We start from the raw sequence: 115,343 nt of genomic DNA on the forward strand, positions 1-115,343 counted from the left end.
GACCAGTCGTCCATTAATAGTTCCGTAACCGGTTACGACCCCATCGCCATAATACACTTCCTTGTCCATACCAAAGTCAGTGGTACGGTGGGTTACCAAGATTCCCATTTCCTCAAAAGAGCCTTCGTCCAATAGGTAGTCTATACGTTCTCTTGCTGTTAATTTTTTCTTTTGGTGCTGCTTTTCAATCCGTTTTTCACCACCTCCCAAGTGGGCTTCGGCTATCTTATCCTTTAAAATTTTTATTTTGGAATCCATACGAATCAGTTTGTCGGTAATTTTATAATTTTTTGGTCTTCTAGATATTGTTGCAGTGCAACCATGGCCGCTATTTTTGCTTCTTCAGTATTCTTTTGTTTAAGAATTTCCGGGGAATAATAATCTTTTACAAAATGTGTATCAAAATTTCCAGACCTGAATGCTTCGTGCTCCATAACAAACGTACCGAAAGGCAGTGTAGTCTGAACACCTTTGATCTTGTAATCCTTTATAGCGTCCAACATGAGTTCAATAGCTTCCTCACGGGTTCTACCATAGGTTGTTAATTTTGAAAGCATGGGATCATAGTAAATCGGAATATCCATTCCTTCTTCAAAACCGTTATCTACACGTATTCCCTCGCCTTCAGGAAGTTCATAGACTTCCAGCGTACCAACACTGGGAAGAAAATCGTTTAAGGGATCCTCGGCGTATACACGCAACTCCATGGCATGGCCGTTTATTTTTAAATCTTCTTGTTTTAAGGATAGTTCTTCTCCCCTGGCCACTTTTATCTGTAATTCCACTAAATCAACGCCAGAGATAAGTTCGGTAACGGGATGCTCTACCTGTAATCTGGTATTCATTTCCAAAAAGTAGAAATTTAAATCAGCATCCATTAAAAACTCAACTGTTCCCGCACCAACATAATCACATGCCTTGGCCACTTTGGTCGCAGCTACTCCCATAGCTTCTCGTAACTCTGGAGTCAAAATTGACGAAGGTGCTTCTTCTACAACCTTTTGGTGACGTCTTTGGATACTACATTCCCGTTCAAAAAAGTGCAGCACATTCCCATGGGTATCGGCCATTACCTGAATTTCTACGTGTCTTGGGGAGGTAACATATTTCTCAACAAAAACAGAACCGTCACCAAATGCAGATGTGGCCTCACTTATGGCACGCTCCATTTGAGATTCCAGGTCCTCTTCCTTGTCAACGACTCGCATGCCCTTTCCACCACCACCTGCAGAAGCTTTGATCAAGACGGGATATCCTATCTCGTTGGCAATTTCTTTGGCTTTTGAAACATCGGTGATGGCCTCATCTATGCCTGGTACCATAGGAATATCGTAGGCCTTTACTGCTTCTTTGGCAGCTAGCTTACTTCCCATTACACGAATTGCTTTGGATTTTGGACCAATAAACGTAAGTCCATTTTTTTCAACGGCCTCGGCAAAATCTGCATTTTCACTTAAAAACCCGTAGCCCGGATGGATTCCATCAACATTTAACTTTAGGGCAACTTCAATAATTTTATCCCCTAATAGATACGATTTGTTGGAAGGTGCTTCACCTATACAGACAGCTTCATCTGCAAACCGCACATGAGGTGCGTTTCTGTCCACTTCAGAAAATACTGCTACGGTGCGTATTCCCATTTTTTTTGCAGTCTTCATGACCCGTACTGCTATTTCACCACGATTTGCAACCAATATTTTTTTCATAGTTGACCTATTCAAATTCAATCAATAATTGTTTTTTTTCTACAGCTTCACCTTGGGTAACAGCAATTTTTTTGATAATACCGTTTCTTGGTGATGAGATACTATTTTCCATTTTCATGGCTTCGAGCACCAACAGTTGTTCATCCTCTTTTACCGCGTCACCTTCCTTAACGGATATATCCAAAATAAGCCCGGGCATTGGCGCCGAAATAGAGTCTACATTTTTAGCACCATTGGTCGCAAAGCCCATTTTATTGATAAGCTCATCCAAAGGTGTCTGTATATTCGCCCGACACTCACTACCGTTTATTTTGATGGTGTAAGATTTGTTGTTGAAGTCTGCATTTACAATCTGAATGTGGTAAGACACCCCATCCTTCAATAGATGGTACTCGTCTTCTCCGGTCTTAAACATGTCCAAAGAAGAAATTTCGTCTTCTGAAAATTGAAAATCAAAATTTTCATTGACCTTGATTACATAGGGATTTTCCATAAAAAATATTGCCTTAGGTTATCTAGATAAATATAAGATTAAAGCCTTAATCCTGTACAAAACTAGTGTGATAAACTTTTGTGAATTATGATAATAGTCATTCATTTTTTTAACAACCCTTACTAACTATGCACTTGATTTTGGCAAACAAAAGAATCTTATCAAATGCTTATTTTTGAGGTTTAAACAATATTATGCTGATTTTAGGAATTGCAGGGGGTACAGGTTGTGGAAAAACTACTGTAGTGAATCAAATAGTAGGCGAACTTCCAGAGAACGAGGTAGGGGTTATTTCTCAAGACTCCTACTATAATGACCTTTCTCATATGAATAAAGAGGAACGGGGAAAAGTAAATTTTGACCACCCTAATTCCATAGATTTCGACTTATTGATCTCACATCTTGAACAATTAAGACAGGGTAAATCCATACATAAACCTATATATTCTTTTGTTGAGGAAACACGATTGGGAGAAACTATTTTAACCCAACCAAGAAAAGTAATGATCGTAGAGGGTATTTTGGTGTTGAGCAACCCAGAATTGCGTAAAATGTTCGATATAAAAATTTATGTACATGCCGATTCCGATGAACGCCTTATAAGAAGATTGCAAAGGGATATACGAGAGCGTGGACACGATTTGGAAAAAGCGTTGACAAGATATCAAACTGCTGTAAAACCTATGCATCAACAGTTTATAGAACCCTCAAAAGAGTTTGCGGACATCATTATCCCCAATAACCACTACAATACCGTTGCGGTCGATATGGTACGAACTATTATAAACGATAGGTTAAGCTAAGGATATGGGGCTAAAAAATCTAAAACAGAAAAAATGGTTCAAGGTCATGACAAACATGTATGTCCTGGTATTGACAATTTTTGTGATTTGGATGACTTTTTTTGATACCAATTCCCTAATGATTCATCTAGAATTGAGGAATGAAGTCAAGAAACTCGAAAAGCAAAAAGATTTTTTACAAGGAGAAATCGATAAAGACAAAGAAATACTTAAAAAACTATCCAGTAAAAGCGAGCTAGAAAAATTCGCGCGGGAAAAATATTATATGAAAAAAGAAAACGAAGAAATTTTCTTGATCGAATACGAGGATAGCCTAAAGACTGAAAAAAATGACTAAAGAAGATTTGTTCAGTGAATTTACAGAAGTTTCTGCCAAACAATGGAAACAGAAAATCCAAGTAGATCTAAAAGGGGCAGATTACACGGAAACATTGGTTTGGGAATCTTTGGAAGGTATAAAAGTAAAGCCCTTTTATAGTGTCGAGGATTTGGAAGGACTAAAGACCTTTAAATTACCTAATGATCATCACTGGAGCGTTGCACAATCCATTTATGCAGGTGACTCCAAAAAAGCTAACACCAAGGCGGCTACCAGCATAACCAAAGGAACTGAGAGCATCTTGTTCACGATTCCCAATGATAATGTTGACTTTGAAATACTTTTCTTCAATATTGATTTAGAAAGCATACCAATTCATTTGGAGTTTCAATTTTTGGATAGTGTTACAGTAAAAAGATTACTGGATTTTTTAAACGGAAAAAAGGCAACGGTACATCTTAACTTTGATATCATCGGTAATCTTTCTAGAACTGGAAATTGGTTTTACAATCTTGAAGAGGATCATAAACTTTTAGAGAACATTTACAAACTTGCTTTCAAGAATGAAAATATTAGTTCCATTGCCATTGATACTTCATTGTACCAAAATTCTGGTGCCAATGTAGTTCAACAATTGGCCTATGGGTTGGCCCACGCCAATGAGTATCTAAATTACTTTCAAAATAACGACTTAACCAAAGTAGAAAAATCGCAGCCTATTATTTTTAAAGTTTCAGTAAGCGGTAACTACTTCTTTGAAATAGCAAAATTAAGAGCGTTACGATGGCTCTGGAAAAGCATTTCAGAAACTTACGATATAAGCGATGATTGCCATATTTTGGCAATTCCGTCCAAGCGCAACAAAACGTTGTACGATTATAATGTTAACATGCTTCGTACCACATCAGAATACATGTCAGCTATCCTAGGTGGCGCAGATACTTTGTTAAGCTTGCCCTATGATGCCATTTATCATAAGGACAACGAATTTGCGGAACGCATTGCACGAAATCAATTATTGTTGTTAAAAGAAGAAAGCTATTTTGACCAAGCTTCAAAAGTAGCGGAGGGTTCCTATTACGTGGAAGTCTTAACGCATCAATTGGCAGAAAAAGCATTGGAACTCTTTAAACAGATTGAAAACTCTGGCGGTTTTTTAAGTGAACTTAAAAAAGGAAACATCCAGAGAAAAATAAAAGAGAGTGCTGCAAAGGAAGAGCAGCTCTTTGAAACAAAACAGACTACACTGGTAGGAACCAATAAGTTCGAAAATCTAGATGATAAAATGAAAGATAGCCTAGACCTCTACCCTTTCGTTAAAATTAAACCTAGAAAAACAATCATAGAGCCTATCGTTGAGAAACGATTAGCAGAAGCATTGGAACAAAAAAGACTAAGCGATGAGTAGAAAAAAATTTGAAAATCTCGAATTAGTATCTTCCAGTAATGGACAGATAGAAAAAAACTCCATGAACTTTGCGGCAGGAATTGCGCCTTTTCTTCGTGGACCCTACTCCACCATGTATGTCCGCAGACCATGGACAATTCGTCAATATGCCGGTTTTTCCACAGCAGAGGAAAGCAATGCGTTTTATAGAAGAAATTTGGAGGCTGGTCAAAAAGGGCTTTCCGTGGCCTTTGACCTTCCTACCCATAGAGGTTATGATAGTGACAACGACCGTGTGGTGGGCGATGTAGGAAAAGCAGGTGTTGCTATTGATTCCGTTGAAGATATGAAAGTTTTGTTCGATGGAATCCCATTGGATAAAATGTCCGTTTCCATGACCATGAACGGAGCGGTACTCCCCATAATGGCTTTTTATATTGTTGCCGCAGAAGAACAAGGGGTAACCAAAGAAAAACTCTCAGGTACCATACAGAACGATATTCTTAAGGAATTCATGGTAAGGAATACCTACATCTATCCCCCTACACCATCTATGCAACTGGTCGCCGATATTTTTGAGTATACGAGTAAACATATGCCAAAATTCAATAGTATCAGTATCTCTGGTTATCACATGCATGAGGCCGGTGCGCCTGCTGCTCTTGAACTTGCCTATACACTTGCTGATGGCATAGAATATATTAGAACAGGATTAAAAGCAGGTCTTAAAATAGATGATTTCGCCCCTAGACTTTCTTTTTTCTGGGGAATTGGAATGAATCATTTTACGGAGATTGCCAAAATGAGGGCAGGTCGCTTACTTTGGGCCAAGCTCTTGAAAAAGTTTCATCCAAAAAATGAAAAATCGTCAATGCTGCGTACTCATAGTCAGACCAGTGGTTGGAGTCTAACGGAACAAGACCCCTTCAACAATGTAGCACGAACAACTATTGAAGCTATGGCAGCGATCTTTGGAGGTACACAGAGTTTGCATACCAATGCCTTGGATGAAGCCATAGCACTGCCAACTGATTTTTCTGCTAGAATTGCCAGGAACACCCAAATTTATCTACAACAGGAGACGCACATTACCAAGACCGTAGATCCTTGGGCGGGAAGTTATGTTGTTGAAAACCTTACTAAAGAGATAGCGGAAGAAGCTTGGCGACTTTTGGAAGAGGTAGAAGAGCTTGGCGGTATGACCAAAGCCATTGAAGCAGGGATACCAAAAATGAGGATTGAAGAAGCTGCCGCTAGAAAACAAGCCCGTATCGATAGTGGACAGGACACCATAGTGGGGGTAAATAAGTATCGTTTACAGGATGAAGACGACCTTCAAATTTTGGAAGTGGACAATGACAAGGTGCGAAAACAACAGGTAGCTCAGATAGAACACATCAAATCGACCAGAAACGAATCTGCTGTACAGGAAATCTTGTCCCAGATTACCTTAACATCCAAGAAAGCCAAAGAAAACGAAGCCGAGCGTGAAAATTTATTAGCTTTAGCAGTGAAAGCAGCAAGAGCGCGTGCAACCTTAGGAGAGATCAGCGATGCGATGGAAGAGGTTTTTGGACGTTATCGTGCTAAAATTCAATCATTTACAGGAGTGTATTCCAAAGAAATCAAAAACGACAAAAGCTTTGATAAGGCCAGAAAGATGGCCGACGACTTTGCCGTAGAAGAAGGTAGGCGACCCAGAATCATGATTGCAAAAATGGGTCAGGATGGCCATGACCGGGGTGCTAAAGTAGTAGCCACCGGATACGCCGACCTTGGTTTCGATGTAGATATTGGACCACTCTTTCAAACTCCGGCCGAGGTTGCCAAACAAGCTGTTGAAAACGATGTTCACGTATTGGGGATTTCGTCTTTGGCAGGGGGTCATAAAACGCTCGTACCAGAAGTTGTAAGGGAGTTGAAAAACTATGGCAGGGAAGACATCATGGTCATTGTAGGAGGCGTCATTCCAAAACAAGATTATGAATATCTGCTTCAGCACGGTGCTGTTGCAGTATTTGGCCCGGGTACAAAAATCAGTAGTGCAGCTATCGAAATCTTAAACATTTTGATGGACTAGCTCCGGTTAACACCTTTAAAGATAAAACTTTAACGTTCTTTAACGCCCTATGTTAAGGTTATCCAATGCCTGTTAACAAAATACATTTTTTAGCATCTTAAATAATTGTATTTTTAACCTCTAACTTACTATGAAATGGGCAAGATAATTGCTATTGCAAATCAGAAGGGCGGAGTAGGAAAGACAACCACTACCGTTAACCTCGCTGCCTCTCTTGGCGTATTGGAAAAAAAGGTGCTTCTTATTGATGCGGACCCTCAAGCCAATGCTACTTCTGGTTTAGGTATTGATGTAGACAGTGTGGAGAAGGGCACGTACCAATTGCTTGAACATACGATGACCGTGGACGAGGTTATTATACCTACGGATTCCCCAAATGTTGATTTGATTCCGGCCCATATTGATTTGGTCGCAATTGAAATTGAATTGGTCGATAAGGACAATAGGGAGTACATGTTGAAGGAAGCTTTAAAAAGCTTAGGGGACAAATATGATTTCATATTGATAGATTGCGCTCCATCTTTAGGCTTGCTTACCTTGAATGCACTAACAGCTGCAGATTCGGTGATGATTCCCATCCAATGTGAATATTTTGCCTTAGAAGGTCTTGGTAAGCTATTAAATACTATCAAAAGCGTTCAAAAAATACACAATAACGATTTGGACATTGAAGGAATGCTACTGACGATGTTCGATTCTAGATTACGCCTTTCCAACCAAGTTGTGGAAGAAGTCAAAAAACATTTTGCAGATATGGTTTTCGATACCATAATCCAAAGAAATGTGAGACTGAGCGAAGCACCTAGCTATGGGGAAAGCATTATAAAATATGACGCCAGTAGTAAAGGTGCCACCAATTACCTGAATCTGGCCAATGAAGTATTGAAGAAAAACAAGGAAAAAGTTTAAATGGCGAAAGCAACAAAAAAACAGGCTTTGGGACGAGGCCTGTCAGCCCTATTGAAAGATCCCGAAAATGACATTCAATCAGTTTCGGATAAAAATGCAGATAAGGTAATAGGCAACGTAGTCGAACTGGAAATAGATGCTATAGAAGTAAATCCTTTTCAGCCCCGTTCCAACTTTAATGACGAAGCACTCAACGAACTTGCCAGTTCTATTCGGGAGTTGGGAATTATACAACCCATTACGGTAAGAAAACTCGATTTTAATAAGTTTCAACTGGTTTCAGGAGAGCGAAGGTTTCGTGCTTCAAAATTAGTGGGATTAAAAACGATCCCTTCTTATATACGTATTGCCAACGATCAAGAATCCTTGGAAATGGCATTGGTAGAAAATATTCAGCGACAAGATTTAGACCCCATCGAAATTGCACTTTCTTACCAAAGGCTCATTGATGAAATCCAGGTAACACAAGAGAAACTGAGTGACCGTGTAGGGAAAAAACGCTCTACCATTACCAATTATTTACGCCTACTGAAACTGCATCCGATTATTCAAACTGGAATGCGGGACGGTTTTGTAACTATGGGACATGGAAGAGCCCTTGTAAACATTGAAAAAAGGAAAGATCAAATCAATATTTATGAAAAGGTTGTCTCAGATGGACTTTCTGTTCGGGAAACTGAGCGTTTGGTCAAGACCTACAAGGAATCAAGAGATGGAATAGAGCCTGAAAAAAGCGAAGGAACTAGTAAAAGCATCCCAAACTATGTTACCAAAGGAGCAGAACTCTTAAAAGAACATCTTTCAGTAAAAGTGGATATTACCACTTCCCAAAACGGCAAAGGCAAAATTGTGATTCCTTTTCACTCCAAAGAAGAATTTCAGCGTCTAAGAAAATTATTGACAGGTGAGTAAGAACATATTTTTTCTACTTTTTTCTTTTCTGTTTCTACATTTAGCTTTCTGTCAGGAAGAAGAGGAAACCGCCCCTCATCCCCAAGAGATTGACTCTTTGGCACAAGGCTTGGAAGGGGAAGGAATTATCATCCAGGAAGTTACGTATGAAAAAAAGAGAATAAATCCACTTGCTCCCAGCAAAGCTGCATTTTATTCAGCAATACTTCCAGGGCTTGGACAAGTCTATAACAAGCGCTATTGGAAAGTTCCAATTGTATTGGGTGCAATAGGTACGGGCGTTTACGTGTATTCCTTTAATAATACGGAATATAACCGAGCTAGGGACGCATTCAAAAGAAGACTAGCTGGTTTTACAGATGATGAGTTTTATGACATAAATAACGATAACGCTGTTGGTTCAGCTCCCGATATCTCAGATGAAGCATTACAAAATGCCCAAGAGAGTTCGCAACGTGACCGGGATTTAGCACTATTGATTTCCATAGCACTTTATGTTTTGAATATTGTCGATGCGAACGTAGATGCGCATTTAAAACAATACAATGTAGATGATAATCTATCTGTAGATTTTCAACCTTCTATAAACTTCAACCCCATCACCAATAGACCCAACTATGGGATGGCGCTGGTCGTAAAATTTTAGCACATGAATATTGGACTGTTCGGTTACGGGAAAATGGGCAAAATGATTGAGCAAATCGCTATAAACAGGGGTCACTCAATTGTTGCAAAAATAGATGTGAATTCCATTAAAGTAGATTACAGCGCAATGGACGTTGCTATCGATTTTAGTACTCCAGAATCAGCTTTTAAGAATATAACGGATTGTTTTGAAAATAAAGTGCCCATAATATCCGGTACTACAGGGTGGTTGGATAATTACGAAGATGCCATAACTTGTTGCAAGGAGAAAAAGGGTGCTTTTATATATTCATCCAATTTTAGTTTAGGTGTAAATATTTTTTTTGAGCTCAATTCTTATCTGGCCACAATGATAGGAAACTTGGAGCAATATAATGTGGCTATGGAGGAAATTCATCATACACAAAAACTGGATGCTCCAAGTGGAACGGCCATAACCTTGGCAGAAGGGATTTTAGCCCATACCCCCTACCAAAGTTGGCAGTTAGATAAGGCTGAAAAAAATGTCATTCCCATTACTTCCAAGCGAGAGGGCAACGTTCCAGGTACGCATACCGTAACCTACGAAAGCAATGTAGATACCATAGAAATCAAACATACAGCGCACAATAGAGAGGGTTTTGCCTTGGGCGCTGTTATCGCTGCGGAATGGATTCAAGGAAGAACAGGTATATTTTCTATGAAAGATGTGTTAAATCTAAAATAAAACGTAACAAAAATTAAGACTTCGTGTCTAAAAACTAAACTTTACATATGGACGGTACACAGTGGATTATTTTTATCTTAATTGTACAGATCATTCATTTTCTTGGAACTTGGAAACTTTACGTAAAAGCAGGTAGAAAAGCTTGGGAGACCGCTATACCAATTTATAATGGTATTGTTCTAATGAAAATCATAAACAGGCCTTGGTGGTGGGTACTTTTGCTATTTCTGCCCATTATCAATTTATTGATGTTCCCGGTGGTATGGGTCGAGACCATTAGAAGTTTTGGCAAAAACAAGCTTTTAGATACATGGCTGGCCATTCTAACACTAGGTTTTTATATCTACTACATCAATTACGCAGAAGATGTAAGCTATATTGAAGATAGAAGTTTAAAGCCAAGAACAGGACTTGGTGAATGGGTAAGTTCCATTGTTTTTGCGATAGTGGCAGCGACATTTGTCCACACCTATTTTATCCAACCTTACGTTATACCTACGGGTTCTTTGGAGCGCACACTTAGGATTGGGGATTTTCTGTTCGTGAGCAAGTTTCATTACGGTGCAAGATTGCCCATGACCACTTTGGCCGCACCTATGGTCCACGATACGCTACCTGTTTTAAAGAAAAGGTCCTATATAGCGGATGTTAATCCAGAAACGTACAAAACATCATGGAAGAACAAGCTGCAATTACCCTATTTACGTCTTCCAGGATTTAATACGATAAAGAAGAACGATATTGTGGTTTTTAGTCTTCCTTCAGATACGTTGTATCAGTTTTTTAAGGCCGAAAAGGCGGTCAAAAAGCCTATTGATAAAAAATCCAACTATGTAAAAAGATGCGTGGGCACTCCGGGTGATTCACTTTCGGTAATAGATGGGTTCGTCCATATCAATGGAGAAAAACTCAAACTTTCGGACAGGGCAAAAGTCATGTACGATTACACTATTTATTCCCAAAAAGGGGTGTCTAGCAAACTACTCTCGGAAGTCGATGCTTCAGATTATCTTAGAAAATACATCACAGCAGGGGTAAATCAAAATCAATACAATGCCTTGGCGCCATACTTGTTGGGTGCCCAACAAACCCCAGACGGAAAGATTGAACTGATCACCCAAGAGAAAGGAATACCTACAGAGGTTATTAGGCAACTACGACTTTCACTGACCGAGGAAAAACCAAGATCAAGAATTGCCAATCTAACCGATGAAATGGTCGAACAGCTACGGAAAAATCAAAGCGTGGATTCCGTAGTAAAAACAAACGAAGGGAAAGGTGTTTATGGTGGTGCGTATCCCCAAAAACCTAACATTCACCCTTGGAACGTCGATAATTTTGGCCCTATCTATATTCCAAAAGCAGGAGCTACTGTAACGTTAACTCCTGAGACCATTCCACTCTACAAAAAAATCATTAGGGATTATGAAAACAATGAAGTAGAGGTCAAAGGTCAAAAGATGTACATTAACGGAACAGAATCATCATCTTATACCTTTAAACAGGACTACTACTGGATGATGGGTGATAACAGAGATCATTCCGAGGATTCCCGAACTTGGGGCTACGTACCCGCCGACCATATTGTAGGTAAACCCGTTTTTCTTTGGATGAGTTTTGATAATTTTGACGAGGGCCTCGCCAACTGGAGACCACGTTGGGAACGTATCTTCACCACGGTAGGCGGCAGCGGAGAACCTGTATCTTATTTGATATACTTTTTGATAGCTTTAGGAGGCTGGTTTGTTTTTGACTTTTTTAGAAAGAAGCGCAAGAAGAATGCTGAGTAATCGGTGTTTGGTGTTCAAAAAAAGTGTTTTTTACCTGTTAAAAATATTATGTATTGAAAACCTTGGTCCACCCTACATATTTTCCCAACATTATCACCTTTGCCGTGATTGTTCAGAATGATGTTATCTGGGAAGGACATGATAATTTTCAAAAACAGACCTATAGAAATCGCTGTTATATTGCAACGGACCAGGGAAAACATATGCTTAATATTCCAATAAAACATGTAGGCGGTAAAGAGGGTCGACAAAAGTATCATGCTGTTGAGGTAGACAATAGTACAAACTGGCAAAAACTGCATTGGCGAACTTTGGAAACAGCATATAGAACGTCTCCTTTTTTTGAGTTCTATGAAGATGACCTTAAACCCTTGTTCGAGGAACCTGCCAGTTTACTTTACGATTTCAACTTAAAAACAATAGCAATTATTGGTGAATGTCTGGGAATAAAAACTCCCATGGAGCGAAACGTATCTTTTGAAAAAAAATCCAAAGAACTCATTGATTCAAGGCTTCTGGTGGATGCCAAAAAAAGTCCAACGATTGCCGTTGATGAATATGCGCAGGTTTTTGGGGAAAGAAATGGTTTTATAGCCAATCTCAGTATTTTGGATTTACTTTTCAACGAAGGAACCAATACACTTACTTTCTTAAAAAATCTATCTCTTAATGCCTAGGTTCATTGTCCATTATGGAATTCACTTTATAGTTCCTCTTCTAATTGGTCTTTTGCTCGTAAAAGAAGATAAACTAAAGGTCACGCTTATTCTTTTGGCAGGTATTTTAATCGATATAGACCACATAATAGCTGAACCTATTTTTGATGCTGACCGATGTAGCATTGGCTTTCATCCACTTCACAGTGTTTGGGCAATCCTTCTGTATTGCCTACTACCTTTTTTTAAAAAGACGAGAATAATCGGCCTGGCCTTGATCATTCATATCATAGCGGATAGCGCAGATTGTTTATTGATGTGATGTATACCGCAATGTAGCCGCTACAGGGTAATGGTCGGATAGTTTTTCGTCAAAATTGGTATGCGAAATCACTTGAAATGAAGCGTCTGCTAGAACATAATCGATTCGTAACGGGAAATTAAAAATCTTGTAGGTACGACCAAATCCATTTCCCTTTTCCAGAAAGCTATCCTGTAAATCGTCTCGTACTATTCTGTAGATATTCGAAAATTGGGTATTGTTCAAATCCCCGCATACAATGGTGCTGTAGGGACTTTGCTTAACATGGTCATTGAAGATTTTCGCTTGCTCCAATTGTTTAGAGAACGTATTGACGAGTCTTTTATAGGTTTTTTCTGATTCTTTCTCAGAAAATGTTTCTGATGAAGGAACAATACTAAAGGACTGCAAATGCATATTATAAACACGTATTGTATCGCTCCTTACAAGAAGATCCACATAGATGACATTGTTTATGGTACCTGGAAAATCGATAGACCCTTTATTTAAGATCGGATATTTGGAAAAAATGCCCTGTGTAATTTTACCAACAGAATCAGGTGTAATGCTGTTATATGGATATTGGGACAATTCATCTTTTCGCTCTCTATGAAATTCTTGTATGCACAGGATATCTGGTTTTTCAGCCTTAATAAAATCAATGATTCGGTCTCCAATGTTAGGCTCTTTTATCCATTCGTATTTATTAAAATGCCATACATTGAAGGTCATTATCCTTAAATCGGATATTTCATCAGCATCCTGATTTTTGTTTCCAACTCCATAAAAGGGCCCAAAAACAAAATAGCCCATTGCCAAAGCAGCTAACGACCATAAGAACTTTCTCTTTTTTCTATATATCCAATATAAAAGGAAAAGTACATTTACAATAAATAAAAAAGGAACACTTAAGCTAAGTACAGAAAGGACCGGAATTATTTGAATACTAAAAAAAGATAATATGCAGGTCAATAACAGCACTATGGCAACTGTAACATTAAATCCAAAGATCAACTTTCCGAGCATACTCAACGCTTTTTCACGAATTAGTCTTCTTTTCCTGCCTTAAAAAGAAAATCCTTTTCAGCTTTGGATAAGCTTTCATAACCGGATTTACTGATTTTGTCTAGAATGGCATCTATTTTACGTTGGTGGGCTTCTTTATCGTAATCCTTGGCGCTTTTGTTTTTGGCAGTGTTCTTCTTGTACACCGTTTTTAATGGTGCTTTTTTATCCCTAGGCTTGAACCATTGCGCAATAGCATTTCTAAACTTTCCAAAACCTGAACCTATATCGGTTCCTTTTAACAATTGTCGTGCATAAATATACCCAAGGAGAGCACCACCTAAATGGGCAAGCCTCCCCCCTACATTTCCTCCAGAAGGAATTTGAATTAAATCTACCAAAATAAAGAACGCTCCAACATACCAAAGCTTCACATTAAAAAATATGATACGGACTTCTTGGTTTGGAATATAGGCACATACAAATATAAGCACCGCTGTGACCCCAGCGGACGCTCCAATCAAAGCGGTGTTGGTATTCAATAGTGTAGGGAATACATTGTAGCTCAATAAGAAGATCAATCCCCCTACTATTACCCCTAAAAAATATACATTGATAAATCGTTGTACATCAAAAAGATTCAAGAAAATACGTCCTGTAAAATAGAGCATGATCATATTCCAAAAGATATGACCAAAGCCAGCATGGAAGAATGAATATGTAACTATGGACCAAGGTTGTCCAAAAAACTCCATGAAATCTTTTGGAAGGTGAAACCAGCTAGCTACCGAACCTCCAAGAAGTGCCAATGCCAAACCATCCAGAATGAAAATCAACACATTGAAGGCTATTAGCTTTTCCGCTATAGTTAGCCGAGCAAAATTATACTGTAAACCACCGTTAGCCATAGGTTAGTTCCATCTGTTTTGATTAAACTGATTTTTTTTCCAATACCACATCATAAGGAAGCCGATCAGTGCGCCTCCAATATGGGCAAAGTGAGCTATTCCCGTATTTATGTTGCCTATTCCAAAAATTAAATCCCCCAGCAACAACAAAGGCACAAAATACTTGGCCTTAATGGGTACGGGAAGAAATATGAGCATAAGTTTCGCTTCGGAATACATAAAAGCAAAAGCTACCAAAACACCATATATAGCTCCAGAAGCACCAACAGCTGGCGTATTATAAGCACTCAAAAAATTATCTATTGTGCTTTTGGAAGCTAAATTGTACCAATCTGGACTATACTGCCCATTAGCCAGAATGTCCAAAACCTGTGTTTCCGTCATCCCAGAATTGACCAAAGCGTTCATACCTTCACTAAAAAGATAATAATTGACCCCTGAGTGCAAAAAGGCTGAGCCCAAACCCGCTGAAAAATAAAAGAAGAGGAATTTGTTCCTGCCCCAAACCTGCTCTAGAGGCGTGCCAAATGCCCATAACGCATACATGTTGAAAAGTATGTGCATGACGCTCCCATGCATGAACATATGGGAAATGACCTGCCACCATTGAAAATTGGTATTCTTAGGGAACCAAAGTGACAACCATTGGTACATTTGGTCGCCATATAATTGTGTGGCAAAAAACAAAATAACGTTGATGATCAACAGGTGTTTTACTGCCTCGGTCAATCTACCCATTTAGCTAAATTTTTTTTCAATATCCCCTTCAGAGATAATAATATACGTCAATTTTTGTGAAGGACTTAGTGTTGGCTCCTTACAACCGAATAAATCGTTTACCAATGCCAATTGTGATTCTTTGTCCAATAACTCCCCTGTTTTTACCGCAAGGTTTTTAGCAAGTGTTGCTGCTAAAACTTCTGCTTGGGAAATTGAATTTCCTTCGAATCCTTCTTTATAATCTGCCATTATTCGGTCTAATACCGTGCCAATTCCCCTTTCAGAAAGAATTAAAGGAACACCTGTCACTTTAACAGTCTCTCCTTCTAAACTTTCAAAAGCAAAACCAACATTGGCGAGACTATCCTTAACTTCTTTTAAAACAGTAAGTTCTTGTTTTGTAAATGAAAGCTCCAAAGGAAACAAAAGCTGTTGGCTTATACCTTCTTTTACGGTTATCTCGGTCAGGAACTTTTCAAAAAGCACCCGTTCATGAGCACGATTTTGATTAATGACCAACATACCCGATTTAATAGTACTAACAATATATTTTCTTCTAAGCTGAAAGGTAGTTCCTGTATGTTCTTCGGTATCAGAATCTGAATAAAAAGTACCTTGGGCAATATTATCGGATTCTATTTGTACACTACTAAAATTGTCGGTCTTTATTTCAGCATCCAACCCTTCGTATAGATTTTCCCAACCTTTAGCACTCGTCTTTTTATAAGTGCCCGTACTGCCTGTTTTTTCTTGGGTAGATTGAAATGGATTAAAAGAAGTGTCCACCGTTACTTTTGGGAGTATTACACCTTTCTCTTTGTACTCGTAGGGAGTATCAAGATTCGGGTCATGGTCAAAATCCAATACGGGAGCCACATTAAATTGTCCCAAGCTATGCTTTATGGTCGACCGCAAAATAGCGTACATCGTATTTTCATCATCAAACTTAACTTCTGTTTTCGTAGGGTGTATATTGATGTCTATTGATGATGGATTTACTTCCAAGTACAAAAAATACCCAGGATACAGATCAGACTTTATGAGCCCTTCAAAGGCCGCTACTACGGAATGATGTAAATATGGACTCTTGATGAATCTGTCGTTGGCGAAGAAAAACTGTTCTCCCCTACTCTTTTTTGCAAACTCGGGCTTACAGATGAATCCGGAAATTTTGACCACTTCGGTCTCCTCATTTACCGGAACCAAGCGGTCGCTCATTTTGGTTCCAAAAACATGACTTATCCGCTGCCTGTAGTTGGTCTTTGGCAAGTTAAAAACTTCTGAACCATTGTTGTAAAAATGAAATTCAATAGTAGGATGCACTAAAGCAACTCTATGAAATTCATCCATAATGTGACGTAACTCAACTTGGTTTGATTTAAGAAAATTACGTCTTGCGGGAATATTGAAGAATAGGTTTTTAACCGCTATCGACGTGCCCTTAGGGGTTGCAATAACTTCTTGTATTACTATTTTACTGCCCTCTATCTTCAGATGGGTTCCTACCTCGGTACCATCCGTTCTGGTCTGCATATCTACATGGGCAATGGCAGCTATTGAAGCTAACGCCTCTCCCCTAAACCCTTTGGTCTGTAAATTAAACAAGTCTTGGGCATTGGATATTTTGGAGGTTGCGTGGCGTTCAAAAGACAATCTTGCATCGGTCTCGCTCATTCCCAAGCCATTATCAACTACTTGAATTAAAGCCTTTCCTCCGTCTTTTACAATTAGTTTTATCAAGGTAGCTTCTGCATCGATTGCATTCTCCAATAACTCTTTCACAACCGAAGCTGGTCGTTGAACCACTTCCCCTGCCGCGATTTGATTGGCGACATGGTCTGGCAAAAGTTTAATGATATCTGCCATTAGGAAGTCAGAAATATTGATAAATCAAAGTCTATAATGAAGAGAAACAACACTATCAAAATGGCCACAATGATAAGGAATCTGAGTTTGATATTTTTATCGCCCTCATTCTTTAAATCCTCTACCGCTGAGGAAAATTTATTTTTAAGACCACGTTGTGTATGTGCAGTACTTCTGTATTTATCCAGTTTATGTTCTATTTTAAAAGGATTGTCTTCACCTTTATAATAACGTGGTGAATAATTATAAGTTCTATTTTTTCTAAGTTTTAGAAAATTTCGCATCGTATCCTTTTCCAAGTGTTACCAAAGGTACTTAAAATCGAAAAAATGTCCTGAAAAGCAATCCCAAAAAGTGTTAACAGTATATAAAATGCAAATACAAGAATCAAACTCAAGTTCAAAAGTCAAAGACAAATTCAAAATACAAGTTCAAGTTCAAGAGTTAAGTTCAAACTCAGTAAGACTAACACATGTTCAATTGCATATTATAAACTGTAGCGGAAACACTTATTTTTAATTTTTTGAACTTGTGCTTGCACTTGAGCTTGAAAAATCCCAATGAAGTAAGGTTGTATTTTGAGTTTGTTTTTGTATTTGGACTTACTTACCCAAAACCGCCATTTTAATGGCAGCGATAGCAGCTTCTGTACCTTTGTTGCCATGTTTTCCACCGCTGCGGTCCAATGCTTGTTGAAGATTGTTATCTGTCAGCACACAGAAAATTACAGGAATATCATAACTGATATTTAAATCTTTAATGCCTTGCGCTGTAGCACTACAAACAAAATCAAAATGACTGGTTTCGCCACGGATAACGCTACCAATAGCGATTACTGCATCAATTTTTTGTGTAGTTAGCATTTTTTTACAGCCAAATGTGAGTTCGTAACTGCCCGGAACGTCCCATCTTACAATGTTATCCGGTAATGCACCGCAATCCAACAGCGCATCAACTGCTCCATCGTAAAGGCCTTCGGTAATTGTTTCGTTCCATTCAGAAACAACAAGCCCAAATCGAAGTTTCTTCGCATTCGGGATTGTAGATTTATCGTAAACCGATAGATTTTTATTCTCGGTAGCCATTTTGACTAATTTTTGGCCAATCCTATAAGTAAATCGATATTATTCGCTTCTTGAGCCATAGAAAATTCACTTTTGATGCGCTCAAAGAAACCTTTAGCTTTTTCTTTTTGTCCCAAATCCATAGCGATTATACCTGCCTTGTACAAAAATCTAGGGGTTGTATATTCATTTTCACTATGCGCTACAGCTTTTTCATAGTAATCCAAGGCATCTTCTGGTTGGCTCAATTGCGAAAAAGCATCACCTATACCACCTTTGGCCATAGCTCCCAAAACCGCATCATCCGATGAAAAATTCTCTAGATGGGTAATCGCTTCTTGGTATTGCTGCATATTAAGGTATGTCATACCAGCAGAGTAGTTCGCAAGATTTGCAGCCTTTGTACCTTTATATTCCTCAATAATATCCAAAAAACCATATTTTCCTTCAGCACCGTTCAAAGCCAACAAGAAAAGAGAATCCTTTTCCGTTTCATTGGTCAAGGCCTGATCAAAATACTGTTGGGGATAATAAAGCTCGTTTGCAGCGGAAGCTTCCTTTGGTTTTTGGATAAACTCATTATAACCTAGATATCCAAGAACACCAATGGCAATAGCTGCTATGGCGCCCAAAATATAGTTTTGATTTTTTTGAACCCAAGCTTCGGTTTTAGAAGCACCTTCATCCAACGTACTGAAAACCTCAGCAGTTGTGCTGTTCTGCTCATCCAGTTGATTTTCCTCAACCTTGTTCTTTGGCTTAAAGCCTCGCTTCTTGTATGTTGCCATCCTTGATTTTATTAATCGGGCAAAAATAAAGTTTTTATCCAAAACCAAAAGGTAATTTATTCGTTATTTTTGGAATCTTTAATTAATTGCTAACCGACCGAAATCCTTAGATTTCTTCAGCTTTTATGTTTTTAAGGCACTTATCTTTAGTTAATTATAAAAATTTCGCTTCCAAGAGCCTGGAATTTGATCCAATAATCAATTGTCTGGTCGGGGATAACGGCGTTGGCAAAACCAATATTCTGGATGCTATTTACCATCTTTCCTTCGGTAAAAGCTATTTTAACCCAGTTGCCACACAAAATATAAAGCACGAAACCGATTTTTTCGTCATTGAAGGGGAATTTGAAAAAAATGAGCGTAGCGAAAAAATCATATGCAGTTTTAAAAGAGGGTTAAAAAAAGTTATCAAAAGAAATGGCAAGGCATACGATAAGTTTTCAGAACATATAGGTTTTTTGCCCCTAGTAATCATTTCACCATCTGACAGGGATTTGATCATAGAAGGGAGCGATACCCGTAGAAAGTTTATGGACGGTGTGATTTCCCAATCGGATAAAGCATATTTGCAAACACTCATTAAATACAATAAAGTATTGGTGCAACGTAATTCACTGCTAAAATACTTTGCCGTAAACCATACGTTTGACGCTGATACTTTAGCAATTTATAACGAGCAATTACATGGTTTTGGAACGGAAATACATCAAAAAAGGATGGAATTCATTACCGCTTTCATTCCAATCTTTAAAGAACAGTACGCCCATATTTCCGAGAAAGAAGAACAGATAATGCTCTCTTACGAAAGTCAACTCGCAGAGAAAAAACTATCCGACCTTTTGGAGAACTCGATAACTAAGGACAGGGCGTTGCAGTATACAAGCGTGGGCATCCATAAAGATGATCTAAACTTTACCATTGATGGACATCCCATAAAAAAGTTTGGAAGCCAAGGGCAGCAAAAAACATTCTTGATCGCTTTAAAATTGGCGCAGTTCCATTTTATTAAAGAGCAGGCAAAAACCACACCTATTCTGTTATTGGATGATATTTTTGACAAGTTGGACGAAAATCGTGTCTCCCAAATAGTTGCATTGGTGGACAATGATGATTTTGGACAGATTTTTATCAGTGATACGCATGCGGAACGAACCGAAAATGTAGTTAAAAACATTCATCAGAGTTATAAAATATTTACCTTGTAGCATGAAGCGAATAGTTCTGTTTGTTATAGTTCTGAACTTATGGGGATGCAATGAAACTCCAATTTCCAAAGAAGATATTTCTTTTTTGAACGGATATTGGGAAATTACAGAAGTTGAGTTCCCAGATGGCCAAAAAAAGAACTATTCCATTAATCCAAGCGTAGATTTTATTCAAGTAGAAAATATGGAAGGCTTCCGTAAAAAATTACAGCCTTCATTTAATGGTACCTATACGACTTCAAATGATACTGAATCCTTTAAAATCATCCGTATCAATGAAGCATTTACAATACAGTACAAAAAAGACCGGAACGAATGGGAAGAAAAATTGGTGCATTTAGATACTATGTCATTCTCCGTACTCAATACAGAAGGAAAGACATATTCTTATAAACGCTTTCAACCTATAACCATACCCAAATAATGGCGAAACGGCACAATTCGTATCTTAATCTAAGTGATGCACTGGGGGAGTTCATCAAAGACAACAAGCTCCAAAAAGGTATGGATAAAGTTGAAGCAAAAGATGCCTGGGTAAAATTGATGGGGAACGGGGTGAACAATTATACAACCGCTGTAGAGTTGCGCAACGAAACCTTGTTCGTTTCACTATCTTCCTCTGTACTTAGGGAGGAATTAAGCCTGGGAAAAACCAAAATCATTGCAATGCTCAATGAAGAATTGGGAAAAGATTTGATTAAGAAGCTGGTTTTACGCTAATCGTTTTTAGGAGTCTGATGAAAAATTTTATTGAAACGAAAAGGCTGATACTCTGCGAGGCCACCTTAGAAGATTCAGAATTTTTTTATACGTTATTGAACAGCCCAAATTGGATAGAATTTATTGGAGACAAGGGAGTTCGAACTCAAGAAGATGCAAAGCAGTATATACAGTCCAATTTGATTGATTCTTATCAAAAAAACGGTTATGGCCTCTTAACAATGTCTTTAAAAGAATCTAAAAAGCCCATCGGTATTTGTGGTTTTGTTAGACGGGACTATCTAAATAGTCCGGATATAGGATTTGCAATTCTTCCTGAACATGAAGGTAAAGGATACACTACAGAAGCGTGCGAAGCGATTATAAACTATGGAAAAACCGAACTTAAGTTGCAAACTATTTTAGGGATAACCACTCTTGAAAATACTAAATCGCGCAACCTTCTTACCAAAATCGGTCTTTTTGAAATTGGTAATCTTCAACCCGAAAAGAATAAGAGGGAGTTTCTACTTTTTTCCACAAAAAAAGCCACTCAAACTGAGTAGCTTTTATATTGTGTATCAAAGTGTAATTATTGTCTAAAATATTTCCCTTCCAGAAAAATGGAAAGAACCTTCAATTTTTGCATTTTCATCACTATCTGAACCGTGAACCGCGTTTTCTCCTATGCTTGAAGCATATAATTTACGAATCGTACCTTCAGCAGCTTCTTCTGGGTTGGTAGCACCTATTAAAGCACGAAAATCTTCAACAGCATTGTCTTTTTCCAAAATTGCAGCAACTATTGGACCTCTGGTCATAAATTCCACCAATTCTCCAAAGAAAGGTCGTTCTTTATGGATAGCGTAGAATTCCTGCGCATCCCTTTTGCTCAATTGCGTGTACTTCATGGCCACTATCTTAAAACCTGCAGCCGTTATCTTTTCCAAAATAGCCCCAATATATCCGTTTTCTACGGCATCGGGTTTTATCATGGTGAATGTTCTATTTCCGGTCATTTCTTAAAATTTTGCGCAAACTTACGGCTTTTCGACTAATGAACAAGATTTAATACTGCTGTTTTAACTCTTGAAAAACAAGGCCGTTTTCACCCATCATCATTAAATGTGCTTCTTTAGTTCCAAGATGCAGTTTTATGATTCCAAAACTTGGAACCGCCACTACTTCTCCTGTCCTAAACCTATTGGGTTCACTGGTAAAATCTGAGTAAGAATGTGTAAGTCCGCTGCTTGTAAAATCTATTAGAGGATATGGTATTTGTGGTAGTTCTACTTTTGAAAATTCTGAAATGTGACGGTCACCGGACAATATCATCACCCCCTTGGCACCAGATGATGTAATACTGTTTTTAAGCTTCTCCACATCTTTTGGAAAATTGCTCCAACTTTCAAAACCATGCTCTCCTGATAAAAACTGGATACTGGTGACAATAAGATTGAAATCGGCTTCAGAATTGTCCAGTTCCTTTTGCAACCAATTCCACTGGGCATTGCCTAAAATTGTAGCATCTGCATTTGTATTAGGTTTATAACGTCTCTTTGGGTCTGGATCCGATTCTAGAGGACTTCTAAAATATCTGGTATCCAACACTAGAATTTTGACCTTGCCTTGTGGCGTTTCAAACAAATGCGAAGTATAGACACCTTCTTGGTTTCTTCTTTTACTATCTTTAGGAACTCCCATAAAATCCAAAAACAACTGTTGGCTTTCTTTTTTCTTGGAAAATTCCTCTCCACCATCATTTAATCCATAATCATGATCATCCCAAGTACCGATAACTGGGATTGTTTCGTTCAATAGTTTATAGTATTCATTTCCAAGTTGTTTGTTATACATAGATTTTAATTCCTCCATATTTTCGGTATCCGCATAAATATTGTCGCCTCCCCATATCCAAACATCAGGGTTCTCTTTTAAAATATCGTCCCAAAACGGATTCGCTTCATTTTGCTTATTGCACGAGCCAAAAGCGACCGTAAAAATAGTACCCGCTTTTCCTGTATTTTCAACAATAGTAGAAGGAACAGTTTGCTGGCTCTTACAACCAAAAACAAGGGCAACGACACTAAATAAAACAATAAAATTTCTCATGATCACAATTTATGGTTTGACAAAAATAGGGTATCCAGAGTTACGACTATGTTATATTATTGTATCTTTGAACGCATGAATTTAGAGGACATCACGACGGTTAAGTCGATTCTTTCCAAGCCCCAAAAAATCGTAATCATACCTCATAAGAATCCAGACGGAGACGCCATAGGTTCGTGTTTGGGACTGAACGGTTTTCTTATTTCACAAGGACATGATTCCACTGTCATAGCGCCAAACGATTACCCAAAGTTTCTAAAATGGATGCCAGGAAACGAGTCCATCTTAAATTTTGAGAAAGAAAATTCGCAGTCTAAAAAATGTTTGGAAGAAGCAACAGTAGTCTTCACGCTCGACTTTAATGATCTATCTAGAGTAGGACAGTTGGAATCGGTTTTAAAAGAAAAAGAAGCTACTTTTATTATGATCGACCATCACCAACAACCTAGCGGCTATGCAACGGTTACCTATTCAGATGTTAGGATGAGCTCTACTTGCGAAATGGTCTATAATTTCATTGAATATTTAAGTGAAATCGATAAAATAGATGAAGAAATCGCAACCAACCTGTATACGGGAATCATGACAGATACCGGCTCGTTCAAATATAGGTCGACCTCTAGCAGAACGCATCGTGTTATAGCGGATTTAATAGATAGAGGGGCCCATAATATGGAAATCCACCAAAGGGTCTACGATACTAATTCCCCCTCTCGGCTTCATCTCTTGGGTGTAGCGCTGAGCAACATGGTCATACTCCCAGAATATAGCACGGCCTATATAACGCTTTCGCAAGAAGAGTTGGATAAACATGATTTTAAAAAAGGAGACACCGAAGGTTTTGTCAATTATGGGTTGACCTTGGAAGGGATTATTTTTGCAGTCATCTTTATTGAAAACAAAGAAGAGGGAATCATAAAAATATCGTTCCGTTCCATTGGTGATTTTTCGGTAAATGAATTTGCCAGAAAACATTTTAACGGAGGTGGACATGACAATGCTGCTGGTGGAAGAAGCGACATGAGTATAAAAGAAACCACAAAACAATTCGTTACACTTTTAGAGTCCTATAAAAACCAACTATGTTCATGAGAATTGTGTTTTTTATTTTTTTGGCCCTTCTAATGGTAAATTGTGGAGGACCAGAACCAAGAAAACCGGTAAAAGTAAAATCGGGGAGTTTTTTTAAGGAATCCGTTGAGCGAAATAAAGAACTGCTTGCCCTGGAGGAAAAAATGGTACAGGCAATCATTGAAAAAGACACCATACATGATTACCAAGCCAGTCCAAACGGGTTCTGGTATTATTTTGAAACAAAAAACGATACCGCAACTTACCTACCAAAAACAAACGATCAAATATTGTTTTCCTACAATCTTCTATCATTGGCAAATGATACTATTTATACCATGGAGGATAAAGGCCCAACATCTTACGTTGTGGACAAGGAACAACTCTTTCCCGGGCTTCAAAATGCGGTGAAATTGCTAAAAGTAAGTGAGCGGGCAACATTTTTGTTTCCATCCCTGCAAGCCTACGGATACCATGGTGACGGAAATGATATTGGACCAAAAACACCATTAAAATCTACAATAGAATTGCATACAATAATCATAAATCAAGACAGTTTAAATTTAAAATCAGAAAAACAATGAAACAATACCTTGTTTTAATAGCACTATGTTCAATCGTATTCTTGGGATGCAAATCTGGCAAATATGCTGATTTGGAAGATGGGATTTATGCAGATATACAGACTAGCCAAGGCGATATTCTCGTAAAACTGGAGCACGAAAAAACCCCAGTTACCGTCGCCAATTTTGTATCATTGGCGGAAGGAAAAAGCCCCTTTGTAAGCGACAGTCTTAAAGATAAAAAGTATTACGACGGACTTATTTTTCATAGAATCATCAAAGATTTTATGATTCAAGGAGGCGATCCTACAGGTACAGGACGTGGAAATCCCGGCTATAAATTTAAAGATGAGTTCCATGATTCACTTTCTCACTCAAAAAAAGGAATTCTATCCATGGCAAACTCCGGTCCCAAAACCAATGGAAGCCAATTTTTTATAACACACAAAGAAACCCCATGGTTAGATGGCAGACATACCGTTTTTGGTGAAGTTGTGGAAGGAATGGACGTTGTGGATACGCTTGCAAATGTTGAAGTGGTCGCTCCTGCCAACAAACCTAAAGTAGATGTGGTCATGAATGCCGTTGAAATCATACGAAACGGTAAAGAGGCAAAAAAGTTTGATGCCATTCAGATTATGACCGATTATTTTGCAGAGGAGGAAGCCGTAGTTGCCGCTTTTGAAAAAATGAAAAGTGAATTATTGGCCGATTTTGAACAACAAAAAGAAGCAGCCGAAGAAAGCGATTCAGAATTAAAAATCTTTTCATTGACCAAAGGAGAGGGCGAACAGCCAAAAATAGGTCAGAAAGTATTGGTAAACTATGCTGGATGGTTGCCGAACGGAGATCTATTCGATAGCAATTATGAGGATATTGCCGTCAAATTCAATAAGTACGACGATAGAAGAAAGCAAGGTGGCGGCTATTCCCCCGTACCTATGGAATACGGGCCCGAAGCACGTTTGATTCCTGGATTCAAAGAAGGGTTACAAACGATGAAAGTTGGTGATAAAATTCGTTTATTTATTCCACCACATCTGGGCTATGGAGCACAAGGTGGAGGCCCTATACCACCAAACTCTGACCTTATCTTTGATTTGGAAATCGTTGGAATTCAAGAATAGTTTTCCAAAAAAAAATTAGTTAAAAAGTCGCGCAGATGCGCGACTTTTTTGTTTTACCATAAAAGTATGTTAAGGGCTGAACGGATGTTGGCAATATAAAAATTAAGAGCTAGTTTCGGCAGATACTATAGTTGCTTTGCATTTTTTAATGAAACAAAAAATTAAGACCATACTGATCATTGCCTTACCGCTTCAGGTAATCTTGGTAAAATGGTTGGGCAATTATCCAGAACTTGTAGAAGCACATTACAGTAATGGTATATATCCTATCATCTCACGTTTTTTGAGAATACTCTTTGGATGGGTTCCATTCTCCGTAGGAGATCTTTTTTACACGGTTTTAGTGTTTTTGGCTTTGCGATATATTTACAAACATCACAAATCAATCAGAAGAAAACCTTTAGAGTTCTTAAAGAATATTTTTGTGGTATTGTCTATAGCATATTTTATTTTTCATTTGCTCTGGGGTTTAAATTATTACCGACACCCCATAACTTGGAGATTCCAGATTGAAAAAGAATATACCCTAGAACAGTTGGTTTCCACTACCAAACATTTAACGAGGCAGGCTAATAACTACCAAGTACAAATTACCGGTGATACCATTGATCCAGTTGAAATTCCGTATTCAAGAAAGGAAATCTTCAAAAGGACAGAAGAAGGATATGCTAAGTTAAAGGAATACTATCCCGATTTTGAATACAAAACCCCAAGTCTTAAAGCCTCAATTTATAGTCTTCCGCTCACCTATATGGGATATGGAGGGTATTTAAACCCTTTTTCCAATGAGGCGCAAGTGAACGGATTATTACCTGCATTTAGATTACCGACCGTAAGCGGGCACGAAGTGGGGCACCAGTTGGGGTATTCTGCAGAAGATGCCACCAATCTGATAGGTTTTTTGGTCACCTCAAAAAATGACGACGTCTATTTTAAATATGCCGCTTACTCTCATGCTTTGGGCTATTGCCTATCGGATTTATCAAGAAAAGACGAAGCAAGATTTAATGCGCTTATTGAAAAACTCAATCCAGGCGTGAAGAAAAACTTTAGGGAAGTAGCCACTTTCTGGGAGCACTATGAAAACCCATTAGAGCCTGTGTTCAAATCGCTTTTTAATACCTTTTTAAAAGCAAACAATCAACAGGAAGGTATCCAAAGTTACAACTCGGTAGTAGGGCTTGTCATTGGTTATCATGAAAAGTACGGTTTTTAGAAACTCGCTTGTAGAATAGCATCACTTCAATTACCTTTAAACAGACTAATCCAATATACGAGCACATGAAAATGAAACTCTTTGCTTTCGCTTTATTTTTGGGCGGAACGGCTTTGTTTGCACAAGATTATTTTCCAAAGAATGATGGTGTCAAAACAAAGAACAACAACTACAGGGCATTCACAAATGCCAAGATATACATTACCCCTACCCAAGTTATAGAAAATGGGACACTGCTTATTCAAAATGGAAAAGTAGTACAAGCAGGAAGCAATGTGACAATTCCAAAAAATACTGTCATTGAAGATTTAAAAGGAAAATATATTTATCCTTCTTTTATTGATGTGTTTTCCAGTTTTGGGGTAAAGATGCCCGAAAAAGCTAAAAGTAGCGGGCGTTCGGCACAGTATGGGCCTTCAAGAGAAGGGTTTTACTGGAATGACCATATTATGCCAGAAAATAATGCAATAACCAGTTTCACATATGATAAGAAAAAAGCAGAAGTACTGCGCAAGGTTGGTTTTGGAACGGTTAACTCCCATATTCAAGATGGTATAGTTAGGGGAACAGGAGTTCTAGTGACCTTAAATGATGAGGGAAACGAATCTGAACGAATATTGGATGACAGGTCCTCTCAATACCATTCTTTCAAAAAAAGTATCGCCAAAAATCAATCTTACCCAACTTCGCTTATGGGAACAACTGCTCTACTGCGACAGTTATATTACGATATGGATTGGTATGGCAAAGGCAACGTGTCAACAAAAGACCGTTCCATTGAAGCATTGATAGAAAACAAAAACATGACGCAGATCTTTGCTGCTGGAAATAATGGAAATGTATTGCGAGCCGATAAAATTGGCGACCAGTTTGGAATTCAATATGCAATTTTAGCGGGTGGTGACGAATATGAAAACATAAAAGAAGTTAAAGCTACAAATGCCAAACTGATCGTTCCCATTAACTTCCCAAAAGCTTATGATGTCTCCAATCCCTATGAAGCACACTATGTTGCTTTAAAAGATATGCGGCATTGGAACCTAGCGCCTTCAAACCCAAAAGTTTTAGAGGAAAACACCATTCAATTTGCGCTCACGCTTCATGATTTAAAATCACCTACAGATTTTACATCAAAATTGATGAAAGCCTTAAAATATGGACTTTCAAAAACAACGGCATTGGAAGCACTGACGACCGTACCAGCAAACATTTTGGGCAAAACCAATCAAATTGGCACGTTGCAACCTGGCAGACAGGCAAATTTTTTGATCACTTCAGGAGATATTTTTGAAAAAGGAAACACGCTTTACGAAAATTGGGTACAAGGCAAAAAACATGTTATCAATCCAAAAGATCAAAAGGATATTCGGGGAGAATACAGTCTTTCTGCCAACGGAAAAACATACACGGTTTCAATCAGTGGAGATGCTGGTAAACCAAAGGCAAGTGTCAAACAAGACACCTTAAAACTGGATTCAAAAACTGACTACACCGAAGATTGGTTAAACCTGTCCTTTTCCAATAAAGCGGGAGAATCCTATCGGTTGATAGCCCTTATCACGGACAATACAGAAAACATTAAAGGGAAAATGATGTCACCCGATAGTAGGGAGTCATCCGTTACCCTTCGAAGAACATCAGCTTTCCAAGAAAAAGCAAAGAAAGATAGTGCACATTCTGCTCCAGAATTGGTAAGCCTATCCTACCCCAATGTAGGCTACGGTTATAAGACCAAACCAAAGCAGGAAAACACTCTTTTTAAGAACGCAACCGTTTGGACAGGGGAAGCCATCCTAGAAAACACCGATGTTCTTGTCAAGAACGGAAAAATTTCGAGGATAGGGAAAGATTTAAATGCAGGAAGTGCCAAGACCGTTGATGCAACTGGAAAGCATGTAACCGCTGGAATCATAGATGAGCATTCCCATATTGCGGCATTGGCTATCAACGAAGCGGGCCACAACTCGACTGCCGAAGTAAAAATGACAGACGTAATCGACCCGAAAGATATGGACATCTATAGAAATTTGGCTGGTGGAGTTACTACACTTCAGTTACTGCACGGTTCTGCAAACCCAGTTGGTGGACGTTCGGCAATCCTAAGATTAAAATGGGGCGAAAGTGCGGACGGACTTATATTCCAAGACTCTCCCAAGTTTATAAAGTTTGCGTTGGGCGAAAATGTAAAACAGTCCAATTGGCAGAGCTTTTCACGTTTCCCGCAAACACGTATGGGCGTTGAACAGGTTTTTGTAGATTATTTTCAGCGGGCAAAAGAATACGATGCCAAGAAAAAAAGTGGTCAACCTTTTCGGTACGATGAAGAAATGGAAACCCTTGCGGAGATTTTGAACGGAGAGCGATTTATAAGTTGTCATTCCTACGTACAGAGCGAGATAAACATGCTGATGAAGGTCGCGGAGAAATTTGATTTTACCGTAAATACTTTCACCCACATTCTTGAAGGATACAAGGTGGCCGATAAAATGGCCGAACACGGTGTTGGAGGTTCCACTTTTAGTGATTGGTGGGCGTACAAGTATGAAGTAAATGATGCCATCCCCCACAATGCTGCAATAATGGCAAGCCAAGGCGTTACCGTAGCTATAAACAGTGATGATGCAGAAATGTCCAGAAGATTGAATCAAGAAGCGGGCAAAACAGTTAAATATGGTGGTATGTCAGAAATTGAAGCATGGAAAACCGTAACGCTGAATCCAGCAAAACTATTACACATCGATGAGCGCGTAGGGAGTATAGAAGTTGGCAAGGATGCAGATCTGGTGCTGTGGAGCGACCATCCGCTTTCTGTGTATGCCAAAGCAGAAAAGACCATGATCGAAGGTGTAATCTATTTTGATTTGGAAAAAGACAAAATGCTTAGAGAAGCTGCAAAAAAAGAGCGAAACATGCTTATAAATATGATGCTCAATGAAAAAGAGAGCGGAAAAAAAATGCAAGGCCCAAAACAGAACAAAAAAGATAGGTTTCACTGCGATAGCCTTTAAAACTATAAAAACATGAAAAGAATATTAGTATCACTACTCGTTTTAGGGTTTACAGGGAGTTTTACGCTGTCCGCACAGCAGACGCCAGCTTCAGCCCAATCCGAAGCAATTACGATAACAGGTGCAACTGCCCATATTGGCAATGGAACAATTAAGGAGAACTGTACCTTGGTTTTTGAAGATGGTAAAATAACTGCCATAGGTGGCTCGGAAATTGAAAGTAAAGGACAAGTTATCAATGCGAACGGAAAACATATCTACCCTGGGTTTATAGCTCCAGGCAAGGCTTTAGGTCTGGTTGAGGTCAATGCGGTAAGAGCAAGTAATGACCAAGACGAAATTGGTGATATGATTCCACATATACGCAGTATAATTGCATATAATGCCGAATCTAAAGTAATAGAAAGTATGCGTCCCAATGGCGTGTTGTTAAGTCAAATAACACCAAAAGGCGGAAGGATTTCGGGTACATCCTCTATCGTACAGTTTGATGCTTGGAACTGGGAAGATGCAGCTGTAAAGACAGATGATGGCATCCACTTGAACTGGCCAACGCTTTTCAGAAATGGTAGATGGTGGATGGGAGAACCAAGAGGTTTTATCCCTAATAAAGACTATCAAAAACAGGTCAATGATGTTAAGACCTTTATGCAAAACGCAAATGCCTATGGCAAGGGAAATGCTAATGAAGTTAACGCTCCATATGCAGCCATGCAAGGTATTTTTGATGGTTCCAAACACTTATACATCTATGCCGACGGTGAAAAAGAGATAATGGACGCTATTACGAACGCTAAAGAAGCTGGAGCAGCAAAAATAGTTCTGGTAGGTGGATATCATGCCCATAAAATTTCTGATTTTCTAAAGGAAAACAACATTCCTATTTTGGTCAATTTTACCCATACCCTACCAAAATTCGATGATGACGATTATGATTTCACGTATAAACTACCAAAACTATTAGTGGATGAAGGATTAATTGTGGGACTTCAAAATGCATCAGCTTCAAACTTTCAGACCAGGAATCTGCCTTTCTACGCAGGTCAAGTGGTCGCGCAAGGATTAGAGAAGGAAAAAGCGTTACAATTGATAACTGGAAACAATGCAAAAATCTTAGGTATCGATGCTGATTACGGCACCCTGGAAGTTGGTAAAAGCGCCACACTGTTCATTTCTGAGGGTGATGCTTTGGATATGCGCACCAACCAACTTTCCAGAGCCTTTATAGATGGACGCGATATCTCTTTGGAAACCCATCAAACGGAACTTTGGAAAAGATACATGGGCAAGTACGAAGGGAAGTAGAATTTGGGCTATGTGCTAAACGCTACAAGCCACGCACAATTTACAACTTTAGTGTAGGCGAATAGCGTTTAGCGTTTATTGTTGGTTTGTACTACGTTTTGAAACCAAACTAAACCCAAATATTAATTTTTCTTCACCTCAACAAATTTTGCAGCTTCAGGTTTTGCGTAAAAATCTTCTGATTTTGAATTAGTATCCACCATTACATTTTCAAAAGCGACCGTGCTTCTGGCATCTAGGATTTTACCTTCTTCGACACTATGCCATGTAATTGATTTTGGTAAAGTAAGACCATGTAGGGTTTGCCAATCGTCATATCTAATCCATTTTACGTTATCAGAAGCTTCACCAGACCTGTAGGTCACAGTGTATCCCAACCAAGCCATTTGATGGTTATCAGGATTATAATGGATAAAATATTCATCTTTGGAAGACGCACCCACACCAGATTCATAAGAAATTCGTATGCCAGGATAGTTTTTGCCCTCATAGACCAGGTCTTCTGTCTCCGAGTAAATGATACCATCATCGGCAAGGACAAAAGGCATTGCATAAAAATAGAACATCAGGTTATGGTAAAAACCGGCATCGCCTTTATATTCATTTTCAGTATCTAAAAGCCAAACTTCTTTTCCATCAAAACCAAGAGAAAACTTATCGATATCCACCCTATCTTTTCGTGACCATAAATCTATGGTATGTGTCTCTGTAAAATCTTTTTTTGGCAAATCATAAGACAGTGTTCTGTGTCTATTCCAGGTTTCCAACCCCCCATGGGCAGCAAAAACTTTTTCCAAGGCCTCTGGAAATGCTTTTTTAGGTTCAAGGCTTTCTTCTTGAGGACTTGTTTTTGCTTCCTCTTTTTTTGGAGCAGGCTTACAGGCGCCAATGGCAATTGCGAGCAGCAGGATAATTACTTTGTTCATATTATTTAGTTTGTCGCTTTGTCGGAAAAAACTGTTGAAGATTACAAGAATACGTATTTTTGAAGTGTGATGGAAACTAAATTGATTAGCAGTACCCAGAACCCATTGATTAAAAAGGTATTGCTGCTAAAGGAAAAATCCCGTGAACGAAAAAAAACTGGATTTTTTATAATAGAAGGACAGCGAGAAATTGAACTTGCACTTAAAGGGGACTATCTTCTGAAGACAATACTTTTCTGCCCCGAAGTCCGGACCAATTTTAATATTTCCGCCTACTCCAAAAAACAAAAAATTGAGATTGTACAACTATCCAAACCTGTTTATGAGAAAATAGCTTATAGGGAAAAAACAGAAGGTATTTTGGCCATTGCCAAAGGAAAATCACATGGCCTTTCCCAAATTCAATTTAAAACCGACAATCCTTTAATCCTCGTAGCTGAAGCACCTGAAAAACCAGGAAACATAGGTGCATTATTACGAACCGCAGATGCAGCTGCCGTAGATGCTGTTTTAATTGCCAATCCTAAATCCGACCTATATAATCCCAATATTGTGCGCTCTAGTGTTGGATGTTTGTTCACAAACCAAATTGGTAGTGGAACTACAGAAGAGGTTATCCATTTTTTAAAGGAGAACAAAATTAAAATATATTGTGCTGTGCTAAGTGCATCTAAAAACTACTTGGATTGTACTTTCAATGCAGCTACCGCAATTGTTGTTGGCACCGAAGCTACCGGATTAACAGAAGCTTGGCTTCAGAATTCCGACCAAAACCTAATAATCCCGATGCAGGGTGAAATCGATTCTATGAATGTTTCCGTATCGGCAGCAATACTTATATTTGAAGCCAAGCGGCAACGTGGACTATAGCCTATGGAAAAAACTACTCTGTTCTACATTATTATAGGTATTCTAGTGATTCAATATTTGATTCATCAATTATTGGAGTATCTCAATGCAAAACATTTTAGAACCAAAGTGCCTTCAGAATTAAGCGATGTCTATGACGACAAGGAATACCATAAATCGCAACAATACAAGAATGCCAATTACCAGTTCAGTTTATTTTCTGATGGTTTCTCCTTGATACTCACCCTTTGTTTTTTATTCTTTGGAGGCTTTGAATGGATAGATACGTTAACGCGTTCTGTTACTACCGATACAATCCCTATGGCACTGCTATTTTTTGGAATCATTATGTTGGGAAGCACCTTTCTAGGGATTCCTTTTTCATATTACCAGACTTTTGTTATCGAGGAACGCTATGGTTTTAATAAAACCTCCAAAAAATTGTTTTTGTTTGATAAGATCAAAGGACTCTTGATTACTATAATTTTTGGTGGAGGTGTGCTCTCACTCTTTATATTGTTCTATCAATGGACAGGGCCAAATTTTTGGATCTACGCTTGGATCATGATCGGTGTTGTGATTTTGTTCATGAACCTTTTTTACAGCAGGTTAATAGTTCCTCTATTTAACAAGCAGACTCCGCTTGCGGAAGGAAGTCTAAAAAATGCAATCGAGAACTATGCCAAAAAAGTTGGTTTTGAGCTTAATAATATTTTTGTGATTGACGGCTCAAAAAGATCGACCAAGGCCAATGCTTACTTTTCCGGTTTTGGGAAGGAAAAACGAATTACATTGTTCGATACCCTCATCAATGATTTGAGCGAAGATGAAATTGTTGCGGTCTTAGCGCATGAAGTCGGACATTACAAAAGAAAACACATCATTTTTAACTTGATAGTCTCTCTAGGGTTAACTGGTTTTACACTTTTTATCCTTTCTCTTTTCATCAATATTCCAGAAGTATCCTTGGCCATAGGGGTAAACACAGCTAGTTTTCATGCTGGCTTGGTCGGTTTTGTGTTATTGTACAGCCCCATTTCTGAGATTACTGGATTGGCCATGAACTACCTATCCAGAAGGTTTGAGTTTCAAGCGGACGATTATGCCAAAAATACGTTTGCTGCCATGCCTTTGGTAACCTCATTGAAAAAATTATCAAAAAACAGTTTGAGCAATTTAACCCCGCACCCTGCCTACGTTTTTGTACACTACTCCCATCCACCTCTTGTTGAACGCATTAGAAACCTAAAGGCATAATTTTTGTTGTTTACGTTTGAAGATTATGGTAACTTTAATATAATATGACGGAAGCTGCTATAGAAAAAGAGAACAAGCAAATTGCGAAGCAATACAAAGAATTGCTCCGGATAAGCTATCAAAACTTGACTTCGGAGGACAAGAAATTAATACGCTCAGCTTTTGACGTGGCCGTTGATGCACATAAAGACCAGCGTAGAAAATCTGGTGAGGCTTATATTTTTCATCCAATCGCCGTGGCAAAGATAGTAGCCTCGGAAATTGGTTTGGATGCCGTTTCCATAGCTTCTGCTTTGCTTCACGATGTCGTGGAAGATACGCCTTACACACTCGCGGATATAGAGCGTATGTTTGGTGAAACCGTTGCCCGTATCGTTGACGGCCTCACAAAAATATCACACTTAAAAAAGGATAAGGATGTAAGTCAGCAAGCAGAGAACTTTAGAAAAATGCTGTTGACCTTGCATGATGATGTACGGGTTATCATTATCAAAATTGCGGATAGGTACCACAACATGCTCACCATGGATTCCATGCCCGAGCACAAACAAGTGAAGATAGCTTCGGAAACCTTATACATTTATGCACCATTGGCCCATCGAATAGGGCTTTACAATATAAAAACACATTTAGAGGACCTCAGCTTAAAATATACGGAGCCAGAAGTATACCAAGATATACAGGCAAAAATTGAAGATACCGAGGAAGAACAATTGGCTTACATCGAAGATTTTTCCAATGTTATAAGGACTTCACTGGATAAAGAAGGACTGAATTACGACATCAAAGGAAGGATGAAATCCATTTTTTCCATCAGAAGAAAAATGAAGGTACAAAATGTTTCTTTTGATGAGGTGTACGACAAATTTGCCCTGCGTATCATTTACAAATCGGATAGAAAAAATGAAAAGTTTTTAGCTTGGAAAATCTATTCTATCGTAACGGATCATTTTACGCCAAACCCCATTCGTTTGCGGGATTGGATTACATCGCCAAAATCTACAGGCTATGAAGCCTTGCACATTACCGTTATGGGACCCAAGGGAAAATGGGTAGAGGTGCAAATACGCAGCGAACGTATGCACGAGATTGCAGAAAAGGGATATGCAGCCCATTTTAAATACAAACATGGCGAACAGAAAGAACAAGGTATAGAAGATTGGTTAAACCGTTTACAGGAAGCATTAGAGACTTCAAACAACAATGCCGTTGATTTTGTAGAGGAATTTAAGCTCAATCTCTATTCAAAAGAGATTTTTGTATTTACGCCCAAGGGAGAATTAAAGTCCATGCCCAAAGGAGCTACACCTTTGGATTTTGCTTTTCACATTCACACTGAGATAGGCATGAAAACCAGAGGGGCTAGAGTCAATGGAAAGTTGGTCCCCTTAGGGTCAGAGCTACGCAGCGGTGACCAAGTTGAAATTATTACTTCGGAAAGTGCCAAGCCCAATCAAAGTTGGTTGGATTATGCACATACGGCACGGGCACGCTCAAAAATCAAATCATCGCTTGGCGAGGAGAAAAAAAGTGTTGCAGCAGATGGTAAAGAAATCCTTCGTAGAAAACTTAAGTCGCAAAAAATAACGCTTAACGAGGATACGGTCAATAAGCTGGTCACTTATTTTAAATTAAAGACCAGCCTAGATTTATTCTATCGCGTAGGTATTGGTGTTATAGATAATGAACGAATCAAGGAATTTGCATCGTCATATCACAATGCATTCTTAAACTTCTTTAAAAACAGAATCAGACGAAATCCTACTCCCAAGGATATTGATAAGGAAGAGATTACCACTACGTATGACATGCTTGTTTTTGGCAAGGAAGAGGAAAAATTAAGCTATAAGCTTTCGCAGTGTTGCAATCCTATTCCAGGGGATGATGTTTTTGGTTTTTTAAGTGTAAGCGATGGTATAAAGGTGCACAAGAAAAATTGCCCCAATGCGATTTCCCTGCAATCCAACTACGCCTACAGAATCATGACGGCCAAATGGATAGATTCGACCCAAGAAGACTTTAAGGCAGATATTAATATTACAGGAATCGACAATTTGGGACTTGTAAATGAAATTACCAATATTATATCGGACAATATGCACGTAAACATGCGAAATTTAAATTTTTCTGCTGATGGCGGAACGTTTACGGGCAAGATTACATTGGTCGTAAAAAACAATGCCATCTTAAAAAAGTTGGTCAACAATTTAAAGCAGATAGAGGGCATAGACAAAGTCACCAGAATTTAATTTTTAGCTGTACCTTTGTCCTTTAGTTTAGGTCAGAAAGCTATGGGGAACAACAAAAATCAGGAAATTGTAAAAAATGTATTCACTTCTTTTTTAGAGGATAATGGGCATCGCAAAACACCAGAACGCTATGCAATTTTACAGGAAATCTATAATAGCGATGACCATTTTGATGTAGAATCCCTTTACATCAAAATGAAAACAAAAAATTATAGGGTAAGCCGTGCCACATTATATAATACGATTGAGCTTTTGTTGGATTGTAAGTTAGTGCGAAAACATCAATTTGGAAAAAATCAGGCACAATACGAAAAATCCTATTTTGACCGTCAACATGATCATGTCATACTTACAGATACGGGAGAAGTGGTAGAGTTCTGTGACCCTAGAATCCAATCCATTAAAAAGACAATAGAAGAGGTTTTTGACATTAAAATCAGTAACCACTCCCTGTATTTCTACGGAACACGAAACAAAGAAGAAAACCTAACCGAATAACCAACACATTTCATGGTAGATTTATTGCTTGGACTCCAATGGGGAGACGAAGGAAAAGGAAAAATTGTTGATGTACTTACCAAAGATTATGATATTATTGCCAGATTTCAAGGTGGTCCCAATGCAGGGCATACTTTGGAGTTTGATGGCATAAAACATGTTCTACATACCATCCCCTCTGGGATTTTCCATAAAAATGCTGTAAATGTAGTGGGTAACGGAGTGGTCATAGACCCGGTTATTTTCAAAAAGGAATTGGACAATCTAGAAAAGTTTGAAATTGATATTATTTCCAAGCTTTTTATCTCCAGAAAGGCACATCTTATTCTACCAACACATCGCTTACTGGATGCTGCATCAGAGGCCGCAAAAGGAAAAGCCAAGATTGGGTCCACATTAAAAGGAATAGGCCCTACCTATATGGATAAAACGGGGAGAAACGGCATGCGTGTCGGTGATTTGGAATTTGATAATTGGGAAGCAAAATACCGTATACTGGCAGATAAACATGAGGCCATGATAGGATTCTACAATGTGGATATCCAATATGACCTTAAAGAGCTTGAAGCTGAGTTTCACGAAGGAATCGCTACGCTAAAGCAATTGCGATTCATAGACAGCGAAGAATACATTTTTCAAGCTCAAAAAGAAGGTAAAAGAATATTGGCAGAAGGAGCACAAGGTTCCTTATTGGATATTGATTTTGGAACGTATCCCTTTGTTACATCATCCAACACAACAGCGGCAGGAGCGTGTACCGGCCTGGGAGTAGCCCCAAATAAAATTGGTCGCGTTTTGGGAATTTTTAAGGCATATACCACAAGAGTTGGTAGTGGCCCCTTCCCTACCGAACTATTTGATGAGGACGGTGAGACAATGGGTCGTGTTGGAAATGAGTTCGGTGCGACTACAGGAAGACCAAGAAGGTGCGGATGGTTAGATTTGGTCGCCCTAAAATATGCAGTGCAAGTCAATGGTGTAACTGAGTTGATGATGATGAAAGCAGATGTACTGAGCGGATTTAAAAATTTAAAGGTATGTACTGCTTATAAGTACAAAGGTGAGGAAATTGAGCACCTGCCCTATAATATCGAAAGCGAAAATATAGTCCCGGTTTATAAGGAGGTGAAAGGTTGGTCAAAAGATTTGACCAAACTAACCAAAGCGGAAGAGCTTCCACCCGCTCTGAACGATTATATTTCATTTTTAGAGAAGGAATTGAATGTACCCATTAAAATAGTATCGGTTGGGCCAGACAGGCTGCAGACTATACATCGATGAGTTTTCCCAAACCTTTCTAAATCATTTTTACTGCTTTCCTTAAAAATCATACTTTTGGACAAAATTCAATGTATTGAAAAGAATTTTAATAGCTCTTTTTACATTTTGCCTCTATGTGGGCAATGCACAAGAACAAGAAAATACACCAGAAAGTAAGCAAATAAACATTGTCTACGGTGCAAATTTCACCAAAGATGAGGCACAATTTCCTGGAGCTTCCATATTTAGCAAAGATGATCAACGACAAGTTCAATTTGAGCATAAAGGTGCTGACCTATGGTGCGATATCGCTATTTTTTACTCTCAGGAAAATAGGCTTAGAGCTATTGGCAATGTGCGGTTACAGCAAGGGGATTCCATAGAAATGAACAGTGCAAAACTGGACTGGAACGGAGATACGAGTTTAGCCAAAGCATGGGAAAGTGTAGACCTGACAGATGGTAAAATGACCTTGACCACGGATACCTTGTACTTTGATCGCGAAAAACAAGTTTCGTATTATAACTCTGGGGGCAAGGTTGTAGATTCCGTCAATGTACTGACGAGTAAAATAGGTACGTATTTTACCGAGTTGAAAAAAGTACAGTTTAAAAGTGATGTCCATATCGACAATCCCGAGTACATCATAGACTCCGAACAATTGGACTATTACCGTGTTTCAAAAAACGCCTACATGTACGGTCCTTCTACGATTACAGGAGAAGAATATAAAATTTATTGTGAGCGTGGTTTTTATGATACTAAAATTGAACAAGGCTACGGCATCAAGAATACAAGGATTGATTATAATAACAAGATAATAGTGGGCGACAGTCTCTATTTTGACAAGACTTCTGAATTCGCATCGGCCACCAATAACATTCAAATTACCGATACTATAAACGATGGGGTCATTCGAGCCCATTATGCAGAGGTTTTTAAGGCCAAGGATTCTGTTTTTGCCACAAAAAGAGCCGTTTCAGTAAGCTTGGTAGAACAAGACTCCTTGTACATGCACGGAGACACCTTAATGGTGACCGGTAAGGCAGAAAGTCGCATTCTTAGGGCTTTTAGAAATGCAAAATTCTATAAAACGGATTTAAGCGGTAAATGCGATTCCATCCATTCCGAAGAAAAAACAGGGATTACCCAATTAATACGGAACCCCATCATGTGGAATGTTGAAAATCAGATAACCGGAGATAGTATTCATTTAATTTCAGATTTGGAGACCGAAAAATTGGATTCGCTCAAAGTACTGGAAAATGCTTTTATCATTTCCTTTGATACTATTGGTAAAGCTGGTTACAATCAAGCAAAAGGGAAAGATCTGTTTGGAAAATTCATCGAAAACGAACTTAAAATCATTGACTTGGTAAAAAACACCGAAGTAATTTATTACATGTACAATGATGACGATGAGTTAATCGGTATCGATAAAACCATTTGCAGTAAGATACGATTGCTAATGGCAAACAATGACATAGAGGATATCACCTTTTTTGTGAATCCGGATGGCGATATTTTTCCTGATAAAGATCTACCCTTAGAGAGTAGAAAACTAAAGGGATTCGTTTGGCGTGGGGATGAACGTATTTTAAGTAAGGACGATATTTTTGATGAGGATGACAACAATATAGAACTTGTTCCCATACGTGGTATTGAAAATCCAATAGATATTGATGCGGAGGAACAGGAACGTAGTAAAAATGAAAACGACCCAATTAACAATATTCCAAACTCGAAAGGCACAAAGCCTAAACAGATTACGGCTAAAAAGGTACAGAAACCCTGATGCTCAAAGATGATTTTTACACATACCAAACCCAGACTACCCCATACCCGCTTGGGCTAGAAGTTTCTCACGCTCTTGGCAGTTACATTTATGATTCGCAAGGTAATGCACACTTAGATTTTGTAGCTGGTGTTTCAGCTTGCAGCCTTGGACATTGTAATCCCAGTGTCGTTAATGCCATAAAAGAACAAACTGAAAAGTACATGCATGTCATGGTATATGGAGAGTATGTACAGCAACCAGCAGTGGAATACACAAAGCTCTTGGCTTCACACCTTCCTGAAAACCTTAAAACAACCTATTTGGTCAATTCTGGTACGGAAGCCATAGAAGGCGCTTTAAAATTAGCTAGAAGGTTTACCGGTCGTTCCCAGTTCATAGCCGCCCATCATGCCTATCATGGCAACACTATGGGAAGTTTGAGCATTATGGGTTTTGAGGAACGTAAAAGTGCATTTAGACCCCTAATCCCAGATGTCAACTTTATTGTGTTTAATAGACAGAAAGATTTAGAGGAAATCACTGAAAAAACAGCAGCGGTCATCCTAGAGACCATTCAGGGGGGAGCTGGCTTTATATTGCCAGAAAACGGATATCTAGAGCAAGTAAGACAACGTTGCAATGAAGTTGGGGCACTATTGATTTTGGACGAGATACAACCCGGATTCGGAAGAACAGGGAAACTCTTTGCATTTGAACATTTTAATTGTATACCCGATATTTTGGTCGTGGGTAAGGGTATGGCCTCAGGATTACCGGTTGGAGCTTTTATTGCCTCAAAAGAACTGATGGATACCTTACAAGACGCTCCAAAGCTTGGACATATTACCACATTTGGCGGAAATCCAGTAATCGCAGCTGCCAGCTTGGCAACATTAAGGGAACTAACTGAAAATCGCCTCATTCAAGAGACATTAGCGAAAGAAAAACTGTTCCGTTCCCTTTTGGTACACCCTTTGATTAAAAAGATACGGGGTAAAGGTTTAATGCTTGCTTTGCTATTTGAGGACGAAAAAATCGCCAACCATTTAGTGTTGACAGCGGCCAAAGAAAGGCTTATCCTTTTCTGGTTGCTTTTTGAACCCAGAGCAGTACGTATTTCGCCACCTTTAACGATTTCCATGAAAGAAATAACAGAAGGATGCGACAAAATAATGGCGATTTTAAAGGCATACAAACCAACAGCTGTTAACTAATTTGTTGATAACATACCCAAAATGCGGACTTAAAGATAAAGGCAAAGGGCTAATTTTAAGTCCATAGTGTAACCAATATACCTTCTATGGCATCAAATCCTAACGAACACCCAGACAAATCGATTAGTAAGTTTGAGTCTATGCTTAAGACGGATGACGTCTATTTTTTCGATGCTGAGGACTTTGAGGAAATCATTCACCACTATTTGAACAATGGCAAAGTTTCATTGGGCAAAAAAGCCATACAGATTGGTTTGGAACAACACCCTAACTCATCGGAATTAAAATTACTCCGTGTTGAAGTCTTGGTCTTTGAAGACCGATATGAAGAAGCGGAAAGGCTATTGGACGAACTTCAGAATATCAATTCCAACAACGAAGAGATTTACATCCAACGCGCCAATATACAATCAAAACAGGACAATCACCAAGAGGCCGTTAATCTTCTTATGGAAGCTTTGCACCTAACCGATGACAGTTTTGACATCCACTCACTTCTGGGAATGGAATATCTTTTTTTAGATGACTTTGAAAAGGCCAAACGCAGCTTTATGAGATGTGTGGACTTTGATGACAGTGACTATTCCTCACTCTACAATGTTATTTATTGTTTTGAATTTTTGGAAGACTTTGATGGTGCAATTCTGTATCTAAATACCTATTTAGAACGTAATCCTTATTGTGAGGTAGCTTGGCATCAATTGGGCAAGATGTACTATGCCATGGAAATGTACAAGGAAGCCCTGACAGCTTATGATTTTGCTATTATATCCGATGATTCGTTCATAGGTGCCTATTTTGAAAAAGGAAAGGTTTTGGAAAAGCTTGGAAGGCTCAATGAGGCCATTGAGAATTATGAGACTACGATTTCCATAGAAGATCCAACCTCACATGCTTACCTTAGAATAGGAAAGTGTCATGAAAAATTGGGCAACAATGATCTCGCCAAATACTACTACTACAGCACGGTCCACGAAGACCCTTTACTTGATAAAGGCTGGCTTGCTATAACCAATTTTCATTTTAAGTTGGAGAATTATGAAAAAGCCTTGTACTACATCAATAAGGCTATCAATATTGATGGTGAAAATCCTTTGTACTGGAAAAAGTGTGCAAAAATATATTTTGCGCTGAACAATTTTGATGAAGCTGATTTTGCCTACAAGCAAGCTGTCGATCTGGGCAATTATGAACACGATACTTGGCAGAACTGGGCAGATGTCCTAAAAAAAATAAAAGACTACAGTTCCTCCATTCAGGTTTTGGTGCAGGGTATTGAATTTTATCCAGAAAGCGCGGAACTTGCATACAAGCTTGCGGGCATTTACTTAAAAAACAATGAAATTCTGCTTGCAAAGGAAAAATTGACACATGCCATTCAGATGGATACCGAAAAATTACCCTTGTTCGAAGAAGAGTTTCCTGAATTTAACGAGATATCATGGTTACGGACCTTAGTCTCCGAAATCAAAAAAACGTCTACCTAATTTAAGGATTCCCTTATCTTAACATAGTTCATGAAAGTTCGTCAATTAATAGATTACGTGTTTATAGCGTTAAAGGGAATGGCAATGGGTGCTGCCGACGTAGTACCAGGGGTGTCAGGAGGCACGATAGCTTTTATTTCCGGTATTTATGAAGAGCTGATAAGTTCTATTAACGGTATAAGCCTTTCGCTCTTTAAAACGCTAAGAAAAGAAGGATTAAAGACTTTTTGGAATGAGGCCAACGGTAATTTTTTATTGGCACTTTTCCTAGGTATTTTTATCAGTGTGGTTTCATTGGCCAAATTCCTTAGTTGGCTATTGGAAAATAAGCCCATATTATTATGGTCGTTCTTTTTCGGACTTGTATTTGCAAGTATATTCTTTGTTGGGAAAGAAATTACCAAATGGAATTTTGGTACAATAAGTATTTTCCTAATAGGTGCCGTTCTGGCATTTTTTATTACAGAACTTCCCCCCAATGAGAATGTGAGCAGTCTTCCCTATCTCTTTCTATCTGGTGCTTTAGCGGTGTGTGCCATGATATTACCAGGTATATCCGGTGCTTTTATTCTTGTTCTATTGGGTTCGTACAAAACGATTCTTGATGCTGTTCATGAAAAAGATATAAAAATCGTAATTACAGTAGGTTTGGGTGCCATTTTTGGGCTCTTAAGTTTTGCTCGAATCTTAAAATGGATGTTCAATCACTATAAAAATATCACTTTGGCCCTGTTAACAGGCTTTATACTAGGGTCTTTAAACAAAATTTGGCCTTGGAAAAAAGTATTGGAAACCAGAACTTTTGGCGATAAGACCATAGTCATAGATGATATGAATGTGTGGCCATGGGCATTTGAAGGAGATAACCAACTAATACTTGCCTTAATCTTAGCTATAACAGGTTTTTCGCTTATTTTTATCTTGGAAAGATTTGCTTCCAAAAAATAAGGGTAGACTTCTGTATGCATCAGACTAGAACATTACTGGATAATATTTTCTTGATCATAAAGGGCCTTTGTATGGGAACAGCAAACAAAGTTCCCGGTGTTTCGGGGGGAATTGTTGCCTTTGTGGGCGGGTTTTATGAAGAATTTATTTATTCGCTGCAAAAAATTAATTCCAAGGCTTTAAAGTTGCTTTTAAATGGTAGGTTTAAGAGTTTCTACCAATACACCAACGGCCAATTTCTCCTATTGCTGATTTTTGGAATGCTGGTAAGTTACTTTAGCATTTCTAGGGTATTGGACTTTTTTTTAGAAAAAAATGAACTCTTTGTATGGGCTGCCTTCTTTGGGATGATCTTAGGCTCCATTTACTATATTTCCAAAGACTTTGACCATTGGAATAAACGAACCATAACTGCCGGAATCATTGGTTTAGCGATTGGCATTTCCATTAGTTTTCTAAACCCAGCTACCGAGAACGATAACCTTTTCTTTATATTTTTCTGTGGTATTATAAGTGTTTCGGGTATGACGTTGCCCGGGCTTTCCGGCTCTTTCATTTTAATCTTATTTGGAAACTATGTGCTTTTGTTAGTCGATTCGGTGAATGCGCTCTATGATACAATTTCCGAAGTGTTTTCTGGAGACTTAAGTTTTATGGACAACCCAGAGCGCATGCATACACTTAAGATATTGGGAATCTTTACCCTTGGTTCTGCAACAGGTTTAGTAACCTTCTCTCACTTGCTCAGTTATCTTCTTAAACACTATAAAGAAATCTCCACAGCGGTAATCGTAGGTTTTATTACAGGCTCGTTAGGTGTAGTGTGGCCTTGGAAACGAACCATTTATAAAACAGATGTATTGGGCAATGTACTGTTCGATTCCAACGGGGATAAAATCGTGCTCAATTACGAACGCTATTTCCCCAATTTGGGAAATCCAGAGACATGGTGGGCCATTCTTTTTGTAGTCTTGGGTATTTTAGTATTATTGATTTTGGATTGGTATGGAAAAAACAGAAAAGAAAGAGAACAGGTACGGACTACTGGGTAAGGATATATCCTATTCTTTTTCCAAAGGCCATTTTACGCAAAAATTCAAGGAATTAAAGCTAGATGACCATAGTTATGAAAACTTTGATCTTCCTAACATTTCCAATTTCAAAACACTTTTAGATCAAAATACACTAAGAGGTTTAAATGTTACCATACCCTACAAAGAACAGGTAATTCCCTTTTTAACGGAACTGGATGGTACGGCAAAACAAATTGGGGCCGTGAATACCATAAAGATTACAGAAAATGGTTTAAAAGGATTTAACACAGACTTTTATGGGTTTCAAAAATCGATAGAGCCCTATTTAAAAAAGCACCACACTAAAGCACTTATTCTCGGAACTGGAGGAGCATCAAAAGCCATAAGTTTTGTTTTGAAGGAACTTGGCATATCATATTCCTACGTTTCACGAACCAAAAAAGACAACCATTTTAGCTATGAAGAGTTAGATAAAGAAACGATTGAAACCCACAACTTTATCGTGAACTGTACACCATTGGGTACTTTTCCCGATATTGAAGAAAAACCTTCAATACCTTATCAATTTCTCAGCGAAAGACACTTTTTGTTCGATCTTATATATAACCCCGAAAAGACTGCATTTTTAAAGGAAGGTGAGAAAATGGAAGCCACTATTTGCAACGGACTGAAAATGTTGCAGTTACAAGCAGAAAAGGCTTGGGAAATCTGGAATACCAAATAAGGCTAAAAATTGTACTTTATTTTGTTCAATCCATACAGGGGCTTAACTTAAACAAAAGAAGCGTCGCTACTTTTGTAATTGGGTAATTTAGTTGTTAACTTGGCTATAATTATCATCAATCCAAAGGAAAAGACACTACTGATGCAGGAAAATGAACAAAAACTTCAGGAAACTGAAGGTGATGCTGAACTCAACCAGGAGAAAAGGATTAAAAAAGCGGAAGAAAGCCCCATTTCTGAGCCAAAAACATCCGATGATTCAGTACAAGACATAGAAGAAACACCAATTCCGTATACGAAGTCCAAAGAAAAGTCACCGGTCGAAGAAGAGCTCTCATCAAAAGAGGAGCTTTCCGAAACAGAGGAAACCGACGAGGCTATAGATGAGATAGAAGAATCCAATGCTGAGGATGCTGAGGATAAAGACAATGAGAAAAGGCACCATATCCCCTTGCTGGATTACCATGCAATGTCGATGGAGAATTTAGTTGGCGAATTACAGCGTTTGATAAGGAATGAGAAGGTACAGGCCATAAATAAGCATGCAAGTTCCATAAAATATGAGTTTGACCAAAAATTCCAAGAGTTTTTAGAGCATAAGAAAGAAGAATTTGTGGCCAATGGTGGTAATGAAATCGATTTTCGATATAATTCCGTTGCCAAAAGACAGTTCAATGAGGTGTTTGCTGAATTTCGTGAAAAACGAGACCAATATTATAAAAAGCTCGAACAGAACCTAAAGGCCAATCTTCAAAAACGATTAGAGATCATTGAAGAGCTCAAAGGTCTAATGAACGTTGAGGAAGATATCAATACAACTTATAAAAATTTTAAAGATTTACAGGAAAGCTGGCGCAATGCAGGGCCCATTCCAAGAAACAATTATAATGACGTGTGGCGTACTTACCATCACCACATGGAAATTTTCTATGATTTTTTACATCTTAACAGGGAGCTACGAGACCTAGATTTTAAACACAATCTCGAAGAAAAACTGAAACTGGTAGAACGCGCCGAAGCATTGGCGAACGAACCCGATCTAGGAAAAGCTTTTAGAGAATTACAAACACTCCATAAAATCTGGAAGGAAGATATAGGCCCGGTTGCCAAGGAACAGCGCGAAGAGGTGTGGGAGCGTTTTAGCAATGCCACGAAGGCCATGCACCAACGTAGACAAGAAAACTACCAAGAACTGGAAAAGGTCTACGAGCAAAATCTAGAAAAGAAACAAGGGATTATTGCCTCCATACTCCATATCTCGGAGAACGTTACCAATAATCACAAAGCCCTGCAACAACAGATTAAAGAGATTGAAGCATTACGGGAATCTTTTTTTAAAGCAGGTAAAGTTCCGCAAAAGGTGAACGAGCAAACATGGAGCACGTTTAAAGAAGCCGTTCGCAAGTTCAACCGAAATAAAAATTCTTTCTACAAAAATCAAAAAAAGGAACAGCACGACAACCTAGAAAAAAAACGGGCCTTATTGGATTTGGCTATCGCGCTCAAGGATAGTGATGATAAGGAAATGGCAACTCCTGAAATGAAACGTATCCAGAGCGAGTGGAAAAAAATAGGACATGTACCCCGTAAATATTCCGATAAGATCTGGAACGAGTTCAAAAATGCCTGTAACCACTACTTTAATAGGCTTCATGAAGAGAAGAATGAAGCTCAAAAAGAAGAGTATGCAAATTTTGAAAAGAAAAATGCATGTTTGGATAGACTTAAAGCTTTCCAGTTAAGTGGTGACCCTGAAAAAGATATTGTAAGCTTAAAAAAGTTTATTTCTGAATGGAAAACTTACGGACGCTTACCCTATAATAAAAAACACATCAACGGAAAGTTCAATAAAATCGTAGATGCTCTGTTTAAAAAATTGGGTGTTAGCAGGCAAGAGTCAGAATTACTTAGATATGGGGACAAAATGCAGCAATTGGCACATGATGACAATGATATGGCCATTAGCAAAGAACGAGCCTTTATCCGTAAAAAAATTGAAGAAAGTAAATCTGAAATCAGGCAATTGGAAAACAATCTACAGTTCTTCTCAAATGCTTCCGAGGACAATCCTTTGGTGAAAGATGTAATTAAAAATATTGACCAGCACAAACAAGCTTTGGAAACATGGAAAGCAAAGCTCAAGAAGCTCAATATCATACAGCACAACCGTGATAAGGAGGTCGAAGAAGGAAATAATACAGAGGAAGAGTAGTGATGAATTCAATCATTTAAATAAATGATTGAAAATAAAGGGTATTAGAAAGGTATAGCCATAAATTAATACATTGAGTTGTTCCAATATGTCTTTATCTAAAAATCGTTGCTAGAAAATAAAAACTACTTTTTACTAATAAACGAACACAGACCCCGCATAAGAAGCATCACCAACAGAAGGGAGCAATATTTGTGAATAATTTACCCATAGCGACGTATTTGTGCCATCACCCCCAGCTACATATATATCACCTTTATATAAAAAGACTGACACCGCATCGGATATGACGTTAGGATTAGGATTGGAAGGCATTTCCATTATAATCCCATTTTTCCAAATTACCGCCTTTTTGTCATACCTGCCTGCAATATAAATATCGTCACCATCTACAAAGACGGACCTAGCACTACTATACAATTCTTCATCTTCCGCTAATATAGTGGAAGTTATATTGCCCCCATCAGTATCCGCAGCCCAAGAGTTGGCGACAAAATTTCCAATCGCTCCTACTACATGAACAATCCCATCTTTCACGTAAATAGATGAAGCTGTATAGTTTTTACCAACATCGAAAGGAAAACTTTCCAGAATATAGCGTTCTCCGTTTTTCCAATACAGGACATTTTCTTCACCATCCGCTATCTCTTCCCCACATACATAAAAATCGTTACCATCCACAAAAACAGAACGTGCTATACCAGGGTTTATATCACTAATAAACACTTCCTCTCCATTTTTCCATATTTTGGGGATATAACCATTGTTGTTCCATTCACCTCCTGCAGCATATACATTGTCATTGGCAACATATACGGAAAGAGCTACAGCCCCCAATAGACCATCCGTAAGCTCCATATATACTTCTCCATTTTTCCATATTGTTGCTATTGCCTCAGTATTATTTATTTTGATATAGCCCGAAACATATACATCATCCCCATATACAAATACAGAATGTGCGGCAGATGGATCTTCTGACAACTGTTCTTCTACACCATTCGTCCATAGGGTAGCTATCCAACTTCCATCTAGCGAAATTTTACCTGCAACATATATTCTATAAATATCCAATACTTTTTCGCTCATGGCACTTTCCCCGTCTATAGTAACAGTAATAATACCTTTTTGTGCACCTGGAGGCACGACCGCAACAATGTCTCCGTTATCGTTTATGGTTATGTCATCTACCTCAATATTACCACCAAACATAATACCTACCACGTCTTTGTCATCACCAAAACTGGTTCCGCTTATGGTTATCTGTTCTCCTTCTTTAGCTTCCTTGGGATTAAAATCTGTTATTGAAGGTAATATATTGAAATACAATGGTTCACTGGACTCCCCATTTACTGTTAAAATCAAGTCACCGTCCTTGGCCCCTTGAGGCACAGTAACTATGACATTACCGCTTTCATCGAATACGACATGGGTGGTGACAATACCATTAAAGGATATTGAAATATCGTTTTTGTCACTACCCAGATTATCTCCAGAAATTATGACATCTAAACCAATTATCCCTTCTGATGGGGAAATATTTCTTATAGATGGTACCGCTTTCTCTTCTTCGGGATCAACAACTTCAGTTTTTGATGCATCGTCCTTACCGCAAGAATATAGGGCTATTCCAGTTACCAATATAATTAGAAATGAATAGGGAAACTTTTTCATTACAATAAATTGTTAGTTCATAAACAATTTATGCATATTCAATGGTTTAGGGTTCTTAGAATTGACCAATGCCACTTTTGAATTGATGAATAGTCTTTTGGTACAAAATGTTACTGTTAAAAGCAGGTCAATCCAAGTAAATTAACGCAACCTATTTTTACAAGAGCGTCTTTGGAATAAAGCTTCGTTATGAATAGATTCAAAATATTCTTGGGATTTATCCTTTTAGCTCTAATTTCCTGCTCAGAGGAAGAAATTACTAAAACTGATTCCATTACGGATCCCGATACGGATTCGGAAGTACCTTTTGAGTATAAATTCGAAAAACAAAGTTTTACGCATGCATTGACGAATACCGCTGTTCCCTACCGTCTTTTTGAACCAAAAAATGCTGAGGGTTCCAACACTAAATTCCCTTTGATCATAGCATTGCACGGAGCTGAATACTTTCTCACGCCCGAAGATGATTTTTTGAACATAGACTATACTGGCTATATGGCCTTGGCATGGATAGAAAAAGAAAATCAGGAAAAGTACCCTGCCTATGTTGTTGCTCCACATCTTCACGAAGCCCTTTGGGAAAATAACGAGGATTATTTTGGATGGTCAAATACCGCTTCTTCCGATTTTGTAGAAAAATTGTTGGACCATCTTATCAAAACAGAAAACATTGATACGAACAGGATCTACATTACCGGTCATTCCATGGGAGGCGATGGAACTTGGTATTTAGGCGCAAAGCTACAGGATAGAATAGCTGCCATCGTCCCTTTAAGTAATGCTGTGAGTGAATCAACTATGTCATTTGTCAAGAGCAAGATTGAAAACGGAACTTTTGAAACTTTACCCATATGGAACTTTATTCATAGGAACGATAATGGAGCAGTTTATTCACAAGAGCTCTTTACCACATTTGAAGCCAATGGTCATGATAACGTATATACCCATAAAGTTGGGGGTGTGGATTATGACTTGACCACTGAAGAAATTCTTGCAGAAATCAATGATGGCAAGCTACGCTTTCATACAGAATATAGCTATTCATGTGACTTGGCATATTGTCATTTCGCAATGGGCAAAGCCCTACGAGAACCTTTTTTATTTGAATGGCTCTTCAAGCAAAAAAGAAAGTGAAAACACAGGTCATACAGGTATGTGGAGACTACCCATTACAAATTATCGACCAATACCAGCCGTGAATATATTTTGCATCAATATAGGTCCAACAAGTAGTTTATAAGATCGGTGGTTGTAACAATACCTACAAGTTTTCCTTCGTCTACAACAGGTACCGCATGAAACTCTTTTTGTGCAAGAAATTGTGCAACTTCTTTTATGGTGGTGTTGGACGACACGCTCACTACATCTCTTGCCATTACCTGCGATATGGTAAATAAGTTGTAGACCATGGTATCTACTGTTTCTTCGTCTTCATCCACGGCATCGGCGAAACTTATTCGCAAGAGGTCTGTGTAACTTAACATGCCAACAACCCTATCCTTATCTACCACTGGGATATGTCTAATGTTGTGTTTTTTAAAGAGTTCCTCTGCACTTACCAAGTCATTGTCTACTGTAAGTGTAATAAGGTCTTTTGTCATTATTTCGGAAACTGGGACTCGCTTTCTCATCTTTGATAGTTTTAATATATCAATGAAGTTAGCCAGTTCCCGTTTAGAAAAGTATGATAATTGTCAGCGAATTATTTGGCAACGTTTATAGATCGGGTCTCTCTGATTACCGTAACTTTTACTTGACCAGGGTATGTCATATCCGTCTGAATTTTTTGGGAAATCTCAAAAGATAATTCGGCAGCTTTATCATCGCTTACCTTTTCGCTTTCAACAATTACCCGTAGCTCTCTACCTGCTTGTATGGCGTATGCTTTTTGGACTCCATGAAATCCAAATGCAATATCTTCCAAGTCCTTTAATCTTTGGATATAGGAATCCAAAACCTGTCTTCTGGCTCCTGGTCTGGCTCCGCTAATGGCATCGCATACCTGTACTATTGGAGAAACCAGTGTATTCATTTCTATCTCATCGTGGTGGGCTCCAATAGCATTACATACCTCTTTGTTCTCACCATATTTTTGAGCCCACTGCATTCCTAGTATTGCGTGCGGTGTTTCTACCTCTACTTCGGTATTAGGAACTTTACCAATATCGTGCAATAATCCTGCACGCTTGGCGATTTTAGGATTGAGGCCCAATTCTGCAGCCATTACACCACAAAGTTTGGCCACTTCCCTTGAGTGTTGCAATAGATTTTGCCCATACGAAGAACGATACTTCATGCGCCCCACCGCTTTTATCAATTCAGGATGGAGTCCATGTATTCCTAGATCGATTACGGTACGTTTGCCAATTTCAACAATTTCTTCATTGATTTGTTTTTCCGTTTTTTTTACGATTTCTTCAATACGTGCAGGGTGTATTCTACCATCCGTAACAAGTCGGTGCAAGGAAAGTCGCGCAACTTCCCTTCTAACAGAATCAAAACAAGAAAGGATAATGGCCTCTGGTGTATCATCGACTATAATCTCTACGCCGGTAGCAGATTCAAGAGCGCGAATATTACGCCCTTCCCTACCAATAATACGACCTTTAACATCATCAGATTCCAAATTGAAAACGGACACACAATTTTCCACCGCTTCCTCCGTCCCAATACGCTGAATGGTATTGATAACAATTTTTCTTGCCTCTTGCTGTGCAGTTAATTTAGTCTCCTCCAAAGTAGTTTGAAGGTATGCCATTGCATCTGTTTTAGCTGTTTCTTTAAGGGATTCCAGCAATTGACTCTTCGCATCTTCTGCAGAAAGGCCAGAAATCACTTCTAACTGTTGTACTTGGCTCTTGTGCAATTTATCTACCTCTGACTGCTTTTTGTCAAGAATCTCACTTTTATAATTGATATCCTTGATTTTCTCCTGAAGTTCATCGTTCAATTTTTTGCTTCTAGCGAGTTCGTTGCTGATTTGGGATTCTTTATCTCGTGTACGTTTTTCAGCTTCGGCAATCTTCTTATCCTTGTTTATAATAACTTTTTCATGTTCTGCCTTCAATTCCAAAAATCGCTCTTTGGCCTGAAATATCTTATCTTTTTTTATACTTTCCCCTTCTTTATTAGCTTCTTTTAAAATATCCTGGGCTTCCTTTTTGGCACCGGAAATGGCTTTTGCAGCCTTACCCTTTTCCATCATCTTGGCGATCACAAAACCTATCGCCACGCCTACTACAGCTGCCACAATAATTAATATAGTGTTATCCATGTTGATTATGTTTGGTTAAAAAAAAAACCCACATTGGCCGAAGTTTTGTACAAACTCCTAAATACAGGTTTAGGGCTAACAAGCTGCTCAAGAATCCCTATACGAGTAGGGCCCGCTTTTACAACTTAAACTCACCCTTTTTAAATCTAATAATGTTGAGTTTGTCAAAAAATAATTACCAATGTGGGCAGTAACAATAATTTATTTATAAGAACTTATTCGCCAAGCTTAGAATGAACCAAATCGTTTAGAGCCCTTAAGCGCTCAAATGCTGCTTTGGTGTTTTCAGAACGGTCAATTCCACCTTGCTCAATTTTAGAGGCAAATTGTAATGCACACATGGCCAACACATCTTGTTTGTCACGCACTGCATAGTTTTGCTCAAATTTTTTGGCCAAATTATCTATATTCTTTGCCGCTTTTCTTAATCCCTCTTCTTGTTTGGGATCTATTGTCAGAGGGTATACCCTATCTGCAATGGAAAGCTTTATTTTGAGCTTCTCCTCCATATTTCTGTTAACGAACTAATCTGCAAGCTTGGCGATGCAAACGTCCAGTTCGCGAATTAATGTATTTATTTTAAGCTTAGCTTCTGTTTTACTTGTATTACTACCCAACATTGTGTTTGCCATTTTAAGGGAATTATATTTTTCTTCCCAGTCCGTTACGGCGTACTGTTTACTTTGATTTTCTTGTTTTGCAAGGTTCAACTCTTCTTTTAACTTGGTATTGGATTGCTGCAACAATTCTAACTTGTGCAGCAACTTGCTTACCTTATTTTCCAAAGAATCAACAATTTCAACTAGTTCGCCCATATGCAAACAACAATGCGTATTACACAAAGTTAACCAACCTTGCCTAACCTCGCAATACTTTTGGGATTTATTCTTAAAGTATTGCTTTAAGGTGTTTCAAAGCTTTACAAAAGCCTTTTTACAAATCAAAACATTGGTTACTTTCGTAAGTAATTATAAACTATCGTATGCGCTTTCATTTTTTTGGAGTTGTTTTTCTACTCTCCATGTCCCTTTTCTCCCAAAAAGAATATCCACAAGATGTATTTGGCTCCCCTCTAGAAATACCTTTGATTTTATCCGGCACGTTTGGTGAACTACGGTCCAATCATTTTCATTCCGGTATAGATATAAAGACACAAAGGCGAGAGGGGTTACCTGTGCTCACTATTGCAGATGGTACGGTAACCCGAATTAAAGTATCGCTATGGGGGTATGGAAAAGCATTATACATTGCTCACCCCAATGGGTATACGTCTGTGTATGCACACCTCCAAAAGTTTAGTCCGGAGATTGAGGCATACATTAAAAAAATCCAGTACAAGAAACAATCTTATGAAGTCGAGGTTTTTCCTGATTATGGAGAATTAAAGGTCATTAAGGGGAATACCATAGGGTATTCCGGTAATTCTGGTGGTTCCGCTGGCCCACATCTACATTTTGAAATACGAAGCAGCGTTACCGAAAAGCCTACCAACCCACTTTTATACGGCTATGAAGTTAGAGATGCAACCAACCCCACCCTTTTAGGACTTTTTGGATATCCTTTATCCGATGGAGCAGTGCTAAATCAGAGTGCAGAAAAAATTCAACTTAACTTTACCAAACAGCCAGACGGTTCTTTTTTAGCCGATAAGGTAACCGCCATAGGAACTATTGGTTTTGGTTTTAACGGATTTGACCGCCAAGATCTGGCCGCAAATCAAAATGGAGTATACTCGGTGAGACAAACGGTAAATGGCAAAACATACTCCGAGTATGATTTTGAAACGTTTTCATTTACAGAAACAAGATATATCAACACCCTTATCGACTATGTCCATTTTGGAAAGTATAGACAACGAATCCAAAAATGTTTTAAAGAACCACATAACAGACTCGCCATATACAAAACGTTGCATAACAACGGTAAAATAGAGGTCAAAGATGGACTTTCTTACGCAGTACAAATCACCATATCCGATTTTCATGGAAACACTACCGAGCTCCGTATTCCCGTAGAAGGAAAAAGAGAAACTGTCAAGGTAAATAAGGATATTTCCAAAACCACCGATTTTATCATTGCGGACAAGCCCAATAATTTTGATTTGGGAGCTGCGAAGGTCTACTTCCCATCCAACACATTTTATAAGGATTTTTATATCGATTTAAAAAAAGGGAAGGATACTGTTCAAATACATGATAACAGCGTGGCCGCCCATAGAAATTTCACGATTAGTTTTGATGTATCCAAATATTCGTCCGAAGAAAGAAAACAACTATTTATAGCTCGTCTTGATAGCAAGAACAAGCCCAGACACTCAAGAACGTACAAAAGGGATGGTTCCTTTACTACGCGAACCAAAACATTCGGTACCTATACTCTTGCCAAGGACAGCGTACCACCAACCATAAAGGCAAGAAACTTTAAAGAAAAACAATGGTTGAGCAATTACAGTTATTTAAGCTTGGAAATTGCAGATGACCTAAGCGGTGTTAAAACATATAATGCCACATTGAACGGTGAATGGATTCTTATGGAATATGAGCCTAAAACAAAAACGCTCACCTACAATTTTGACGACAAGATATTGAACAAGACCCAATGCGACCTAAAGGTTGTTGTTACTGATAATGTTGGTAATAGGAGTACTTTTAAATCTACCTTTTTTAGAAAATAGTGTATTTGACCCATCCAAAACCTTTAACTGCAATTTTCTTCTTTCTTTGGATGGCTACAGGCATTGGTCAAACAGCCAATTTGGTCGGTACGGTTTTGGACGAGAACAACAAACCACTATCAGATGTAAACATATCAACAGGAAAAATAGGCACTACCACCAGTGCAAACGGGTATTTCTTGCTCGAATTGACCGCAGATATTAAGAACACCATCACATTTTCCCATCTTGGGCACAAGGATATTGTTTTGAAAAACCTGGTCTTGACCACAAACGAAACCTTTGAGTTTAATCCTGTGATGAAAGCGACAGTAATTCAGGTTGCTGGCGTAGAAGTTTCCCCTACAGGAAAAAAAAGTGTGGAGGGTATCACTACGATTCCTCCAGAAATTATCAGGAATATTCCAGGAGCCAATGCCGGAGTAGAGAATATCCTTAAACTCCTGCCCGGAGTATCATTTAATAATGAATTGAGTACACAATACAATGTGCGCGGCGGTAATTTTGATGAGAATCTGGTCTATGTCAACGGAATAGAGGTATATCGCCCTTTTTTGGTACGTTCTGCACAACAAGAGGGATTAAGCTTTGTAAACAGCAATTTAATTTCTGAACTGGAATTCTCTGCAGGTGGATTTCAGGCAAAGTATGGTGACCGGTTATCTTCGGTTCTGGATATCACCTATAAAAATCCTGTTGGTTTTGGATTGCGTGTGGACGCAAGTCTTCTAGGAGCAAGTACTACTTTGGAAACTGCTTCCAAGAACAAAAGATTTACAAGCATTACAGGAGTTCGCTACAGGGATAATAGCCTATTTGTGAACAGTCAACAAACAGAAACCAATTTGACACCAATCTTTGTAGATGTACAGAGCTATTTAACTTATCGCTTCTCAAAAAAATTTCACCTCAATTTTTTAGGTACCTATTCAATAAACGATTATCAGAATGAACCCTTGACCAGACAAACCAACTTTGGAACTATTAATGACCCTAGAGCTTTATTGGTTTTTTATGAAGGTGAAGAAAACAACAAGTACAACAATGTTCTTGGAGCCTTAAAAGCAGATTATATCGTTAACGACAATACCAAAATAGACATTACAACATCTATTTATCATTCACAGGAAGAGGAGTTTTCAAATATTATAGCTTCTTATGAACTGGCAGAAATCGATACCGATTTTGGAAGTGAAGATTTAGGAGAAGTATCAAATCCAAGAGGAATCGGTTCTCAATTCAATAGGGCAAGGAACCAATTGGACGTCCTTATTTTTAATCTTTCGCACAGGGGAAAATATAACAAAGAGGGACGGTCTTTGGAATGGGGCCTAAAATTTTCCCGCGAAGATATCCGTGACCAACTTAGGGAATCTGAATTCATAGATTCTGCCGGCTTTTTTATTAGACCACGAGCACCAGAATTTGTGAATAATCAACCAGAGGAGCCATTTACGGGGGATATTACTGCTTTTGAAAGTGTACAAGCGACCAATATTGTAAAAACAAACCGATTTTCTGGATTTGCACAGTACGACCAACAAACAAAGCTTGGTAAACATGATGTTTATTTCAATCTTGGAATCAGGGCACAACATTGGATTTTAAGTGGTCAAGGATTCTCCAAAAACTCGCAAACACTATTTAGTCCCAGGGGCCAATTTTCCATAAAACCGGATTGGAAAAAGGATATATTGTTCCGATTTGCCATTGGGAGTTACCAACAACCTCCTTTTTATAGGGAATTACGTGATATTACGGGTACAATCAATCCAAATGTGGAAGCGCAAAAATCCGTCCACTATGTTTTGGGCAGTGAGTTTAGTCTTAATCTTTGGGATAGACCTTTTACGCTTATTAGTGAAGCATACTACAAGGACTTGGACAATGTAAACACCTACACTATAGAAGATGTTAGGATACGGTATGCTGCTGAAAATAATGCATCGGCCTACGCATATGGGTTCGATTTTAGATTGACCGGAACTTTTGTGCCCGGGGCCGAGTCATGGGTAAGTTTAGGATATCTTCAAACCGAAGAAAACATTGATAATAGGGGCTTTATTTCGAGACCTACGGACCAACGTTTAAAGTTTGCCGTTTTGTTTCAGGATTATATGCCCACTATTCCAAATCTAAAGCTCTATCTAAATCTGGTTTATAACACTGGGGTTCCAGGTGGATCACCAAATAATATCGACCCATATGATTTTCAGAATAGATTAAGAGATTATAGAAGGGCTGATATGGGAATTTCCTATATTTTTGCGGACAGAAACAACCAATACCCAAAAGGACACTGGTTGCACGGATTTAAGGAATTTAGCGCAGGTTTTGAAATTTTCAACGTATTCAACAACCAAAATTCCATTACAAATACATGGATAAGGGATGTGGACACGCAACGACAATTTGCAGTTCCCAATTTTCTTACAAGCCGTATTCTGAACATTAAATTTGGAATGCGTTTCTAAACTATGCTGATGAAAAAGATTATAGTATGTATTGCTCTTGTAACCGTAGCTTTTGGTACAGCGCAAAAAAACATCTACGAAAACAGAAAGTTTGATGAATTGACCAAGGACCACAAAATCTTGGCCATTGTTCCATTTATTGCCAGCTTGGATTTAAAACGAGATGTAAATCAGTTGGAATTGAAAGGATTGGCTAAAAAAGAAGGGTATGCAGTCCAAAATGCCTTGGAAACCTATTTTTCAAAACGGAAAAAACGGAAAAAGTTTAACGTAGAGTTCCAGAACATAGAAGACACCAACGCCATTTTGAACCAAAACGGAATCACCTATGATAATTTGGATATCTACACCATCAACGAATTGACCAAAATCCTAAAAGTTGATGGGATTATAAGTGGTAACCTAAATCTGAATATTCTACTTTCCAAAGGTGTTCCTACCGACTTTAATCTTTTGGATTACTTTAGTGGAGATGCCAATTACGGCAGAATAGGCGTTAAAGTAAGTGATGGCGATTCTGGAAAGCTTTTATGGAAATACGAAAAAGCCATTACCAAAAAAACCGGAAAAAATACTACCGAGTTGATTGATAGAATGATGAAATTAGCCTCTCGTAGATTCCCTTACGATAAAGAAAAGAAACAACGAAAGAACAAAAGCTAACTTTCGGCAAACTCTTTTAAGACTTCAATAGTATAATCAAGTTCTTCTTTTGTATTGTATTTGGAAAAGGAAAATCGTAAGGACGGTTTTTCCAATTCCTTTTCAGGTAGAATTTCCGTTAACACATGTGACCCCATATTGCTTCCAGATTGGCAGGCACTCCCTTTGGAACAAGCAATACCCTTCATATCTAAATGAAAAAGCAACATCAATCCTTTTTGTTTGTCAAAAGGAAGACGCACATTCGTTAAAGTATAGGTGCTTTTTTCTAAATCATCAGAAAACCCATTGAAGCCTACTTCTGGAATCTCCCTCTTTATTTTTTCTACGAAATAGCTTTTTAATTCTTTTACAAATTTCGTCTCGTTTTCCAGATTATCGTACGCTTTCAAAAAAGCCTCCTCCAGCCCTACAATATTATGAAACGGTTCTGTCCCCGCTCTAAAGCCGCGTTCTTGGGAACCCCCAAAAATCATTGGCTTTAAGCCCGAGTTTTTTCTAATGAAAGCGAAACCAATCCCCTTGGGGCCATGGAATTTATGCGCTGCTGCCGTAAAAAAATCAATTGGTGTTTTTTGAACATCCCAAGCGTAATGTCCTACGGATTGAACCGTATCTGAATGAAAAAGAGCTTTATGTTCCTTACACATTTCTCCAATAGCGTCAATGTCGATAATATTACCAATCTCGTTATTAACATGCATCAGGCTCACCAATTTTTTTGAGTCATCTTTCGTCAACAAATCTCTTAAATGCTCTAATACCGGATTTCCATTGACATCCAAATCCACAAATTGTAACGAGATATTATACTCTTTTTCCAATTCTTCAGCAGTATGGAGTACTGCATGATGTTCAATTTTGGATGTGATAATTGTCGTAACCCCCAAATCCCTGACCGCACAACGCAAAATCATGTTATCAGCCTCTGTACCACCAGAGGTAAAGATTATCTCTGATGCTTGGGCATTCAAAATCTTTGCAATGGCTTTACGGGCTTTTTCAACTGCGGTTTTGGCAGACCTACCATAACTATGGGTTGAGGAAGGATTTCCGTAAAATGAGACAAGTGCCTCCTGCATTCTTGCAATAACCTCGTCTCTTACCTGAGTAGTGGCTGCATTATCCAAATACACTTTTTGCATGGTCGGTTTATTGAATTTTGATGGTCTCAAAAATAAGCGAAATAAAGTTAATTTCTTTTAAAGTATAGGTAAGGGTTAGGCTATTAAAATGGAATTCCTTTAAATTTGGCACATGAGAAATATTTTCCTCCCAATCCTATTTTTATGTTCGCTATATTCTTGTGGCGATGGAGATTTACAAATAGAGTCGCTTGATTTTGATGAAGGTTCTATCCAATTTTGTGATGAAGGCCAAGAAGATACGGAGACCACTTTACTCTTTAAAATCAATAATGACGAAACATTGATATTGGACCTACAAGCAAATATTATTGAGAATGCCCCATCCGATGATCCCATTCTTAGCAGTATACCCACACAATCAGATTTAACGTACCGTCTTTTCTCGGACGATGTTACCCAAGCCTATTTTTGTGATGAGATTCCTCCTTCAACGCCTACCGTGATAGAAGAAATAGGTGCTACGGGCGGGACTGTTCAGATTATAAGTACACTCGACACAGTATCACGAACCTCCAAGGTATACAATCATGAAATCAGAATTTTAGAAGTCACTTTGGTTAATAGTAAAGGTGAGAGTTTGACCGATCAGACAGGTATAGATTTTGGCGAGTATACTACAACCGAAGATAGTAGTGTTGCACAGATTTTTGCAAATTTTGAGGCTATTACCATCAATTCTTGTGAAGATACAGGTGAAAATACGGTACTGACCAAGATTTTAAATGATGAATATCTTACTTTGACCATCCCTACCAGTCTTTTGGCCAATTCTGAAACTGGTGATACCCCTAGGGAGGCAACCTTGTCCGAGAGCATCATATTCAAAAATGGTACAGCCTTAGCGTCGGTAACAGCAGATAGCGTTTGTGCTGGGGTTGCAGCAACAGATCTTGAAAATGAATTTTCCACGACAGAAGGGACAGTATCCGTAACGACAACAGCATCAGAGCCAAATACCGAAGGTGTGATTACGTACACGCACACTATTTCGCTTTCCGATTTTACCCTTCAGGATTTGAACGAGGCAAATGCTGGTACTTTTGAAGAGGAGCCTTATGTTTTTGGGACGTTCACGACTACGAGCAGCTAACTGTTTTGAAAAATATAAACTTCGGTAGCTCCCAAGCCATATTTTTGGTAATCGGCATCGTAGAATTTTAAATTGTCATATCTGTTGAAGAGATAATGTAGCTCTTCTTTTAGAATACCCTCTCCTACACCATGAATAAAAACGACTTTTTGAATGCGTTTTTTTATGGCGAAATCCAATTGCCTTTTTGCAGTTTCTAACTGTAGATTAAGCATATCAAAGTTTGTAAGTCCTTTGGCAGACCTTACTAATTGATTAATATGGAGATCAACCTCCATTTTAGGCAAATTTCTTTCTTTTTGCTTAGCAAGCCTACCAAACCTTTTCTTTGGAAGTTCTTTTTCTTTTTTTATTTTTTCGACCTCGTACCCAGTAACTCGGATATCATCACTGATCTTAACCAATTCCTTCATGGAATATTCCATTGGAAAGCCATCTGTAGTAATTATAGTCACTCGCGCGCCTTCAATACCACTTATCTTACCGGATATGTCTTCATCTAAAACTTCGACCTGATCACCTATCTTAAAGACTGCCACGTATATTTATATCTAAAAAAAATTAGAAAACTTTAACAATCGCAAAAATAGTAGTATTTTTCTCGACAGTAATGATTGTTATGCATCAACAACCTATGCTGGTATCATTGGATACTAGGGAATTTATGCTGCCATGCCTAAATAAGCAGTTATTTGGCGTGGAATGCCCTGGCTGTGGTGTACAACGATCTTTGGATTTATTGCTACATGGAGAGTTTTTAGCTGCATTTAAAATGTATCCGGCCATTTATTTCATCCTAATACTCCTTCTTTTTTTGATTTCAAATACCTTTTTTAAAATCAAGTACGGTTATCAAATCAAGTTATTCTTGATGCTGCTTACCGGGATAACCATTGTAGTCAGTTATATTGTAAAAATGAACAATTTTATAAACTAAAGTTTAAATTATGGAAAAACAAAAACTACCCAATTCAACACTAATATTGGTCTTCGGAATCATTTCGATTGTAACCTGTTGCTGTTACGGAATAATAGGTTTGATTTTTGGAATAATAGCCGTGGTATTGGCTAAAAAAGCAACAGCTCTTTACATGGAAAACCCTGAAAATTATGAAGGATTCAACAATGTAAAAACAGGTAAGATATTAGCAATTATAGGTATAGTGTTAAATGTACTCTATTTAGGATACACGATATTCCTGTTCAGCACATTAGGATTGGAAGGGATACAAGAAATGCAAGAACAATTGCTAGAACAGTACGGCGGTTAACGATAAAACATGAGTCAACAACCTTTACCAGGAGCAAGCACAGTGCTAACAATGGGAATCCTTTCCATTGTTGGCACTTTGTTTTGTTGTGGTCCGTTTGGAGCAATATTTAGTATTGTAGGTTTGGTCAAGGCCAAAACCGCCAAAGAACTCTATCTTCAAAATCCAGAAAATTATACGGATTACAGCAATATAAAAACAGGCAAGATATTATCGTATGTAGGCCTGGCAATATCCGCAGTCTATCTTTTGTTGGTTATTTTATATTTTGGATTTATAATAGCAGTGATCGCAGGTACCGAGGGATTGGACTATACCTATTAATTGGCCACCTCACTGATAAATTTAAGGCGATAGAGACGCAGTTCTTCGTCTTCATAATCACCATCAAATTCATCTATGGCTTGGGAAATGGAATCTGATTCTGCTTCTAAAAAGTACTCATGGATTTCTTCTTGTTGGTCTTCGTCCAAGATTTCATCTATCCAATACTCGATATTAAGTTTGGTACCACTAAAGACAATGTGTTCCATTTCTTTAATGAGTTCTGGTAGTTCCAATCCTTTTGCAGAAGCGATATCGTCCAAAGGCAACTTCCTGTCCACATTCTGAATCACATATAATTTTAAAGCAGAATTTGCACCGGTACTCTTAACCACTAAATCATCTGGTCTTATAATATCATTTTCTTCAACGTAATTGGAAATAAGCTCAGTAAAGGGTTTACCATATTTTTTGGCCTTTCCTTCCCCTACTCCATGTATGGTCAAAAGCTCTTCGTTGCATATTGGATACTTTAGGGCCATGTCATCAAGAGAGGGATCCTGAAATACTACAAATGGTGGCACTCCCATCTTTTTGGCTTCCGCTTTACGCAGGTCTTTCAATAATCTGAGGAGGTTGGCATCTGCACCGGCACCGGCCGACTTGCCCGCAGTAATTATTGCATCGTTATTTTCTTCACTATATACGTGGTCTTTCGTCATTAAAAACGAAGTAGGTTTTTTAAGAAAATCCTCTCCAGATTTCGTCAAATGCAAGATTCCATATTGTTCGATTTCTTTCTTGAGAAAACCAGCGACCAAAACCTGTCGAACCAAAGCCATCCAATAAGGCTCATCATTTTCTTTACCTATTCCAAAGAAGTCTTTTTCATCTGTTTTGTGCGAAGAAATCATTGCGTTTACTTTTCCAACCAAAACCTTTACGATTTCCTTTGTTTTATACTTTTCGTTGGTTTTTTGAACAACATCCAAGAGTTTGACCACCGTTTCTTTCGCCTCTTCTTTTTGCTTTGGATTTCTGGTGTTATCGTCCATATTGGCACCTTCGCCATTTTCCGCATCAAAATCTTCTCCAAAATAATGCAGGATAAATTTTCTGCGGGACATAGATGTTTCGGCATAAGCTACAATTTCCTGTAATAAAGCATTGCCTATTTCCTGTTCCGCTACTGGCTTTCCAGACATAAACTTTTCTAGCTTTTCTACATCCTTGTAGGAGTAAAAAGCCAAGCAATGGCCTTCTCCACCATCTCTACCTGCCCTTCCAGTTTCTTGGTAGTAACTTTCTATGCTTTTTGGAATATCGTGATGGATTACAAATCGAACATCCGGCTTATCTATTCCCATTCCAAAGGCTATCGTGGCTACAACAACATCAACATCTTCCATAAGGAACATATCTTGGTATTTGGAACGTGTTTTGGCATCAAAACCGGCATGGTAAGGCACTGCGCTGACTCCGTTCACTTGTAAAACCTGAGCCAATTCTTCGACCCGTTTTCTGCTCAAACAATAAATGATACCTGATTTGCCTTGATTTTGTTTTACAAAACGAATAATATCTGCGTCCACATTCTGAGTTTTGGGACGTACTTCGTAAAATAAATTTGGTCTATTAAAGGATGCCTTGAATACTTTGGCATCTGTCATGCCCAAGTTTTTAATAATATCTTCCTGTACCTTGGGTGTTGCTGTTGCCGTGAGTCCAATAATTGGTATATTATCGCCCAAACGGCTTATAATACTTTTTAGATTACGGTATTCCGGTCTGAAATCGTGACCCCATTCAGAGATACAATGTGCTTCATCTACAGCAACAAAAGAAAGAGGAACAGCTTTTAAAAATTCTATATTCTCTTCCTTTGTCAGCGATTCGGGAGCTACATAAAGTAATTTTGTGATCCCGTTTTTCACATCTTCTTTTACCTGTTTTATTTCCGTTTTTGTCAAAGAGGAGTTAAGTACGTGTGCAATACCCCTATGTTCAGAAACACCGCGTATAGCATCTACTTGGTTCTTCATCAAAGCAATTAAAGGTGATACTACTATCGAAGTACCTTCTTTCATGATTGCAGGTAGTTGATAACATAAAGATTTACCCCCACCTGTGGGCATTATCACAAACGTGTCTTTATCTTCAAGTATGTTTTGTATTACTTTTTCTTGTAGCCCCTTAAACTGTGAAAAACCAAAATATTTTTTAAGTGAAGCGTGCAAATCGGTATTTGTAAGACCCATTTCCCTATTTTCAATTTATACCAAACAACCAAATTAATAGGTCGTTAACGTTCATAATTTTAAATATTAATTTAAAGTAAGAAGCATTCTGTGCTTTAAAAACGGTTGTAAAAGATAGTTTGTTTAGTTTTGTAATCTTAAATATAAGATATTCTTTTAGGAATACAATTAGATAATCTTTTTATTACCTTTTATTACCTTGAACGACACTCAGTCTATTTTATCCATCGCGAAAAGAACCCTAGAAACCGAAAGCAAGGCCATACAAAATTTGGTCAATCTTTTAGATGAACAATTTGCTTATGCCGTGCAGCATATTTTAGATTCCAAAGGAAGGGTAGTTGTATCTGGAGTTGGAAAAAGTGCTATAATAGCTTCAAAAATTGTGGCAACTTTGAACTCTACGGGCACGCCTGCTATATTTATGCATGCTGCAGACGCCATTCATGGGGATTTGGGAACCATACAGGAAAACGATGTGGTTATCTGTATTTCTAAAAGCGGAAATACTCCAGAAATAAAGGCATTGCTCCCACTGATTAAAATTGCAAAGAATAAATTAATAGGCATTACTGGGAATATGGATTCGCTATTGGCAAAACAGGCAGATTTTGCGCTTAGCACCTTTGTTGAAAAAGAGGCATGTCCCAATAACCTTGCTCCTACAACGAGCACGTCGGCACAATTGGCTATGGGCGATGCGCTAGCCATTAGCCTTTTGGAGCTTAGAGGATTTAGTAGTGCAGACTTTGCAAAGTATCATCCGGGAGGAGCGTTGGGCAAAAAACTATACTTAAGGGTAGCTGATATTGTTGTAAACAATCAAAAGCCCCAAGTGGATATCGATTCAAGTGTAAAAGAAGTCATTGTTGAAATTTCCGAAAAAATGTTGGGCGTAACTGCTGTAATCAAGGAAGGAACTTTGGTCGGCATCGTTACAGATGGTGATATCCGAAGAATGCTTAGCAGGTATGATGATATCCGGGGGCTCAGGGCCAAGGACATCATGACATCCAACCCAAAATCGGTAGATGTAGATACGCTTGCAGTCGAAGCACTTAAAATATTACAATCCCAAGGCATTTCACAACTTTTGGCCTTTGATGGTGATACGTATGCAGGGGTAGTTCATCTTCATAACCTTATAAACGAAGGAATTTTATAATGGCAAAAGTGGCGAACAACCCAGATGAGATGTCCTTCCTAGACCATTTGGAAGAATTGCGATGGCATTTGATAAGATCCGTATTGGCAATTGTCATCATTGCATGTGGGGCATTTGTTATGAAAGATTTCATTTTTGATACGGTCATTTTTGGACCTAAAAAAATGGATTTTCCTACGTATAAGTTCTTTTGTGAAATAGCTACTTTTTTTGGAATAGACTCTGAATTCTGCGCTGATACCTTACCCTTTACCATTCAGAATAGAACTATGGCGGGGCAATTTTCTGCCCATATATGGACCTCTATCTGGGCTGGTTTTATTACTGCATTCCCCTATGTTTTATGGGAATTATGGCGCTTTATCAGTCCTGGGCTTCATAAAAATGAACGCAAACATTCCAGGGGCTTTATTTTAGTGGCTTCAGCACTTTTTTTTATGGGCGTGCTATTTGGTTACTATGTTGTGGCACCCTTATCCATCAATTTTTTGGGTACATACCAAGTAAGTAAAGAGGTGCTCAATGAAATTGATATAGGCTCTTTTATTGCTACGGTAAGAGCATCCGTTATAGCCTGCGGAATCATGTTTGAATTACCAATAATTATTTATTTTTTGACCAAAGTTGGTTTGGTAACTCCAGAAATTCTGAGAAAATATAGGAAAATAGCACTAGTTGTGGTGCTTATCCTATCTGCAGTAATAACACCGCCAGATGTTGCCAGTCAAATAGTAGTTTCAGTTCCCGTTCTAATTTTATACCAGATAAGTATATATATTTCTAAAGTTGTTGTAAAAAACGAAGCTAAAAGAGCTAAAAGAAATGCAAAATAAAGTAGAAGAGTTCAATGCATATCGTGCCAAAATGAACGATCAGCTATTGGCTGAAAACAACAAACTCATCAAACGTATTTTTAATCTAGACACCAATGCATATATGGCGGGTGCTCTAGATGTAAAAACAAAGGAACTATTAGGCCTTGTGGCCTCTGCTGTCCTTCGCTGTGATGATTGTGTAAAATATCATTTAGAAAGTTCCAAAAAAGAGGGAGCAACCAAAGAAGAGGTTATGGAAACTTTGGGAATCGCAACTTTGGTCGGTGGCACAATAGTAGTACCCCATTTGCGAAGGGCATATGAGTTTTGGGAGGCATTGGAAGAAAACGATGCTTAAAAAAATCCCAACGAGCCTTATCCAGAAAAAGAATATGTTTAGTTTTGGCAAGTTCGTATGAAATTAAGAGCTGATAATATAATGAAGGCCTACCGTGGCCGAAAAGTGGTAAAAGGAATTTCCCTTGAGGTAAACCAAGGTGAAATTGTTGGTCTATTAGGACCTAACGGTGCTGGCAAAACCACTTCCTTCTATATGATCGTTGGACTCATTAAGCCCAATGGTGGTAATATTTATTTGGATGACATGGAGATTACTAATTTCCCCATGTACAAAAGAGCCCAAAACGGTATTGGGTACCTGGCCCAAGAAGCTTCTGTTTTTCGTAAGTTGAGTATAGAAAAAAATATTCTTAGTGTGCTGCAACTTACCAAGTTGAGCAAGAAGGAACAGCACATGAAAATGGAATCCCTAATCGATGAGTTTGGCCTAGGGCATATTCGTAAAAATAGAGGTGATTTGTTGTCTGGTGGTGAGCGAAGACGCACAGAAATTGCCCGCGCACTTGCCACCGACCCAAAGTTCATACTCCTGGATGAACCGTTTGCAGGTGTGGACCCCGTAGCTGTTGAAGATATTCAACGTATCGTAGCGCAACTTAAAAACAAAAACATAGGTATTTTGATTACTGACCATAACGTTCAAGAAACCTTGGCCATAACCGAACGTTCCTACCTAATGTTTGAAGGAGGTATCTTAAAAGCTGGAATTCCAGAAGATTTGGCAAAAGATGAAATGGTACGTAAAGTTTACCTTGGCCAAAACTTTGAACTTCGTAAGAAAAAATTAGATTTTTAAATCCTTACTTCACTGCAAAGGTCAACGTAGTCCAGTTAGATTCATAATCAACACCTTTTTCATCGCTTTTAACCATATGTATGGTTGCCACATACCATTTACCGGCTTGGGTAGGTGTCATTTTCACGATTCCATTGTTATCTGTCTTAGTGGAGTTTTCACTTTCGTGGGCATCTTTTCCGGGTACCGAAGTACTATAGTGCACCGTATGATTGGTCAATGGTTCTCCCCCACTTAAAAGTTTGAACGATATACTTTCTCCTGCCTTAGCCTCATATGGATTCTCAAGTGGAACAAATTCTATCGGAAAACCATGAACAGTATTAAAATGGCTTGTTCTTTCCTCACCGACCTGAAAAAGCATCTTTACATGTTTAGAATACTTCTCCCTTGCTCCCGAGCTAAAAGAGCCTTCTTTTTTTCGTTGTTCGATGACATCTTCCAAACCTTCATGATCAAGGTATTCATTAAATTTATCAGCATCCAATTCTATCATTCTGGGCAAGGTAGATATCCCAGCGGCATAGGTGCCTTCGCCACCTGAAGTAAACTTGAGATACGTGATATTTTCCTTGTCATAATAATCCTCTTCGTTAACATTCATTTCGTAATCAGGACCTATAATTCTTGCATCGGAAATTCTATCTCTTGTAATCGTATTTTCGCTCTTATCAAATGTCCCGTTGAAGAGGTACAGCTCACTGGCTTGTCCTGAATCTAAAAAGTAAGCATCTGACTTTAAAAACAGCTCATGTGAAGAAAAAACTATTAAAAGTGTTGCCAAAAAAAACATAAAAATCCCTCTTTTCATACTAGTACATTTTGTATTTCCACTACTTACGCAAAAATAGCCATGAGGGTTTTCTTCTTAAAACAAAATCTGTTAATCTTTCTTTGATAAAAATGAAGTGGCAATGTATAGGAAAATAATAATAGGTATTGCCAAAAACCGTAACGTAAACAATAAAACCAAACTACCTATCAAAAAAAGGTACCGAACGGCATTATCCCTAAAACTCCAGTTCTTGAACTTTAAAGCAAAGAGTTCAATCTTGGAATTAAGCAAAAAAGCACTCAAACAAGTGAGGCCTATCAAAAACCACTCGTTTAAAATAATAGTATTGAGTACATTATTATTGTGATAGAGCAAAATCAAGGGCAAGGATAGAATTAAAAGGGCATTTGCTGGAGTGGGCAGGCCAATGAAAGAAGAAACCTGATTTTCATCTATGTTGAATTTTGCCAAGCGATATGCCGAACCCAGCGTAATAATAAACCCGACGAAAGGAAGTGCTGTCATATCAGTTTCATGGCCCATAAATCCTAAATTCCATCCACCAGTCTCCGACATTTGCAATAACTGAAACATTACGATTCCAGGAACCAATCCGCTTGTGACCATATCCGCCAAAGAATCCAACTGAATTCCAACTTCGCTCTGTACATTTAAAACCCTGGCGGCCAAACCATCAAAAAAATCAAAAAGAATCCCAAGAGAAACAAAGAGCGCCGCTAGTTCTAGGTGGTTGAGAACGGCATAAACCGCAGCTACACAACCACTAAAAAGATTGAGCAAGGTGATAAAATTGGGAATGTATTGTTTCATACGGCCAGATTTTTGTAAACAACCTCGGGACAAGTCCGCAAGGCATTAAAAGGAAATTCAACATAGATTTCAATGCAAGCATCGAAGCATTTAAATCTCGATTGTCAAGTAAAAATAAGCTAAAAAACAAAGTGTTGAATTTTCAAATTCTACCATGTAGTATTTATTCTGATATTTGTGCTGATAAATTTAAGAATGAAGCAAAGGATCTTCTTTTTGTTGGTGCTGTTTTTGGTAGGGAAAAAATTGTTTTCGCAAGTTCCTACCCTTACCGAAAAATCCACGATAAGTCTACTCACATGCGCTGCTGGCGACGAACTTTATTATGCGTTTGGCCATAGCGCGTTTCGTGTACAAGACCCAAATCTAGGAATAGACGTCGTATACAACTACGGTACTTTTGACTTTGACAGGCCCAATTTTTATCTAAATTTTGTAAAAGGAAAATTGATCTATTCGCTTTCTAGAAGAACTTTTGACATTTTTCTTTACGAGTATGAACTCGAAAAAAGATGGGTAAAAGAACAAATTTTGGACTTAACACTTGAAGAACGTAGAAAACTGCTTGTTTTTTTTGAAAATAATTTTTTACCTGAAAATAGGGACTATTTATACGATCCTTTATTGAACAACTGTTCCAGTATTACCGGGGATATTTTAGTACAGCAGTATGGTGATGCCATCGTTTTCAAAGATTCACATTTAGAGAAAAAATATACGTTCAGGGAATTGGTGCGCCAACATCTAAATCTAAATTCTTGGGATATGTTTGGGATTGATCTGGCCTTTGGCTCCGTAGTCGATCGCAAAGCAACCACACAAGAGCATATGTTTCTGCCCTACTACGCCATGGAACAGATACGGAATACCACAAAAGATGGAAAACCATTATTAAAAAGGGAACGCAGTGTCCTGGACTATGAAGAGCGAACCAGAAATGGATTCTTTCCTGCATCCCCAATATTTTGGTTTACACTATTGCTATTATTTACCGGGGTTGTGACCTATCTAGATAATAAGCACCGAACACGAAGTCTTTGGTTGGATTTTTCTCTTTTTTTGATAACGGGACTTATTGGGACTTTGATGCTTTTACTCTGGCTTGCCACAGACCATACCTCTACTCCAAACAATTTTAATGTGCTATGGGCACTCCCATTTAATCTAATAGTTGCTTTTGTTTTTACAGGGAAAAGTACATTACCAAAGTGGCTGCCAAAATACCTATGGTCAGCTCTTGCATTGTTTGGAATATTGGTAATTCTATGGATTGTAAGGGTTCAGTTATTTTCACCAGTACTGATTCCCATACTTTTGACCTTGGCCTTACGGTATGGGTATCTCCTTAAATTTTCAAAGCTGTAACTTGACACCCTAAAATCATCACATGAATCTGCTAACGGTAGAGAACATATCCAAATCTTATGGTGAACTGGTTCTTTTTTCGGATATCTCCTTCGGAATAAATAAAGACCAGAAAATTGCCTTAATCGCTAAAAACGGTAGTGGAAAGACGTCGATATTAAACATCATTTCAGGTAAGGACACTTCAGAAACCGGACAGGTAACTACCAGAAAAGGAATCAAAATCGCTTTTTTAGAACAGGAACCCGATTTGAATCCTAACTTAACCATTGAAGAAACAATTTTTGTAACGGATAATGAAATTTTAAAGGTCATAGCCAATTACGAAAGTGCCGTACAAAATCCAGATGATGCCGAAGCCTATCAAAAAGCGTTCGAGGCTATGGAAAGGCTAAATGCCTGGGACTTTGAAACACAGTACAAGCAGATTCTTTTCAAACTTCACCTAAATCAACTCAATTTAAAAGTAAGCAAGCTTTCAGGAGGACAAAAAAAACGTTTGGCCTTGGCCAACGTATTACTGAATAAGCCTGACCTACTCATTCTTGATGAGCCTACGAACCATTTGGATTTAGAAATGATAGAATGGCTCGAAGCGTATTTTACCAAAGAGAACATCACACTTTTTATGGTAACGCACGACCGTTACTTTCTAGAGCGTGTGTGCAATGAGATTATAGAACTGGACAACAATCAGTTGTACAATTACAAAGGAAACTATTCGTATTACTTGCGCGAAAAAGAGGCGCGTATGGAGCGAGAAGCTGTGGAACAACATAAATCCAAACTACTCTTTAAAAAAGAATTGGATTGGATGCGCAGGCAGCCCAAAGCGCGAACCACCAAATCCAAGTCCAGAATTGACGATTTTAAGGAAATAAAACACAAAGCCCATCAAAGAAGGGTCGAGCACCAAGTACAGTTAGAACTGAACATGGAACGCTTGGGAAGTAAGATTTTGGAACTTCACAATATTTCCAAATCGTTTGGCGACAAAGTGATTTTGGAAAAATTCGATTACAATTTTACCAAAGGGGAGCGTGTTGGGATAATCGGCCAGAATGGAACGGGGAAATCCACCTTCTTGAACATCATTACCCAAAAAGAGGAAGTGGACGGAGGTAAAGTTGTTGTTGGAGATACATTAAAGTTTGGCTATTACACCCAAAAAGGAATTTCTGCAAAAGAAGGACAGAAGGTCATTGATGTAATCCGCGAATTTGGGGATTACATTCCGCTAAAAAAAGGAAAGCAAATTTCTGCGCAACAATTATTGGAACGTTTCCTGTTTGATAGAAAGAAACAGTACGACTTTGTAGAAAAACTAAGTGGCGGGGAACGCAAGCGGCTGTATTTATGCACAGTACTGATTCAAAACCCCAATTTTCTTATTTTGGACGAACCCACAAACGATTTGGATATTGTTACTTTGAACGTTCTGGAAAGCTTTCTGTTGGATTTTCCGGGGTGTTTAATGGTGGTATCCCACGACCGCTACTTTATGGATAAAATAGTGGACCACTTGTTCATTTTTAAGGGAGAGGGCACCATTGAGGATTTTCCGGGGAACTATTCAGACTACAGAGCCTATGAAAACAGTAAAGTCCAAGCAGAGCGTGAAGCCAAAAACAATGGTCAGGAGAAAATTGAAAAGACCCATTGGAAAGAGAAGGACACAACCCAAAAACTATCCTATTCAGAACAAAAAGAACATAGTAGACTAGAGAAAGAAATCCAAAAATTGGAAGAACAAAAGGCACTAGTACAAAATAAATTTACCGACCTTAATTTAAATGGTGAAGAAATAGCAAAATTGTCCATTGAGCTAAAAGAAATTTCAGATACGATAGAAGAAAAAACAGAACGTTGGTTTGAGCTTTCGGCAATTTTGGAGGGATAAAAATGTGGTTCAGAATCGTCTCATATATAAAGTTCCTACTGAACTCCACCGATCAGCACGGTGTTCATTCCCCGTTTGTATTCAATTATGTGACCAAATGTTTATATGCCTCTAAAAAGCTATCCAATAAAAAGTCGCAAAATGTGCTTCTAAAAAGTATTGGTTATTTTGAATTTGAAAAAATAGCTATTTCCGACATGCAAGATGTATCAGGACAGGTTCAAAAATTGTATCCAAAATCAAGATCGAATACAAAATCAGTAGACATCCTGTACACGGAAAAATTAAGTCAGGAGAAATTAAAAGAAATGCTGGTTCAAGGAAAACTCCACAACGACAGCCTGATACTTATCAATTCCATTCATAAAAATCCCCAAAAGAAACAATGCTGGGAAAAACTTATCACTTTACCCGATATCACTGTGAGTATAGATATGTTCCATATAGGGGCCTTGTTCATACGAAAAGAACAAGAAAAGGAACATTTCACTATCCGGATTTAAAGAAGTAATTTTAAATATCAAATCATTTCTCAAATGGACAATACTATTTATTACGTTTTAGGGGTTTTGGCCATCATTTATCTCATTATTCTGTTTAAGAACAAAAGAAACGCAAGAGATAGAAAATCAAGAAAGTTTATGGACGGTAAGCGTAAGCACAAAGATTCTCATTGAAGAGTTAAGAGTGAACATTACAAAAGCAATAGCCACTGTACCAATTACCGACTACTGACTACTGACTACTGACTACTGACGATAAAAAATTATGAAAATATACACTAAGACAGGCGATAAAGCCACTACGGCACTTTTTACGGGCAAGCGGGTACCTAAGCACCATATCCGAATAGAAAGTTATGGCACCATAGACGAGCTAAACTCGTACCTGGGTTTGTTAAGAGACCAAAAAATCGATTTAAAATCTAAGGAAATTCTTGCGTTGACACAGAACAAACTTTTTACGGTCGGAGCCATTTTGGCCACCGAACCCAATAAAGACAATCGCTTAAAGATTCCAAGGATTAAGGCAGCTGATGTTGAATTATTGGAACAAGAAATGGATAGAATGAACGAGGAGCTTCCAGAAATGACCCATTTTATTTTACCAGGTGGGCATACTACCGTGTCATACTGTCATATTGCCAGAACGGTTTGTCGTAGGGCCGAACGCATGATATCCTATCTACATGAACATGAACCTGTACCAGAAGGTGTTTTAATGTATGTAAACCGTCTCTCGGACTATCTGTTTGTATTGGCACGAAAGTTGTCAAAAGACTTACAAGCGGACGAGATAAAATGGATTCCTGAGAAATTAGACTAATAAATTTCACTTTTCTGCGTTACAGATTAACATATTGAAAAATATTTTTTTAAATAAAGTCGATTTTACTTGACTAATTGAGTTTAAAAATTATTTTTGCAAAAAATTTAAAATCAAACCGTTACTATGTACTGGACATTAGAACTAGCTTCATATTTAAGTGATGCGCCTTGGCCAGCCACCAAAGACGAATTAATAGATTATGCCATCCGTACCGGAGCACCGTTGGAAGTTGTAGAAAACCTACAATCAATGGAAGAGGAAGGTGGCGAAATTTACGAATCCATCGAGGAAATTTGGCCCGATTATCCCACAGAGGAAGATTACCTCTGGAATGAGGATGAGTATTAATTTGACACGAACAAACAAAACTAAAAAGTCTCTTATGAGGCTTTTTTTTATGTAATTTTGACAGCCTTGCAGAAGCTTTTGCCCTATGCCAAACAATGGAACAGCTTTTGCGACCCAAAAGAAAAATAATTCATGAGCTTTATTAATTCCGTACTTAAGGTTTTTGTTGGGGATAAATCCGAAAAGGATGTAAAATCCCTACAACCTTTAGTAAAAGAGATACGATCCTTTGAACAACAGCTTGAAGGATTGACACACGATGAACTGAGAGAAAAAACAGTTTCATTTAAATCTAAAATACAGCAGGATTGCAAAGAAATCAATGACCAAATAGCATCCTTACAAGAAGAAGTACTTAATTCAACAGATATTGACCGAAACGAGGAGATTTATTCAGAAATTGATAAACTCGATGAAGAAGCCTACAAAATATCTGAAAATACACTGAACACCATTCTTCCCGAAGCATTCGCTGTGGTAAAGGAAACTGCAAAGCGTTTTGCTTCAAACGAGACCATTACCGTTACCGCTACAGAATTCGACAGGAGCATATCTGGATCTAAGGATTATGTTACATTGGAGGCCGACAAAGCAATTTGGAAAAACTCATGGGATGCCGCAGGAAAAGAGGTGACTTGGGATATGGTGCACTATGACGTACAGCTCATAGGCGGTATCGCACTTCACCAAGGAAAAATTGCAGAAATGCAAACCGGGGAAGGTAAAACATTGGTCGCCACGCTCCCACTCTATCTAAATGCACTCTCGGGAAAAGGTGCACATTTGGTCACCGTAAACGATTATCTGGCAAAAAGGGATAGTGCTTGGATGGCTCCGATATTTGAGTTCCATGGACTTTCTGTTGAATGTATAGACAAACATCAGCCGAATTCGGATGGCAGAAGGGCAGCATACAATGCCGATATCACATATGGAACCAATAACGAGTTTGGTTTTGATTACCTAAGGGATAATATGGCACATACCCCTGGAGACTTGGTACAGCGTCCGCACCACTATGCCATAGTGGATGAGGTGGATTCCGTGTTGGTCGACGATGCCCGTACACCTCTAATTATTTCGGGGCCTGTTCCCGAAGGAGACCGTCATGAGTTCAATGAGTTAAAACCAAATGTTTCTGATATAGTCCAAAAACAACGTCAGCATTTAACAGGCGTTTTGGCAGAAGCTAAAAAACTGATAAAAGAAGGTGATACCAAAGAAGGCGGATTTTTGTTACTTCGTGTTTATAGAGGGTTGCCAAAAAATAAAGCCTTAATAAAGTTTTTAAGTGAAGAAGGTGTAAAACAGTTACTACAAAAAACCGAAAACTTCTACATGCAGGACAACAATAGGGAAATGCCTAAGGTAGATGCTGACCTATTGTTCACAATTGAAGAAAAAAACAATCAAATCGAACTTACGGACAAAGGAGTCGATTATCTTTCTGGAGATGAAAACAAGGACTTTTTTGTGATGCCGGATATTGGTGGGGAAATCGCTAAGATTGAAGCCCAAAATTTGGAAATTGAAAAAGAAGCTGAGCTCAAAGAAGAACTTTTCAAGGAATTTGCGGTCAAGAGTGAGCGTATCCATACCATGAGCCAATTGTTAAAAGCATACACATTGTTTGAGAAAGATGTGGAATATGTGGTCATGGACAACAAGGTAATGATCGTTGATGAGCAAACAGGCCGTATTATGGACGGGCGACGATATTCTGATGGTCTTCACCAAGCTATTGAAGCAAAGGAGAACGTAAAGATTGAGGCAATGACCCAAACCTTTGCTACTGTAACGCTTCAAAACTACTTTAGAATGTACAATAAGCTGTCCGGTATGACCGGTACGGCAGTAACCGAAGCAGGGGAATTCTGGGAAATCTACAAACTGGATGTTATGGAAATTCCCACGAACAGGCCAATTGCCCGTGATGACAGACAAGACCTTATATACAAGACCAAGCGAGAAAAATACAATGCAATCATCGATGAGGTCACACAATTGTCCAAATCGGGAAGACCCGTCCTTATCGGTACAACATCCGTAGAAATATCAGAATTGCTTTCCAAGTTATTGAGCGTTAGAAAGGTGCCACATAATGTATTGAACGCAAAACTGCATAAAAAAGAAGCGGATATCGTTGCCGAAGCAGGTAATGCAGGTATCGTCACTATTGCCACAAACATGGCGGGTCGTGGTACAGATATTAAATTATCGGCAGAAGTTAAAGCTGCTGGCGGATTGGCCATTGTAGGTACGGAACGTCACGATTCCAGACGTGTGGACAGACAGCTTCGTGGTCGTTCAGGACGTCAGGGAGATCCTGGAAGTTCACAATTCTATGTTTCATTAGAAGATAACCTAATGCGCCTATTTGGCTCTGATAGGGTAGCAAAGATGATGGACAGAATGGGCTTGGAAGAAGGAGAGGTCATTCAACATTCCATGATGACCAAATCCATAGAGCGTGCACAAAAGAAAGTCGAAGAGAATAACTTTGGTATACGTAAACGCCTTTTAGAGTATGATGATGTTATGAACGCCCAGCGAGAGGTGGTTTACAAAAGACGTAAGCATGCATTACAGGGCGAACGTTTGAAAGTGGACATTGCCAATATGATCTATGACACCTGCGAGGTCATTGCGGATACGAACAAAGCAGCGGAAGATTATAAAAACTTCGAATTCGAACTCATTAAATACTTTTCCATCACTTCACCAGTGACCGAAGATGAATTTAAGAAAATGAGTTTTCAGGATATCGCCAATGTGGTTTACAAGGCTGCTTACGACTTCTATCAGCAAAAAATGGAGCGTAGTGCCACTGTGGCATTTCAGGTCATTAAAAAGGTTTATGAGGACCAATCCAATAAGTTTGAACGGATTGTAGTTCCATTTACAGATGGCATTAAGACATTGAACGTAGTCACTAATCTTGAAGGAGCTTACACCAGTGATGGCAAACAGCTGATTACGGATTTTGAGAAAAATATTTCTCTTGCCATTATCGATGATTCCTGGAAGACGCATTTGCGTAAAATGGATGAATTGAAACAATCCGTACAATTAGCGGTACACGAGCAAAAAGACCCCCTTCTTATTTATAAGTTTGAAGCTTTCGAACTTTTTAAAGAAATGATCGACAAAGTGAACAAGGAAGTAATTTCATTCTTGTTCAAGGGAGAACTGCCAACGGAAAACACCAATCAAATTCAAGAAGCAAGAAACGTTAGAAGACCTAAGGAAAAATTACAGACCACGAAGGAAGAAATTCCAAATAGCGATGAAATGGCGGCACAAAATAGGGCTGCTGGACAGACACAAGGTGGAAGACCTCAGGTAACCGAAACCATTGTAAGAGATAAGCCTAAAATTGGTAGAAATGAAAGAGTTACCATAAAAAATGTAATGTCCGGAGAGAGTAAAACGGTTAAATTCAAACAAGCTGAACCACTACTGGATAAAGGTGAATGGGTATTGACCGAAGATTAATCCAAGCATACATGCATAAAGATAGAATGACAGTCGAAAATGGCTGTCATTTTTGTTTATATGAAAAACATGTTTAGATTTACAGGAGAAAAGCCCCATAAAAAGCCAAATTTACCTCCTTCAGACCCCGTTTAAGAGTAAATAGCTGAATAACCAAACGTAGCATATGAAAATTCCTGTCAAGGATAAATATCGTTTACAAGACAAGATTGATTTGGTACTTAAGGTTAATTATAGTTCTTCTCTTTTCGCAGTCGTATTTGGCGCTATCTGCTATTTCTTTTTAGACATAAAGGAAATCATTCCGCTGACTTGTTTGAGCTACGCAGTTCTCAACATATTGAACACCATACTGTACCAAAAGCACAAAACCATACTTTTAACCTATAACATAACTTCCATGTTATCCTTGGTAGGTGCTATTGTAGTGACATTGTGCAGTGGAGGGATACAAAGCCCTTTTATTTTTGTTTTAGCGATTATCGTTTTTGCTGGATACGTGACTACACAGATTTACGGCCACTTTTACTTGATAATCAATTTGGTCATCCTCGTTATGCTCTTTCTTTATGATTTAGGGGATTTCCGAATTTTATCAAATGTTATTCCACTTAAATCAGAAAGTTGGTTTGCGTTTTTTAGTTTGATTTTTGCCGTGTATTTGCTGGGGGGTGTTTTTGGTAAAAATCTATTGAAAGCCCATCACAAATTATATAAATCCCGTAAAGAGATTCTAGAGCGTATAGATGAAAAAGAAACCTTATTAAAAGAGGTGCATCATCGGGTCAAGAACAATCTGCAGACCGTTTCCAGTTTGTTGAGCTTACAATCAAGAGCTATTGCCGATGATAAAATCAGTAGTATCATCAAGAGCAGTCAAAACAGGGTCGTATCCATGGCCATGGTTCATGAAATGCTGTACAAACGGGATGATTATCTATCCAAAATTGAATTAAGTCCCTATGTCAAAGAATTGTGTGAATATCTGGTACGTTCCGTTAAAGGCAACACCAATGAAATCAAAATGAATCTTGACATTCATAACAACAAGTTGAGCATTGATACTGTAATCCCACTTGGACTTATCATCAACGAAACCATAACGAACGCTCTCAAATACGGTATTTCTGAGGGTGAAGGAGGAGAAATCACCATTTCACTTAAAAACTTGCCCGATAATCGGTACGAATTATATCTTGGTGACAATGGGAAAGGCTATGCGGATAATTTTGATCCTAAAAATTCAAAATCCCTGGGATTAAAACTAATTTACAATCTTACAAGACAATTACGCGGCACCATTGCAAGGGACATGTCCAAAAAGGGCACTTATTACCGAATTGAATTTGAAGAAATAATCGAAGAATTCAATTCTGTTGATTAAAACGTTTTCCTATCTTTAGAAGATTAACCAATCTTCGTATACATGTTGAAAAAATTACTCCTTGGCGTGCTTTTTATAAGTAGTTCCATTTCAGCACAAGACTATTTCTACAAAAAATTTCATCCTTTTGATTCAAACGTACCCTCTCCTGAAGAATTCTTGGGCTATGGTATTGGTGAGAGACATACAAGGCATGATCTTATTGTAAGTTACTTTACCAAGCTTTCCGAAGTTTCGGATAGAGCAAACCTTTACGAGTACGGAAAAACTCATGAAGGCAGAAAATTGATCATGCTTACCGTGACCACTCCAGAAAACCTAAAAAATATAGATGGGCTAAAAACACAACATCTTAAGTTTACGGATCCTGCACAAAACCCTTCAAACTATGATGAAGTGCCCATTTTTGTAAATCTGGCATACAATGTACACGGCAACGAGCCTTCAAGTTCTGAAGCGGCCTTACTCACGGCCTATACTTTAGTGGCTTCCAACAATCCAGAAATACTGAATTATTTGAAAAATGGCGTCATGTTCATCGACCCAACTATAAATCCGGACGGTAGGGACCGACATACCCAATGGGCAAATATGTACCAGGGCAACCCTTTGGTGGCAGACCCACAAGATGCGGAACATAACGAATACTGGCCTATGGGCAGAACCAATCATTATTGGTTTGATTTAAACCGGGATTGGCTATTGGGAATACACCCAGAAAGCCGTGGTAAACTAAAGTGGTACCATGAATGGTATCCCAATGTGGTTACCGATTTTCATGAAATGGGCAGTCAAAGTTCGTACTTTTTTGAACCGATGAAGGACAATGGTTCACTCAATCCAATCATGCCAAAAGAGAACTATGTGGATTTGAACAACCTTTTTGGGGATTACTACGCTGAAGCACTGGACAGCATTGGCTCTTTTTATTTTACAAAGGAAGTTTTTGATGGTACTTATCCCGGTTATGGCTCCTCCTATCCCGATTTACAAGGCGGATTGGGCCTACTGTTCGAACAGGCAAGTTCCAGAGGACATAAGCAAACTACTGCCTTTGGTGAAATTACATTTCCGTTCACCATACGTAATCAGTACACATCGAGTATAACGACCGTTAAAGCGGCAGTGGAGAATAAAGCGTACCTACGAAAATACCAACAGAAGTTCTTTAAAAGTGGGTTGGATAATGCTTCAAAAAGCAGAATTAAAGGATATACTTTTAAAGATGGGAAAGATGCTAATCGCGTAAAGGCATTTGTAGACAAGCTTTTATTGCATAAAATCGATGTATACAAATCTGGTGGTGGATTTGTTGTACCAACAAAACAACCACAGTATAGAATGGTGCAAACCATGTTCGAAACCTATGAAAAGTATCGAGATAGTGTCTATTACGATGCATCTGCTTGGTCCCTGGCGAACTTCTACAATATGAAGTACAAACCTACGACCTCTTTGGATTTTGGTGAAAAAGTGACTTCCCTAGAAGGTTTGGTCAAAACTACCCCGGTTCAAAAAACAGCATACGCTTACATCATCGATTACAACGATTACAATGCGGTTGCGGCACTAAATCATCTTCAATCTAACGGATTGGTCATTTCTTCATCTTCCAAACCTTTCACGGCAAAAACAGGAGAAGGGAATAAAAACTTCGGTTACGGTGCTCTTGTAATTCCCGTGAGCCTTCAGGAAAAGAATGAAAATCAAGTATTTGAATTGGTACAACAGGCACGAGAAAAATATCATGTGCCCATATACGCTGTCAATTCAGGATATAACGTAGAAGGCATTGATTTGGGAAGCCGATGGATATCACCATTGAGAACTCCCAAAGCAGCAATGCTAATCGGTGACGGGGTTCGCTCCTACGAAGCTGGTGAAGTCTGGCATTTGTTGGACACTAGAGTACACATGCCCATAACCAAAATACCGATTCGAAACTTTGGAAGGGCTGATTTTGATAAGTACAATACCTTAGTAATGGTTTCTGGAAGCTACAATTTCACAAAAAAGCAACAGGAAAAACTAAAAGCTTGGGTAAGCAAGGGCAATACGTTGATTACTATAGGCAGTGCAACCAAATGGATTATCGATAAAAAAATAGTATCGGAAAAATTAACCAAATCAGAAGAAAAGGACTCAACGAGTATTGTAGAGCGCAAACCATACGTTAATGCGCCAGAAAACATTGGGAAAGAAAGCGTTGGAGGTGCTATTTTTAAGGTTGATTTGGATATAACCCATCCTCTGGCCTTTGGGTATACCGATGACACTATTCCAGTTTACAAAAACAATTCCGTTTGGTTGGCACCTAGTAAGAACGAATATGCCACTGTCGCAAAATACGCTAAAGATCCACATATTGATGGCTTTATAACCAAAAAGAATATGGAAGAAAACCTAAAGCCTTCAGCCTCTCTAGTGGTAAGTAAACTAGGAAGCGGTAGAGTTGTCCTTTTTGCGGATAACCCCAATTTTAGGGGGTCATGGTACGGAACCAACCGACTATTTTTGAATGCAATTTTTTTAGGGGATAAAATTAGAATTCCAGAATAAGATCATATCATGAAAAAACTACTCCTTCTTTCACTGCTATTTCAACTTATAACAGTCTACGGACAGGAAAAAATGAGCGAAGGACCATTTTCTCAGCTCATTATAAGGGGCGTCACCCTTATCAATGGTAATGGTGCCCCACCAAGGGGTCCTATCGATATTGTTGTGGAAAACAATAAAATTGTGGACATACAAGTGGTTGGATATCCTGGTGTTAAAATCGATGCTTCCAAAAGGCCAAAATTAAAAGCCGGAGGAAAAGAACTTAATTGCAGTGGCATGTACCTTTTACCTGGATTTGTAGATATGCATGGACACATAGGAGGTGTTTCACAAGGTGCCGATTACGATTATGTCTTTAAACTTTGGATGGCCCATGGAATTACTACGGTTAGAGAGCCAAGTGGGCGAGGTATCGATTGGGCATTGGATTTAAAACGAAAAAGTAAAAAAAATGAAATCATTGCCCCAAGAGTATTTGCATACACCGGTTTTGGTCAAGGCAGTGACAAACCTATCAGTACTCCAGAAATGGCGAGGGAATGGGTTCGAGAAAACGCAAAAAAGGGTGCGGATGGTATTAAGTTCTTCGGTGCACCACCAGAAATAATGGCAGCAGCTTTGGATGAGAATAAAAAACTGGGACTGCGCTCTGCTTGCCACCACGCTCAAATGGATGTTTCGCGTTGGAATGTGTTAAATTCCGCAAGAGCTGGTCTCACAAGCATGGAGCATTGGTATGGACTTCCAGAAGCATTGTTTGAAGATAGAACGGTACAGGATTATCCTTTAGATTATAACTATCAGAACGAACAACACCGCTTTGAGGAAGCTGGAAAACTTTGGACACAAGCTGCCAAACCCTATTCCGAGCATTGGAACAACGTAATGGACGAGCTCATTGAACTGGATTTTACGCTAGACCCTACGTTCAATATTTATGAGGCCAGTAGGGATTTACATCGTGCAAGACGTGCAGAATGGCACGAAGATTATACACTACCGTCACTTTGGAAATTTTATCAACCTAGCAAAATATCCCACGGTTCGTATTGGCATGATTGGGGTACCGAGCAAGAGGTTGCATGGCGAAAAAACTATCAATTATGGATGACCTTTGTAAATGAATATAAAAATCGAGGCGGCAGGGTAACCACTGGCTCCGATTCTGGTTTTATATTTCAATTATACGGTTTTGCCTATATACGGGAAATGGAACTGCTCCGTGAAGCTGGATTTCATCCTTTGGAAATCATTAGGTCCGCTACCCTAAATGGCGCTGAAGCTTTGGGCATGTCCGATAAGATCGGTACCGTTGAGGTAGGTAAGCTTGCTGATTTTGTAATCGTTGGTGAAAATCCGTTAAAAAACTTAAAGGTGCTATACGGTACGGGTGCAATAAAATTGACCGATGATAACGAAGTTGTACGTGTAGGCGGAGTAACCTATACTATAAAAGATGGGGTCGTTTACGACGCAAAGGCACTTTTACAAGACGTAAAGTCAACAGTACAGCGGCAGAAACAAAAATTAAACTACAAAATAAAGCAGCCAGGATTAAAATAGCGTACATAGGCTATGATATTTATTGGGGTTTAAGTTGTGCAAAAATAATTTATCGGATTTATTGCCTACTTTTCTAATCGGTAGGATGCTTTTTTTTTCGATTAACTGTATTATAAGAAAAATCTTATTTTATTTTTGTGTGGATTCTTCGGTTTTTTCCTCCTAAATGAGAAAGCTATCGATGCGATAACAAATGCTACGCTAAAAAATAAAGCTACTGGAATTGCGATTCCCATTTTTTAAGATTAAGCCAATTTAGATTTGTTTCTTTTGGTTCTAAAAGAAAGAGCTTTTTTAACTCTAGAGTTTTTGAACTTGTATAATCTAGCAACACTAGTTTCTTTTTTAACCTCTTCTTGAATTTCGATATTCAATTCAACAGCAACTGAAGTAGTTTCTACTTTAACTTCTTTAGAAACATCCTGAGCCATACCTAAAGTTGAGAAGAAAATTACTGCGATAAGAGTTAAAATAGCTTTCATGATTTGGGTTTTTATTACATTGTAAATGTACCCTCACATGCTACCCAGCCCTGATTTAACTCGCCTAACTCCCTACTTTTTTCGGTGTGGGAATCTTTTTCGGCTGAAGTGTATTTTATCCTCGACAAACGTTTTTTAGCTCAAAAACAGTCCACCGATTCACTGTGCATTTCATCGATGTTTTAAAAATCCATTCGCAACAAACTATTGGGATTTGGACAGTTTTTTTTGTAAAAATCCAGATTATTCCAAGAAGACACACCGGGATAATCGCCATAATATCCCTCTAAATCCAATATCACCTGAAAATGTAAATGGGGTGCATAGTTCACGTTGATATCTGGAGTACCTAAAGTTCCAAGAACTTCTCCCCTATCAAAATAAGCGCCTATTTCTATTTCATGTATGGATTCTAAGGACAAGTGTCCGTAAAGCGTATAAAAAGTAACATCCCCAATTTGGTGCTCTAAAAGTATTGTTGGTCCGTAGTTGCCCACATCATCATTATTTTTAAAACTGTGTACTTTACCTTCTAACGGAACTATCACTTTTGTGCCCGCTTTGCACCAAAAATCCATTCCTAAATGAATATTACGCTGCCCAGCTTCCAAAAAGCGTTCAGATTTAGCATACAGGGCACGTTTTTCCAGATATCCCCCAAAAGCAACTTTGGCATTATTTAATCCCAAAATGTCATCTATATATTGTTGACATAAATCTGGTGAGGTGATGTCGATACCTTTTAAAGTTTCATTTGTGGTGGATAGGTCAATTTTACAATATGCCGATAAAGGAATTTTCGAATCAAGGATTTGAATCGCTCCAGTGCTTTGCGTCTTTAAAAGTGTTTCTAAGTTCATAATGGCAATACCGAATGGATTAACAATTTTTAACAACAACATCAGTAATACTTAGTATATTGATACTACTAAACAGTAAAACCGAAAATGAAGATAACAAGAATTACGATTTTAGCATTTGTTTTATTGGTCTCCGTCAATTGCCAACCTAAAAATACTTCCAAGAAACAAGAAGTCGCCGAACAAGTAACCATGGAGAAAGTAATACTTTCCGATGAGGCGCTCCAACAATACGAAACGGCTTATTTTGCAAGCGGTTGCTTTTGGTGCGTAGAAGCCATTTTTGAAAGCGTAGAAGGCGTAAAAGAGGTATATTCAGGGTATTCTGGGGGAACCGAAAAGAATCCTACCTATGAAGATGTTGCTTATGGCCGTACCACACATGCCGAAGCTGTTGAGGTATATTATGACCCAGAGGTAATATCTTTTGATAAATTGGTTCAAGTGTTCTTTGGTTCGCATGATCCCACATCCTTGAACAGACAAGGGCCAGACAGAGGAGCGCAATACCGTTCCATTGCTTTCTATAAAAATGAAGCGCAGGAAAAGGCCATCAGGGATTACATTGCACTTTTAGAATCTAAAAATGCCTATGACCGTCCTATCGTAACTCAAATAGAAGCGTTCGAAACATTTTATAAAGCTGAGGGATATCATCAGGATTATGAAAGAAAAAATCCGAACAACTCGTATATAAGGAATGTTTCAATCCCCAGGTTGAACAAATTCAAGGAAAACTTCGGTGATTATTTGAAAGAAGAATCCCATTAGTTTCCATAGGAATTTTTTAAAATAACTATCTTAGGGCCATGCAAAAATATATGTGCGTGGCTCTTTTTTTGGTTATTACAGCTTGTTCTTCCCTTAAAAAAGAGGACCACCAAGTAATAGTCGTAAACAAAGCCCAAAAAAGTCCCGTTATAGATGGTCAGGCTTTAGATGCTTGTTGGGGCAATGCAAAATGGCTCGCATTGGACCAGCTTTGGCTTGGTGATTCTTACACTAATGATGATTTTAGTGGTAGGTATAAAGTAAGCTGGGATGAGGATGCCCTCTATCTTTTGGTCGAGATTACGGACGATATTCTTTTTGACCAAAATAAAGACCCCTTAAAATTTTGGTGGGACGATGATTGTGTGGAGATATTTGTAGATGAAGACAATTCTGGGGGCGAACATCAATTCTCTCACAACGCATTCGCTTACCACGTGGCCTTAGATGGAAATGTTGTAGATCTTGCACCAGACGAAAAACCGAGGCTTTATAATGAACATGTCACTTCAAAACATGTTACAGATGACAAGACCACCACTTGGGAAATTGCGGTAAAGCTTTTTTCTGATGATTTTAAAGATGGAAAAGAAAATAAACCCGTAAGCCTATCTAAAAATAAAAAAGTTGGATTTGCACTTGCCTATTGCGACAATGATAACAGTAAAGAGCGGGAGAATTTTATAGGATCTGTCTTTGTGCCAGGAGAAGATAAAAATCAAGGCTGGATAAATGCCGATGTATTTGGGACTTTAATACTTAAAAAATAATATTATTGCTTTAGCACCACTTCGCTATATCTTGAGTTGATGTTTATGGCTTTATGATTTTTAGTATCGATATGATACCCTTTATGCACATTGGAGCCACGACTTTTAGAAGATTCCATGATAAACGTTTTTGGGAATTCCAATTCTGAAAGTGTTTCGTTTACATAAACAAAGAAAGGTACAGAAGGAATTTTACAAACAACCTCACCATTTTCTACCGTGATATCAATGGTTGAAAAATCGTTGCCCACTGAATTTATATGCAATTCGCTCAGATTATTTTTCACAAAAGCTTTACCTGTTAGCCGTTCAATGACCACATTTGAAGATACGGTACTCAATTGCAGCTCCCCTACTTCTTTTAAATCTACCCTATCTGAATAATCTGTTTTTAATTGCCCATAATTCCAGTTTTGTACGACCACAGGCGAGTATGATGCCCTAATATCTGTTCGATCACCATCAATTGTAGAGGCAAGCAAGCTTGCGTATGACAAGCTTGCATTTATATTTTTGGCATTCTCTGCCAACTTCACCTCTCCGTGTCTAACGTTCATTTTGAGTTTGATGGATTTTGGCATCTTTATTTTAATATACTTTTTTACCTTAAAGCGTTTACTTTCTCCTCCCGATGAAAAATAAAATGTATCTGAATCATCGCCACGATTGATTCTGTACACCCTTTTTGCCTTGATCTTGCGTTTTTCATTACGTTCTTTTAATGCTTGATTCCTTTTTTCATGTGCCTCTTCTCTCAGTTCGTTTCGTTTTTCCAAAAGCTCTTTTCTCCTTTGCTCCTGCTCCTCTATTCTTTCCGCTTTTTTCTCTGCCATCTCCTTAACCCTATTTCCCCATGCTTCAAAGCGTTCCTTATATTCTTCATCAAAGCTTTCATCAAAATCTTTTTTCCATTCTTTCATATAAGCATCTCCATCTCGCTTATAGGCATCATAATCAAATTGAATATTGGGCACAGGAGGCACGGGTGGCATATCAGGAAGTACAATAACTTCAGGTAACTCTGGAATCGCTATACTTTCAAATAAAGGCTCTATAAAAGACATGTCCGGTATATCTATATTCATGCCCCTTACGTTGAACCTATCTCCAAAACCTTGTTCCTTGGTACTTACTTCAATCTCCCTACTGTTTCCCATAATCTTTACAACCTCCTTATCAAAATAAGATTTGGCCTCTTCGTCTGTTGCATCTTCTATTTCAACAATAGCGGTAATCTCAACTTGATTTTTGTTCCAAGTTTCAAATTCAATATCGGTGTGGCTGGTATTGAGATTCAATTCCGCATCACTGTCTACGTTGAAAGTTTCTTTGTACGTTTTTGATTTTTCCTGACCATAGCAGGCAATGCCTACCAAGAACATGAGAAAAACATTAAATAGTATTTGATGATTCCTGTTCATTTTTTGATGATTTTAATTGATTTAACTTTGTTTTTAACTTCTGCAACAATTGTAGTCTTAATTGAAGATTTTTGACCAAGGCGGTTATCGTTTGGTCGTTGGGCCCAATCTCGTTTAACTCTACATTCAATTTGCTGTACTCCTTGTCCAATTCGGCAAGGCGTTCCATATAGCCATCGACCACTATCTTGTTTTCGCCCGTATAATCAAGATCGGACAACTGTATATTGATATTGGTAACGTAATAGCTTTCAATTTTTTTCAAATCTGGTGAAAGGTCTCCCAACGAAATTGTTTTCAGATCTTCGTCTTCTTTTCCATTCTCAACAATAGTCGATGTCGAATTTGAATCTACAGTATTCGATACAGAAAAAAAGTAAACTCCCAAACCAAAAATAATTGTAAGGGATGCCGCTATTCCCAACCAAAAGATTGAAGGGAATCTCTTCTGTACTGAATTGCCCGGCAATTCTTCCTCCAATTTGGATAAAAAACGGGCCTCGTGCCCCTTTTTCATGATATAGGTTTTCTCCCTTTCCTTTGCGAACAAATCCCTAATGTCCTGTGCCATAAGAAATATCTTTAAGTTTTTCCTGTAATTGTGCTTTGCCACGTAATAATCTGGTTCTTGAAGCAGTTCCGCTAATCCCAAGAATCTGTGCTATTTCGTTGTGATCATATCCTTCAACAAGAAACAACTGAACCACATATCTGTATTTTTCGGGTAACTCCTCCATAGCTGCCTTAATTTTCACCAGCGAGACTCCATCACTAACTGTCCAATCATCATCTTCGACCACGTGCATGTAACTCTCGTTCAATTCTATTGTTCTTTGGTGCTTCGACTTTAAAAAATCGATACTACCGTTTACAACTATTCTTTTTAACCAAGCTCCAAAAGTGACCTCCCCTTTAAATTGATGTATCCTTTGAAATGCTTTTATAAAAGACTCTTGCAGCACATCTTCGGCATCATCCGGGTTTTTCAAAAAACGCATGGCGACATTGTACATCCCGTCACAATATTGCCTATACAGCTTTAATTGTGCTTTACGGTCGTTTGCCTTGCATTGTTCTACCAGTTCAATTTGAAACATGGTCGTTGGTTCTCTTTGGTTTTTTAGTTGTTCGATATAAAGACGATACAAAAAAGACAGTGTTGCAAAAAATGTTGTCCTTTTCGATTTTAACAAAAAAATCCCGTTGAAGGCTCAACGGGATTCCTATATTTTGAATCGTTATTTTACTACTCGTCCATCAACAAGTTTAAATGTACGGTAATATTATCCCTTGTAGCTTTGCTGTAAGGACATATCTCATGAGCCGCATTGATCAGTTTTTCACCGGTCTCCTTATCTACCGTAGGTAAGTATGCATCCAATGTGGCTTCAAGAAAAAAGCCTTCCTCCTCTTTATTGAACGACACCATGGCGGTAACACTAAAATCTCCTAAATCATCAACGCCATGTTCTTTGGACACCGCTTGTATAGCTCCGGCAAAGCAGGTGGAATAAGCAGCTGCAAAAAGTTCTTCAGGATTGGTCGATTTAGCGTTTGGTTTTCCACTGGAAGTTGGCATACTAATATCAAAATCCAATACGCCATCCTCGCTTTGTACATGTCCGGCTCTACCTCCCATGTTGGTAGCTTTACTTTCAAAAATAGTTTTCATCCGTAATTATTTATGTTTAATTCTTATACCCCACTGACCAAGCAGCACCTAGCAACGAGGCAATTTCTTATTTAATACCAGAAGTTACTATTTGTAAGTGGATACCATCGTATATGCATTATTAAATTTTTGTGAAATACCGTTTATCTATTGTTAGCTTCGACTGCACTCAGCATAAGCATTGTTCACTGTTCATTGTTTATTGTTTATTGTTTTTCCCATCCTATGACAATTGTCCAACAAAAACACCTGAAAACTTTTTACCTTCGTATACTATGTAATGAGCTTAACTTTTGCTCATTAAAAAAACGATACTCATAGCTTCAATTTCCAAAATAAAGCAACTTAGAAAACAGGACATGTCCACAGCTACACTTGTTGAAGGTATTTTTGAGGGCAACAAAGCTATTTTGGCGAGGGCCATTACGCTTCTTGAAAGTTCCAAACCCGAACATTTTGAAAAAGCAAACGCCATTATTGAAAAATGCCTTGTTAAACCCGTTAAAAGCATCCGTATAGGAATTACTGGGGTACCTGGTGTTGGTAAAAGCTCATTTATAGAAGTATTTGGTAAGACCCTTACCGATCTTGGTAAAAAAGTAGCGGTACTCGCCGTCGACCCAACAAGTACTTTAAGTAAAGGAAGTATCCTAGGCGACAAAACCAGAATGGAAACACTTGCAAAAGACCCAAATGCTTTTATTAGACCCTCTCCTTCGGGCGAATCTTTGGGAGGTGTCGCAAGAAAAACACGGGAAAGCATTATTTTTTGCGAAGCAGCAGGTTATGATGTAATTCTTGTAGAAACCGTTGGGGTTGGACAAAGCGAGACCGTGGTCCATAGTATGGTCGATTTTTTTCTATTATTAAAATTATCAGGTGCAGGAGATGAACTACAGGGAATAAAACGGGGAATCATGGAAATGGCAGATGCCATAGCTATTAATAAGGCCGATGGCGATAATTTGAAAAGAGCTAAACTGGCAGAAACTGAATTTGCAAGGGCATTACATCTATATCCGCCCAAAGAAAATGGCTGGACTCCAAAAGTGTTGAGCTGTTCGGCCACGGAAAATAACGGAATCATAGAAATCTGGAAAATGATTCAAGATTTCATAGCACAGAATTTGGAAAACGGTCACTTTGAAAAAAACAGGGAGATTCAGAACAAAAATTGGTTTCTTCAAGCTGTGGATGAACAGATAAAGCAATTATTTCATCAAAAAAAGTCTTTTAAAACCATGCAGCAAAAAATGTTAACTGCTGTAGGGCAAAATAAGATATCACCTTTCTATGCCGCCAAAACACTCTTGGACAACATCGCTAAGGAACTTAAATAAAAAAAGTAAATTTGCCCAGACTTTAAGCCAATAGATGAGCAGTATAACAAACTCCCTTTTATCCATAGTCGTTCCCCTATACAATGAAGAGGACAATGTGGTGTTATTGACCCAAAAAATACATGAGAGCCTAGAGGGGTATCAATACCAGATAATCTATATTGATGATTTTTCAACGGACAAAACTCGGGTAAAGGTGAAACAAATGGATGATGAAAAAGTCCATCTCATCGAATTGAAAAAGAACTATGGCCAAAGTCTCGCATTGGCTGCTGGAATTGATTATGCCGAAGGAGAATACATTATTACCATGGATGGCGATCTACAAAACGACCCTTCGGACATACCACAAATGCTTGAACATGCCATCACCGAAGAATTTGATTTAATAACGGGCATACGTCAAAAAAGAAAGGATTCCTTAGTTAAAAAAATACCGTCCAAAATTGCTAATTTTTTGGTTCGAAGGGTGACAAAATTGGATATAAAGGATAATGGATGTGCATTAAAAGTATTTACCAAGGATATTGCCAAAGGCCTTAATCTTTATGGTGAAATGCACCGCTTTATAACCTTATTAGCGCATTTAGAAGGTGCTCAAATAAAACAGGTCCCCGTAAAACACCACGCCCGCCATGCGGGAGTATCCAAGTACGGACTAGAAAGGGTTTTTAAGGTAGTGGCCGATATGATGCTATTACTATTTATTAGAAAGTACTTTCAGCGGCCCATACACCTTTTTGGGATTTTTGGCGTATTGTTGATCATCTTGGGAATCTTTATTAATATTTATCTGCTTATCGTAAAGCTGGGCTTTGGGGAGGATATTGGTAGTAGACCTTTACTCATTTTCGGAATGATGTTCATCTTGGGGGGAATTCAGTTGTTTACCATAGGTATTGTGATGGAACTGCTTATTCGTACGTACTATGAATCACAGCAAAAAAGACCATATCGTGTTAAAAAAATTACCATAGGTGACGGAAAAGCTGCGTAAAAAGCTCATAACTGTCTTAAAGATTGGCATCAGTGCAGCTTTAATCTACTTTATTTTCACTAAAATCGATTTTAAAGAGGTAGCTGCCACTTTAGAAAAAAGTAATCCTTTTTATTTAATACTTGGCGTTTTGCTAGTCGCGATTTCCAAGGTCTTGGCATCTTTTAGACTCAATCTCTATTTTCATCAGATAGGCGTTAAGATAACCCAGTTGAGCAATCTTAAACTCTATCTTTTGGGGATGTTCTACAATCTATTTCTCCCAGGTGGTATTGGCGGTGATGCCTATAAAGGTTATGTAATTCAAAAACAATATAAATCTGGAACAAAAAAGGTGGTTTCCGTATTGTTGTTGGATAGATTGAGCGGTATGCTACTGATTTTCATTTACGCTTGTATCTGTACACTTTTCATTAATAACCCAATTTTCACTGATTTCATCTGGATATTTATTTTAGGAATCCCTTTGAGTATTGGTGTATTTTGGTTTCTCCATAAAAGATTCTTTTCCTATACATTACCTATTTTTTGGAAATCCATAGGATACTCAGCACTTGTACAGTTTTCACAACTTGTCTGTATACTATGTATTTTAAAGTCTTTGTCTATTGATTTGGACACATTCGAATATCTCTTTGTCTTTCTCATTTCTTCCATAGTTTCTGTAGTACCATTGACAATTGGTGGAATTGGAAGCCGGGAGATTACATTTTTATATGGAGCAAAATGGTTAGGGTTGGAGGTAAACACCTCTATTGGTATAAGCCTTACCTTTTTTCTTATCACCGCCTTGATATCCTTTTTTGGCGTGTTTTACCATTTTAAAAAGCCTAAACTAGAAGTGACCAAAGATTAATCAAGATGCAGCAAATGCATATGATTTAACTTTTTATGCCGTGTCTGGGGGTTTAAAAATTTAAGCTGTAACCTAGTTATCCGAAACTGGTCTACCGTTATCTGTTCTTTCCAATTGATTCCAGAATCCCGAAGTTCCTGTAGTTCATTATCATCCACATACACCCAAGAATCCTTCAGGTTTTTTAATGCTGATTTGGTGATGATTTGTACCGGTTGTTCATTATAGAAATCCAAAGCCCAAGTAAATCGCTTTGAAATTTTATAAATATTGTCTGTGGCTATTTCATGTTCCGATACTTTTTCGGCCATAGTGGACCCTGCTTGGTATTCCAGCAATGTTGGATAAAAGTGGGTATTGAGTACACCATTGAGCAGTAATGAACTATATACCGACAAGGTGATGATACGCATATAGTATGCCTCTCGCTTTAGACAGAAATATGTTATAACCGCTAAGACAGCGACCAATACGATATAAGAATAAATTGACTGAAATTTAAAAACATGAAAACATACCAGAAGCGAAAAGATAAAAACCAGGCTAAGAATAAAATATTGCACTCCCAACAATCCTTTGATTACTGCACTTTTTGAATGCCTATTCAAGCTGTGCAAGTATGATGCCGATAAAATGGCATACAAAGGCATTAAAATATTAATATAATGAGGAAGCTTAAATTGTGCGAGACTTATCAGAAAAAACAAGATAGTAATTCCACCCAAAGTTAAAAACTCATATTGTGACCTATACTTAAAACGCAGCTTCCAAAATGTTCGGATTCGATACCAATATGCTATTAAAGCTAGCACTGTCCAAGGTAAAAACACCCATAAAAATGTATGAAAAAAGAAAAAGAAATCGTTACTGTTCTTCCCTACTCCCTCACCACTAAGTCTCTCGAAACTTTGTTCCCAAAAAATAAAGAAGATACCGCTCCGGTTATTTTTTCCCCTTATCACTTTTTCAGGATGTAGATCAAACTGTAAATAATATGCGTAGAGCATTGGTGTTATCGTAATTCCAAAAACCAATAGGGCTACAAAAAACTTCCAATTGAACAATCGCTCCCATTTTCTAGTATACGCCAAATGACATAGGATTGAAATGCTTATCACCACTAATGCAATCTGTCCTTTTGTTGAAAAAGCGATTCCCGCCCCAAACGCACCAAGAACAATATTCCAGATTGTATTTTTTTCAACATAACTTACCAATTGCCAGATTGCAAAAATGGTAAACCCGGTCAAAACAGCATCTGTACGCACATCAATAGTCGATAACACAATGGTCTGGGCAGTCATGAAAATAAGTGCAGAAAACTTACCAATATCCTTATTGTAGAGTAGTTTTCCCAGTCCATAACAACTGTAAGCTCCTAGTAACGTCGCCAAAATACCCGGAATTCTATAGGCCCAATCATGAATACCGAAGATTTTGAAGGACAAAGCCGCCAACCAATAATGCATATGTGGTTTATCCAAATACTCTTCAGTTCCTTTTATAAGGGTAAAGAAATCGTTTTCTTGCACCATTCGCATGGCCATCGCCGCAAATTGTGCGGAATCGTTCTCAAAAAGGGTCACAAACATTCCGGTGATGTACACCAGAACAACAAGGAAAAGTAAAAACCAATATCTTAAAGATGATATCATGGCCCCAATTTTTGGAATGCAAATATAGCTAACTTGGCAAATAACCAGCCAAAAATAGCACCTATTGAAATTCCAGTAAGAACATCTAGAGGAAAGTGGACACCTATGTAGATTCTACTATACCCTACCAGAATGGCCCAAACAATTAAAAACATGGCTAAATACTTTATTCTAGAACCCAAAAGCACCGAGAAAAAGGATGCCAAAGCCATGGCATTGGAAGCATGTGCCGAAAAATAGCCAAACTTACCCCCACAGGATTTTTTAACCAATCTAACCATCATGTTTATGTCCTCATCATGACATGGCCGTAGTCGCTGAACACCGTACTTAAAGAAATTGGCCAACTGATCAGTTGCCGTAATCAATAGTGCCACGGAAACTAGTACGATCAAGGTTCTTTTGGTCCCAAAATATTTGAAGGTTAAAAACAGTAATAAAGCATATAGCGGAATTGCGCTCAACTTATGGGTAATAAATAACCAAAAGCCATCCCATGTCTGTGTCCCCAATCCGTTTAGGAACAAAAATATTTCTTTATCCTGTCTTATGATTTCTTCCAACATGATCACTCGTCATATCTGGAAACTTCCCTATCGTAAAATGCCGTAGCAGCTTCAATCAAGTTTTCCGCTTCTTCGGCCAACTCCTTTTCGTCCTCTTTAGAGAACTCTTCCAACCATTCCACTTCATCATTTTCAAGGTTGATGATAAAGCGTGGATATTCCGTGTGGACAATAAAAATTGAGCTTGGGTGATCTGTATTGTCGCCTAAAAGAAATTTAGGTAATTCCATTTGTTATGTGTTGGATTCCAATACGCTGGAATCTTGTTTATTTTGAATTAGCTTTTTTGTAAGGTATTTAAATCGAATATACAACATTACGGCAGATGCGGTAAGGCCTAATAATAATCCCATCCAGATGCCCACACTTTTGAACTCGGTGAACAATCCAAAGTAATAACTAACGGGAAAGCCGATCAACCAATACGCTACAAAGGTGATAAGTGTTGGAATCTTGACATCTTGAAGGCCTCGTAAAGCTCCAAGTACCACAACTTGTATTCCGTCCGAAATTTGGAAAAAAGCAGCTACGAACAACAGCTTGGCGGCTATAATGATTACCTCTGTGTTATCCATTTGATTTACAACATCATCTACATCCAAATAAACGGTGGGCAACCAATATCTTCCAATAAGAAAGAGAGCAGCAAAAACAATTTCCAGTAAGAACGTTAGAAAAAATATAGATTCCGCAATCCTCCTAAGTTCTTTAAAATCTTGCAATCCTTTTTGGTTGCCCACCCTTACCATCGCAGCGACACTTAGTCCCATACCCACCATAAAGGTCATACTACTAAGGTTTAAAGCGATTTGGTTGGCAGCTTGCGCATTTTTACCTAAAACACCACTCAACCAGATTGCAGCGGTAAAAATGGCCACTTCGAAAAACATTTGTAGCGCGGAAGGAAAACCAAGGCTGATAATTTTTTTGATTACTGTCTTTTCTATACGCTTAAAATTGAATCCGGTAACGTAGGTCTGGAATTTTTCTTTCCGTTTCAACAAAAACCAAATATAACCGACCATAATAAAGCGAGAGGCCAACGTGCCGATAGCTGCACCAACGATGCCTAGTTTTGGAAATCCAAAAGAACCAAATATCAACAGGTAATTGAGCGTAATATTTATCACATTTGCCAAAATGGTAGCGTACATGGGATATTTTGTTTGGGAAAGTCCCTCAGAAAATTGTTTGAACGCCTGAAATATAATCAACGGAACCAAAGAAAAAGCTACCAACTCTAAATAGGGAATAGCCAATTCCACCACTTCAGCCGGTTGTTTCATGTAATGCAGGAGCGGCTTGCAAAGCAAGATTATTCCAAATAACGAAAGCCCAAGAAGCGTACATAGCACTAGACCGTGTTTCAATGCACTTTTCCCATCCGCTTTATTGCCAGCACCATCCGCTTCGGCAACCAAAGGTGTAATCGCTGTTGAAAAACCAATTCCCAGTGACATTGCTATGAAAACAAAACTATTGCCCAAAGAAACGGCCGCCAATTCTGCCGTTCCTAATTGCCCAACCATAATGTTATCGGCAAATGCCACAAAAGTATGGCCCAGCATTCCCAAAATTACTGGATATGCCAACCGGAGGTTATATACAAACTCTTTTGTGTACTGTTGAAACAATTTGGAATTTTAAAAGCGCGTAAAGATAATTGGATTAGAGAGATATTAAATGTTTGAAGCAAAGTACTTTTTGAAAAAAATCAGACTATAGCAGTTTCGCTTCTTCCCAAAAAATATCCATTTCAGCCAGGGTCATATCCTTCAAAGATTTCTGGGCTTCCTTTGCTTTCGCTTCCAGATACTGAAATCTTTTCATGAATTTTTTATTGGTTCTTTCCAATGCGTTTTCTGGATTGATGTTCAAAAAACGGGCATAATTGACAAGGGAAAATAGTACATCTCCAAATTCTGCCTCTATCTTATCCTGATCCTCCTGTTTTATTTCCTCCTTTAGCTCAGAAAACTCTTCTTTTACCTTTTCAAAAACTTGTTCTGGTCGTTCCCAATCAAAGCCGACGCCAGCCACTTTTTCTTGAATTCTACTTGCCTTGACCAAAGCAGGAAGACTGTTTGGTACTCCTTGCAATACACTCTTTTTCCCCTCCTTTAGTTTTATGTTCTCCCAGTTTTGTTTTACCTCATCCTCGCTATCAACTTTAATATCACCATAAATATGTGGATGCCTATTGACTAGTTTATCACAAATTTCATTGACAACATCGGCAATATCAAAATCATTTGTTTCAGAACCGATTTTTGCATAGAAAACAATATGTAATAGTAAGTCTCCGAGTTCTTTTTTCACCTCTACCAAATCATTCTCCAAAATGGCGTCTCCAAGTTCATACGTTTCTTCTATTGTTAAGTGACGAAGTGTTTGCATGGTCTGCTTTTTATCCCAGGGGCACTGTGACCTCAATTCATCCATAATCGTTAAGAGACGGTCAAAAGCTTCTAATTGTTCTGGTCTAGAATTCATCGATTAAATTTTTGGCTAAAAGTACAAAGACACAATACTAGCGCATTATGGTTTTTTGGTTTAATTTCGAATACTATCAATGATTTTTCAACATTTGAGCGTATAAATGAAACAACCAATAAAAAATTTTGTGTTATTTCTCTTTATTTTGCACCTATCAATTACACCACTTTCGAATACTATCAGCTATTTTTCAATATTTAAGCGTACAAATGAAACACTCAATAAAAGTTCTTTGCATAATTTGCCTTTATTTTGCAGCCATGAACAACACCACTATGGCGCAAGAGAATACCACCGACCAAAAAGTAGATTCTTTATTAAGCTTGATGACCTTAGAAGAGAAGGTTGGGCAAATGAACCAGTATAACGGTTTTTGGGATGTTACCGGTCCCGCTCCGCAAGGAGGCAATGCAGCAACAAAATACGAACACTTAAAAAAAGGACTTGTAGGCTCCATGCTCAACGTAGTGGGTGCCGAAGAAGTACGGAAATTACAAAAATTAGTAGTTGAGGAAACGCGACTTGGTATACCGTTAATTTTTGGTTACGATGTTATACATGGTCACAAAACTTTAGCTCCAATCCCTCTTGCCGAGTCTGCTAGCTGGGACTTAGAGGCTATTGAAAAATCTGCGAGAATTGCAGCAACGGAAGCTTCCGCAGTAGGTCTAAATTGGACATTTGCCCCAATGGTGGATATCTCTAGAGACCCACGTTGGGGAAGAGTCATGGAAGGTGCTGGAGAAGACACCTACTTGGGGGCACAAGTTGCTAAGGCACGTGTGAAAGGTTTCCAAGGGGATGATTTATCCCAACCCAATACTATAGCAGCATGTGCCAAGCATTTTGCTGCTTATGGATTTGCCGAAGCTGGTAAGGAATATAATACTGTGGACATAGGAACCTCCACGCTGTTCAATACTGTTTTGCCACCTTTTAAAGCAGCAGCGGATGCAGGTGTAAGAACTTTTATGAACGGATTTAATATTCTCAACGGAATCCCCGTTACAGGTGATACATTTTTACAAAGAGATATTTTAAAAGGAAAGTGGGAATTTGATGGATTCGTGGTATCCGATTGGGCTTCTATTGGCGAAATGGTACCTCATGGCTTTGCAAACAACCTGAAGCATTCTGCCGAACTGGGGGCAAAAGCGGGTTCCGACATGGATATGGAGTCCTACGCCTATGTCAACCATTTAGTAGCAAATGTAAAAGAAGGAAAGGTCGATGAAAAAATCATAGATGATGCTGTCCGTCGTATTTTACGAGTAAAGTTTGAGCTAGGATTGTTCGATGACCCTTATCGCTATTGTGATGAGGAAAGGGAGAATGAATTACTGTACCACAAAGACCATCAAGCAGGGGTTTTAGATATGGCACTGAAATCACTCGTTCTTTTGAAAAACGAAGGTGATTTGCTCCCGCTGCAAAAAAATCAACAGAAAATAGCCGTGATAGGTGAATTGGCAGATGATAAAAACAGTCCTTTGGGGAGTTGGAGGCTTGGTTCTGATAACAACACAGCTGTTTCGGTACTGGAAGGATTAACAGGATTGGGTATAGACTTCAAATATAGTAAAGGACCCAAAGTGTTCAACAAGGACGCCAACTTCTTGAATGAGGTCGAAGTAAATGAAACTGATACTTCTGGTATGGAAGAAGCTGTTGCATTGGCAAAAGAATCCGAAGTGGTCCTTATGGTTTTAGGAGAACACGGTTTTCAAAGTGGTGAAGGCCGAAGTCGAACCAAACTGGGGATACCGGGATTGCAATTACAACTTTTAAAGGAGGTTTACAAAGTAAACCAAAATATTGTACTGATTTTGATGAATGGTCGACCGTTGACCATAGACTGGGAAGCCGAAAACATCCCTTCTATTTTGGAGGCATGGCAATTGGGAACCCAAACAGGTAATGCTATTGCCAAAACCCTGTTTGGTGAAAACAACCCAAGCGGAAAGCTGCCCATGACGTTTCCAAGAAGTGTTGGGCAGATACCAATTTATTATAATCATTTTAGTACGGGTAGGCCAAACCCAGAGCCAAACGTGTTTTGGTCACATTATGGTGATGAGAAAAACGAGCCTTTATTTCCCTTTGGCCATGGTTTAAGTTATACGACTTTCGAATATTCGAATTTAGAAATTGACACAGCGGACCAGAAAAATGTTACGGTATCCGTTATGGTAAAAAATAGTGGAGAGTCAGATGGCGAAGAAGTTGTACAACTCTACATACATGACAAGGTTGCGAGCGTAACGAGACCCGTAAAAGAGCTAAAAGGCTTCGAGAAAGTAAGTTTAGCAGCAGGTGAGACAAAAAAAATAACACTGGTCTTGACCGAAGCAGAATTAGGATTTTACAATCATTCTTATGATTTTTTGGTTGAACCCGGAGAGTTTGGAGTACTGGTGGGAACTAATTCTCAAAAAGGACTTACTGGAACATTTACGATAGATTAATTCCCGAAAAAATGAAGTTTTTCCTTATTGCACTGTTATCTCTTTTTACTGTTAATGCGCAGCAAAACTTTCCATTTGCAGATGAGGTTAGGGAAATCAGCAAAAAAACAGATTCTATATGGGATTCCGAAAGGGAAACCATTGTCTTTACGGGCAGTTCCAGTATTCGCTTTTGGAAAGACCTTCAGGAACGGTTTCCTGAAAAACAAATCCTGAATACCGGATTTGGTGGATCACAGTCATCCGATTTAGAACATTATTTAAATGAATTGGTTTTAGATTATAATCCAACACAGGTCTTTATTTATGAAGGTGACAATGATATCAATGCCAAAAAAAAACCTAAAAATATACTCGCTACGATTACCAACATTACCAACAGCCTCAAACAAAGAAATCCACAAATGGAAATTGTTTTGATTTCTGCTAAACCCAGCATTTCTAGATGGCACTTAAGGGGAAAATATAAACGTTTGAACAGAAGGATGCACCGATATGCCATTGACACGAAAGGTATCTATTTTGCGGATGTCTGGAACACGATGCTCAATAATAGGAGGTTAAAGAAGGACCTCTTCATTTCGGACGGACTACACATGAACTCAAAAGGATATGATATCTGGTACGAAGTCATCAAAAATCATATTTATAAAACAAACCCCTAGCATGTTATCAAAAGCCTTGTTGATTTTAAGTGTAGTCACTTTTATAGCTGCATGCCAACCACAGAAAGAAGAAATCAATTTTCCCAAAACGGACCTTGCGGTAAACGCATTGATTCCAAAACCCTTAAAAGTTGTTCCGACCCATACAGCTTTTGGACTATCAAAAAATACGGTCATATTAACTTCTTCTGCCAACACCGAACTTGAAGAAGTGGGTCTTTTTTTATCAAACAAGATAAAATCCAAGATTGGTTTGGATATCGATGTCAATATCCAGGACAGTGAAAAGCAGTTTGAGCAATTCATTTATATCAATTTGTCCGATAGTGTTGATTTAGATTCTCCTGAATCATATCAGCTCTATATAAAAAAGGATTCCATATTTCTTAATGCGAAAACGGTTTCCGGTGCTTTTAGGGGAGTACAGACCATAAGGCAACTTATCCCAGAAAAAAGTAACGACACGCTTACGGATTACCCACTATGGCCAGTTCCATCAGGGAAAATCTGGGACAAACCAAAATTTGAATACCGAGGTGCCATGTTAGATGTTGCCAGACATTTTTTTAGTGTAGAAGACGTTAAAAAATATATGGACATTTTGGCGTACTATAAATATAACGTGCTACACCTACATCTTTCTGACGACCAAGGTTGGCGCATTGAAATAAAATCTTGGCCCAAGCTTACCCAAATTGGAAGCAAAACGGAAGTTGGCGGTGGAAAAGGTGGTTTTTATACGCAAGAAAATTATAAGGAATTGGTAAAGTACGCTGCCGAACGATTTATTACAATTATTCCAGAAATAGATATGCCAGGCCATACCAACGCCGCTTCTGTGAGTTATCCTTTTTTAAACGGAAACGGAAAAAAGATAAAACCATACACGGGTATGCGGGTGGGTTTTAGCACTTTTGATACTCGAAAAGATACCGTTTATTCATTTTTGGATGATGTAATCGGTGAAATAGCCAATATTACCCCAGGTCCTTATTTTCATATTGGTGGCGACGAGAGTTTTGTCACAAAAAAAAGGGATTATAACTACTTTATTGAAAGAGTTGAGGATATCGTTCAAAAGCATGGAAAGCAAATGATAGGTTGGGACGAAATTGCACATTCCAAAATTGATTCGACCACCATAGCACAGCATTGGAGAACAGCATCCAATGCGCTAAAGGCCTCCAAAAATAACAGTAAAGTGATTCTATCCCCTGGCAAAAAGGCGTATTTGGACATGAAGTACGATTCCCTTTCTAAATATGGTTTGGATTGGGCAGGACATATTCCAGTTGATGTTGCTTACAACTGGAACCCCGAAACCTATGTGCCAGGACTTCCAAAAGAGGCCATTTTAGGTATTGAGGCACCTCTCTGGTCAGAAACCATTTCTACTATTGAAGAGTTGGAGTATTTGGCGTTCCCCAGAGCCATTGGCTATGCGGAACTCGGATGGTCAACTTCAGAGTATTTAAACTGGGAAGATTATAAAGAGCGATTGGCTAAACAATTACCCTTTTTAGATATGATGAACGTAAAATACTACCCTACTAAACTTGTGGATTGGGAAAAATAGCTATTCTTCCTCATCGGAATTAACGAGCACGTCCTCTTTATCCTTAGAAGAAAAATCATCTATTTTATTATCAACAAGAATATTGTACCATTGAATAATCTTCTTTATATCACTGGCATATACCCTATCCTCATCGTAATTTGGCAATACTTCAAAGAAATATTCCTCAAGTGCAATCTTTTCGGCTTTATGGCTGATGCTTGTTTTTTTTCCTTCTTCCTTGTCCTTCATTTTTTGAAAGACCTCTCTTAGCGGTATTTCTTCTTCCAGGGTATAAATGGCTATTTCGGAAAGGACACTTACATTGCTGCGCATTCCAACGGTAACCCGTTTTCCGTCTAGTAGCGATTCCCCAACAAAACCGGTTCTAGTTTGGGTCAACAACTTAAAAAGTCCAGGTTTACCACCAATCGATAAAATCTTGTCCAATGCCATGTATAATTATTTTATGGGCGCAAAATTATACTTTTATACCAAACGTAAATTTTTTTAACGTGCTTTTTTTATGCTTGGAAAACGCATTCTATATTCTATATTGATTTTTCCTTTGGAAATCTTGTCCAACCTACTTTTTAAAAGTCGCTTTTTTAGTGAAGAAAGCTTATCCGTAAAGAGAATACCTTCAATATGGTCATACTCATGTTGAATTACCCTTGCCAATAATCCATCGTAAGTTTCGGTATGTGCTTTGAAGTTCTCATCAAGATAGCTTATCCTAATTTGTGGTTTGCGTTTTACATCTTCACGAATGTCGGGAATACTTAGGCATCCCTCGTTAAAGTCCCACTCATCCCCAGTTTCTTCTTCAATTTTTGCATTGATGAATACTTTTTTAAACCCGTCCAATGCTTTTTGTTCTTCCGCACTTAAATCTTCGTCATCAGAAAAAGGTGTCGTATCCACCAAAAATAAGCGGATAGGCAATCCTATCTGGGGAGCCGCCAAACCCACACCACGGGCATTGTACATGGTCTCCCACATATTTTCGACCAACTCGTTCAGTTTTGGATGGTCTTGCGTTATATCTTTTGCGACTTTCCGTAAAACGGGATCTCCGTAAGCAACTATGGATAAAATCATAAAATTAAATTCTGTTTAGATACGCTTGTAATATCAGCGTCGCACTTATTTCATCGACTAAGGCCTTATTTTGCCGCTTCTTCTTTTTCATTCCGCTGTCCAACATGGATTGGAATGCCATTTTAGAGGTAAACCGCTCATCTTGACGTTCCACTTTTATTTTTGGGAATCTCGCTGATAGTTTGTTTAAAAAAACTTGAATAAGCTCTTCGGATTCGGAAGGCGTATTGTCCATTTGTTTAGGTAATCCCACGACAAAACCTTCAACGACTTCATGTTCTAAATAATCAGCAAGAAATGGAATTAAATTTTTGGTTTCAACAGTGGTCAAACCCGAAGCAATCAACTGAAGTTCATCAGTAACCGCTATACCCGTCCTAACCTTTCCATAATCCAAAGCAACGATTCTGGCCAAATCTAAAATTTTGGCAAAAATAAACCTAAAAATGTTATAGACTTAAATTAGGTGCCATTATTCTGATGAGCCGATTATCTTTGTCAAAATTTTTCATAAAAATGAATCAATTAAGGTCAATCATAGAAAAGGCTTGGGACGATAGGGAATTGTTGAAAGAAGCAAACATACAAGATACAATTAGAGAAGTTATCAGTCTAATAGATTTAGGAAAGTTGCGTTGTGCAGAACCAAGCGATACCGGTTGGCAGATTAATGAATGGGTCAAAAAAGCTGTCGTACTTTATTTTCCCATACAGAAAATGGAAGTTTTAGAGGCAGGTATCTTCGAATACCATGATAAAATCCCACTAAAAAGAGGCTATCAAGAAAAAGGCGTTCGTGTTGTTCCACACGCCGTAGCAAGGCACGGTGCTTATATTTCAAAAGGAACCATTTTAATGCCGAGTTATGTAAATATAGGTGCTTATGTGGATGAGGGGACCATGGTCGATACTTGGGCAACCGTAGGAAGTTGTGCGCAAATTGGAAAAAATGTACACTTAAGCGGTGGTGTTGGTATTGGTGGTGTCCTAGAACCTTTGCAAGCAGCTCCTGTAATTATAGAGGACAATGCCTTTATTGGTTCCAGATGCATTGTTGTTGAAGGTGTACGTGTTGAAAAAGAAGCTGTTCTGGGTGCCAATGTGGTACTGACCGCATCGACAAAAATAATTGATGTAACGGGTAAAGAGGCTATTGAACTTAAAGGTAGAGTACCTGCAAGATCGGTTGTAATCCCTGGGAGCTATACCAAAAAATTCACTGCTGGAGAATATCAGGTACCGTGTGCCTTGATCATTGGTAAACGCAAAGAGAGTACCGATAAGAAAACTTCGCTCAACAATGCACTTAGAGAACATGATGTTGCTGTTTAAAATAGCCTATAATACCAAGGTTAAAATTAAGTATTGTCAAAGTGAAGCTGCAAGACTTTTTCCATTGCAGCTTTCAAATAATGACCTTCGGCTATTTTGGTTCTGGCAATTTTTACATTTTTAATGATTTTTGAATAGTCCTCATTGGATAGTTGATTCAGAGTGCTTTCCAAATCACTTAAGGAATCTATAGTAAGCCCTAGGTTTTCTTTCTCTATGAACTTGGCCATTGCCGCTTTTTTCCAGATGATTACCGGCAACCCACAGAGCAAATACAATGATGTCTTGTGCGGGTTATTGTATTGTAAATATTTACCAAATTCGCCAGAGCACCCATCAATCGAATTACCATTCCATACCAAGCCAAAAGATCCTGATATTTCGCTAATGACCTTATCTGGGGAGAATACACCTTGATACGACAAAATCGAAGAACTTGAGTCAACGGCTTCCTTGTTGAAACCACCTCCATATAGTTTTAGGACATAATTTTTATGTCCTAAATTATCCGCACTGTATAAAAACTCGCTTTTTTCTTTCCCCAAACCTCCTGCGAAAACAACTTCAGTGGGTGTTGTGTCATTTTGGTGAATCTCTTTGGTCATTGTATGTATGTAGTCAAAAATATCATTTGTTACCATTCTTGCTTTGCAAGCATTCTCTTCAAACCATTTCTTCATGGATTCATTATGCACTATCAAATAATCTGCTTTATTAAATTTTCTTATTTCACCAGCTGCATCTTTTCTTTTCCCCATCAAGAATTTAACATCATGAACAATAATAATAAGAGTACATTTTTTTAGAGAAGCAAAAAAAACTACCAGATTAAAAAATTTGCTCAGCGGATACTGCATACAAAAGACCGACCTATTAGGCAATCGAATAAGGCCTTTCATAATACCAAAAAAACTTATAACGGCACCAATAGCAGAACTAGGGTGGTTACTTTGTTTGAACCCTAAGTTTTTAAAGCCCATTTTGGTCAAAACAGTTTCACAATCCATTTTTGGTTTGGAAGCGGCATTTCTAGAAAACTTATAATTTCTTGAAATGTAGAAAAGATTTTTAGATTGCATTATGATTGATGATTAAGCTAGTTTGCTTTTGCAAATATATCTCTTTTAAGGTATCATCATTAGTCATAAAATACTTCTCATTTTTCATCAACATCCTATCTTTGGTAAAATTTGTTTTGCATGTCCAAAAATCGAGAATACGACTATCTAATTATTGGTGCTGGGCTTTTTGGAGCTGTTTTTGCCCATGAAGCAACCAAGAAAAATAAAAGGTGTTTAGTAATTGATAAACGTAATCATCTCGGTGGAAATACCTATTGTGAAAATATTGAAGGTATAAACGTACATAAATACGGAGCTCATATATTCCATACAAATGACAAGTTCATATGGGATTACGTAAATAGTTTCGTCCCTTTCAACAGGTATACAAACTCTCCTTTGGCCAACTACAAAGGAGAGCTCTACAATCTACCGTTCAACATGAACACTTTTCACCAACTTTGGAACGTTAAAACACCAGATGAAGCCAAAGCAATAATTGACAAACAAACCAAAGAACACAAAACAAAACGACCAACCAATCTTGAAGAACAGGCACTTTCCTTGGTTGGAAAAGATATTTATGAGAAACTGATAAAGGGATACACAGAAAAGCAGTGGGGAAGAAAGGCAACACAGCTTCCCGCTTTTATTATTAAAAGGTTGCCCCTGCGTTTTACGTTCGACAATAATTATTTTAACGACACCTACCAAGGCATACCCATTGGCGGATATAATATGCTTACAAATGGACTATTAAATGGAATTGAATGCAGAACTGGAATTGATTTTTTTGAGGATAGAGAAAACCTGAGTGACTTAGCAGACAATATTGTCTTTACTGGAAAAATAGATGAATTCTATGATTATTCCCTTGGCAGATTAGAATATAGAAGTTTGGAGTTTAAACATAAGATTTTGAGAAAATCTAATTTTCAAGGGAATGCAGTTGTAAATTATACTGCTGCCAATATTCCTTATACACGGATTTTAGAACATAAGCATTTTGAGTTTGGCAATCAGGAAAATACCATTATCACAGAAGAATACCCTTTGGAGGCTTCAATAAAAAATGAGCCTTATTATCCAATTAACGATACTAAAAACACCAATTTATACAAAGCCTATAAAGAAATGTCAGAACAAGATCAAATTATCTTTGGAGGTAGGCTAGCTGAATATAAGTATTATGATATGCATCAAATAATCGGAGCCGCCCTGGCCCGGGCCAAAAAATTGCTCAGTTAAGCATATTAAAAACCTGATTTTCCTTTGCTTGGTGCGCAACCTTATGTTCATTTTTCATCTCATTAATAGCAGACGACTTAAACCAAAAATAAACAGCTTAAATGTTAAAATTTATTCAACAAAGTAGGAGTTTGACATTTTCGATTGTTGTAAGAAAATAATACGATAAACAATTTTTACCCCATTATTTTGTTATAATTTTGTAATAGTTCACCAATGAATAAATTTGAATTGAGCAACCCAGAGCAAAAACTATCGGCATTAATCATTACTTATAATGAAATGGGATATATCGAAAGATGTTTGGATTCCATATCATTTGCCGATGAAATAATTGTCGTTGATTCTTATAGTACGGATGGAACCTATGAGTTTTTAACCAATCATCCCAAAGTAAAGGTTATCCAAAATCCATTCGAGAATTTTACAGCACAAAAATCCTTTGCCCTTAAGCAAGCTACAAACGATTGGATACTGTTTGTGGATGCTGATGAAGTCGTTACCGATAAACTTGAAAAAGAAATTTTAGATACTATAAATGACCCAAATGCCCATGAAGCTTATTGGTTCTACCGCAAATTTATGTTTCAAAACACTCCATTAAATTATAGTGGTTGGCAAACGGATAAAAACCATAGGTTATTTAAAAAAAGTAAAGCGCATTTTACGGATAAAAAGATTGTCCATGAAACCTTGGAAGTGGATGGAACTTCTGGTATTCTAAAAGAACGACTAACACACTATTGCTACAAAGATTATAATGATTACAAGGGGAAAATGCTTCGTTATGGCCAGTTAAAGGCTAAAGAAGCTTTTTATAAAGAAAAAAAATTCAGTTATATTGCCATGATTTTTAAACCCTTATGGAAATTCTTTAACCATTATTTTTTAAGACTTGGATTCTTGGATGGGAAAAGAGGGTTTACGATTTCTTATTTGAATGCTTTAGGAGTTCTAGAAAGATTTAGAGAATTGAAGAGACTGGAGAAGAAAAATGAGCTTACCTATTATTTAGTAATGCCATGATGGCTCCACACTAATTTCTTATTTCTAGTTTCTTTACGAATAGCTACATTCTTTTTGATAGATTCGGGTGTCTTATAACCCCTTTTGTGGTCTAAATGTACGCAAACCGCACTATATCGCAATTGTTTTGATTTTAATCCAAAATTGAACAGGCGTTCCCCCAACTCTCTATCTTGACCGCCATATTGCATACGCTCATCAAAACCATTTACATTTAAAATATCTTTCTTCCATCCAGAAGAATTGTGTCCGTTCCAACTGGCGTTTGTCGGAGTAAATGTATTTAAGAAATTGGAAATCAAACCTTTAGCTGTCAACTTGTTGTTTTTAAAGGTTTTTGGGATGCCTTTCTCTTTCAGCCAATTGATATTAAAACAATTTTGTTTCTCAATATCTTCTTTGCTAATCATTTTGGAAATATTCATGGGCAACATATAATACCCTCCAGAAATAAAATAACCTTTCTCCTTATTGATATAATGAACTTCAACAAAATCTTCCCTTGGAATGCAATCCCCATCGGTCATAATGATGTAATCGGCATTACACGCCTCTACCGACTTGTTAAGAATTCTTGATTTCTGAAAACCTTCATCTTTTTGCCAAACATGTATTATGTTATAAAAAACCTCTTTGGTCATTGCCTCCAACAACGCCTTAGTTTTAGGTCCAGAGCCGTCATCTGCAATAACAACTTCAAAATCCTTAAAAATTTGACAGTTGAAACCCCATAGCACTTTCTCTAACCATTCTTCAGAATTGTACGTACTGACAATAATCGATATTTTGGGAGCTTCTTTCTCTTCTAGGTTCATCTTGACAAAAATAGTAAAGTCTATAATTTAAAAGATAACTTTGCTATACGATTTCATTGTTCCTATTAATCTATGAAAAAAGTTGCTCTTATTGAATTTAACGCGTATCATGATGAGTGTATCTACTCTCAGATTAAATTTTTGAAGGAATCGCAATACTTGATCACGCTTATCGTGAGTCCCCAAATTCTAGAAAGGTCCAATGAATATTTGCATCTAGTTGAAAAAAGTGTTGTTTACGATGGGAAATCAACTAAGAACATTCTTGAAAGAATTAATAAAATTTTTAAGCTATCAGAGTATCTTTCAAAAAACAAAGTAGAAACCGTTGTCTTTAATACGGCAAGTTCAAGATTAGAGGTAATAGTTTTGAGTAATCTCCTAAAAGGAAAAGCTAATCTTTTTGGTATTCTTCACAATTTGAAAAAGGTAAATGATAGTCTATCTCAAAAACTGATCAATAGAGCTATAAAAAAATTCTTTGTCTTGAACGACTTTTTATTGGATTCGATTGATTTAAAAAATCAATCAATAGAATTGGGTAGTTTTTACCCCATTTTTTTTCCTGAATATACTACTTCAAGCATTTCAAAACCCAAGAAAGAAATCTGGATAAACGTACCTGGAAAACTAGATTTTAATCGAAGGGATTACGACATACTAACCGACGCACTTTTACAAATAAAACCAGTTGAAAATATAAAAATCCTGATTCTCGGCAAAACCAATGGGTCAGAAGAAAAAAACAAACAATTTCTAGAAAAAATAAAGTCAAATGGCGTACGAGATAACTTCATTCTTTTCGATTCCTTTATTGAGAATGCCCTTTTTCATGAATATATTTCCAAGTCAGATTATGTTTTGCTTCCACTAAAACATGTTGGGGAAAACTATTCCAAATACAAAATAATGGGTAGTTATAATTTGGCTTTTGCTTACAGAAAAAATTTGATTTCTCCTAAAGGACTAAGTCATATTGAAGATTTCAACTTACATGCTGTTTTTTATAATGATGTTGGGGAACTGGCCAAAGTTTTAAAAAATATTTGCAAAAACTCTGAGAAATATAAACAACCTTACGACGGTGAAAAGTGGAATTTTGAAGCACAGAAAAACAAGTATATCAATTTTTTGGAAAAGTAACAGTAATTCTTAATATGGTTGAAGAAATCAATAACTGCATAAAAGTTCTAAAAGAAGGAGACTCAATCCTTTTCCCCGCTGAAACCGGATGGCGTATAGGCTGTGATGCTACAAATGAAAAAGCTGTCGAAAAAATCTATGAACTTATAAAAAGTGTGGATTCCCATCAATTTGTTTGCTTAGTTTCCAGCCAGGCTATGGTAGAACGTCATGTGACCGAAGTACCTGAGGCTGCCTATGACATCATGGATTTAGCCAATAAACCCACGACCATAATTTTTGACAGGCCCAAAGGAATAGCAAAAAAACTTGTTGCACAAGATAACACGCTATCCATTAGAGTTGTTTCAGATAAATTCTGCCAATACTTGATCAACAAGTTTCGGAAACCTATAGTTTCTGCATCTATAGAAATCTTAGGTGCTCCGACACCTAATCTTGCAAAAGAGATCTACCCAGAAATTTTAAAAGGAGTCGACTATGTGGTAAATTTGCAACTAGAAAAAGAAAATCCTTCTCCCTCATCCATAATTAAGCTTAGTAATGATGGTCAGGTCAAGGTAATCAGGGTATAGAATGACGCAGGAATTCCATAAAGAGGCCATCCGCAACGCCGTTTTTTCGCTTATCGGAAATACCGCAGATGAATTGAAGATTGACACTTACGTGATAGGCGGATTTGTTAGGGACTTTTTTTTAAATAGAAAGACTCCGAAGGATATAGATATCGTGGCCGTAGGCAGCGGAATTGAACTGGCCCAAAAAGTAGCGGCCCAATTACAGGGTAAGCCCAAGGTATCCGTGTTCAAGAATTTTGGCACTGCAATGATCAAACACCAAGAGTTAGAACTGGAATTTGTGGGAGCCAGAAAAGAAAGCTACAATCGCGATAGCAGAAAACCATTAGTAGAAGATGGTTCCCTGGAAGATGATCAGAATCGCCGGGATTTTACAATCAATGCCATGGCTTTTGCGTTAAACCAAAGAAATTTTGGACAACTCCTTGACCCTTTCAATGGCAAAAAAGATTTAGAAGATAAGATTTTAAGGACCCCTCTTGATCCCGCTATTACGTATTCCGATGATCCATTGCGCATGATGCGTGCCATTAGGTTTGCCACCCAGCTAAATTTTAATATCGAAACACAATCCCTAAAGGCCATATCCGAGCATAAGGAACGTATTAAAATTGTTTCAAAAGAGCGAATTGTTGATGAACTCCATAAAATAATCTTAAGCAAAAAGCCTTCAATAGGTTTTAAGTTAATGCATCAGACCGGGCTCTTACCCATTATTCTGCCAGAACTCAAAGCACTACAGGGTATTGAAGAAATTGAAGGACAACGCCATAAAGATAATTTTTGGCACACGTTGGAGGTGGTGGATAATATTGCAGAAAACACAGATGATCTATGGTTACGCTGGGCTGCCTTATTGCATGATATTGGCAAAGCTCCTACAAAACGTTTCCATAAAAAAATTGGTTGGACATTTCATGCACATGAGTTTGTAGGCTCAAAAATGGTCTACAAGCTTTTTAAGAGACTGAAAATGCCTCTTAATGATAAGATGAAGTTTGTACAAAAAATGGTATTGATGAGTTCTAGACCAATTGTGCTTTCAGAGGAGCATGTAACCGACTCGGCCGTTCGTAGATTGGTATTTGACGCTGGAGACTACGTAGATGACCTTATGACACTTTGTGAGGCCGACATCACCACAAAAAATCCAAAGAAACAAAAGAAATACAGGAACAACTTTAAGATTGTTCGCCAGAAAATTGTTGAAGTCGAAGAAAGAGATCATATCCGGAATTTTCAACCCCCCGTTACCGGAGAAGAAATCATGAAAGTCTTTGGCTTAAAGCCTTCCAAAGAAATAGGTATCATCAAAGATGCCATAAAAGAAGCCATTCTAGAAGGCGAAATTCCCAATGAACATGAAGCGGCCTATCAGTTTATGCTTGAAAAAGGAAAGTATTTGGGTTTAAAACCTAGCACCACATGAAAATGACTTTTAGAAAAATTGCAAAAATCACCTTGATCTTAGTCTATTTGGTCATCATCGCGGGAGCGGTCGTTCGTATGACCGGAAGTGGTATGGGATGCCCCGACTGGCCTAAATGTTTTGGATACTATATACCCCCTACAGATGAAGCAGTGTTAAAATGGCAACCCGATAGGGAATTCAAAAAAGGTCAAGTAATTATTGTTGACGAAACTTTGCAAATAGCACAATCAGATTTTAGTACCAAGGACACCTATAATAGTGAAAATTGGCAACCCTATACCAAACATGATTATGCTATATTCAATGTTTGGCATACTTGGATTGAATACATAAATAGATTGCTTGGAGCACTGGCGGGGCTAGCTACCTTGATTCTGGCCGTTTATTCCATTAGGTTTTGGAATACGGACAAAAGCATCACACTTCTTTCATGGTTGACCGTATTTGGCATGGGATTTCAGGCATGGCTTGGAGCCACTGTCGTATACTCGCTTTTGGCACCCGTTAGAATTACCCTTCACATGGTAATGGCTCTGGTAATTGTAGCGTTTCTTCTCTATATCATTCACAGAACTAAACCTGATAAGAAAGTGGAAAATACGTTTCTACCGCTTAATTATCTTTTGGTGGCAACCTTAATACTAACACTAATTCAAATAGTATTGGGTACTCAAGTGAGGCAATTTGTGGACGAGCAAATTGGAATCGTAGGGGAAAATGCAAAAAATCTATGGCTGTTAGACCCAACTTTTCAATTTTATGTTCACCGTTCATTGTCTGTTTTAGTGCTGTTGACAAATGGTTATTTGTGGTTCATCATAAAGAAAAAGAAGCTCAATCTTCCTAAAATAAATTGGGTCGTTGCCCTGATCGGATTCGAAATTTTAACTGGGATGGCCATGTATTATATTGATTTCCCCTTCGGAAGTCAACCAGCACATTTGGTCTTGGCATCATTACTTTTTGGTGTTCAATTCTATTTGATTTTGGAAACGATAAATATAAAGAGAAGCCCTAAAACTTCGTAACTTTGCCCCCATTCTAAAAATTTTTGGATGATTTATAAAATCAGGATAATTCTTGATGCAGAGGAAGATATCTTTAGGGATATTGAGATTGAGGATTCCAGCACATTGGAAGAATTCCACAATGCAATTACACAAGCCTTTGGCTTTGGTGGTAGCGAAATGGCCTCTTTTTATACCTGTGACGAAGAATGGAACCAAGACGAGGAAATTGCTCTTTTTGATATGAGCGAGACCGGTGCGGACGTTCGATTGATGAATGAGACCAATGTGGACGATGTACTTACTGAACAAAGTCCAAAAATGATTTATGTATACGATTTTTTCAGCATGTGGACCTTTTTTGTTGAACTGGCAGACATTACGGAGAAAGAAGATAACAGATCATATCCCAATGTGTTGTTCAGTTTTGGCGAATTACCGGATTCACCTCCTGAAAAAAAGTTTGAATCAAAACCTTCGGTCGATTTTGATGATTCCTTTGACAACTATGATGACCTGGATTTTGATGAAAACTGGAATTAGACCGTATTCACTTTATATTTAACCAAAACTTTAAGCAAAACGTAACGATGCTGAACCTATATCCTGCCCAAATTGAAAGTGTTTCATTACATAGCGTTGGTAATAAAAACAAAAGTGAACCTATCTTTTTATCCGCAGAGCCCTTTTCATTAAATGACGAAATGTCCGGGTTGCTCAAAGAATACTTTTTTAAACCTTTTAGGGAAAAAGAAGAGAACTACTTTCGGTTTTCCAATGAGGTCGATTTAGAATTCAATGCGATTTTTAAATCTGTAGCTGAACTTTTTGAAGATTCATCAAAAGCACATTCCATTTCCAAAAAGATAACCACACATCTTTATGAACAGTCAAACCATCCACATATAAAGAGCGGAGAGGTTTATGTTGTTCATTTTTCGGACATGGTAATCGACAATGAAAAGACCGAAGCTGTAGGTATTTTTAAGAGTGAACTAAAACACGACTTCTTGCAGTTTAAGGAGAATGAGCAAAATCTAGAAATTCTGATTCGCCAAGGCATCAATATCAATAAACTGGATAAAGGATGTATTGTTTTCAATTTAAATAAGGAGGACGGCTATAAAGTGTTGTCCGTGGATAGCAATCGTTATGATGCCAAGTATTGGCTAGAGAATTTTCTTGGACTGGTGCCATTGACAGATGAGAACTTTTACACTAAAAACTATTTGAAATTTTGCCAGAACTTTGCAAAAGATGTGGTGTTACCCGCCGAGGACAAGCAACAAGAGGTGATGTTCATGAACAGGGCCGTAAACCATTTTGCCAAAAATGATGAATTTGAGGAAAGTAGTTTTTTGAACGAGGTATTGGAAAACCCAGAATTGATACCAGAATTTAAACACTATAAAGTCGAAAAAGGTCCAAAATATAGTATCGAAGATGTTTCAAATTTTGATATTGCCAACAAAGCGGTATCCGATGCGCGCAAGAAAATAAAGAATGTTATCAACTTGGATACCAATATTCAGATAAAAATGGATTTTATCAATCCTGAATCGGCAGAAAAGTTTGTTGAAAAGGGGTGGGATGAAGAAAAGCAGATGTACTATTATCTGGTATATTTCAATAAAGAGCAGAAATCTTAGTTCAAAACTTTTTTTCGATTATCTGCCTCATGCTCACGTCTTCGTAATTGCGCCGGACAAAATCCAGTGCCTCAGATAGTATCTGTCCCATAGTCTCACACTTCTTAAAGCCAACGTCCATGGTAAAATCGTGCAGTTCTTCTTTTAAGCGCTTAACATTATCGGGCAAGGATATCACATCTGTTTTTACACAGCTAACTAATCTTCTGATTCTATTTCCTGAGCTTATGATTCGTTTTGCAACTATAGAACGTTCTTCTATTTTGTATTGGTCTACGGAATATTCCTGTAATTTAGAGCTTACCAACTCTACCATTTTTAGGTTTTCCTTAAAAAACTGCGGCAGATACACCTTAAACTTACCTTCAAAACATTGCTGATCAAAATCTATGGCACGTATACGGTATACCACATGATCAAAATCATGGACAGGTATTATCACATAATTGTAAGAGCGCATATCGCCAAGTAAGCGTATCATACAACGTTCATTGAATTTCACAAACTCCTTGGCCAATTGTGCCTGTTCCCTTTCACTACAATTGGGTAAAATATCCTTGATGAAAACATCACCTGGTATTCCTGGGATATGTTCTTCTATCAACGTGTCTTTATACACCAAAAAATTCAAGTTATACGGGGAGAGCATGTGTTCCAACTCAAGCCCATATACCCGTGAAGCATCTGTTTTCTTTACGTAGAAATGCGTGTAGTTATCATTGAGAATGTTACGCACTTTTATTCGAAAGGGTTTGGAATTTCCAAAGGTGCAATAGTCCACGGCATCAACGTTCAAATACTCCAAAATACGTTCACTACCGTCTGAATGCAATATAGAGTACACCTTCTTCAGGCTCAAATCAATTTCGTCCCTATCAAATTCTGAGTAGTATACCCTGATCCACAACGTGTCATCCCCATTATCGTCATAAACTGCAACGGAACCTGCAAAACGCAATAAATCATCGTAAAAAATAGGAATCTCAATTTTTCTATTGTATTTCGCCAGATAGCTATCCAATTTTTTATGTACTGGATATGCTGGCTTTTTCTTGGACATTAATTTTTCCTCGGACATTCTTTCCCTATTTTGTAACAAATTTG

General features: G+C 38.1%; 112 protein-coding genes and 1 other RNA gene (1 of these 113 only partly in view). 72 read left to right on the forward strand and 41 right to left on the reverse strand.

Annotated features, from left to right (window positions below):
• The 3 genes in view from KIM67_RS03465 to KIM67_RS03475 are tightly spaced (at most 7 nt apart) and all read right to left on the reverse strand, a layout consistent with a single transcriptional unit that may run on beyond the window.
• Positions 1–258 carry the start of an acyl-CoA carboxylase subunit beta gene (locus KIM67_RS03465; protein ID WP_213829975.1) on the reverse strand. Its footprint begins 1,284 nt before the window's first position, so 258 of the gene's 1,542 nt are visible here — the first part of the coding sequence; it begins with the start codon at positions 256–258; its stop codon lies off the left edge, out of view.
• A 5-nt stretch (positions 259–263) separates the two neighbouring features.
• A complete protein-coding gene (accC, locus tag KIM67_RS03470; RefSeq protein WP_213829976.1) occupies positions 264–1,706 on the reverse strand; it encodes an acetyl-CoA carboxylase biotin carboxylase subunit in 1,443 nt (480 codons plus the stop codon).
• A gap of 7 nt (positions 1,707–1,713) precedes the next feature.
• Positions 1,714–2,199: an acetyl-CoA carboxylase biotin carboxyl carrier protein subunit gene (locus tag KIM67_RS03475; RefSeq protein WP_213829977.1), complete on the reverse strand. Its 486-nt coding sequence runs from the start codon at positions 2,197–2,199 to the stop codon at positions 1,714–1,716.
• Positions 2,200–2,393: 194 nt separating this feature from the next.
• Between KIM67_RS03475 and udk the strand changes: the two genes are divergently transcribed.
• The 11 genes from udk (at position 2,394) to KIM67_RS03530 (ending at position 12,728) form a co-directional block, all read left to right on the forward strand.
• The gene (udk, locus tag KIM67_RS03480; protein WP_213829978.1) at positions 2,394–3,002 is read left to right on the forward strand and encodes a uridine kinase; all 609 of its coding nucleotides are present in this window, start codon (positions 2,394–2,396) and stop codon (positions 3,000–3,002) included.
• A gap of 4 nt (positions 3,003–3,006) precedes the next feature.
• Positions 3,007–3,339 (forward strand): septum formation initiator family protein, encoded by a 333-nt coding sequence (locus tag KIM67_RS03485; protein ID WP_213829979.1) that lies wholly within the window; start codon positions 3,007–3,009, stop codon positions 3,337–3,339.
• The gene (locus KIM67_RS03490; RefSeq protein WP_213829980.1) at positions 3,332–4,729 is read left to right on the forward strand and encodes a methylmalonyl-CoA mutase subunit beta; all 1,398 of its coding nucleotides are present in this window, start codon (positions 3,332–3,334) and stop codon (positions 4,727–4,729) included. Before KIM67_RS03485 ends, KIM67_RS03490 begins: the two co-directional genes overlap by 8 nt.
• A gap of 61 nt (positions 4,730–4,790) precedes the next feature.
• On the forward strand, positions 4,791–6,788 hold the full coding sequence (gene scpA, locus KIM67_RS03495) for a methylmalonyl-CoA mutase (RefSeq protein WP_371815664.1): 1,998 nt from the start codon (positions 4,791–4,793) through the stop codon (positions 6,786–6,788).
• Positions 6,789–6,923: 135 nt separating this feature from the next.
• A complete protein-coding gene (locus KIM67_RS03500) occupies positions 6,924–7,697 on the forward strand; it encodes a ParA family protein (protein WP_213829982.1) in 774 nt (257 codons plus the stop codon).
• Positions 7,698–8,609, forward strand: coding sequence for a ParB/RepB/Spo0J family partition protein (locus tag KIM67_RS03505; protein ID WP_213829983.1), 912 nt, complete (start codon positions 7,698–7,700; stop codon positions 8,607–8,609).
• Positions 8,602–9,255: a DUF5683 domain-containing protein gene (locus KIM67_RS03510; RefSeq protein WP_213829984.1), complete on the forward strand. Its 654-nt coding sequence runs from the start codon at positions 8,602–8,604 to the stop codon at positions 9,253–9,255. Before KIM67_RS03505 ends, KIM67_RS03510 begins: the two co-directional genes overlap by 8 nt.
• Positions 9,256–9,258: 3 nt before the next feature.
• On the forward strand, positions 9,259–9,960 hold the full coding sequence (dapB, locus tag KIM67_RS03515) for a 4-hydroxy-tetrahydrodipicolinate reductase (protein ID WP_213829985.1): 702 nt from the start codon (positions 9,259–9,261) through the stop codon (positions 9,958–9,960).
• Positions 9,961–10,007: 47 nt separating this feature from the next.
• Positions 10,008–11,750, forward strand: coding sequence for a signal peptidase I (gene lepB, locus KIM67_RS03520; protein WP_213829986.1), 1,743 nt, complete (start codon positions 10,008–10,010; stop codon positions 11,748–11,750).
• A 53-nt stretch (positions 11,751–11,803) separates the two neighbouring features.
• On the forward strand, positions 11,804–12,427 hold the full coding sequence (locus KIM67_RS03525) for a WbqC family protein (RefSeq protein WP_213829987.1): 624 nt from the start codon (positions 11,804–11,806) through the stop codon (positions 12,425–12,427).
• The gene (locus tag KIM67_RS03530) at positions 12,420–12,728 is read left to right on the forward strand and encodes a DUF6122 family protein (RefSeq protein WP_213829988.1); all 309 of its coding nucleotides are present in this window, start codon (positions 12,420–12,422) and stop codon (positions 12,726–12,728) included. Before KIM67_RS03525 ends, KIM67_RS03530 begins: the two co-directional genes overlap by 8 nt.
• Here KIM67_RS03530 and KIM67_RS03535 read toward each other — a convergent pair.
• The 7 genes from KIM67_RS03535 to KIM67_RS03565 form a co-directional block, all read right to left on the reverse strand.
• Positions 12,717–13,733, reverse strand: a complete 1,017-nt coding sequence (locus KIM67_RS03535) for an endonuclease/exonuclease/phosphatase family protein (RefSeq protein WP_213829989.1) — start codon at positions 13,731–13,733, stop codon at positions 12,717–12,719. The two genes, KIM67_RS03530 and KIM67_RS03535, sit on opposite strands and share 12 nt — an antisense overlap.
• A 20-nt stretch (positions 13,734–13,753) precedes the next feature.
• On the reverse strand, positions 13,754–14,620 hold the full coding sequence (locus tag KIM67_RS03540; protein ID WP_213829990.1) for a rhomboid family intramembrane serine protease: 867 nt from the start codon (positions 14,618–14,620) through the stop codon (positions 13,754–13,756).
• Positions 14,621–14,623: 3 nt separating this feature from the next.
• On the reverse strand, positions 14,624–15,358 hold the full coding sequence (locus KIM67_RS03545; RefSeq protein WP_213829991.1) for a rhomboid family intramembrane serine protease: 735 nt from the start codon (positions 15,356–15,358) through the stop codon (positions 14,624–14,626).
• Entirely contained in the window at positions 15,359–17,206 is a 1,848-nt protein-coding gene (gene mutL / locus KIM67_RS03550; protein ID WP_213829992.1) for a DNA mismatch repair endonuclease MutL, read from the reverse strand.
• Positions 17,206–17,490, reverse strand: a complete 285-nt coding sequence (locus tag KIM67_RS03555; RefSeq protein ID WP_213829993.1) for a riboflavin synthase subunit beta — start codon at positions 17,488–17,490, stop codon at positions 17,206–17,208. Before KIM67_RS03555 ends, mutL begins: the two co-directional genes overlap by 1 nt.
• Positions 17,491–17,808: 318 nt before the next feature.
• Positions 17,809–18,291 carry a 6,7-dimethyl-8-ribityllumazine synthase gene (gene ribH / locus KIM67_RS03560; RefSeq protein WP_213829994.1) on the reverse strand — a complete coding sequence of 161 codons (483 nt, stop codon included), beginning with the start codon at positions 18,289–18,291 and terminating at the stop codon, positions 17,809–17,811.
• A gap of 5 nt (positions 18,292–18,296) precedes the next feature.
• Positions 18,297–19,058 (reverse strand): tol-pal system YbgF family protein, encoded by a 762-nt coding sequence (locus tag KIM67_RS03565; protein WP_213829995.1) that lies wholly within the window; start codon positions 19,056–19,058, stop codon positions 18,297–18,299.
• A gap of 125 nt (positions 19,059–19,183) precedes the next feature.
• On the opposite strand from KIM67_RS03565, the gene KIM67_RS03570 reads away from it, so the two are divergent.
• The 4 genes from KIM67_RS03570 to KIM67_RS03585 are packed head-to-tail and all read left to right on the forward strand — an operon-like array spanning position 19,184 to position 21,528.
• Complete coding sequence (locus KIM67_RS03570; protein WP_213829996.1) at positions 19,184–20,263, forward strand: DNA replication/repair protein RecF; 1,080 nt, start codon at positions 19,184–19,186, stop codon at positions 20,261–20,263.
• A 1-nt stretch (position 20,264) separates the two neighbouring features.
• Positions 20,265–20,687 (forward strand): hypothetical protein, encoded by a 423-nt coding sequence (locus KIM67_RS03575; protein WP_213829997.1) that lies wholly within the window; start codon positions 20,265–20,267, stop codon positions 20,685–20,687.
• Positions 20,687–20,983 (forward strand): DUF721 domain-containing protein, encoded by a 297-nt coding sequence (locus KIM67_RS03580; protein ID WP_163418324.1) that lies wholly within the window; start codon positions 20,687–20,689, stop codon positions 20,981–20,983. Before KIM67_RS03575 ends, KIM67_RS03580 begins: the two co-directional genes overlap by 1 nt.
• Before the next feature lie 17 nt (positions 20,984–21,000).
• Positions 21,001–21,528 carry a GNAT family N-acetyltransferase gene (locus KIM67_RS03585; RefSeq protein WP_213829998.1) on the forward strand — a complete coding sequence of 176 codons (528 nt, stop codon included), beginning with the start codon at positions 21,001–21,003 and terminating at the stop codon, positions 21,526–21,528.
• Positions 21,529–21,561: 33 nt separating this feature from the next.
• Here KIM67_RS03585 and KIM67_RS03590 read toward each other — a convergent pair whose 3' ends face one another.
• Positions 21,562–21,981, reverse strand: coding sequence for a nucleoside-diphosphate kinase (locus KIM67_RS03590; RefSeq protein ID WP_213829999.1), 420 nt, complete (start codon positions 21,979–21,981; stop codon positions 21,562–21,564).
• A gap of 49 nt (positions 21,982–22,030) precedes the next feature.
• A complete protein-coding gene (locus KIM67_RS03595; RefSeq protein WP_213830000.1) occupies positions 22,031–23,074 on the reverse strand; it encodes an alkaline phosphatase D family protein in 1,044 nt (347 codons plus the stop codon).
• A gap of 75 nt (positions 23,075–23,149) precedes the next feature.
• Between KIM67_RS03595 and KIM67_RS03600 the strand changes: the two genes are divergently transcribed.
• The 6 genes from KIM67_RS03600 to KIM67_RS03625 all read left to right on the forward strand — a co-directional run bounded on the left by KIM67_RS03600 (position 23,150) and on the right by KIM67_RS03625 (position 31,364).
• Positions 23,150–24,166 (forward strand): bifunctional oligoribonuclease/PAP phosphatase NrnA, encoded by a 1,017-nt coding sequence (locus tag KIM67_RS03600; protein WP_213830157.1) that lies wholly within the window; start codon positions 23,150–23,152, stop codon positions 24,164–24,166.
• Positions 24,163–24,729, forward strand: coding sequence for a gliding motility-associated peptidyl-prolyl isomerase GldI (gldI, locus tag KIM67_RS03605; protein ID WP_213830001.1), 567 nt, complete (start codon positions 24,163–24,165; stop codon positions 24,727–24,729). Before KIM67_RS03600 ends, gldI begins: the two co-directional genes overlap by 4 nt.
• Entirely contained in the window at positions 24,726–25,835 is a 1,110-nt protein-coding gene (locus tag KIM67_RS03610) for a peptidylprolyl isomerase (protein WP_163418318.1), read from the forward strand. The genes gldI and KIM67_RS03610 overlap by 4 nt, the downstream gene beginning before the upstream one ends.
• A 148-nt stretch (positions 25,836–25,983) precedes the next feature.
• A complete protein-coding gene (locus KIM67_RS03615) occupies positions 25,984–27,051 on the forward strand; it encodes a DUF3810 domain-containing protein (protein WP_213830002.1) in 1,068 nt (355 codons plus the stop codon).
• Between the two features lie 65 nt (positions 27,052–27,116).
• On the forward strand, positions 27,117–30,059 hold the full coding sequence (locus KIM67_RS03620; protein ID WP_213830003.1) for an amidohydrolase family protein: 2,943 nt from the start codon (positions 27,117–27,119) through the stop codon (positions 30,057–30,059).
• Between the two features lie 12 nt (positions 30,060–30,071).
• Positions 30,072–31,364, forward strand: coding sequence for an amidohydrolase family protein (locus tag KIM67_RS03625; protein WP_213830004.1), 1,293 nt, complete (start codon positions 30,072–30,074; stop codon positions 31,362–31,364).
• A gap of 122 nt (positions 31,365–31,486) precedes the next feature.
• On the opposite strand, the gene KIM67_RS03630 is transcribed toward KIM67_RS03625, so the two are convergent.
• Positions 31,487–32,290 carry a DUF6503 family protein gene (locus KIM67_RS03630; protein ID WP_213830005.1) on the reverse strand — a complete coding sequence of 268 codons (804 nt, stop codon included), beginning with the start codon at positions 32,288–32,290 and terminating at the stop codon, positions 31,487–31,489.
• 69 nt (positions 32,291–32,359) lie between these two features.
• Here KIM67_RS03630 and KIM67_RS03635 point away from each other — a divergent pair, with 69 nt between their 5' ends.
• The 12 genes from KIM67_RS03635 (at position 32,360) to KIM67_RS03690 (ending at position 47,798) form a co-directional block, all read left to right on the forward strand.
• The gene (locus KIM67_RS03635) at positions 32,360–33,160 is read left to right on the forward strand and encodes an RNA methyltransferase (protein WP_213830006.1); all 801 of its coding nucleotides are present in this window, start codon (positions 32,360–32,362) and stop codon (positions 33,158–33,160) included.
• 3 nt (positions 33,161–33,163) lie between these two features.
• The gene (locus KIM67_RS03640; RefSeq protein WP_213830007.1) at positions 33,164–34,396 is read left to right on the forward strand and encodes a M48 family metallopeptidase; all 1,233 of its coding nucleotides are present in this window, start codon (positions 33,164–33,166) and stop codon (positions 34,394–34,396) included.
• A 44-nt stretch (positions 34,397–34,440) separates the two neighbouring features.
• The gene (locus tag KIM67_RS03645) at positions 34,441–36,645 is read left to right on the forward strand and encodes a bifunctional (p)ppGpp synthetase/guanosine-3',5'-bis(diphosphate) 3'-pyrophosphohydrolase (protein ID WP_163418311.1); all 2,205 of its coding nucleotides are present in this window, start codon (positions 34,441–34,443) and stop codon (positions 36,643–36,645) included.
• 42 nt (positions 36,646–36,687) lie between these two features.
• Positions 36,688–37,143, forward strand: coding sequence for a Fur family transcriptional regulator (locus tag KIM67_RS03650; RefSeq protein ID WP_213830008.1), 456 nt, complete (start codon positions 36,688–36,690; stop codon positions 37,141–37,143).
• Between the two features lie 12 nt (positions 37,144–37,155).
• A complete protein-coding gene (locus tag KIM67_RS03655; protein WP_213830009.1) occupies positions 37,156–38,424 on the forward strand; it encodes an adenylosuccinate synthase in 1,269 nt (422 codons plus the stop codon).
• A 73-nt stretch (positions 38,425–38,497) separates the two neighbouring features.
• The gene (locus tag KIM67_RS03660) at positions 38,498–40,198 is read left to right on the forward strand and encodes an OstA-like protein (RefSeq protein ID WP_213830010.1); all 1,701 of its coding nucleotides are present in this window, start codon (positions 38,498–38,500) and stop codon (positions 40,196–40,198) included.
• A complete protein-coding gene (locus tag KIM67_RS03665; protein WP_213830011.1) occupies positions 40,198–41,394 on the forward strand; it encodes an aspartate aminotransferase family protein in 1,197 nt (398 codons plus the stop codon). The genes KIM67_RS03660 and KIM67_RS03665 overlap by 1 nt, the downstream gene beginning before the upstream one ends.
• An 86-nt stretch (positions 41,395–41,480) precedes the next feature.
• Positions 41,481–42,881, forward strand: coding sequence for a tetratricopeptide repeat protein (locus KIM67_RS03670; RefSeq protein WP_213830012.1), 1,401 nt, complete (start codon positions 41,481–41,483; stop codon positions 42,879–42,881).
• Positions 42,882–42,911: 30 nt separating this feature from the next.
• The gene (locus tag KIM67_RS03675) at positions 42,912–43,829 is read left to right on the forward strand and encodes a DUF368 domain-containing protein (protein WP_213830013.1); all 918 of its coding nucleotides are present in this window, start codon (positions 42,912–42,914) and stop codon (positions 43,827–43,829) included.
• A 14-nt stretch (positions 43,830–43,843) separates the two neighbouring features.
• A complete protein-coding gene (locus tag KIM67_RS03680; protein ID WP_213830014.1) occupies positions 43,844–44,881 on the forward strand; it encodes a DUF368 domain-containing protein in 1,038 nt (345 codons plus the stop codon).
• Positions 44,835–45,587 carry a shikimate dehydrogenase gene (locus KIM67_RS03685; RefSeq protein WP_213830015.1) on the forward strand — a complete coding sequence of 251 codons (753 nt, stop codon included), beginning with the start codon at positions 44,835–44,837 and terminating at the stop codon, positions 45,585–45,587. Before KIM67_RS03680 ends, KIM67_RS03685 begins: the two co-directional genes overlap by 47 nt.
• 141 nt (positions 45,588–45,728) lie before the next feature.
• Positions 45,729–47,798, forward strand: a complete 2,070-nt coding sequence (locus KIM67_RS03690; RefSeq protein WP_213830158.1) for a DUF349 domain-containing protein — start codon at positions 45,729–45,731, stop codon at positions 47,796–47,798.
• A 135-nt stretch (positions 47,799–47,933) separates the two neighbouring features.
• Here the strand turns inward: KIM67_RS03690 and KIM67_RS03695 are convergent, their stop codons facing one another.
• Positions 47,934–49,472, reverse strand: coding sequence for an IPT/TIG domain-containing protein (locus KIM67_RS03695; RefSeq protein ID WP_213830016.1), 1,539 nt, complete (start codon positions 49,470–49,472; stop codon positions 47,934–47,936).
• Between the two features lie 189 nt (positions 49,473–49,661).
• Here KIM67_RS03695 and KIM67_RS03700 point away from each other — a divergent pair, with 189 nt between their 5' ends.
• Complete coding sequence (locus tag KIM67_RS03700; protein WP_213830017.1) at positions 49,662–50,606, forward strand: hypothetical protein; 945 nt, start codon at positions 49,662–49,664, stop codon at positions 50,604–50,606.
• Positions 50,607–50,683: 77 nt separating this feature from the next.
• Here KIM67_RS03700 and KIM67_RS03705 read toward each other — a convergent pair whose 3' ends face one another.
• The 5 genes from KIM67_RS03705 to KIM67_RS03725 all read right to left on the reverse strand — a co-directional run bounded on the left by KIM67_RS03705 (position 50,684) and on the right by KIM67_RS03725 (position 53,561).
• Entirely contained in the window at positions 50,684–51,103 is a 420-nt protein-coding gene (locus KIM67_RS03705; RefSeq protein ID WP_213830018.1) for a CBS domain-containing protein, read from the reverse strand.
• 71 nt (positions 51,104–51,174) lie between these two features.
• Entirely contained in the window at positions 51,175–52,746 is a 1,572-nt protein-coding gene (gene rny / locus KIM67_RS03710) for a ribonuclease Y (RefSeq protein ID WP_213830019.1), read from the reverse strand.
• A gap of 51 nt (positions 52,747–52,797) precedes the next feature.
• Positions 52,798–52,907, reverse strand: a non-coding RNA gene (gene ssrS / locus KIM67_RS03715) — 6S RNA.
• 54 nt (positions 52,908–52,961) lie between these two features.
• The gene (locus KIM67_RS03720; protein WP_163418298.1) at positions 52,962–53,255 is read right to left on the reverse strand and encodes a cell division protein ZapA; all 294 of its coding nucleotides are present in this window, start codon (positions 53,253–53,255) and stop codon (positions 52,962–52,964) included.
• A 15-nt stretch (positions 53,256–53,270) separates the two neighbouring features.
• Complete coding sequence (locus tag KIM67_RS03725) at positions 53,271–53,561, reverse strand: hypothetical protein (protein ID WP_213830020.1); 291 nt, start codon at positions 53,559–53,561, stop codon at positions 53,271–53,273.
• Positions 53,562–53,728: 167 nt separating this feature from the next.
• Here KIM67_RS03725 and KIM67_RS03730 point away from each other — a divergent pair, with 167 nt between their 5' ends.
• The 3 genes from KIM67_RS03730 to KIM67_RS03740 are packed head-to-tail and all read left to right on the forward strand — an operon-like array spanning position 53,729 to position 58,557.
• Positions 53,729–55,420 (forward strand): M23 family metallopeptidase, encoded by a 1,692-nt coding sequence (locus KIM67_RS03730; RefSeq protein ID WP_213830021.1) that lies wholly within the window; start codon positions 53,729–53,731, stop codon positions 55,418–55,420.
• A 50-nt stretch (positions 55,421–55,470) separates the two neighbouring features.
• A complete protein-coding gene (locus KIM67_RS03735; protein WP_213830159.1) occupies positions 55,471–57,894 on the forward strand; it encodes a TonB-dependent receptor plug domain-containing protein in 2,424 nt (807 codons plus the stop codon).
• A gap of 9 nt (positions 57,895–57,903) precedes the next feature.
• Positions 57,904–58,557 (forward strand): hypothetical protein, encoded by a 654-nt coding sequence (locus KIM67_RS03740; protein WP_213830022.1) that lies wholly within the window; start codon positions 57,904–57,906, stop codon positions 58,555–58,557.
• Here the strand turns inward: KIM67_RS03740 and KIM67_RS03745 are convergent.
• Positions 58,554–59,702: a cysteine desulfurase family protein gene (locus KIM67_RS03745; protein ID WP_213830023.1), complete on the reverse strand. Its 1,149-nt coding sequence runs from the start codon at positions 59,700–59,702 to the stop codon at positions 58,554–58,556. The two genes, KIM67_RS03740 and KIM67_RS03745, sit on opposite strands and share 4 nt — an antisense overlap.
• Before the next feature lie 112 nt (positions 59,703–59,814).
• Between KIM67_RS03745 and KIM67_RS03750 the strand changes: the two genes are divergently transcribed.
• The gene (locus tag KIM67_RS03750; RefSeq protein WP_213830024.1) at positions 59,815–60,795 is read left to right on the forward strand and encodes a hypothetical protein; all 981 of its coding nucleotides are present in this window, start codon (positions 59,815–59,817) and stop codon (positions 60,793–60,795) included.
• Here the strand turns inward: KIM67_RS03750 and KIM67_RS03755 are convergent.
• Positions 60,792–61,334: a Smr/MutS family protein gene (locus KIM67_RS03755; RefSeq protein ID WP_213830025.1), complete on the reverse strand. Its 543-nt coding sequence runs from the start codon at positions 61,332–61,334 to the stop codon at positions 60,792–60,794. The genes KIM67_RS03750 and KIM67_RS03755 overlap by 4 nt on opposite strands.
• 95 nt (positions 61,335–61,429) lie before the next feature.
• Here KIM67_RS03755 and KIM67_RS03760 point away from each other — a divergent pair, with 95 nt between their 5' ends.
• Genes KIM67_RS03760 through KIM67_RS03770 form a run of 3 tightly spaced genes read left to right on the forward strand, consistent with a single transcriptional unit; the run spans position 61,430 to position 62,390 of the window.
• Entirely contained in the window at positions 61,430–61,732 is a 303-nt protein-coding gene (locus KIM67_RS03760; RefSeq protein WP_250149136.1) for a DUF2752 domain-containing protein, read from the forward strand.
• A 10-nt stretch (positions 61,733–61,742) separates the two neighbouring features.
• Positions 61,743–62,066, forward strand: coding sequence for a CCC motif membrane protein (locus KIM67_RS03765; protein WP_213830026.1), 324 nt, complete (start codon positions 61,743–61,745; stop codon positions 62,064–62,066).
• A 9-nt stretch (positions 62,067–62,075) separates the two neighbouring features.
• On the forward strand, positions 62,076–62,390 hold the full coding sequence (locus KIM67_RS03770) for a CCC motif membrane protein (protein ID WP_213830027.1): 315 nt from the start codon (positions 62,076–62,078) through the stop codon (positions 62,388–62,390).
• Here KIM67_RS03770 and recQ read toward each other — a convergent pair.
• The gene (gene recQ / locus KIM67_RS03775; RefSeq protein ID WP_213830028.1) at positions 62,387–64,588 is read right to left on the reverse strand and encodes a DNA helicase RecQ; all 2,202 of its coding nucleotides are present in this window, start codon (positions 64,586–64,588) and stop codon (positions 62,387–62,389) included. The two genes, KIM67_RS03770 and recQ, sit on opposite strands and share 4 nt — an antisense overlap.
• A gap of 199 nt (positions 64,589–64,787) precedes the next feature.
• Between recQ and KIM67_RS03780 the strand changes: the two genes are divergently transcribed.
• The 4 genes from KIM67_RS03780 to lptB are packed head-to-tail and all read left to right on the forward strand — an operon-like array spanning position 64,788 to position 67,724.
• Positions 64,788–65,753 (forward strand): SIS domain-containing protein, encoded by a 966-nt coding sequence (locus KIM67_RS03780; RefSeq protein WP_213830029.1) that lies wholly within the window; start codon positions 64,788–64,790, stop codon positions 65,751–65,753.
• Positions 65,753–66,586, forward strand: coding sequence for a twin-arginine translocase subunit TatC (gene tatC, locus KIM67_RS03785; RefSeq protein ID WP_213830030.1), 834 nt, complete (start codon positions 65,753–65,755; stop codon positions 66,584–66,586). The genes KIM67_RS03780 and tatC overlap by 1 nt, the downstream gene beginning before the upstream one ends.
• A complete protein-coding gene (locus tag KIM67_RS03790; protein WP_213830031.1) occupies positions 66,576–66,926 on the forward strand; it encodes a carboxymuconolactone decarboxylase family protein in 351 nt (116 codons plus the stop codon). Before tatC ends, KIM67_RS03790 begins: the two co-directional genes overlap by 11 nt.
• A gap of 57 nt (positions 66,927–66,983) precedes the next feature.
• Positions 66,984–67,724, forward strand: a complete 741-nt coding sequence (gene lptB / locus KIM67_RS03795) for an LPS export ABC transporter ATP-binding protein (protein ID WP_213830032.1) — start codon at positions 66,984–66,986, stop codon at positions 67,722–67,724.
• Between the two features lie 4 nt (positions 67,725–67,728).
• Here lptB and KIM67_RS03800 read toward each other — a convergent pair whose 3' ends face one another.
• Complete coding sequence (locus tag KIM67_RS03800) at positions 67,729–68,535, reverse strand: DUF4198 domain-containing protein (protein ID WP_213830033.1); 807 nt, start codon at positions 68,533–68,535, stop codon at positions 67,729–67,731.
• 72 nt (positions 68,536–68,607) lie between these two features.
• Positions 68,608–69,330 carry a phosphatidylcholine/phosphatidylserine synthase gene (locus KIM67_RS03805; RefSeq protein WP_213830034.1) on the reverse strand — a complete coding sequence of 241 codons (723 nt, stop codon included), beginning with the start codon at positions 69,328–69,330 and terminating at the stop codon, positions 68,608–68,610.
• 195 nt (positions 69,331–69,525) lie between these two features.
• Between KIM67_RS03805 and KIM67_RS03810 the strand changes: the two genes are divergently transcribed.
• The 10 genes from KIM67_RS03810 (at position 69,526) to KIM67_RS03855 (ending at position 83,276) form a co-directional block, all read left to right on the forward strand.
• The gene (locus KIM67_RS03810; RefSeq protein ID WP_213830035.1) at positions 69,526–70,695 is read left to right on the forward strand and encodes a DUF4105 domain-containing protein; all 1,170 of its coding nucleotides are present in this window, start codon (positions 69,526–69,528) and stop codon (positions 70,693–70,695) included.
• A 22-nt stretch (positions 70,696–70,717) separates the two neighbouring features.
• Entirely contained in the window at positions 70,718–72,595 is a 1,878-nt protein-coding gene (locus KIM67_RS03815; protein ID WP_213830036.1) for an ABC-F family ATP-binding cassette domain-containing protein, read from the forward strand.
• Positions 72,596–72,597: 2 nt separating this feature from the next.
• The gene (locus KIM67_RS03820) at positions 72,598–73,098 is read left to right on the forward strand and encodes a hypothetical protein (protein ID WP_213830037.1); all 501 of its coding nucleotides are present in this window, start codon (positions 72,598–72,600) and stop codon (positions 73,096–73,098) included.
• Between the two features lie 33 nt (positions 73,099–73,131).
• Positions 73,132–73,272, forward strand: a complete 141-nt coding sequence (locus tag KIM67_RS03825) for a hypothetical protein (RefSeq protein WP_213830038.1) — start codon at positions 73,132–73,134, stop codon at positions 73,270–73,272.
• Positions 73,273–73,363: 91 nt separating this feature from the next.
• Positions 73,364–73,921, forward strand: a complete 558-nt coding sequence (locus tag KIM67_RS03830; protein WP_213830039.1) for a cob(I)yrinic acid a,c-diamide adenosyltransferase — start codon at positions 73,364–73,366, stop codon at positions 73,919–73,921.
• 126 nt (positions 73,922–74,047) lie between these two features.
• Positions 74,048–74,272: a DUF2795 domain-containing protein gene (locus KIM67_RS03835; protein ID WP_013551418.1), complete on the forward strand. Its 225-nt coding sequence runs from the start codon at positions 74,048–74,050 to the stop codon at positions 74,270–74,272.
• Positions 74,273–74,404: 132 nt separating this feature from the next.
• Complete coding sequence (gene secA / locus KIM67_RS03840) at positions 74,405–77,767, forward strand: preprotein translocase subunit SecA (protein ID WP_213830040.1); 3,363 nt, start codon at positions 74,405–74,407, stop codon at positions 77,765–77,767.
• A gap of 166 nt (positions 77,768–77,933) precedes the next feature.
• Positions 77,934–79,151 (forward strand): sensor histidine kinase, encoded by a 1,218-nt coding sequence (locus KIM67_RS03845; protein WP_213830041.1) that lies wholly within the window; start codon positions 77,934–77,936, stop codon positions 79,149–79,151.
• A gap of 42 nt (positions 79,152–79,193) precedes the next feature.
• A complete protein-coding gene (locus tag KIM67_RS03850; RefSeq protein WP_213830042.1) occupies positions 79,194–81,710 on the forward strand; it encodes a M14 family zinc carboxypeptidase in 2,517 nt (838 codons plus the stop codon).
• Positions 81,711–81,719: 9 nt separating this feature from the next.
• Positions 81,720–83,276: an amidohydrolase family protein gene (locus KIM67_RS03855; RefSeq protein WP_213830043.1), complete on the forward strand. Its 1,557-nt coding sequence runs from the start codon at positions 81,720–81,722 to the stop codon at positions 83,274–83,276.
• Positions 83,277–83,521: 245 nt separating this feature from the next.
• On the opposite strand, the gene KIM67_RS03860 is transcribed toward KIM67_RS03855, so the two are convergent.
• The gene (locus tag KIM67_RS03860; RefSeq protein ID WP_213830044.1) at positions 83,522–83,758 is read right to left on the reverse strand and encodes a hypothetical protein; all 237 of its coding nucleotides are present in this window, start codon (positions 83,756–83,758) and stop codon (positions 83,522–83,524) included.
• Between the two features lie 182 nt (positions 83,759–83,940).
• Positions 83,941–84,660, reverse strand: a complete 720-nt coding sequence (locus KIM67_RS03865; RefSeq protein WP_250149137.1) for a peptidoglycan DD-metalloendopeptidase family protein — start codon at positions 84,658–84,660, stop codon at positions 83,941–83,943.
• 45 nt (positions 84,661–84,705) lie between these two features.
• Here KIM67_RS03865 and msrA point away from each other — a divergent pair, with 45 nt between their 5' ends.
• Together msrA and KIM67_RS03875 are read left to right on the forward strand one after the other, a co-directional pair.
• Positions 84,706–85,389 carry a peptide-methionine (S)-S-oxide reductase MsrA gene (msrA, locus tag KIM67_RS03870; protein ID WP_213830045.1) on the forward strand — a complete coding sequence of 228 codons (684 nt, stop codon included), beginning with the start codon at positions 84,706–84,708 and terminating at the stop codon, positions 85,387–85,389.
• A 56-nt stretch (positions 85,390–85,445) separates the two neighbouring features.
• On the forward strand, positions 85,446–86,159 hold the full coding sequence (locus KIM67_RS03875; RefSeq protein ID WP_371815657.1) for a CBM9 family sugar-binding protein: 714 nt from the start codon (positions 85,446–85,448) through the stop codon (positions 86,157–86,159).
• A 2-nt stretch (positions 86,160–86,161) separates the two neighbouring features.
• Here the strand turns inward: KIM67_RS03875 and KIM67_RS03880 are convergent, their stop codons facing one another.
• From KIM67_RS03880 to KIM67_RS03895, 4 genes are all read right to left on the reverse strand, one after another.
• Complete coding sequence (locus tag KIM67_RS03880; RefSeq protein ID WP_213830047.1) at positions 86,162–87,580, reverse strand: hypothetical protein; 1,419 nt, start codon at positions 87,578–87,580, stop codon at positions 86,162–86,164.
• Positions 87,552–88,151 (reverse strand): hypothetical protein, encoded by a 600-nt coding sequence (locus KIM67_RS03885; RefSeq protein ID WP_213830048.1) that lies wholly within the window; start codon positions 88,149–88,151, stop codon positions 87,552–87,554. Before KIM67_RS03885 ends, KIM67_RS03880 begins: the two co-directional genes overlap by 29 nt.
• Positions 88,135–88,677, reverse strand: a complete 543-nt coding sequence (locus tag KIM67_RS03890; RefSeq protein WP_213830049.1) for an RNA polymerase sigma factor — start codon at positions 88,675–88,677, stop codon at positions 88,135–88,137. The genes KIM67_RS03885 and KIM67_RS03890 overlap by 17 nt, the downstream gene beginning before the upstream one ends.
• A 149-nt stretch (positions 88,678–88,826) precedes the next feature.
• Entirely contained in the window at positions 88,827–89,252 is a 426-nt protein-coding gene (locus KIM67_RS03895; protein ID WP_213830050.1) for an organic hydroperoxide resistance protein, read from the reverse strand.
• Between the two features lie 293 nt (positions 89,253–89,545).
• On the opposite strand from KIM67_RS03895, the gene meaB reads away from it, so the two are divergent.
• From meaB to KIM67_RS03910, 3 genes are read left to right on the forward strand one after another with little or no spacing between them, the layout of a single operon-like run.
• Complete coding sequence (gene meaB / locus KIM67_RS03900) at positions 89,546–90,592, forward strand: methylmalonyl Co-A mutase-associated GTPase MeaB (RefSeq protein WP_250149138.1); 1,047 nt, start codon at positions 89,546–89,548, stop codon at positions 90,590–90,592.
• 34 nt (positions 90,593–90,626) lie between these two features.
• Complete coding sequence (locus tag KIM67_RS03905; RefSeq protein WP_213830051.1) at positions 90,627–91,589, forward strand: glycosyltransferase family 2 protein; 963 nt, start codon at positions 90,627–90,629, stop codon at positions 91,587–91,589.
• Complete coding sequence (locus tag KIM67_RS03910) at positions 91,570–92,445, forward strand: lysylphosphatidylglycerol synthase transmembrane domain-containing protein (protein ID WP_213830052.1); 876 nt, start codon at positions 91,570–91,572, stop codon at positions 92,443–92,445. The genes KIM67_RS03905 and KIM67_RS03910 overlap by 20 nt, the downstream gene beginning before the upstream one ends.
• Here KIM67_RS03910 and KIM67_RS03915 read toward each other — a convergent pair.
• From KIM67_RS03915 to mazG, 5 genes are all read right to left on the reverse strand, one after another.
• Entirely contained in the window at positions 92,442–94,100 is a 1,659-nt protein-coding gene (locus KIM67_RS03915) for a glycosyltransferase family 39 protein (protein ID WP_213830053.1), read from the reverse strand. The genes KIM67_RS03910 and KIM67_RS03915 overlap by 4 nt on opposite strands.
• Positions 94,097–94,666: a phosphatase PAP2 family protein gene (locus KIM67_RS03920; protein ID WP_213830054.1), complete on the reverse strand. Its 570-nt coding sequence runs from the start codon at positions 94,664–94,666 to the stop codon at positions 94,097–94,099. The genes KIM67_RS03915 and KIM67_RS03920 overlap by 4 nt, the downstream gene beginning before the upstream one ends.
• Before the next feature lie 2 nt (positions 94,667–94,668).
• A complete protein-coding gene (locus tag KIM67_RS03925) occupies positions 94,669–94,896 on the reverse strand; it encodes a hypothetical protein (RefSeq protein ID WP_213830055.1) in 228 nt (75 codons plus the stop codon).
• A 3-nt stretch (positions 94,897–94,899) separates the two neighbouring features.
• Positions 94,900–96,300 (reverse strand): MATE family efflux transporter, encoded by a 1,401-nt coding sequence (locus KIM67_RS03930; protein WP_213830056.1) that lies wholly within the window; start codon positions 96,298–96,300, stop codon positions 94,900–94,902.
• Positions 96,301–96,385: 85 nt separating this feature from the next.
• Positions 96,386–97,159 (reverse strand): nucleoside triphosphate pyrophosphohydrolase, encoded by a 774-nt coding sequence (gene mazG / locus KIM67_RS03935; protein WP_213830057.1) that lies wholly within the window; start codon positions 97,157–97,159, stop codon positions 96,386–96,388.
• Between the two features lie 212 nt (positions 97,160–97,371).
• Here mazG and bglX point away from each other — a divergent pair, with 212 nt between their 5' ends.
• The 3 genes from bglX to KIM67_RS03950 are packed head-to-tail and all read left to right on the forward strand — an operon-like array spanning position 97,372 to position 101,868.
• Positions 97,372–99,627 carry a beta-glucosidase BglX gene (bglX, locus tag KIM67_RS03940; protein ID WP_213830058.1) on the forward strand — a complete coding sequence of 752 codons (2,256 nt, stop codon included), beginning with the start codon at positions 97,372–97,374 and terminating at the stop codon, positions 99,625–99,627.
• 11 nt (positions 99,628–99,638) lie between these two features.
• Entirely contained in the window at positions 99,639–100,292 is a 654-nt protein-coding gene (locus KIM67_RS03945; RefSeq protein WP_213830059.1) for an SGNH/GDSL hydrolase family protein, read from the forward strand.
• A gap of 1 nt (position 100,293) precedes the next feature.
• Entirely contained in the window at positions 100,294–101,868 is a 1,575-nt protein-coding gene (locus KIM67_RS03950) for a family 20 glycosylhydrolase (protein ID WP_213830060.1), read from the forward strand.
• On the opposite strand, the gene KIM67_RS03955 is transcribed toward KIM67_RS03950, so the two are convergent.
• The 3 genes from KIM67_RS03955 to ruvX are packed head-to-tail and all read right to left on the reverse strand — an operon-like array spanning position 101,869 to position 103,363.
• Entirely contained in the window at positions 101,869–102,303 is a 435-nt protein-coding gene (locus tag KIM67_RS03955) for a DUF5606 domain-containing protein (RefSeq protein ID WP_213830061.1), read from the reverse strand. It abuts the gene before it with no gap.
• Positions 102,304–102,357: 54 nt separating this feature from the next.
• The gene (gene def / locus KIM67_RS03960; protein ID WP_213830062.1) at positions 102,358–102,948 is read right to left on the reverse strand and encodes a peptide deformylase; all 591 of its coding nucleotides are present in this window, start codon (positions 102,946–102,948) and stop codon (positions 102,358–102,360) included.
• 4 nt (positions 102,949–102,952) lie between these two features.
• Entirely contained in the window at positions 102,953–103,363 is a 411-nt protein-coding gene (gene ruvX / locus KIM67_RS03965) for a Holliday junction resolvase RuvX (RefSeq protein WP_213830063.1), read from the reverse strand.
• Between the two features lie 101 nt (positions 103,364–103,464).
• On the opposite strand from ruvX, the gene KIM67_RS03970 reads away from it, so the two are divergent.
• Entirely contained in the window at positions 103,465–104,280 is an 816-nt protein-coding gene (locus tag KIM67_RS03970) for a 2,3,4,5-tetrahydropyridine-2,6-dicarboxylate N-succinyltransferase (RefSeq protein ID WP_213830064.1), read from the forward strand.
• Positions 104,281–104,306: 26 nt separating this feature from the next.
• Here the strand turns inward: KIM67_RS03970 and KIM67_RS03975 are convergent, their stop codons facing one another.
• On the reverse strand, positions 104,307–105,359 hold the full coding sequence (locus KIM67_RS03975; RefSeq protein ID WP_213830065.1) for a beta-1,6-galactofuranosyltransferase: 1,053 nt from the start codon (positions 105,357–105,359) through the stop codon (positions 104,307–104,309).
• Positions 105,360–105,479: 120 nt separating this feature from the next.
• Between KIM67_RS03975 and glf the strand changes: the two genes are divergently transcribed.
• Both glf and KIM67_RS03985 read left to right on the forward strand, forming a co-directional pair.
• A complete protein-coding gene (gene glf / locus KIM67_RS03980) occupies positions 105,480–106,589 on the forward strand; it encodes a UDP-galactopyranose mutase (protein ID WP_213830066.1) in 1,110 nt (369 codons plus the stop codon).
• Between the two features lie 216 nt (positions 106,590–106,805).
• Entirely contained in the window at positions 106,806–107,615 is an 810-nt protein-coding gene (locus KIM67_RS03985) for a glycosyltransferase family 2 protein (RefSeq protein WP_213830067.1), read from the forward strand.
• Here the strand turns inward: KIM67_RS03985 and KIM67_RS03990 are convergent.
• Positions 107,597–108,430, reverse strand: a complete 834-nt coding sequence (locus KIM67_RS03990) for a glycosyltransferase family 2 protein (protein WP_213830068.1) — start codon at positions 108,428–108,430, stop codon at positions 107,597–107,599. The genes KIM67_RS03985 and KIM67_RS03990 overlap by 19 nt on opposite strands.
• A gap of 72 nt (positions 108,431–108,502) precedes the next feature.
• Here KIM67_RS03990 and KIM67_RS03995 point away from each other — a divergent pair, with 72 nt between their 5' ends.
• From KIM67_RS03995 to KIM67_RS04020, 6 genes are read left to right on the forward strand one after another with little or no spacing between them, the layout of a single operon-like run.
• Positions 108,503–109,573: a hypothetical protein gene (locus KIM67_RS03995; protein ID WP_213830069.1), complete on the forward strand. Its 1,071-nt coding sequence runs from the start codon at positions 108,503–108,505 to the stop codon at positions 109,571–109,573.
• A 14-nt stretch (positions 109,574–109,587) separates the two neighbouring features.
• The gene (locus KIM67_RS04000; RefSeq protein ID WP_213830070.1) at positions 109,588–110,148 is read left to right on the forward strand and encodes an L-threonylcarbamoyladenylate synthase; all 561 of its coding nucleotides are present in this window, start codon (positions 109,588–109,590) and stop codon (positions 110,146–110,148) included.
• A gap of 1 nt (position 110,149) precedes the next feature.
• Positions 110,150–111,580 carry a CCA tRNA nucleotidyltransferase gene (locus tag KIM67_RS04005; protein ID WP_213830071.1) on the forward strand — a complete coding sequence of 477 codons (1,431 nt, stop codon included), beginning with the start codon at positions 110,150–110,152 and terminating at the stop codon, positions 111,578–111,580.
• Entirely contained in the window at positions 111,577–112,611 is a 1,035-nt protein-coding gene (locus tag KIM67_RS04010) for a heme A synthase (RefSeq protein WP_213830072.1), read from the forward strand. Before KIM67_RS04005 ends, KIM67_RS04010 begins: the two co-directional genes overlap by 4 nt.
• A 27-nt stretch (positions 112,612–112,638) precedes the next feature.
• On the forward strand, positions 112,639–113,133 hold the full coding sequence (locus KIM67_RS04015) for a hypothetical protein (protein ID WP_213830073.1): 495 nt from the start codon (positions 112,639–112,641) through the stop codon (positions 113,131–113,133).
• Positions 113,134–113,180: 47 nt separating this feature from the next.
• The gene (locus KIM67_RS04020; protein ID WP_213830074.1) at positions 113,181–114,239 is read left to right on the forward strand and encodes a nucleoid-associated protein; all 1,059 of its coding nucleotides are present in this window, start codon (positions 113,181–113,183) and stop codon (positions 114,237–114,239) included.
• 1 nt (position 114,240) lies between these two features.
• Here the strand turns inward: KIM67_RS04020 and KIM67_RS04025 are convergent, their stop codons facing one another.
• Positions 114,241–115,317, reverse strand: a complete 1,077-nt coding sequence (locus KIM67_RS04025) for a hypothetical protein (RefSeq protein ID WP_213830075.1) — start codon at positions 115,315–115,317, stop codon at positions 114,241–114,243.
• Positions 115,318–115,343: the final 26 nt, after the last annotated feature.

The organism is Flagellimonas sp. 389, assembly GCF_018449435.1.
Taxonomy (GTDB): domain Bacteria; phylum Bacteroidota; class Bacteroidia; order Flavobacteriales; family Flavobacteriaceae; genus Flagellimonas.

What these genes read in the sequence shown, in the direction of transcription:
- KIM67_RS04010 (WP_213830072.1), top strand. Translation starts at nt 111,577, where the DNA reads ATGAAAATGACTTTTAGAAAAATTGCAAAAATCACCTTGATCTTAGTC.
- KIM67_RS03610 (WP_163418318.1), top strand. Translation starts at nt 24,726, where the DNA reads ATGAAACAATACCTTGTTTTAATAGCACTATGTTCAATCGTATTCTTG.
- KIM67_RS03790 (WP_213830031.1), top strand. Translation starts at nt 66,576, where the DNA reads ATGCAAAATAAAGTAGAAGAGTTCAATGCATATCGTGCCAAAATGAAC.
- KIM67_RS03865 (WP_250149137.1), bottom strand. Translation starts at nt 84,660, where the DNA reads ATGTTGTTGTTAAAAATTGTTAATCCATTCGGTATTGCCATTATGAAC.
- KIM67_RS03825 (WP_213830038.1), top strand. Translation starts at nt 73,132, where the DNA reads ATGGACAATACTATTTATTACGTTTTAGGGGTTTTGGCCATCATTTAT.
- KIM67_RS03650 (WP_213830008.1), top strand. Translation starts at nt 36,688, where the DNA reads ATGGGGAACAACAAAAATCAGGAAATTGTAAAAAATGTATTCACTTCT.
- KIM67_RS03575 (WP_213829997.1), top strand. Translation starts at nt 20,265, where the DNA reads ATGAAGCGAATAGTTCTGTTTGTTATAGTTCTGAACTTATGGGGATGC.
- ribH (WP_213829994.1), bottom strand. Translation starts at nt 18,291, where the DNA reads ATGGCTACCGAGAATAAAAATCTATCGGTTTACGATAAATCTACAATC.
- KIM67_RS03675 (WP_213830013.1), top strand. Translation starts at nt 42,912, where the DNA reads ATGAAAGTTCGTCAATTAATAGATTACGTGTTTATAGCGTTAAAGGGA.
- KIM67_RS03595 (WP_213830000.1), bottom strand. Translation starts at nt 23,074, where the DNA reads ATGAGAAATTTTATTGTTTTATTTAGTGTCGTTGCCCTTGTTTTTGGT.
- KIM67_RS03680 (WP_213830014.1), top strand. Translation starts at nt 43,844, where the DNA reads ATGCATCAGACTAGAACATTACTGGATAATATTTTCTTGATCATAAAG.
- KIM67_RS03950 (WP_213830060.1), top strand. Translation starts at nt 100,294, where the DNA reads ATGTTATCAAAAGCCTTGTTGATTTTAAGTGTAGTCACTTTTATAGCT.
- KIM67_RS03985 (WP_213830067.1), top strand. Translation starts at nt 106,806, where the DNA reads ATGAATAAATTTGAATTGAGCAACCCAGAGCAAAAACTATCGGCATTA.
- KIM67_RS03750 (WP_213830024.1), top strand. Translation starts at nt 59,815, where the DNA reads ATGAGAAATATTTTCCTCCCAATCCTATTTTTATGTTCGCTATATTCT.
- mazG (WP_213830057.1), bottom strand. Translation starts at nt 97,159, where the DNA reads ATGAATTCTAGACCAGAACAATTAGAAGCTTTTGACCGTCTCTTAACG.
- accC (WP_213829976.1), bottom strand. Translation starts at nt 1,706, where the DNA reads ATGAAAAAAATATTGGTTGCAAATCGTGGTGAAATAGCAGTACGGGTC.
- def (WP_213830062.1), bottom strand. Translation starts at nt 102,948, where the DNA reads ATGATTTTATCCATAGTTGCTTACGGAGATCCCGTTTTACGGAAAGTC.
- KIM67_RS04000 (WP_213830070.1), top strand. Translation starts at nt 109,588, where the DNA reads ATGGTTGAAGAAATCAATAACTGCATAAAAGTTCTAAAAGAAGGAGAC.
- KIM67_RS03955 (WP_213830061.1), bottom strand. Translation starts at nt 102,303, where the DNA reads ATGGCATTGGACAAGATTTTATCGATTGGTGGTAAACCTGGACTTTTT.
- KIM67_RS03530 (WP_213829988.1), top strand. Translation starts at nt 12,420, where the DNA reads ATGCCTAGGTTCATTGTCCATTATGGAATTCACTTTATAGTTCCTCTT.
- KIM67_RS03765 (WP_213830026.1), top strand. Translation starts at nt 61,743, where the DNA reads ATGGAAAAACAAAAACTACCCAATTCAACACTAATATTGGTCTTCGGA.
- msrA (WP_213830045.1), top strand. Translation starts at nt 84,706, where the DNA reads ATGAAGATAACAAGAATTACGATTTTAGCATTTGTTTTATTGGTCTCC.
- KIM67_RS04015 (WP_213830073.1), top strand. Translation starts at nt 112,639, where the DNA reads ATGATTTATAAAATCAGGATAATTCTTGATGCAGAGGAAGATATCTTT.
- KIM67_RS03485 (WP_213829979.1), top strand. Translation starts at nt 3,007, where the DNA reads ATGGGGCTAAAAAATCTAAAACAGAAAAAATGGTTCAAGGTCATGACA.
- KIM67_RS03770 (WP_213830027.1), top strand. Translation starts at nt 62,076, where the DNA reads ATGAGTCAACAACCTTTACCAGGAGCAAGCACAGTGCTAACAATGGGA.
- secA (WP_213830040.1), top strand. Translation starts at nt 74,405, where the DNA reads ATGAGCTTTATTAATTCCGTACTTAAGGTTTTTGTTGGGGATAAATCC.
- udk (WP_213829978.1), top strand. Translation starts at nt 2,394, where the DNA reads ATGCTGATTTTAGGAATTGCAGGGGGTACAGGTTGTGGAAAAACTACT.
- KIM67_RS03860 (WP_213830044.1), bottom strand. Translation starts at nt 83,758, where the DNA reads ATGAAAGCTATTTTAACTCTTATCGCAGTAATTTTCTTCTCAACTTTA.
- KIM67_RS03545 (WP_213829991.1), bottom strand. Translation starts at nt 15,358, where the DNA reads ATGGGTAGATTGACCGAGGCAGTAAAACACCTGTTGATCATCAACGTT.
- KIM67_RS03645 (WP_163418311.1), top strand. Translation starts at nt 34,441, where the DNA reads ATGACGGAAGCTGCTATAGAAAAAGAGAACAAGCAAATTGCGAAGCAA.
- KIM67_RS03850 (WP_213830042.1), top strand. Translation starts at nt 79,194, where the DNA reads ATGTTGAAAAAATTACTCCTTGGCGTGCTTTTTATAAGTAGTTCCATT.
- KIM67_RS04005 (WP_213830071.1), top strand. Translation starts at nt 110,150, where the DNA reads ATGACGCAGGAATTCCATAAAGAGGCCATCCGCAACGCCGTTTTTTCG.
- KIM67_RS03555 (WP_213829993.1), bottom strand. Translation starts at nt 17,490, where the DNA reads ATGCGAAATTTTCTAAAACTTAGAAAAAATAGAACTTATAATTATTCA.
- KIM67_RS03990 (WP_213830068.1), bottom strand. Translation starts at nt 108,430, where the DNA reads ATGAACCTAGAAGAGAAAGAAGCTCCCAAAATATCGATTATTGTCAGT.
- KIM67_RS03600 (WP_213830157.1), top strand. Translation starts at nt 23,150, where the DNA reads ATGAATTTAGAGGACATCACGACGGTTAAGTCGATTCTTTCCAAGCCC.
- KIM67_RS03540 (WP_213829990.1), bottom strand. Translation starts at nt 14,620, where the DNA reads ATGGCTAACGGTGGTTTACAGTATAATTTTGCTCGGCTAACTATAGCG.
- KIM67_RS03970 (WP_213830064.1), top strand. Translation starts at nt 103,465, where the DNA reads ATGAATCAATTAAGGTCAATCATAGAAAAGGCTTGGGACGATAGGGAA.
- glf (WP_213830066.1), top strand. Translation starts at nt 105,480, where the DNA reads ATGTCCAAAAATCGAGAATACGACTATCTAATTATTGGTGCTGGGCTT.
- KIM67_RS03915 (WP_213830053.1), bottom strand. Translation starts at nt 94,100, where the DNA reads ATGATATCATCTTTAAGATATTGGTTTTTACTTTTCCTTGTTGTTCTG.
- KIM67_RS03490 (WP_213829980.1), top strand. Translation starts at nt 3,332, where the DNA reads ATGACTAAAGAAGATTTGTTCAGTGAATTTACAGAAGTTTCTGCCAAA.
- KIM67_RS03640 (WP_213830007.1), top strand. Translation starts at nt 33,164, where the DNA reads ATGGAAAAAACTACTCTGTTCTACATTATTATAGGTATTCTAGTGATT.
- lepB (WP_213829986.1), top strand. Translation starts at nt 10,008, where the DNA reads ATGGACGGTACACAGTGGATTATTTTTATCTTAATTGTACAGATCATT.
- KIM67_RS03705 (WP_213830018.1), bottom strand. Translation starts at nt 51,103, where the DNA reads ATGAGAAAGCGAGTCCCAGTTTCCGAAATAATGACAAAAGACCTTATT.
- KIM67_RS03615 (WP_213830002.1), top strand. Translation starts at nt 25,984, where the DNA reads ATGAAACAAAAAATTAAGACCATACTGATCATTGCCTTACCGCTTCAG.
- KIM67_RS03995 (WP_213830069.1), top strand. Translation starts at nt 108,503, where the DNA reads ATGAAAAAAGTTGCTCTTATTGAATTTAACGCGTATCATGATGAGTGT.
- KIM67_RS03890 (WP_213830049.1), bottom strand. Translation starts at nt 88,677, where the DNA reads ATGTTTCAAATTGAACTGGTAGAACAATGCAAGGCAAACGACCGTAAA.
- KIM67_RS03845 (WP_213830041.1), top strand. Translation starts at nt 77,934, where the DNA reads ATGAAAATTCCTGTCAAGGATAAATATCGTTTACAAGACAAGATTGAT.
- rny (WP_213830019.1), bottom strand. Translation starts at nt 52,746, where the DNA reads ATGGATAACACTATATTAATTATTGTGGCAGCTGTAGTAGGCGTGGCG.
- KIM67_RS03830 (WP_213830039.1), top strand. Translation starts at nt 73,364, where the DNA reads ATGAAAATATACACTAAGACAGGCGATAAAGCCACTACGGCACTTTTT.
- KIM67_RS03590 (WP_213829999.1), bottom strand. Translation starts at nt 21,981, where the DNA reads ATGACCGGAAATAGAACATTCACCATGATAAAACCCGATGCCGTAGAA.
- KIM67_RS04020 (WP_213830074.1), top strand. Translation starts at nt 113,181, where the DNA reads ATGCTGAACCTATATCCTGCCCAAATTGAAAGTGTTTCATTACATAGC.
- KIM67_RS03735 (WP_213830159.1), top strand. Translation starts at nt 55,471, where the DNA reads ATGGCTACAGGCATTGGTCAAACAGCCAATTTGGTCGGTACGGTTTTG.
- KIM67_RS03975 (WP_213830065.1), bottom strand. Translation starts at nt 105,359, where the DNA reads ATGCAATCTAAAAATCTTTTCTACATTTCAAGAAATTATAAGTTTTCT.
- KIM67_RS03730 (WP_213830021.1), top strand. Translation starts at nt 53,729, where the DNA reads ATGCGCTTTCATTTTTTTGGAGTTGTTTTTCTACTCTCCATGTCCCTT.
- KIM67_RS03745 (WP_213830023.1), bottom strand. Translation starts at nt 59,702, where the DNA reads ATGCAAAAAGTGTATTTGGATAATGCAGCCACTACTCAGGTAAGAGAC.
- KIM67_RS03580 (WP_163418324.1), top strand. Translation starts at nt 20,687, where the DNA reads ATGGCGAAACGGCACAATTCGTATCTTAATCTAAGTGATGCACTGGGG.
- KIM67_RS03685 (WP_213830015.1), top strand. Translation starts at nt 44,835, where the DNA reads ATGGAAAAAACAGAAAAGAAAGAGAACAGGTACGGACTACTGGGTAAG.
- KIM67_RS03920 (WP_213830054.1), bottom strand. Translation starts at nt 94,666, where the DNA reads ATGTTGGAAGAAATCATAAGACAGGATAAAGAAATATTTTTGTTCCTA.
- KIM67_RS03500 (WP_213829982.1), top strand. Translation starts at nt 6,924, where the DNA reads ATGGGCAAGATAATTGCTATTGCAAATCAGAAGGGCGGAGTAGGAAAG.
- KIM67_RS03945 (WP_213830059.1), top strand. Translation starts at nt 99,639, where the DNA reads ATGAAGTTTTTCCTTATTGCACTGTTATCTCTTTTTACTGTTAATGCG.
- gldI (WP_213830001.1), top strand. Translation starts at nt 24,163, where the DNA reads ATGAGAATTGTGTTTTTTATTTTTTTGGCCCTTCTAATGGTAAATTGT.
- lptB (WP_213830032.1), top strand. Translation starts at nt 66,984, where the DNA reads ATGAAATTAAGAGCTGATAATATAATGAAGGCCTACCGTGGCCGAAAA.
- KIM67_RS03695 (WP_213830016.1), bottom strand. Translation starts at nt 49,472, where the DNA reads ATGAAAAAGTTTCCCTATTCATTTCTAATTATATTGGTAACTGGAATA.
- KIM67_RS03885 (WP_213830048.1), bottom strand. Translation starts at nt 88,151, where the DNA reads ATGGCACAGGACATTAGGGATTTGTTCGCAAAGGAAAGGGAGAAAACC.
- KIM67_RS03815 (WP_213830036.1), top strand. Translation starts at nt 70,718, where the DNA reads ATGAATCTGCTAACGGTAGAGAACATATCCAAATCTTATGGTGAACTG.
- KIM67_RS03895 (WP_213830050.1), bottom strand. Translation starts at nt 89,252, where the DNA reads ATGAAAACTATTTTTGAAAGTAAAGCTACCAACATGGGAGGTAGAGCC.
- KIM67_RS03835 (WP_013551418.1), top strand. Translation starts at nt 74,048, where the DNA reads ATGTACTGGACATTAGAACTAGCTTCATATTTAAGTGATGCGCCTTGG.
- scpA (WP_371815664.1), top strand. Translation starts at nt 4,791, where the DNA reads ATGAACTTTGCGGCAGGAATTGCGCCTTTTCTTCGTGGACCCTACTCC.
- KIM67_RS03690 (WP_213830158.1), top strand. Translation starts at nt 45,729, where the DNA reads ATGCAGGAAAATGAACAAAAACTTCAGGAAACTGAAGGTGATGCTGAA.
- KIM67_RS03925 (WP_213830055.1), bottom strand. Translation starts at nt 94,896, where the DNA reads ATGGAATTACCTAAATTTCTTTTAGGCGACAATACAGATCACCCAAGC.
- KIM67_RS03475 (WP_213829977.1), bottom strand. Translation starts at nt 2,199, where the DNA reads ATGGAAAATCCCTATGTAATCAAGGTCAATGAAAATTTTGATTTTCAA.
- KIM67_RS03855 (WP_213830043.1), top strand. Translation starts at nt 81,720, where the DNA reads ATGAAAAAACTACTCCTTCTTTCACTGCTATTTCAACTTATAACAGTC.
- mutL (WP_213829992.1), bottom strand. Translation starts at nt 17,206, where the DNA reads ATGGCAGATATCATTAAACTTTTGCCAGACCATGTCGCCAATCAAATC.
- dapB (WP_213829985.1), top strand. Translation starts at nt 9,259, where the DNA reads ATGAATATTGGACTGTTCGGTTACGGGAAAATGGGCAAAATGATTGAG.
- KIM67_RS03700 (WP_213830017.1), top strand. Translation starts at nt 49,662, where the DNA reads ATGAATAGATTCAAAATATTCTTGGGATTTATCCTTTTAGCTCTAATT.
- KIM67_RS03905 (WP_213830051.1), top strand. Translation starts at nt 90,627, where the DNA reads ATGAGCAGTATAACAAACTCCCTTTTATCCATAGTCGTTCCCCTATAC.
- KIM67_RS03720 (WP_163418298.1), bottom strand. Translation starts at nt 53,255, where the DNA reads ATGGAGGAGAAGCTCAAAATAAAGCTTTCCATTGCAGATAGGGTATAC.
- KIM67_RS03805 (WP_213830034.1), bottom strand. Translation starts at nt 69,330, where the DNA reads ATGAAACAATACATTCCCAATTTTATCACCTTGCTCAATCTTTTTAGT.
- KIM67_RS03625 (WP_213830004.1), top strand. Translation starts at nt 30,072, where the DNA reads ATGAAAAGAATATTAGTATCACTACTCGTTTTAGGGTTTACAGGGAGT.
- KIM67_RS03670 (WP_213830012.1), top strand. Translation starts at nt 41,481, where the DNA reads ATGGCATCAAATCCTAACGAACACCCAGACAAATCGATTAGTAAGTTT.
- KIM67_RS03535 (WP_213829989.1), bottom strand. Translation starts at nt 13,733, where the DNA reads ATGCTCGGAAAGTTGATCTTTGGATTTAATGTTACAGTTGCCATAGTG.
- KIM67_RS03800 (WP_213830033.1), bottom strand. Translation starts at nt 68,535, where the DNA reads ATGAAAAGAGGGATTTTTATGTTTTTTTTGGCAACACTTTTAATAGTT.
- KIM67_RS03820 (WP_213830037.1), top strand. Translation starts at nt 72,598, where the DNA reads ATGTGGTTCAGAATCGTCTCATATATAAAGTTCCTACTGAACTCCACC.
- KIM67_RS03655 (WP_213830009.1), top strand. Translation starts at nt 37,156, where the DNA reads ATGGTAGATTTATTGCTTGGACTCCAATGGGGAGACGAAGGAAAAGGA.
- tatC (WP_213830030.1), top strand. Translation starts at nt 65,753, where the DNA reads ATGGCAAAAGTGGCGAACAACCCAGATGAGATGTCCTTCCTAGACCAT.
- KIM67_RS03725 (WP_213830020.1), bottom strand. Translation starts at nt 53,561, where the DNA reads ATGGGCGAACTAGTTGAAATTGTTGATTCTTTGGAAAATAAGGTAAGC.
- KIM67_RS03630 (WP_213830005.1), bottom strand. Translation starts at nt 32,290, where the DNA reads ATGAACAAAGTAATTATCCTGCTGCTCGCAATTGCCATTGGCGCCTGT.
- KIM67_RS03760 (WP_250149136.1), top strand. Translation starts at nt 61,430, where the DNA reads ATGCTGGTATCATTGGATACTAGGGAATTTATGCTGCCATGCCTAAAT.
- bglX (WP_213830058.1), top strand. Translation starts at nt 97,372, where the DNA reads ATGAAACACTCAATAAAAGTTCTTTGCATAATTTGCCTTTATTTTGCA.
- KIM67_RS03570 (WP_213829996.1), top strand. Translation starts at nt 19,184, where the DNA reads ATGTTTTTAAGGCACTTATCTTTAGTTAATTATAAAAATTTCGCTTCC.
- KIM67_RS03585 (WP_213829998.1), top strand. Translation starts at nt 21,001, where the DNA reads ATGAAAAATTTTATTGAAACGAAAAGGCTGATACTCTGCGAGGCCACC.
- recQ (WP_213830028.1), bottom strand. Translation starts at nt 64,588, where the DNA reads ATGGGTCTTACAAATACCGATTTGCACGCTTCACTTAAAAAATATTTT.
- KIM67_RS03880 (WP_213830047.1), bottom strand. Translation starts at nt 87,580, where the DNA reads ATGAACAGGAATCATCAAATACTATTTAATGTTTTTCTCATGTTCTTG.
- KIM67_RS03505 (WP_213829983.1), top strand. Translation starts at nt 7,698, where the DNA reads ATGGCGAAAGCAACAAAAAAACAGGCTTTGGGACGAGGCCTGTCAGCC.
- KIM67_RS04025 (WP_213830075.1), bottom strand. Translation starts at nt 115,317, where the DNA reads ATGTCCGAGGAAAAATTAATGTCCAAGAAAAAGCCAGCATATCCAGTA.
- KIM67_RS03810 (WP_213830035.1), top strand. Translation starts at nt 69,526, where the DNA reads ATGAAGCAAAGGATCTTCTTTTTGTTGGTGCTGTTTTTGGTAGGGAAA.
- KIM67_RS03740 (WP_213830022.1), top strand. Translation starts at nt 57,904, where the DNA reads ATGAAAAAGATTATAGTATGTATTGCTCTTGTAACCGTAGCTTTTGGT.
- KIM67_RS03620 (WP_213830003.1), top strand. Translation starts at nt 27,117, where the DNA reads ATGAAAATGAAACTCTTTGCTTTCGCTTTATTTTTGGGCGGAACGGCT.
- KIM67_RS03665 (WP_213830011.1), top strand. Translation starts at nt 40,198, where the DNA reads ATGCTCAAAGATGATTTTTACACATACCAAACCCAGACTACCCCATAC.
- KIM67_RS03565 (WP_213829995.1), bottom strand. Translation starts at nt 19,058, where the DNA reads ATGGCAACATACAAGAAGCGAGGCTTTAAGCCAAAGAACAAGGTTGAG.
- KIM67_RS03635 (WP_213830006.1), top strand. Translation starts at nt 32,360, where the DNA reads ATGGAAACTAAATTGATTAGCAGTACCCAGAACCCATTGATTAAAAAG.